This window comes from Bacillus massilinigeriensis (genome assembly GCF_900117315.1).
GTDB classification, from domain to species: Bacteria; Bacillota; Bacilli; order Bacillales; family Cytobacillaceae; genus Bacillus_BE; species Bacillus_BE massilionigeriensis.
The window spans coordinates 3,580,089-3,695,431 of record NZ_LT630337.1 but is presented as its reverse complement, the minus strand read 5'-3'; the positions used below and the strand labels follow the sequence as shown (position 1 = coordinate 3,695,431).

The window sequence follows — 115,343 nt, the reverse complement described above, 5'->3', positions numbered from 1 at the left end:
TTGCTTGATCTGTAATATAGGCCGTTCTTCCGTTGCTGTAAATGGCCATGGCATCGATGTAGCTTTCATTTTGTCCAGCGAAAAATTCTGAGTCGCCAAAATCAACCTTCAAATCAATTAGCTTCGGAACCTCCCCTGGCTCAATCGTGATGGTTGCCTTGTTCGATTTAATAGGCAATTGGCTTGTGCTTGCAAAAGTTGGAGAGGAGAAGGATAGCAGTAGAACAAATGCTGCAATGAAAGAAAAAATGCGTTTCATTAGGAAAACCTCCTTATATTATGTTGCTTCCGTAATTATCATAATTCTCTGCAAGTTCAGTGTCACTATTATTGTGGAATAATATAATTTGGTTGTTATATTAAAAAAATTTCCTTGTTAAATGGTAATGGGGAAATTTAACAATGGTAGTTTTTTATGAAATTCACAATCCCTATTTAAAAGATAATATTTTTCTGCCATAATAATGGAAAACAAAAGTATAACTGAGTCATTGGGGTGGAATACATTTGAGAAGATTTTTAGCATTTATTGTTGTATTTTTCATAGTAGGGAGTATTCTTGCGACATTTCCAGAGGAATCGTCAGCGGCAAGCCGGTTAACAGCTCAACAAAAATTACAAAATGAGGCAAGTCAAAAGCTTGTCGTAAGAGCTTCTAAGAAGACAAAGACCGCGGCTACCCTTACTCGATATGCAAAAGTAAAGGGGAAATGGGTGAAGGTTGGTTCTACTGTTTCTGCTGTTATTGGAAAAAAAGGAGTAGGGAAAACGAAAGAGGGAGATGCCAGAACTCCAAAAGGCACCTTTCGTTTAGGAACTGCATTTGGTTGGGGTGGTAAGCCTTCAGGAATGCGGTATCCATTTCGTAAGGCAACCAAATATGATTACTGGGTCGATGATGTGAAATCAAGGGACTATAATAAGTGGGTTGCCTATAAGGGAAACCCTTATAAAAGATGGAAATCATTTGAGAGGATGACCCATCAGCTTTATAAATATGGTGTGGTTATTCGCTATAATGATAGTCCGATTGTAAAGGGAGCGGGGAGCGCGATTTTCCTTCATATTAAGAAGAGTAATACGAAATATACATTGGGCTGTGTAGCGATTAGTGAAAAGGATCTTCTAACGGTCATCAAATGGCTAGATTCAAAGAAGAAGCCGATTATGGTGATTGAGTAGGAAATTGTTGAATAGTTTAGTTGAAAAAATGTAAACACAGGGCTTTCTGTTTTGAATGATTCTTTTAGTAGTCAGGTTGATATTTTAAATCCGGCTAGGGGGAGATTCTCATAATTGGAGGCTTTGTGTTTTTTTAAAAGTGACACTATGGATATTGATTCTGTTTGTAAAGAACAAAAGGAAAAACCGGTATAACGGAATCTGTGTCCGGCAAGGGAATAGTGATTCTCAACCTTTCTTAGTAACGGACACAGGATTCGCTAAATCAATAAAAACAGTCTTAGAGAGGCAACTAACGGACAGAGCATCCGCTATTGGCGAAAAATAACAAGAACATCACATAAAAATGGGCTATTAGCGGAACGAGAGTCCGTAAAATCCAAAAGTTCAAATGGAAAAACCAAGATAACGGAAGCAGTGTCCGTAAAGGAAATCCAGAAACCCAGGTAAGGGGTATATGACAAACTTTAGGTATTTGTTTTATTAGATTAATGGAAAATTGGAAAATCATCTTTGAATTTATGCAGGGTTATCGATGGATATATGTATGCTGAAACTCATCGGGTGTAGTCCTTCGGATGTCAGTTAACCAAAAGGACCGGGTGGATTTCACCCGGTTTTTCTTATAGGAATTAGCTTTTTGGCTGGCCTGGTGGGTAATAAAAAGGGGGACTCTTAAGCCAGCCGCGTTTTTTCATAATGGATTTAATAATGGCTCCATAACGCAATGCTTCTGTTTGAAATTCAAAAAACATGAGTCCAACATCGTTTCGTATGCATTGTGACATACCTGTTGCACAAGTGGTTACGGATACTGCAAGTTTGACACTTACAAAATTGGCAATTTCCGATTCTGTCATTTTGGCTCCAAGAGGAATGGCCCTAGGCTCCGAAATGGGTTTAGGCTCTGAGGCAGGTGGTAACGGGACTCCTTCCTGTTGTAGGAAAACCTTCAGTCTTCTTGCCTGTGAACTTGCAGCTCCCATTGTTTTATGAAGAAAATTCTTTAGCTCAGTGTCTTCTGTTGTGTTTATCCCAATCTGTTCAAATGCGATCGATTCTTCTAATATCGTCAAATAAGTCCAACAAACCATTACTTCACCAACATGAAGGGCAGGCTTTGGTTCATCATCGTATAAGCTATGGATGATTTTTGCAATGGCCTCGAATGCATGTGCTGGCATCTTATTTCACCTCCATGTTTACTTTTTCCATAATAGGATTTTTTATCAGTTTTTTCATCGATTCGTGCATATATTAGAATGAAGGAGATATTAGGTGGTGGAATAAATGAGCACAATCGTTTGGATTGCTTGTGGAGTCGCCATAGCTGTTTCGCTTGGATTTTTTGATGAGAAGAAGAAGAAAAGGTGACAGGCACCATCCAAAAATTGGATGGTGCCTGTCACCCTTTAGAAATAACTTATCGCCTGGCTTCCGTATTGCTTCCAGCCTTCGACGAAGGATTTTCGTGATTTCTTTTTATTTTTTTTGCCATCAAGTGGGTCGTTGAAGTAGACATATTTTTTGTCATATCCTGTTACGAGGACGGAATGCTCTTTATATGTAATCTTAATTTTTCCCTTTGGTGTATACCAGGTTTGCCAATAGCTACTTGGGACACGGCTGAACCAGCTTGTATTGACGACCCATACCGGTTTTCCAGCGGAAACGTAGTTTAAGACGGTATCAAATGAACCTTTGGTTAGGTTGACTATTCGATTTGGTAGGTATTGTTTAGCGAGCTGCTCGATGGGTTTGTTGAAAACACCAAAACCAGGTTTGCTGAATGTATACATATTGCCAACGAATCCATAATGCGGGTTGCCAAAATGGATTTTGCCTTTGATTATTCTGTAAGGGGTTGGGTCCCTTTTTACCTTAGCGGCAAGAGTCATTTTATTAGCATTAATTCCTGCGTCCCCAAGGAGCATGGCAAGGCTTGTTACCTCACAGCCACGCGGCAGGGCCGGCATTTGTTTAATAATTGGGGCCGATACAATTTTTTTGCTTGCTCTTGCCTTTGAATAGACTTTTATTTTCGTCGAGTTACTTTTGTTTTTTGCAGCATCAATAGCATATACTTCAAAGGTAGTTCCAGCGCTTTGGAGCGGGATTCTCATAGAGAATTTCCCTGTAGAGCTAGCTGTTAGGGTTTTAAAGCTCTTACTATTCCGTTTAATGTATACCTTTGCCTTTGCAGAGGTTGTTCCGGAAATAGAGAAGGACTGGGTTGAAATTTTATTAACCTTTGGTGTAGCAGGAGGAATTTTATCCTTAACGGTTAACTTTAATTCGGCGCTTTTCATCCCAGCGTTATTCACAGCATAAATGGATACTTTTGTGCCGGAATTCAATGGTTTAGAATTTTCCAATTGAATGGTGAAAGAGCTAGAGTCATCTAGTTTAACTGTATATTCTTTTGAATTGTTGACGACGAGCCAAACTGTACTGTTGGGTTCTGCTGTTCCTGATATGGTTTTCATCACATTTGTTATTTCTTTCACTGAAGGGCTATCAGGAGGGGTTGGATTTGTCGTTGGATCATTTACCGTTGTTGGTTGATCCCCCTCTGCAAATGCTGTCGAATCATTTGGTAGACAAATGAGTATAAATGAAACTAGTAATAATAGAAAAAAAGATTTCCTCATAATAACCTCCTCATCCTTTTCTACTATAATAATAGGAAAAAGAGGAAGGAAATTCAAGGTGCCAGGCACCATCCAATTTTTGGATGGTGCCTGGCACCTCATTTGTTATAATAGAAGAAAAAAGGATGTGAAGTTGTGTTTTTCCGTAATAAAGGGTTTACTATTTTCATAGCTATTATTCTATCTTTTTCTATGCTCACGCTACCTATGAAAACTTCAGCTAGAACCTCATCCTCGACAGAAACTTTCAATTCAGGACTTGCACAAGCACTAAAGAAAGTCTTATATGAAGAAAAATGGCGGGGATATTACGCTTCAATATCGGGATTTAACGAATGGCGATGAGTATCAAATCAATGCCAAAGCCTCTCGTTCAGCAGCTAGCACGATTAAGCTACCATTGGTCCTATATGTCATGGAACTCGCCTCTCAGAAAAAAATCAATCTCAATCAAAAGCTTACATACAAGAGCTATCACTATTATGGTGGGAGCGTAGTTATTCAATATGCTAAAGTCGGATCTAAATATACAATTCGAGATTTAGTCAAAAAGGCAATGGTATATAGCGATAATATTGCTTTTATCATGCTAAAGGAAAAAGTAAATACAAGGTGACAGGCACCATCCAAAAAATGGATGGTGCCTGTCACCTCCCAAATTTTACTTGATTTCCAATATAATAGAGAGATAATAAATTTAAGATTCAGAAGTGAAATTATCGGAGGGGAAGTTTGACCGTGAAATATATTGGCTCAGTCTTTTTTTCTCTTTTCTTTCTAACACTCGTTTCTATAAACGTCTCTGCTTCGGAGCAGCACATTCCTAATGATCAAATAGAGAAAAGTACTGCCGCCATGTTTAGTGAGGAAAAAGAATTTAGTAACAAGGAATTAATAATTAAATTTCATTACTCGGTTTCTAGCTTAGAAAAGAAAAAATTCCTTCAATCTAATAATCTAGTAGAGAAGGATTATTTGAAGATTGGAAATCTATCACTTGTCTCCGTTCCCAATGGCACAGATCTCGAAACACTTGCTAAGGAATTACTGGAAAATAAGATAATCGAGCATGTTGAGCCGAACTACCAGGTGGAGAGCACCTTTTCACCTAGTGACGCTGGCTATAAAAAGCAATGGTACTTAAAGAGAATCTCAGCTCCAAAAGCTTGGGATGATACGAAAGGTTCATCAAAGGTAAAGGTTGCTGTCATTGATGGAGGGGTGCAAAAGGACCATCCAGAACTAAAAAACAAAATCGTTGACCCATATAATATGGTGAACAACAGCACCTCCTACACACCTGATGAGCATGGAACGCATGTTGCCGGAATCATTGCAGCTGCCAACAATCGATCTGGAACAGTCGGGGTCGCTCCCAATGTAAGCATTATGCCTATTAATGTATTCTCGGGATCAAGGGCAAATATGATGACCATCGTTAAAGCGATATCCTATGCAGTAGACCATAAAGCAGATGTCATTAATATGAGTCTAGTAAGCTATTCCTATAGTTCTATTTTAGAAGAAGCGGTCAATTATGCTAAAGCTAATGGAATTACCGTGATAGCTGCTGCTGGGAATGATGATACGTACTTAAAGCCGTATCCTGCATCCTTTGATTCCGTGATTGCAGTTAGCGCAACAGACTCATATGATGAAATTACCTATTTTTCCAACTATGGCTCTTACATTGATATTTCGGCACCAGGTGAAAATATATATTCTACTGTTCCTTATAAGCGCTATGCGGCAATGGACGGCACCTCGATGGCTTCACCTGTAGTATCCGGTGTAGCAGCCCTGGTTCTTTCCAAAAATCCATTCCTTTCACCAGCAAAGGTGAAGGATATTTTGAAAAAGTCAACCGCTGACCTTGGAAGAAATGGCTGGGATTCCTTATATGGCTATGGACGAATTGATGCGTATAAAGCGGTAAAAAATACTACCCCGGCGGTAAAGGATATAAAAACGGCATCGACTTTTACCATGAAGGGGACTAACAAGCATGCTATTTCCTTCACACCACAAAGTGGGACAACCGTTACAGTGTATGTTAGGAATTCAAAGGGTGAGGCTGTTCGAAAGCTAACCTCAGCCAAGTCTTCTGGAAAAAGAATGACCTCTTACTGGGATGGAAAGCTTGATACTGGAGCATATGCTTCAAATGGCACCTATTCCATGGTCGTCCGATTAACAACAAGTAAAAAATCGTATTATAAAATAAAAACCGTCAAGGTCGAGAATCAAGTGAATCCTTCCATTTCCCTTTACGAAACAAATGGAGAGTTCTCACCAAATGTAAAAAATCTTAGCATTCCATTCAAATTAAATGAGAATGCAAGAATTTCAGTAAGAGTTTATGATCAAAACGGTAAATATGTAAGAACGCTTTGGAGTGGAAAATCCTTCTATGGCGGTAAGAAATACTATGCCCAATGGGATGGTAAAAATAATGTTGGACGAACTCTAGTAGATGGTAATTATAGAGTACAGTTTACGATCATCGATTCTAGTAAACGAAAAGGAACAGCAAAATATTTTAACGTCCAAATGGATACAGTTCCTCCAAGCGACAATACTTTAACAGGAGTGCAAAGCTTTATCATAGATGGAACAATGAAGAAGGTGGGAGATTTAACGTTCAATGAAAATGTGACAGCAACCGCCTATATCACCACTACATCAGGTACGAAGGTGAAGAAATTGTTGAACAATAAAGCATTGAGTCCGAGCACCTATGAAATCACTTGGGATGGAACGAACGACCAAAAGTCATATGTGGATGTAGGGTCCTATCAGCTATTAGTAGAATTAAGGGATCGAGCGGGCAATTTGACTACTATCCAGAGTGAGGCTTTCAACACAGAGGATTGGACAAAACCAGAGGTTAAGTCGACAGCCCAAATTGTTTATAATTTGCAGGGAACCTTAAGCGTTCCATATTCTATCTCAAAAACAGGCAATGTGAAGGTTGAAATTAAGAAAGGGGAAAGCGTCATCTATTCCTATAATGAGAATACTCAAACAAAAGGCTCCTACTCCTTCACCTGGAATGGGAAGGACAACAGCGGAAACCAAGTGACAAAAGGGACATACTCCTTTAGCATCACCATACAAGACGCCCACGGAACCGGAAACTTTGTCGGAGAAATCCAAATAAATTAAGGTGACAGGCACCATCCATTTTCTGGATGGTGCCTGTCACCTTTTTCCTTAAATGCAGTAATAAATTCCCGCCCAGGGTTTAGCACTATAGTACTAGCTTATGGTGCTTAGTGTTCAATTTACTGAAAATTACTTCTTTTTATCCTTTTTTGAATATAAAATGATTTTGGTGTTAAGAGGAAAATCGGAAAGGATGAAGGATGTATGAATCGTAAAATTCCTTTAATAGGAATAATCCTAATTTTTGTTTTATCATTGGTTCTTCCACAAGGCAAAGCATCCGCAGATTTGAACGTAACAGATTTAGTTTTTAAACAGACCTACAAAGGAATATATGATTATTCCAATAAGCCTACCTACAAGATAACGATGCCAAGTGATGGACAGCTCAACCTAGAATTTACACGAAGCGAAACAGCAGATTGGTATTTAGAATTAGTGGATATCAAAACAGGCTATGTTATTGACGACTTCCATACGGAAAGACTCCCTGGTAAAGATATTAGAAAGATCGGATTAAAAAAGGGGAGCTACTACCTACAATTCACTTCCGGAAGTAATTCAAAGGAACAGTATCAATTTGTGGCTACCTATAAAACGGGCTACTATGAAAAAGAAGTCAACAATACAACAAAAACAGCCACAAGCATTAGCTTAAACAAAACCTATAAAGGCTCAAGACAGCATTATAGTGACAAGGATTATTACAAATTTACCCTCAAGAAAAATGGTAATATTGCATTAAATATAACGAAAATGCCATCTAAGTACTGGTATGTGACCATCATAAATTCTAAAGGGCAAGTATACTTAGATCGGTACACAGATTCTAATATCTATGTGACTGGAACACAGAAATTTTACCTTGGCTTACCAAAGGGAACCTACTATGTTGTCGTCAATAGTGGCTCGACAGATAACGAATATTCACTAAGAGTCAGCTACGTAGCGAGCGAATACTATGAGAAGGAATTCAACAACAGTAGAACAAAGGCAAATTCCATCAGAACGGGTAAGTACTATCAAGGTGTTCTCCAAAGCTACAGTGATGTCGACTTCTTCAAATTCAACGTCAGCAAAAAGAAAAAGGTATACTTCTATGCCGCACGAAACACGAACACCTATTGGAAGGTGAACATTCTAAATAGCAGAGGAACACGAATCTCCTATTTCTACACAAGAAATGGCAGCTCAGGATCAGGCTATGAAAGATATATTAAAACATTAAATAAAGGCACCTATTATATGGTTGTTGAGTACGGAAGTCGAGATATTCCATATAAATTTAAAGTGAATTATTAATAGCAGGATGGCAGAGTCAATTTGGGCTCTGTCTTTTTTACGGATAAAAGATATAAAGTGACTGCAATGTTCTAAAATCAACTCCTAATTCTAGGAATCATAAGGAATCAATATGAGCTTATTAAATAAAATTCGAAAAATAAACGCTATGCTACAAAAGGTCAATGTTCCTGATTATTTTATGGAAATGTCTAAGACTTTGTGTGAAGTAATTAACGCAAATGTTTTTATTGTAAACGAAAAAGGTGGGTTACTAGGTTATGCCATCATCCAACCAATTGAAAGTGAACGGATGAAAAAAATCGTGGGAGCACGTCAATTTCCAGATGAATATATTCAGAGCCTATCCCAAATTCAAGAAACCAATATTAACCTAGATGTGGAAAGTAAATATACTGCGTTTCCTGTTGAAAACAGGGATTTGTTTAAAAATGGTTTAACAACTATTGTGCCAATTATTTCAGGTGGGGAACGCCTTGGTACCTTAATCCTCTCCCGTTTAAATGATGCATTTGATCATGATGATATTCTACTAAATGAATACAGTGCAACAGCAGTAGGCCTTGAAATTATGCGAAAAAGGTCAGAAATAGCTGAAGAAGCAGCACGTAGAAAGGCGATGGTCAGCATGGCCGTTCGTTCCCTTTCCTATAGTGAGCTGGAGGCCATGAAATACATTTTTGATGAACTTGATGGGCAAGTCGGCCTTCTAGTTGCTTCAAAAATATCCGACAGAATTGGAATTACTCGCTCCGTCATTGTGAATGGATTAAGAAAGTTAGAAAGTGCAGGTGTCGTTGAGACAAAATCCTTAGGAATGAAGGGAACCTTTATAAAGGTACTGAATGATAAATTCCTTGAGAAGCTGAACCATGTTGTAATTTCACAATCTGTATTTGGTAAAAGAGCTTAGATTTGGATTGGTAGAATGAAAAGGTAGAGTTGATTTTCGGCTCTGCTTTTTTATTTTGGACTATTTTTGAGCGGGGCTGTTGGGAGGTAAGGGGAGAACGGTTGATTTGTACATGTTTTTTTAAGAAAAATGGTAACTAAAAGGATTTGAATCCTAATTTTGCTGCTGTTTTTAGCCTGCAGCTGAAGTTTAACTTCAAAAGTAAGGGGTTGGAACATGTTTATTCGCGAAATTTCCATTTTTTTCGCGAAAATCCAAGGAATATTCGCGATAATCAAAATTTATTCGCGAAAAGTGTACTTTTATTCGCGAACATAAAATTTATTCGCAAAAAGGCTGAAATATTCGCGATATTTATGGGATATTCTCAAAAATACAACATTATTCGCGAAAAGCTGGGCTTATTAGCAGAACCCAAAAAAACTCACGGAACCCCAGACTAACTCGCAGAACCCAAAAAACTCACGGAAACCCAAACTAACTCGCAGAACCCAAAAAACTCACGGAAACCCAAACTAACTCGCAGAACCCAAAAACTCGTAAAACCCAAAATAACTCTCAGAAACCATTAAATTCGTAAAACCCAATTAATATGTGTGAAACCCCAATCCCACTCAAAAAGACTCCCATTTATAAAAGAACTTATACCCCAACACCTCCATCAGGTAATTTCTGTTATATCAACATTCATTTCCACAATATGATATAATTCGACTAGATAATTATTTATTGGTAGCAGAGGAGAAAACAGATGATTACCAGAGTGAAGGAACTTTTTAACGACAGCTCAAAGGATATTAAAAGACTGTATAAATTAGTAGAAAAAGTAAATAAGCTCGAGGCAAAGTATGAAAAAATGACGGATGAAGAGCTTCGAGATATGACAACAAAATTTAAAGAGATGCTAGAAAAAGGAAAATCTATTGATGATATTAAAATAGATGCTTTTGCTGTAGTTCGTGAGGCTTCAAAGCGTGTTCTTGGGTTGAGACATTATGATGTTCAGCTCATTGGGGGATTTGTTCTTCATGAAAATAGCATCGCTCAAATGAACACAGGAGAAGGAAAAACGCTTGTTGCAACGTTGCCAAGCTATGTGCACGCCCTAGAAGGAAAGGGTGTTCATATTATTACAGCGAATGAATACTTAGCTCGCCGTGATATGGAGCTCATGGGTCAGGTTCATCAATTCTTGGGATTAACCGTTGGCCTAAACATTTCTCAAATGGAACCAAATGAGAAAATGGCTGCCTACAGAGCGGACATTACATATGGAACGGGTACGGAATTTGGATTTGACTATTTACGTGACAATATGGTGTATGACAAGGAGCAGAAGGTTCAACTGCCACTTCATTATGCTATTGTCGATGAAATTGATAGTATCCTTATTGATGAAGCAAGAACACCTTTAATTATTGCAAACAAATCAGATGAAGGTGCCGAGCTTTTCTATATCACATCCTCCATCATTAAAGAATTTAAGGAAGATGTGGATTACGAGCTTTTCCAAGAAACAAAGCAGGTGTATTTAACCGATAAAGGTGCCGCTAAGTTTGAAGAGGCATTCGGTTTAGAAAACCTCTATGACGCAGAGCACCAAGAGCTTGTTCACAATGTCATGCAATCACTTAAAGCACATACCATCATGCATAGAGATGTTGACTACATTGTAAAAGAAGGCAAAGTTCTTATTATTGATAAGTTTACAGGCCGTATCATGGAGGGACGTACCTTTAGTGAAGGCTTACACCAAGCGATTGAGGCAAAAGAGGGCCTAGAAATCTCTGAGGAAAATGAAACACAAGCAACGATTACTATCCAAAACTATTTCAGAATGTATAAATCACTTGCCGGAATGACAGGAAGTGCTACACCTTCTAAGCAAGAGTTCTGGGAAACCTATCGTTTGCGAGTTGTTACCATTCCAACAAATATGCCAATTCAACGTGAGGATTTAGAAGACTTAATTTATGCTGACTATGAATCTAAGGTGAAAAAAATCGTTGAAGAAGTAGCTAGATTGCATGGACAAGGTAGACCAATCCTCATTGGGACAACCTCTATTGAGCAATCTGAAAAACTATCAGGCTACTTGAAAAAGGCAAAGATTAAGCATCAGCTATTAAATGCTAAAACGGAAGAGGATGAAGCGAGAATCATCTCTATGGCCGGACAAAAAGGTCAAGTCATGCTAGCAACTAATATGGCTGGTCGTGGTACAGATATTTTACTAGGTGAAGGGGTCAAGGAATTGGGAGGTCTTCACATCATCGGAACGGAGCGCCATGAAAGCAACCGTATCGATATGCAGCTTCGTGGTCGTTCTGGACGTCAAGGGGACCCAGGCTCAACCCAATTTATCGTCTCCATCCAAGATGACTTATTTACGTACTACGATGAAGAAGAAAAAGAACGCTATGAGAAAAAGGTCAAAACGGACGAAACAGGAAGAATCCTTTCTCCAGATCCACTGAAATATGTTAAAAAGGTTCAAGAAACCGTTGAAAATATGCATTACTCAAGCAGAAGTCATCTACTCAAGCTTGACAACGTAACTGACCAGCAAAGTAAGGTCATTTACTCCATGAGAGATCGCATTCTAGAAATCACACCAGATGAAATGTTCGCTGAGTTAATTGAATACCTTGATAACTATGTAAAAGCCGTTGTGGGTAAAAACTATCCAGAGGGCAGCGAGGTTATCCATCCAAAGGCATTATTAGAAGAATTAAGCCTTGTCTTCTTAAACTTCGATTGGAAGTACGAAGACATTGTTGACCTAGATAGACTAGAAATTGAAGATAAAGTGATGGCTGAATATGAAAATCTAAAATCACAAATCATCAGTCTGCAGGACGACGAGAACCTACGTAGACAGTTAAAGAACTTCATGCTTCACCAAATCGATACAAACTGGATTCAGCATCTCGAATTCATGGGCAGCATGAGAGACGGTATGCACCTCAAGAGCTATGGACAGGAAGACCCATATCGTCTATATGAAAAAGATGCTTTAGAAATGTTCCATGAATTATTGTTCACCATTCAAGCTGGAATCAGCATTCGCTTTATGGAATATGTAAAAAGCCAGTTTGAAATGGACAACCGCCGAGAGGATGAAGAGGAGGAAGAGGAATAAAATGGCCCTTTTTCGTAAAAAAAAGAATTCAACAGAGACTACAGAGGTCGAAAAGGAACTAGTTCCTGGTCAGAATGAAGTAACGGAAGAAAATGAAGAGACAGTCGAGACCACTTTGATTTTTCATCCCGACTTATTCATGACCCCTCAAGAAAAATATGTATATCGCTATCATCATCTAAGACTGCCAAAGCTGAAGGAAAATCAAATTTCCATTTCAGGCTTGAAGCTTCATGAACATGAAGGGAATTTGTTTGTTATTGCCTTTTTACGTAATACCTTACCAAAATCCGTTCATTTTGAGTCAGTCGATCTAATTATTTTAAATAAAGAAAAACAACCAATTGCGAAGCAAACCTTTGACATGGATGACTTAATAGACCTTGCACCCAAATCCTGTATGCCTTGGACCTTCCTTTTCACAGAGGATTCAAGATTAACAGAGGAAGTTCCTGGTGAAGGAGATTGGACGATTGCTTTTGAATTAAAGAGCAAGGATCGTCCGCATCAGCTCGATCTAGAGGCTAGCTGGGAAAATCAATTAGCACCAAATCAAAGAGAACATCTTGAAAAACTAGTTGCGGGCTTACCAAAGCTATCCCAGGGTGAAGTTAACTTCATGGGAATCGAAGCGAAGTTTGTTCAAGATCATGCCTTTGCGGTTACTGTGCTCATCCGTAACGGTAGCACAAAGAACATTCAATTAGAGCAAATTCCATTAATCGTCGAAGATGCTGACGGAGATATCGTCTGCCAAGGCGGCTTCAAGCTAGATCAATTTGAAGTAAAAGCCAATACAAGCAAGCCATGGACATTTATCTTCCCTGCTCAGCTTGTATTAAAACCAGAGCCAAATTTAGCAAGCTGGAAGGTATATCCTCCAGCGCAACAGAAGGCGGAATAAAAAATGAGAAGCGGGTCTGCATGAATTTGCGGGCTCGCTTTTTTGCTCCCTTTCTTTTCAAAAATAGGGAAACCTTCGAGTCCAACTTGATAAAGTCGTAAGTCTCTCCACACAAAAACCTCTGAAAAACAGCGCCACTTTGACGTCTTCTTCAGAGGTTCTAAAAGTCTATTTCAATATAAAAATCAAAATCTAACAAACAACTATTTTAAATTAGAGGATGCTAAATATCCAACCTCTTTAGATCCTTTAACTGACACCTTAAACCAGTTGAATAAGTTTGCGGTTGAGGTATCTTCATATGGCCCGCCAAGAATCGTTACGGTCGTACCGCTTGATAAGGTTCTTATCTTTGTGCCGCTTGTTGATGGTGACTTGCGGAAGTTTGCCGCAGAGCTAATTTTGATTACTGCTCCTTTTGTGTAAAGCTGAGTGGAGCGGGTTTTTGTACTTGTTGTATAAGTCATTTTTTCCTTAAATGAAAGAAGCCCAGTCACTTCATCCTTATTAATCTTCAATTCTTCTTTTTTCAAGACGTAAGGTGATACTAAGGCGCGGTCTGCCATATAAGTGTACACCTTAACCTGGTAAGGATTGCTTGAGACGATTGGGTTATTTCGGTAGGATAGCCCGTTATAGGCCATGATAGCGAAATACCAGTTTTCAAGGATATTTTTTTCATGTCCATTCATCCTTGGAATGATAGGATTAGCCGCAGTGGCATAGTTCCATTTTTTCAAAAGAATCTCGACACCCGTTTCAATATTATAGTTGATGTCGTATTTTACTTTTTCCCAATCATATTGCTGATCGTTTTCGGACTGTGGTGTAACCTGCATGATGCCATAACCGTTATCTGCGCTTTTGAAAACCTCGCCAGTTGACGTAAACTGGAGCAGCCTTCCGTTTTCCGTAATCGCAATGGCTTTAACTACCTCTGGAGGAACGCCATTCGCCACAGCTGCTTTCGTCAATAAGGTTTTAATATCCTTCACGTTTAAAGGAAGCTGGGCCATAATGGCTTTAAAACGCTTATCTAAAAGCGCTTTTTCAGATGAAGTGAAGCTCTTAATATCTGATGTGAGCTGATTATAAATTTCAGGCACCTTTGCATCTGATTTTCCTGGTGAAACTAGACGATCTAGTTCGTTAAAGTTTGTATCCATTGACATTAGTTTGGCTAATGTCCCTGTTTGATATTCGCTTGGAATGGCTGCATTTAGCTTGACGACCTCTAGCTTTAACGATTTCTTCAACGCGCTCTGTTTGACAGAGTCGATGTAAAAAACAATCGTTTTGTAAGTGCTTGCTAGTTTAGCGGACGTAGTTTCCTTTTTTAATAGAGTGTTCGTATCGTTGATGGCTTTTTTAACTCTAAAGGTATCATAATAGTCGGCAATCACTTTATTGGCTGGTGTAAGATAAAGTTTTTTGACTGTGTCTCGTGATTTTGATCCATATACATAATTGAACTTAGAGCTATTCTTTTTCACCTCTGTTGAAAGGCTTGTATAGGCATCAATGGTTTTTTGATCCAGCCTTCCGTACTTAATGAGATTGGTAAAAGTGCTCCTTTTCTTCTCAATGGCTTTTCCAGCTGTTACAGCCGTAATATATTTTTTACCTCTGTCGATTTGCGTTTTCACGTTCGCAAGCTTGGAGACGTAAGGCTTTCTTTGCTTACTGGAGAGTTTATCGACTGCCTTTTTGGCGCTGGTGTATTTTTTCACTGCAGCCGAATATTCTTTTGATGGAATATTTTTTCCTGTTGCCTTTTTTTCTACTAAGCTCACATTTGCTAATGCATTTCCCGCTTTGATGGCGTCATTGACAAGTGTGGATGTTTTGCTAGCGGCAAAGGCCGATTGAGGCGGTAAAAGTAAGAAAAAAAGAGCTATGGAGACTAAGAGACTAATAGATAAGCAGTTTCTTAATTTTAACATTGATAGTACCACCTTTTTGATATCAAAAAAGGCATGACCCAGCAAGAGAGAGACCCATAGTAGCTTATTTGAAATGGGTAGTATCTTTTTGAGTCAGCCTTTATTGATTTTTTATATGATCCCACGTTTACGGGCTGGTCGATTAAAAAAGTGTAAAGTTGGACGTCTACTTGCACTTGCTAGTCAAGTGCCTTCGTTCTCCTACTTGAGATGGAGTTTTTTAAATAAATTCAGGCCAATTTTGCTGAATTTCGTCCCCTTCGATTTTTTCAAGAGTTCGATATTTAAGTGGCAGTAGTTCTTCGTCGGATTTATTTAAGAAATCTTTGGCAATTTCAAAAGGTATCAAAATAAATTGGTCTTCCTCTTCTGAAATTAAATAAGCTCCAATAACTTGTCCCTTATTTTCCATATCTAGCGTTAAAAATGCAGGGTAGTATGTTTCATCGTTTGCTAATAAGATCGATTTTGCCGTTACTGTTCCATCTTCTTCGAATTCGATCGTCTCATTGCTGATATTCTCTAACACCTTAACGGCCCAGCCTTGCTTTTTATATCCACCAATAACCTTTGGAGGATTTTCCTTCAATTGCTCCAAAAGGTCTTTTGTTTGATCTTGTTCGCTCATTGTATTACTATATCCCTCCCGATATATCTAATAGACCACAGCCAATAATAACTTTATCATAAAGTATTGCCGGATAGAAATATTCATTAATAAAGAGTAACACAAATGTAATATGTTCACAAATATGACTACTTTTTTATTATCCCTATTCTAATTTAGTATAGAAGAATAATTGAGGCAATGCAAAAAAGTTACCAGTGGGTTTTGTTGTAAGCTCGACACCAGAACCCGTGAAAACACGGGCTAACCCCACCTGACAGCCTCAAAATTATGATGACAAGGCCACAAACAACATCAACCCAAACAGCCATACAACAAACGCCCAGAAGTTAATCCTCCTGGACGTTGTAAACATACGGTGCTGATTTAAAATATAACCTAAAGATTCGTCTTTTAAAAGTGTTTGTTCAAATTACTAGTTAGCAACAACCTGACCATTTAAACTATTCTCCAAAACCTTCAATTGACCTTCAACAGCTACACGTCTATCCACTAATGCCTGATGAATTTTCGGATAAACCTTAGCTGATGCTTCTTCAAGCAGGATGACCTTCGCAAGATTTTCCCTTGCACCATCTGCATTCTTCTCATTGATTTGTTTTTCGATTTCACTCAATAGGTTGTAGCGATCCATTTCATTTTGGATGCTATTGATTGTTGCTTGGGCTGGTTCAATATATTTTGTTGTGGCATAGGTACGTGCCATTTTTCCATACATTTTTGCAATAGCCTTTTCACTGCTTGTTTTAGCTGCAATTAATTGGTCAAAGGCTTGTGCTGTGCTAGGCTGAATGGATTCCGCTTGGCTTAATGCTTCAGTGAAGCTTTGATTTAAGGTAGCAAGCTGATCCCCAGCCTTGATGCTAGTTGTATAGTATCCTGAGTACATTAAATAATTTTTAATGTTGGATTGATATTTTGTATATTTGCTTTTGTATTTGGACGGAAGCTTTTTAGCAGAAGCCTCTAGCTTTGCAGATTCCTTTTTCACTTTGTTATAAATGTCTGTGAATTTTTGCTCGATTTTTAAATCATTTGTTGATTTTACATTGGTATAATAATAAGTTTTTAGTTTCTTAGTTTCATTTTCTAAGGTTTTATACTGGCCGACTAAGCGATCAACTGATTTTTGATAGCGTTTGTCGAATAGTTTGGTGCTTTCTTGGGCAACATACAGTCCAATCGCTTTATTTTCACGCCATGCCTTTGGAAATTCGGAGATAGGTGGATTGGTTTCTGTATAGTATCTTGAGATTTCTGGTGTAAAGGCTGGACGTTTTTTGGCGTCGACAAACCAATCAGTGAAGCCTCCACCGCCTGTGCCAGGCTTGTTGCTTGGATACATTAACGAATAGCCTGTCATACTACCAATTTTCTTTGCAAAAGCATGATCTCGTTTATATCGTTCACCAGCTTGTTTGAACTTCCAGTAGAGAATTTCCCCTGTGCTGTGATAGGAAACGGCCATCTCTGGATTGATTGTTTCCACAAATTTTAGAAGAGCCTTTGTTTCTGCAGCTGATTCAGGGGCTTTCCCTTTATAATTTTTATAATATGGAGAGGAAGGACCTTTTATGTACTTCCAATTGGCGTCATATTGGCGGTTTAAATCCACGCCTTTCCCGTTTGCTTTCCATCTTTTAAAGTTCTTGCTGCCGTCGTTCATTTTGATTATTGCTTTATGATACTTTTTTGGAAATGCCTTTAATCCTGACTGTTGAAGGGTTACTCCATCTGGATTGACCATGGGTACGAACCAAATCGTCGTTGAGTTCAAAATTTTATAAGCATCATAACCATTGATTTTTTGCTTATGAGTATAGGCGTAGGCGTATTGATCTGCCATATACATGTTTAAGTTGGTTGTTAGCCATTCGCGAGCATGGTGAGAGCCATTAATAAAAACAGTGGATGTTCCTTTTCCGACAGAAAAGGCATAAATGTCTCGTCCAAACTCCGATTTCCCGATGACTTTAACATGAATTAAGTCGGGGTATTTTCTCTGCAATAATTTAATGTCTCGGACCATTTCGTTATAGGTGTAGGTTTGATTTGGATTCACAATCTGGCTCTTCGCTTCAGCAAAGTCCCCAAATGTTAGGCCTGAAAATAGGAAAATGGCCGTAATAATAAAAATCTTAAGCTTTCTCAAAGTTGTCCCCCCAATGAATCTAACAATCTATGTATCTCTCAAAATTTTACTATAAAAGTTTAATCTATGACTATAGTGTTTTGCGAAAAAATGAGAGAAATTGTCTAAAAAAGGTGCCTGTCACCCTTGAACAAGGGTGACAGGCACCTAGTAATATATGGAAATTCTTATTTAATCTCAAGCTGGGTCTTTAATTCTGAAATCACTTCTTGACGCTTTTGTTCTGGGACGACTTGGTAGTAGATACCATTGATTTTGGTGCCTTGTCCCTGGATTTGGATTTGGTCAATATTGTGTCGTGCTTCTTTGTAATTTTTTTGAATGACCTTCATTTCATCAAATGTTAAATCGGTCTCCACATTTTTTCCGATGGCTTCAAGGATATCATCAATTTTATTAACAGATGATAGGTTTGCACCCTTTTCAAGAACTCCTTCAATCACTTGACGCTGACGTTGTTGACGTCCGAAATCTCCATTCGGATCCTTCTTTCTCATACGTGCATAGGCAAGTGCTTCCTTACCATTCAGATCAAGCTTTCCTTCAGCAAAAGAGTATTGATCTTGAGAGAAAGAGAAGCTGTTGTCAACTGAAATTCCGCCCACTGCATCGACTATATCTACAAAGCCTTCCATATTCATTTTAATATAGTAATCTACTGGGATATTTAAAAAGTTTTCAACTGTATTCACAGTCATTTCTTCTCCACCAAATGCATAGGAGTGGTTGATTTTATCCTGTGTGCCACGACCAACAATTAAAGTACGAGTATCACGGGGGATACTTATCATTTTCACTGATTGTGCTTTTGGATTAACGGCCATGACGATTAAGGTATCGGAACGACCCCTATCTCCTGAACGTTCATCCACACCCATCAATAAGACAGAAAACGGCTTGGCGTTATTTAAGCTTACTTGTTCTTCTCGTTTGTCTGACTTATCACGGTGGTAATCACTTTGCATATTTGCAACGGTTTTTTCTACTGTTCTATATAAATAAAAGGCATAGCTTGCTCCAACTAATAATAAAGAAAGAAGGGCAGCACCTGTATATCTTAACCATTTACGTTTTTTGTTTTGTTTTTTCATGCGTATATCCTCCAAATAAAGAATGTTTGTTACGCCAAGATTGAATTATATACGCATGAGACTTTTATCACAATGGATGTTACATGAATAAATACCTATTTATGGGCATTCAGCCAACTTACTTAAATTTACGAACAAACTTAGACCAAAACGTAAAGCTTTGGACAAACAAATCGTTTTTAAAGGTTTCTCCTGTTTCTATATAAAGATCATCCACCTTAAGTGCTTGATGGGAATGACCTTTAATCTTGGAAACGTTCAGACGTACCTCTTTATTAAATATTTCAAAATAAAAGTCATACTCCATATTTTCCTTCAAGAATTTTTTCCAATCTAATGAAAAGGTGTTCGGTGCTGTTTTTTCAAAAAGAATTGGCTCCCGAGTCAATCGATCCTTTAGGAAGAAAGTCATGGATTCATTAGCTTCCATATCCATCCTCAATGAAATTCCAGTTTCGTCGATATTGAATTCCTCAATGACAAAATCTAAACCAGCCTTAATCGAGATGGTGCCATTTTTCGTTTCATGTAAAAATAAAAAGGCAGGCTCCGTCCGGAAAGATGGAATAAAGTCATCGATGAATAGATCCTCGAGCTTGAATGGATGATTATACACCTCAAAGTACCAATCATAGGTTGTATCCTTTAACTCAAATTGATCCCATGCCAGTTCGTATTTTTTCGGGGCAACCTTCTCTAAATCAAAGGTTTGTCCGGTTTTTGTATCTTTAATAAAAAATTTAAAGACCTTTGGCTCGAATTTCCCGGTTGAAACCATCAGCTTCTTTCGTGTAATTTTTGGCGTGTCTACCGGTGTTAAATAGGCTGTACGAAAGGAAAGATTATCGTAAATCGTTTTGTACATCTCAATAAAGGAGTGATCCTTTTTCACCATTTTTGCCTGGAAGCTTTCCGGATTTTCAACACAGACGCGAACCTTATGGTTGAAAATTTTATAGCTCAAGTCAAATACCGTATTCTTCTTCATCAGGTGGCGAATTTTACACTCAAAATGATTAGCAACCTCTTGATCAAAGGTGAAGTTTCTTTTTGTATTCCGATCAGATATGTAAAATTCGAGCATAGAAGTTGCATTGTGGTTGGTCACTACTTGAATTTTATCCGTTGTTAACGAGATATTGATAATTTCCAATTTCGGTGATACCCCAATAGAGATATGTCCATTTTTTGAAACATAGGAAGCAATCAGTCGATTCTTCTCTTCAATGAGGCGATTTCGATAACCTTTAACCTGATCTTTCTTTATTTTATGTTTGTTTCCTGAAATCTCGTAAAAAAGATCATAGAGCATTTCAGGTTCGGTAATGAAATCCCAGCTAATTTCAAATACGCCATCTATCAACTTGGCCACAGGGAAAGGTGCTTTTAATGACTTTTCTCCGACCATAAAACTTACCGATGGATATAGATGATGGTCGACCTCTATTCGAATTCCTTGATCCGTGACCTGAATGCCATCGATTTGAACGATGTTACTCACGACGGATAGGTTATTTTTCCCCGTAAATCGGAGCTGGAAAGTATTCGTTCCATTATTTCCTTCTTGATTAACAAAGACTGTCACCATTTCCTTTGTCACACGGAATTTGTCGATTTTCTTATCGTGATTAAAGACAAGATAAATGTCATATATCGTATCCTCGCTAAGAGTATCAAGAGCGAGCTCTCCCGAAAATTGATTTCCTTCAGCTTTCGTAAGTTCAGAAGAACGCTTGTCAGCAAATGATTTTCTTGATTGCAGCTCAATCGATACAGACTGAATGGAAAACACTTCTGGCAACGTAATGCCTTCAATATGTAAACTTTGCTCTTTATTTTCTAGTTTTCCAATTTTAATAAACTGCGGTTCAAGAACTTTTATTTCAAAAAGATTATCTGGGATATCAAGCTCCGGATGGCGGAATAATTTGATATTCCAATAATATTTTCCATTTTCCTCGATAACATTTCCTATTGGACTTTCCTCCAAAAGCTGTAGTAATTCGGCTATTTGATCATGTTGAATCATATATATATAAAGATTTTCTAAAATGGTTAATTCATTTTGATGAATCCCTTCGACTAGAGCAAATAGGTCTTTTACTTCTTTTAAATACACTTCACGAAATTCAGGACTACCGACCATCCCTTTGATGGGCAGGAGCAGACGGTATAAATTTCGAATGAAAAAGGCATTGGTCAGCCTTGGGTCGCCGTACTCGTTAAAATATTGAAGTTGATATCGATAGGATTGAATTCGGTCCTCGAAATTAGATAGATTTCTTTTTTCCTGAGAGAGAGAAGGGGCATCATTTGGATCACGTTTTCTCCATAAATAAACAACCTCAGGAATAATGGCGATTTTCTTCGCGTGTAAAAAAGCCTTATGTACCATGGGTCTGTCGGAATAAATCATGCCTTCTGGGAGGAAGCATTCATGTTCAAGTAAGAATTCTCTTCTAAATAATTTATTCCAATAAAAGACATCATAAAAAAGATCCAAGTATTCATAAATGCTTGAAATCACTCGTTCCTTCTGCCAAACGCATTTTTCCTTCCGGGCAAGAAATTCTCTTTCGACTCCGCCCATCAATAAATTTCCTTTACCAATGACAATGTCTGCATTTGTCTCTTCTGCTTTTGAAAGCAATTTTTCGTAAGCATCTAATGGCACAACGTCATCTGAATCCACGAGTGCAATATACTTTCCGGTTGCTATTTTTATCCCAGCATTGCACGCGGCGGCCACACCTTGATTTTCTTGATGAATGACTTTTATATGAGGATGATTTTTTGCATATTCCTCGATTATTTCTGGGCTTCGGTCTGTGCTTCCATCATTTACGATAATGATTTCAGAAGGTTGAATTGTTTGTCTTATGATGGATGCAAGGCATTCCTTTAAATACGGCTCTGTATTATATACTGTGACAACAACACTTAATGAATATTCCAACTCAATCACCTAACTCTACTTTTTATACGGAGTAGCTACTTTTATGTAATAATAATTAATTTATTCTTCCATAGAATACCGTTATTTTTAGTTTGACTCAATTTGTTTATCTTCATAATACAACAGATGATTTGCTAGAAGAAATCCCCTTCATCATAATGGGTGAGAAGAATCGACAATATTCCCAAATCTTATGAAAAAATTAGTTGATTCTTGTATATTCCATTGAGAAGATTTAAAATGGATAAGGAAATAGAAATATGTTGGACAAAGAATTTGTCTTAACAACTAAACCATAACGGTTATTAGGAAAAAAGCAAAAGGAAAATTCCTTTTATTTGATAAAGTTTGGCATGAATACAAGCTGAAAAGGGTATAAATGATTCGATGGGAAATATTTGTGAACAATAAAATAATAACAATCCCGTCGTTTACTATTTGCATTTCATTGATTCATGTTTTTAGGATTCATTCTTATTATTGCAGGAGGAGTGCATGAATGATGAAAAAAGTCATCACTTATGGAACATTTGACTTGTTACACTGGGGTCATATCAATTTATTAAAGCGTGCAAAGGCACTAGGTGATTACCTAGTTGTTGCCATTTCAACTGATGAATTTAATGCGATTAAAAATAAAAAGTCCTACCATTCCTTTGAAAATCGAAAAATGATTTTAGAGGCAATTCGTTATGTGGATGAGGTCATCCCTGAAGAGAACTGGGATCAAAAAATCCGCGATGTTCAAGAGCATAATATCGATATTTTTGTCATGGGCGATGATTGGGAAGGCGAATTTGACTTCCTTAAGGATTATTGTGAGGTCGTTTACCTGCCTCGTACTGTGGGGATCTCAACTACGAAGATTAAAAAGGATTTATTAAAGGTTAACAATGGCTAGGGAGTTTGTCATCAACGCTTACCTTTTCCTTTTTAAGCTTATTTTCAACCTATGTAAAATTGTCCCTCTAAAGAATAAGGTAACCTTTGTTGTCTCCTTTGGCGACAATTGCGCTTATGTTTATGAAGAAATGAAAAAAGAACATTACCCAGCTCAAGAATTCATTTTCTTGAAAAAAAAGGGTTGTAAATACAACTTTCATCCAAATGAAAATACAAAGATTATCCCTTTTGAGACGTTGAATGTGGTGGAAATGGCTCGTTCCATTTTTCATCTCGCAACGTCTAAATATGTTGTAATCGATAATTATTATGGCTTTTTGGCAGCGACTCGTTTTAAAGAAGGAACTGAATGCATCCAGCTTTGGCATGCGGCAGGCGCCATCAAAAAATTTGGACTCGAGGACCCATCCAACGCCGCTAGAAGCAAGCAAGCGTTGAAAAGGTTTAAACAAGTGTACCGGAATTTTCATAAGGTGGTTGTCGGTTCGGATCATTTGGCCAAAATATATTTTGACTCTTTTGGGATCAATGAGCAAAATATTTTGCGGACAGGCATTCCTCGAACCGACCTTTTTTTTGATACAGAGAAAAGGTCGCAAATCCTAAAGGGGTTTGAGAGCCTGCTTCCGAATTTAAACGGCCGTAAGATCATTCTTTATGCACCGACCTATCGAGAAAAGGATCTGGATGAATTCAGTCTACACTTGGATTTGGCACAGCTGCACGATGCATTGAGCGAAACCCATGTAGTGATTTTACGTTTACATCAGGCTGCGGTTCATCGTTCAAATGAATTTAGTCAGCTTTACCCTGATTTTGTTTATGATTTAACGTCATACCCAGAGTTAAATGAAATTTTATTCCTTTGCGATTATTTAATAACGGATTACTCTTCGATTCCGTTCGAATTTTCCATCCTAGAAAGGCCAATGATTTTTTATCCATATGATTTGGAGGAATACCAGGTAGAAAGAGGATTCTGGGAGGATTATGAGACCTTTGTGCCGGGACCTGTTGCCTATAGCACAGAAGAAATTATCAAAATTATTTCGTCTCATTCATTTGATTATTATAAAATTAAAACTTTCGGTCGAAACTGGAATAAGTATTCTAATGGAGAATCGAGCCGAAAGCTTGTTGAGTATATGCGGTGGAATATCAGCTGATTTCTTCCACTTTTTCTGAATTAAGGAGTCAAAGATGAGTCTATTGTATAAGATTAAAAAAAGTGACATGTTAAAAACCCTTTATAAGATACTGTTTCAAGTTGTAGGGAGGCTTCCTGCTAGGAAAAACCTCATTATGTTTGAAAGCTATCTTGGTAAACAATATAGTGACAATCCCCGGGCAATTTATGAATACATAAAGGAAAATCATCCAGAGTACAAAATGTTTTGGAGTGTGGATAAAAGATTTGCATCCTACTTTATTGAAAATGGCATTCCATATGCTAACCGGTTTTCTGTTAAATGGTTATTTAAGATGGCCATGGCGAAGTATTGGGTTTCCAATAGTCGACTACCACTCTGGATTCCAAAGCCAGAGCATACAACCTATTTGCAAACATGGCATGGCACGCCTTTGAAGAGGCTGGCGATGGATATGGATCAGGTAAAAATGCCAGGCACTAATACGAAAAAGTACAAACGAAATTTTACAAATGAAGCGAAGAGATGGGATTACTTAATCTCACCAAATGCTTACTCGACAGATATTTTCAGAAGTGCCTTCCAATTTGATAAAGTGATGATTGAATCTGGTTATCCAAGAAATGACTATCTTTATCAGGAAAATAATGAAGCTTCCATTCAAGCCATCAAGGAAAAATTGAAGCTTCCACTCGATAAGAAAATTATTCTTTACGCTCCAACCTGGCGTGATAATGAATTTTACGGACAGGGAAGATACAAATTTAAGCTTCAGCTTGATTTGGATCGCCTTCGCGCTGAGCTCGGTGAAGAGTATATTTTTATTATGCGTATGCATTATTTAGTTGTTGAGAATTTTGATTTGTCGGCATATGAAGGTTTTGCTTATGACTTTTCAAAATATGAGGATATCCGTGATTTGTATTTAATTAGTGATATGCTGATTACGGATTACTCCTCTGTTTTCTTTGATTACGCGAATTTAAGCCGTCCGATGATTTTCTTTGTCTATGACATTGAATCCTATCGTGACAATTTACGTGGCTTCTATTTCGATTTTGAGGAGAAGGCACCAGGCCCGTTAGTTAAAACAACCGAGGAGGTAATTAAGTATATTAAGGAATTTGAGGAGGATGGCAGTCTTTACATGAATACTGAATTGTTCCGTGAATTCCATGAGAGGTTCTGTTCTTGGGAATCCGGCCAGTCGTCAAAACGTGTGGTTGAGCGTGTGTTTTTAGAGGAGACGAATGAGCAGGAAGCTTTGGAAAGGGCAGTTAATGTTTCAGCCCGTAAGTAAGTTAAGAGGAAACTTGTTAGGAGACACGATTGGTGTCTTCTTTTTTTGAGGAAAAGCCAAAAAATGTATCTGAGGGTAGCATCTCAAAGTAGTCATCAAGAGTGACAGGCACCAATAAACTGTAAGGCGTCATAATTTGAGGGTAATGCGTCTAAAAATATAGATGCTCGTTTTGAGTTCTATAGGCATTGCGTAAAAATTAGCGTCTAATTGTGACAAATGGCCAAAAAACCACGTGCACCTACAATTAAAAGTTGATTTTCATGATTCCCTCCTATTAAGAAAGGCAATAATGGGAATAGAAGATGAAAAAAGTTAAACGATTGGGTAGTTGTATCGGATTGGACTATTCCGTATAATATCATTATGGCAAAATAGGCTTTTTTTGATTGCTGTATTATTTTAACTCGATTCAGGAAGGATCCTTTTTATAATGAGCTTTATTTCGACGGTTATTAAAGAACAGATACAAAACTTCTATTTAATTAGAAGATTATCCCTATATGAAGTGAAAACAAGCAATAATAACAATTATTTAGGAATGCTTTGGGAAATATTGAATCCAGGGATTCAGATTGCGATTTATTGGTTTGTTTTCGGATATGTAAGCAATCGTGATAATGTTGACGGAATTGAATATTTTCCTTGGATGTTGGCTGGGATTACTCTTTGGTTCTTTGTCAATCCAGCGATTACGCAAGGTTCGAAATCCATTTATACAAGATTAAAAATGCTGTCAAAAATGAATTTTCCGATGAGCGTGATTCCTAGCTATGTGATTTTTTCAAAGCTATACCCACATATGATGTTAATCGTAGTTATAACCTTGTTGCTTCAGTTTCTTGGGTATCCAATTAGTATTTACTACATACAATTACCTTATTTCTTGTTTGCGACGGTTGTGTTTTTATTTGCCTTATCACTAATTACTTCGACCTTAACGACCATTGTGCGTGACTTTCAAAATGTCGTGACTTCGATTATGAGAGTTTTGTTATATTTAACTCCCATTTTGTGGGCGTCATCTAGACTTCCTGATTGGATGCAAATGGTGATGCTATCTAACCCACTTTATTATTTAATCCAAGGTTACCGTGCATCAATGCTTGGAACAGGTTGGTTTTTCGTTGATCATTGGCTATATACCTTGTACTTTTGGGGAATTTTATTAGTGCTACTATTCATCGGTTCAATGCTTCATGTTAAATTCAGAAGACATTTTATCGACTATTTATAATGGATGTGATGAAGTGGAAAAGTCTGTTATCGTTAAGAATTTAACGAAAAAATATAAGTTGTACACGAAGACTAGTGAAAAGCTTCTTGATATATTTTTGTCGAAAAGCTATGGTGAGGATTTTTATGCATTAAAAAATGTAAGCTTTGAAGTAGATGAGGGAGATGTCATCGGGTTTGTTGGAATCAATGGTTCCGGGAAGTCAACTCTTTCGAATATTATTGCTGGAATTGTTCCGGAAACGAGCGGAAGTGTAGAAACGAAGGGACAGCCATCCTTGATTTCCGTATCTGCTGGGCTTAATAATCAGCTTACGGGAAGAGAAAATATTGAATTGAAATGCTTGATGCTCGGATTTAATAAACAGGAAATACGCGAGCTTGAGCCCGATATCATTGATTTCTCAGAACTTGGAAAATTTATCGATCAACCTGTTAAATCCTACTCTAGTGGGATGAAGTCACGGTTAGGATTTTCCATTTCCGTTCATACCGATCCAGATATTCTCATAATTGATGAAGCCTTATCGGTTGGGGATAAAGCCTTTGCGGATAAATGCTTGGATAAAATGAATGAGTTTAAAGATCGTGGAAAGACCATGTTTTTCGTCAGCCACTCCATTGGGCAAATGAAGAAGTTTTGTGACAAGGCCATTTGGCTTGAATTTGGACAGCTGAACATGTACGACGATATTAATGTGGTTATTCCAGCATATGAGAAATTCTTGAAAGAGTATAAAGCCATGACAGATAAGGAAAAGAAGAGATATCGTGAGGAAGCATCGAAGCGCCGAGCTACCCTAGATGCCGTTTCTGCTGTGTAAGGGTGGAGCTTCCGTAATGGATTTACAATCTAGTTTTAGTAGTGTAAACTTAAAATTAGGTATTTGGACTTAGAATTTTTCAATGTTTATGGTTAATTATTTCCCTTAACGGGGAAACTTAATAGTAATTGCTTTCTTTTTACCCTGTCAACTTCATAAGTGACAGGGTTTTTTTAGGGGTTTTTAGGGTGCTGGTTTTTGAGCTGCCTGTCACCGAAGTTCACTATATTGAGAATGGGGTGTCTGTCACCTAAGGTCACTATAATGATAATAGGGTGACAGGCACCTTGGTTTGATGTTAAATTGAAATGGATATACATTGATCGTAATTTTTTATAAGTTGAGGACATAATCATGAAAACAGTGGATATTTTAGGTATTCCTTTTGTTTCGACTAGCTTTGATCATATGGCTTCATTGCTTTCGGAAAGAGTTGAACGGAAGGAGAAGACGTTTGTTGTCACTGCGAATCCGGAAATTGTAATGTTTGCCAAGGAAGATGATACATATGAATCCTATTTGGAGAGTGCGGATTATATCGTTCCAGATGGAAATGGGATACTGCTCGCAGGAAAAATCTTACATAAACCGGTTGAGGAAAGAATCACTGGGTACGATTTGACCGTCGAATTGTTATCCAGGGGAAATAAGAACGGCTGGAAGGTTTATCTACTTGGAGGTCAAGAGGAGGTAAATCAGAAGGCGGTCGCGAATATTAAACTGACCTACCCCAATGTCCAGGTTGTTGGTAGCCACAATGGCTTTTTTGATTGGGCGGACGACGATATCCAGCAACAGATTTCAAGTACAGAGCCAGACCTTGTTTTCGTGGCATTGGGCGTTCCAAAGCAGGAAAAATGGATTGCCGAAAATTTGAACCGCTTTTCCAAGGGGATTTTTATCGGAGTTGGTGGGAGCATCGATGTGATCGCCGGTGAAGTAAAGAGGGCGCCGATGTTCTGGCAGCGTTTGAAGCTTGAATGGCTCTACCGACTTCTCAAACAGCCATCCCGCTGGAGGAGAATGCTTGCTCTTCCAAGATTCGTCATAAAGGTAGTAAATCATCGTTTTCAATAAAAGAGCGTAACTATTTATCTTATTATTTCGTCTAATTTTATAGGGTTAGACAGGGTTGTACTATTTCCGTATAATGGTATCTAGAGCACGATTGTCGTAAAAATTTATCAGTTCAAATCAAATCATATGTGTTATAATACATTCGATTGGACGAATGAACCAATTTCATGAAATTAATTGCCTGTAACTTAATTGATATTAAAGGGGCATTATATAAGTAAGGGAGGGTCAACATTGTTCTACGTGACCTTAGTATTATGTTTCCTATGCTCTATCGTTATTACCCCATTCGTTAAAAAATTGGCGTTTAAAATTGGAGCAACGGACCGACCTAACCAAAGAAAAGTGCATCATAAGATCATGCCCCGTCTAGGTGGCCTTGCAATATATATTAGCTTTATGCTTGGAATGCTGTTAATTGATACCTCAAAGGAAGTTCACATTCCATTATTGGTAGGAAGCCTTGTCATTGTTCTGACAGGTATTCTTGATGACATATTTGAACTTTCAGCTAAGGTCAAGTTTTCCTTGCAAATCGCAGCAGCCCTTATCGTTGTTTTATGGGGCGGCGTACAGGTTAACTTCATTAACCTACCATTTGGTGGAACTGTAACCTTTGGCTTCCTTGCTATTCCGGTTACCATCCTTTGGATTGTTGGAGTAACCAACGCCATTAATTTAATTGATGGATTAGATGGACTAGCTGCAGGGGTTTCATCGATTGCTTTAATCACAATATCGGGTATGGCGATTATTATGGGGAATACTTATGTTATCGCTATTTCATCGATTGTTTTAGTAAGTACCTTAGGCTTCCTATTTTACAATTTCTACCCAGCGAAAATTTTCATGGGTGATACCGGGGCCTTGTTTTTAGGATATATGATTTCCGTTATGGCGTTACTTGGTTTCAAAAACGTTACACTCATTTCCTTTATCGTTCCTGTATTGATTTTGGGTGTACCGATCTCAGATACCTTTTTCGCCATCCTACGACGATTTTTAAATAAACAGCCGCTATCCGCACCAGATAAATCGCATCTACACCATTGTTTGTTAAAAGCAGGCTTCACCCACAGACAAACGGTATTGATTATCTATGCAATAGCAGCCTTCTTTGGACTTAGCGCATTAATTTTCTCCCAAGCAAAGATTTGGGGCTCGATTTTATTAATAGTGGTCATCCTCCTTCTAATCGAACTATTTGTAGAAGCCATCGGTTTAGTTGGCAAGGATTATCGACCATTACTCAAAATGATTAGGGGAATTAAGATTTCTCCAGCGAAAAATAGATAAAGATTGATCTATCCCTTCTGTGCAGTATGTGCGGAAGGGATTTTTTGTTGTAGGATTTTGCTCTGTAACAAGAAGGGATTGTTTATTAAAGAATGGGGACAATAAGAAATGTGGACTTAAAACTGATTAGTCAGGAAGGGAGGGGTCGTAAAGAAGAATGGTCTCAACTAGAAGCATATAGGATGAAAATAAAAGCATATATGTAAAAAGGTCAGAACCCTCCAACTCAAAGGAACCATCGATTTTCCCACAAAAAAAGGCCAACCCCCACGGGCCAGCCTCACAAATTTAAAAGTCATTTAATAACTCGTAGTATCATCAGAAGAATCAATTCCTTCCGCCGTCCCATCAACGGTTCCATCATCGGTCGTAGTGGAAGAGTCCACATCTGTTCCAGAATCAGAGCCTGCTAATCCCAGCTGTGCCTTCAACGTGCTCTGAATCTCAAGAAGATTAGCTTCATCAAGCTGGTAATAATAAATATTGTTTACGCCATTGCTTAAATATAAATCCTGTCCTTCTAAGGTTAGGGACTGAATATCCAATGCAGAACCGGCAGCTGCATAGTCGAAGAAGGATTTCATTTTATCAAAGGTTAAGTCGGTCTCCATGTTCTTTCCGACTGCTTCCATTAAATCAGCATATTTCGTAAATGATTTAGCGGAAAGGGCTTTGTTGATGACTGCCTTTAAAATTTCCTGCTGGCGTTTTCCGCGTTCAATATCATTATCGTAATGTCTTGTTCTAGCTAGAGCTAAGGCTTCTTCTCCGTTTAATTGCTGAAGGCCTTCCTGTAAGGTGATCGCTCCTTGATTGTCCTTGGAATCCTGTTCAGTTAAAGTATATGGAACATTTACCTCAACGCCACCAAGTGAATCGACAATATCAATAAATGCCTCAAAGTTTACCTTTACATAATAATCAACAGGGATGTCTAAAAATCCTTCAACCGTTTCAATTGTTGAAGCAGGCCCGCCATTTGCATGGGCGTGGGTGATTTTATCCTGCTTTCCTTCACTTGGAATATAAACATATGAATCTCTTGGAATACTTAATAGTTTCACAGATTTAGCCTTTTTATTAAAGGTTGCGAGTAAAAGAGCATCAGAACGAGCCCCATTTTGTCCACGCGTCATGCTGGCATCCACGCCAATAAATAGCACGGAAACATTATCCACCTTTGGAGTTGCCTCGGCATCGCGTTTGGAAGAACTTCTTTCTACAGGCTTATATGAATCATTCATCACAGACTCAGCTTTATTGTATAAAAAAGTTCCATAAGCTGTTGCGCTTAGAGCCAATACTAAAATGGGAGTGAGAATCCAAGCTAGCAACCGCTTTTTCTTTTTCTTCTTTATTTTTTGTTTTTGAAAGGAACGTCTATCTTGCATAGGGTATCTCCTTTATTTTTTAAAATGAACATTTAGACCCCATTGTCGGTTCTTGTCTAAAAAGGGCAAAAATACTAAGTATATTTTATTACGTTTAAAGAATTAAGTAAAATATATTTTTTAAGCTTTATAGACTTTATCGAAAAATTACACATCTTGTTCTAAATAAAGGAGATCTCCCTCATTTATTTCACATTGTCCACTTGTTAACTCAATCATCCAATCACGAAAAATAGACGTCTTTTCTTCCACGACATAGGTTTCAATTTCTACCTTATCTAAATAATGAATTTCCTTAATCGTATACTCAGAGGATCTTAATTCATTTTCAAGTTTTCCTAGCCAGGTGTAATCGACCTTTGTATGCATGACCTTCATTAATTTACGCTCAACGACTCCGATTTCATCGATGCCCTCGGAGGTGGACTTCCCATAAGCACGGATTAGTCCACCAGCTCCAAGCTTGATTCCTCCAAAGTAACGAGTAACCACGACAACGGTGTCCTTCAGCTTCTTCTTTTTCAATACCTCTAAAATAGGAACACCAGCTGTTCCACTAGGTTCTCCGTCATCATTAGCCTTTTGAATTTGGTCGTTCTCACCAATTAAATAGGCTGAACAATTGTGGGTTGCATCCCAATGCTTTTTTTTAATCGATAAAATAAATTGCTGTGCCTCCTCTTCGGTGACAGCTCTACTAATATGTGCAATAAATCGCGATTTTTGGATAACAATTTCATGCGCTCCTACGCCTTTTACTGTATGATAACGGGGCAGCATCTAACCGCTCCTTTCAATTCTTCAGAGTGAAAATTTCTTAGACATATTTCATTATAATTCGACGAGGGTATTACTTCAAATTTTCACAAAAATGAGAGCACCAAAAAGTATGTATTTTATCCATTATGTATCATATGGAAGATATTTAAGCTTCATTCTAATAAAACAATCCTAAGGGGAAATTATTTTTTATTAGGACCATTTTTTGAATATTTGAATAGAAAGTTTGTTATAGTAAGTGGTGACTAGGTAAAAAATAGGCTATTTGGCTTAAATGTTCGATTTTAGACTGTGTCTTTTTACCGAATTTTTTAATTTGGTGTAGAATTATTATAAAAATGATTTACATTCAAGTTAAAATATTTATATGAGAGATTTGGTCTCTCGGGGGAATGGGTATGAAAAAACGGAAAAAAATTGATACAAAGACACTAGACCATATACTAGAGAACATGATAGACACAGTAGGAAGCAGCAAGGATGAAATTTTTCGCATTGGGGAAGAATGCCGTCAAAATTATGAATCATTTGCCGAAGAATTAAAGGATATAAAAATTAAGGTCAGCCAAGTGATTGATGATGGAGATAAGCTTGAAGTGAAAACAAGATTTGCGAGAAAACGTCTTTCTGAGGTAAGCATGCATTTTAAGGATTTCTCCGAGGAAGAGGTACGAAATGCTTATGAGCATGCCCATAGGCTGCAAATGGAACTCATGGTTCTCCGAATGCGTGAAAAGGAATTGCGAGAGCGTCGTGACGAAATTGAGCGACAGCTCGCAGGTTTAAATGAAACGATTGTCAGAGCAGAGCATCTTGTTTCGCAAATCTCTGTTGTGATGAATTATTTAACCAGTGATCTGAAGGAAATGACTCAGGCCTTAGAGGATGCCAAGCAGATTCATGACTTTGGCTTGAAGATTATTGAAGCTCAGGAAGAGGAGCGGAAGAAGCTATCTCGTGAAATTCATGATGGACCTGCCCAAATGATGGCAAATGTCATGATGCGATCGGACTTAATTGAGCGGATATTTAAAGAAAGAGGAACAGCAGAGGCCATTAAGGAAATAAAAAATGTCAAAAGAATGGTCCGAAATGCCTTATATGAGGTGCGGAGAATCATTTATGATTTGCGTCCAATGGCACTTGATGATTTAGGTTTAGTCCCAACCCTCAAAAAATACCTACATACAATCGAAGACTATCATGATAAGACAAAAATATCATTTAAAAACATTGGGGAAGAAAGACGCTTGCCTCCAAAATATGAGGTGGCACTTTTCCGACTTGTACAAGAGTCCGTTCAAAACGCTTTAAAGCATGCGAATGCAAGTGAAATAAAAGTAAAAATAGAAATAAATAAACACGGTGTCACCTCCATTATAAGGGATGACGGCGTAGGCTTTGATAAAAATCAAAAGAATCCTAATTCCTTTGGATTGATAGGGATGAGAGAAAGAGTAGAAATACTTGGAGGCGAATTGTCTATTGATTCCAAAGTAGGGGCTGGAACTGTCGTGCTCATTCAAGTTCCGTTTACAATTAATAAATGATTGAAGGAATACGGAGGAGAAAGAAATGACAACAAAAATTATAATTATTGATGACCACCAATTATTTAGAGAAGGCGTAAAAAGAATATTAGAATTTGAAAAATCATTTGAAATTGTAGCAGAAGGCGATGACGGCAACGAGGCAGTTGAGTTAGTTGAAAAACATAGACCAGACGTCGTTCTGATGGATATCAATATGCCACAAACCAACGGGGTTGAAGCAACACGACTCCTAATTGAAAAATATCCTGAAACGAAGATCATAATCCTATCGATTCATGATGATGAAAGCTATGTAACTCATGCCTTAAAATCTGGTGCCAGCGGCTATTTACTAAAGGAAATGGATGCAGACGCTTTAATCGAAGCGGTTAAGGTCGTAGCAGATGGAGGATCATATCTACACCCTAGAGTCACTCATAATTTAGTGAAGGAATATCGCCGACTTGTAGCCGATCAATCTGGAAATAAAGGTGGATATAATCAAGGAGTCGAAATTCGTCGCCCACTCCATCTATTAACACGCCGCGAATGCGAAGTACTACAGCTTCTAGCAGATGGAAAAAGCAACCGTGGAATCGGGGAAACTTTATTTATTAGTGAAAAAACGGTTAAGAACCACGTAAGTAATATCCTGCAAAAGATGAATGTAAACGACCGTACACAAGCCGTTGTTGTGGCGATTAAAAATGGCTGGGTCGAGGTTCGATAGATTTTAAGTTTATTTTGATATGGTTGGAAGGCTGAGAACACGCTGAAGTTTAGTAGGCGTGTTTTTTGTTATAGACACAAAAGTTGATTTACTTGACCTACAGACATACTTAATAGCTCCTTTTATTAAAAGAATATTGATAAAATAGTGAAAATTTACTAAAATCTATTTCACTTTTAACTAAAAAATGGTATAAAAGTAATATAGTGGGAGTTAGTGCTGAAAATGGATTTTTTTAACTGTGTATGTATTTTTATTCATACATAATAGGGGGAATGTATATTGGCTAGTTTATGTATTCTCACAGATGAGGAGTTATTAAACGCCTATTACAAAGCTACTCAATATAATCTTGAATGCACATTTTTAGAGCTGCTTAGATGTGAAATTATTAGAAGGGGGATTCAAATTCAAATCAGTAGTTGATGTATATTTATTGGTCTGTTCAAATTCTTTCACCATCGATCCATACTCCTTTTACTAAAATGATTTACTAATTTTGCCTTTTCTCAACATCCTTAATGCAATTTCTAAAGTTTTCATATAAAATGGAATGTAAACGTATATTAGAGAAAAAAGGATAAGGAAGGTACTCCATAATGAAAACGGCAGTTGTCACGGATAGTACGGCATACATACCGAAGGAAATACGAGATCAATATAATATACATATGATTCCATTAAGCGTTGTGTTTGGAAACGAAACCTATCAAGAAGAAATCGACATAAGCGCAGCTGAATTCTTTGAGGAGGTCAAGCATAAGGAGCTTCCAACAACGACTCAACCTCCAATCGGTAAATTCGTGGAGTTATTTGACCAGTTGTCAAAAGAATATGACGCGGTCATTAGCGTCCATTTATCAAGCGGCATCAGCGGAACGTTTCAGGGTGCTGTCACAGCGGGGCAAATGGTTGAAAAGATTGCAGTCTACCCATTCGATTCGGAAATAAGCTGCATGGTTCAAGGATTCTATGTTATCGAAGCAGCAAAAATGGCATTGGACGGAGCGGAGCCAAGTAAAATCATCGAGAGATTAAATGAAATGAAAAAGTCTATAAGAGCTTATTTCATGGTTGATGACTTAGCACATCTCCAACGCGGTGGCCGCCTATCAAGCGCCCAAGCGATTATCGGCAGCCTGCTAAAAGTAAAACCACTACTTCATTTTGAAAATAAGGTAATCGTTCCGTTTGAAAAAATCAGAACGAAGAAGAGAGCAATGAACCGAATCGCTGAAATGCTTAAAGAGGCAACCAGTGATGGGGATTCCTATCAAGCCGTCATCATCCACGCCAACCGCGAAGAAGATGCGAAGGAATGGAAAGCCGAGCTCGAGCCACAATTACCGAATGTTGAATTTACCATTGGTTACTTTGGTGCCGTTATCGGAACCCATCTTGGTGAGGGATCACTGGGACTTGGTTGGGTGAAGAAATAATATTTTTGCTGAGTAGAAGACGTCATCCTGAGAGAAGGGGTGGCGTTTTTTAACATTATTAGGTTGGCAATAGGGATGCAGACTTTTTGTAGTGGTTAAATGGGGATTTGCGATTGCTATTTGTGGAGTTTTGCTTCCGGGGAAATGTACAATCGCGGATAAAATGGAATAATCGCGGATATATCAGAAAAATCGCGGATAAAATGGAATAATCGCGTATAAATCAGAAAAATCGCGGATATATGGAAATAATCGCGGATAAATTGTTTTTTGGGGCCAGCGCCTCCCGAGTGACTGCGCCATTCCGGGTCAGGTACGCAATCTAGGGGGTGGTTTCATTATGTGAAAATCTGTAATCGCGGCGAAAATGAAAAAATTTTGGGAATATGAGAAGAAATATCGGTTAAATGAAATATATGCGGAAATATGGAAATAAATCGCGGGTAAATCATTTTTGAGGCCAGGTGCTTCCCGAGTGACTGCGCCATCCCGTAGTGTCTGGTACGCAATCTTGGAGTGTTTTTTTTTGAAAAATATGCAATCGCGGATAAAATGAAAAAATCGCGTATAAATCAGAATAATCGCGGATATACAGAAAAAATCGCGTATAAATCGAAAAAATCGCGGATATATTCCAAAAATCGCGTAAATATCAATTTTAACCCCAGGCACCTCCCTGAAATTCCGACTAGAAACAGATGCCAGGCACCTATTAATAACTAAAAAGGAGATGAACCCATGAAATCAAATAAAATACCCCCATTTACTCCACAAAAAAACAACATTTATCTAAATACGGACCCCACCGCTGAGCTCTCATACAATACAGACCACCCAAATCGGGACTTCTATACAAAAAACCAAAACCAGCATCCCAAAAAACAACTCTCATTCAACAAAGACCTCCAAAAAATCCTCCTAGGAAAACAACTACTCCAAGACGATCTCCCATTTTCCACCTCTGAAATTCAAGCCCATCAAAAAGCCGGCTACCTACTCCATAGACAAGGCATCATCACCAAAAATAATACCTACCACTGCATCCGCTGCAACAACAAGGATCCACAAATGTTCGCGGCCTATCCGTGTGCCCGTTGCCAAAAGGAATGTGTGTACTGCCGAAAATGCATCATGATGGGCAGAGTCAGCAAGTGTACATCTCTCATAAGCTGGAATGGGCCAAACATAAACAACGACCACCAACCTAATCTCGAATGGACAGGCACCCTATCCCCTGGACAGCAAGCCGCCTCGACCCGAGTAATAGAAGCCATCCATCAGAACAAAGAACTCCTAGTATGGGCCGTTTGTGGGGCAGGGAAAACAGAGGTTTTATTCGAAGGAATCCACTCAGCTCTTACAGACAAAAAGAGAGTATGCATCGCCACCCCAAGAACAGACGTCGTACTTGAACTAGCCCCACGATTACAATCTGTCTTCCCAACCATCAAAGTAGCATCCCTATATGGCGGAAGCGAGGATCGTCATCTCTATTCCCAGCTAACGATTTCCACCACCCACCAATTACTAAGATTCTATCAGGCATTCGACACCATTATCATCGATGAAGTCGACGCATTCCCTTATACTGCGGATGAAACCCTTCAATATGCCGTCAAGCAGGCGAAGAAGCCCCAATCGTCCACAATATACCTTACCGCCACACCAAATGAAAAATATCAGCAGGAATGTCGACAAAAAAAGAGAGATTTTGTCACCATCCCAGCACGCTACCACCGCTATCCACTCCCTGTCCCACAATTCACCTGGTGCGGCAACTGGCAAAAGCTCCTCAAAAAGAACAAGCTTCCCACAAACGTCACTAAGTGGATTACAGAAAGGCTTATCAACCAAAAGCCTATGCTCCTATTTGCCCCACAAATCGACCGAATGGAAAAAATCCTTCCCATTCTTCAAAAGCTTCATCCAAAAATTGAATCTGTTCACGCCGAAGACCCGAACCGTAAAGAAAAGGTCCAAGCCATGCGTAATAAAGAAATTCCCCTCTTATTAACCACAACCATTCTNAGCTCCTCAAAAAGAACAAGCTTCCCACAAACGTCACTAAGTGGATTACAGAAAGGCTTATCAACCAAAAGCCTATGCTCCTATTTGCCCCACAAATCGACCGAATGGAAAAAATCCTTCCCATTCTTCAAAAGCTTCATCCAAAAATTGAATCTGTTCACGCCGAAGACCCGAACCGTAAAGAAAAGGTCCAAGCCATGCGTAATAAAGAAATTCCCCTCTTATTAACCACAACCATTCTCGAGAGGGGAGTCACCATTGCTAACCTTGATGTTGCGGTTCTTGGAGCGGAAGACCGAATCTTCACTGAAAGCGCATTGGTCCAAATAGCAGGCCGCGTTGGTCGTAGCTCCCAATACTCAACAGGTAACATCACTTTTTTTCACTACGGAAAAACAGAGGCCATGGTAAAAGCAAAAAGACAAATGATCCAAATGAATAAGGAAGCAAAGGAAAAGGGGTTGATTGATTAATGCCGATATTTGAAAACGACCGATGTCTGCTTTGTCATGAGGAGATTAAGCCAAACATTGGGTGGAACTACTTAATTTCAAAGCAATTGAAAAAATACCTTTGTGAAATTTGTGAGAGCAAACTAGAATTCATTGAAGGGGAGACGTGTAGAATCTGCAATCGACCCTTTAATAATTTAGAACCTGAATACCGAAAGAATGACCTTTGCCTTGATTGTGTTCGATGGGAAAAGGATGAGAACTGGAGCGGCTGTTTCGAAAGGAATACATCGCTACTCATCTATAATGATTTTTTAAAGGAAACCATCGCTCTTTATAAGTTCCGAGGAGATTATGTTATTTCAAAGGCCTTCTCCAGTCTATTAAAAGAAAAACTAGACAAGCTCTCCTATGACATTCTTGTTCCTATTCCCTTAAGTCAGGAAAGACTTTTCGAAAGAGGCTTTAACCAAGCGGAGGCATTCATAACGGAAGCGTGGAGGGCTCCTTGTAACATCCTCAAGCGGATTCACACCGAGAAGCAATCAAAAAAATCCCGCAACGAAAGAATCCATTTCGAGCAGGTTTTTCAAATAAACGAAACCACCTCAGAAATCACCGATAAAAGAATTCTTCTAATAGACGATATTTACACAACTGGATCGACCCTAAGACATGCCGCAAAGGTGTTAAAGAAGGCAGGAGCCCATTCGGTTTCTTCTTTAACACTTGCCAGAGGTTAGCGTCTTTAAAAATTCCTACATTTTTCATTTCTTCGTATCTCTTTTCACGATATAATAAAAAAAAGTGTCGAAATAGGGAGGTACTTTTTTATGGGGGAACTCGAAAACTGTCCGAAATGTGGCAATTTATTTATGAAGACGAACATCCGGGATATTTGCCAGAACTGCTGGAAGGAAGAAGAAAAGGCATACGAGACCGTTTATAATTATATGAGAAAGCGGGAAAATAGAGCAGCAACCATTCCGCAAATTGAAAAGGCTACCGGTGTAGAAGAGGAGTTAATCTTAAAATTTATTAAGTCAGGCAGATTACAAGTAACTCATTTTCCGAATCTTGGTTATCCGTGTGATCGTTGCGGCAAGATTATTCAAAAAGGAAAGCTATGCGAAAGCTGTGCAGGTTCTCTCCGGAAAGATCTAGAAATTCACAATGTAGAAGAGGAACGAAAAAAGAAATTGAGTCAAGCTACGTATTATTCAAATAAAGGCCGAGAGTAGTATCATTTAAGGGGTAAGTCCAGGCTTGGACAGCCCTTTTTCTTTGTTTATCTCATCATTTTGTCTAAATCGTTAAATTATATTAAAGTTTTCCTTCCTTTTATCCGATAATAATACTATAGAGAATCGCACGGAATGAAAGCGAGGGATAAAGCATGAAGATTAACAACTTTGGAACGTCTGGAATCAATCCTTACAAACGCCAAATGAACAAGCTGGATGCAGCGAATAAAGCTTCACAAAAAGTTACGGATAAAATTGAAATTTCCTCTGCAGCTAAAGAAATGCAGCATGTATCACAAATTTCTGTTCAACGACAGGCAAGAGTGGAAGAATTGAAAAACCAAGTTCAAAGCGGGTCCTACAAGGTTCAAACAGATGAAGTAGCAAGCAGTATCATTGATTTTTTTACTAAATAAGAAGGTGAGGGAACGGAATGTCTGCCGAGTCTTTAATAGCATCAACGGAAAAATTGTTTAAGCTTCATAAAAGCCTTTATGAAATAGCTGTCAAAAAAACAGAGGTTATTAAAAAAGGTGACATCGACACCCTCAACCAAATATTAAAGGATGAGCAAACACATATCGCTGCGATTACAAAAGTGGAAAAAGAGCGGCAACAGGCCGCATGTGCCCTCGTTCCTGAACAAGAAAATCCTTCGGTTACAGACTGCTTCGAGCGGATAAGTGAAATCGAACAGTTCCGATTAGCTGAAATCGCAAATAAACTTTCCGAGCTAGTATTTGAGCTAAAGGAACAGAATTTTTTAAATCAGCAGCTGATTCATCAATCACTGCAGTTTGTTAATGTATCCATGAACCTATTGAATCCACAGCCTGATTCCATTAATTATGGACCGCCAGCTGGGAGCAAAAAGCAATCAAAAAACACTCAAGGAATGTTTAATTCAAGAGTTTAACAGGAGGAACCACCATGCGTTCAACCTTTATGGGATTAGAAATCGCGCGCCGTGGGATGTTTACCCAGCAGAGCGCTTTATATACAACCGGACAAAATATCTCAAACGCCAATACTCCAGGATATTCTAGACAACGAGTGAACTTTAACTCAACCAACCCGTATCCTTCCATCGGCATCGACCGCGTACAAATTCCTGGTCAAATGGGGACTGGGGTCGAAGGTGGAACCGTTCAACGGATACGTGAAAGCTTCCTCGACCTTCAATATCGAGTAGAGAACAATAAGGTCGGTTATTACGGCTCATTAAGTGAATCCTTAACGAAGATGGAGGAAATCATGAATGAGCCATCTGATAGTGGCCTTCTAGCAACTTTAGATAAATTCTGGAGCGCCCTCGAAACGGTTGCCAATAATACAGAAAACTCCGGTGCTCGTGATGTTGTCGCTTCAACGGGACAAATGGTCGCTGATACTTTGAATTATTACTATAATTCTATCACCCGTGTACAAAACGACATCGGAAACGAAATCAATGTGAAGGTACAAAATATTAATGCGATTGTTTCACAAATTGATAGCTTGAATAAACAAATCGCCGAGGTTGAGCCACATGGCTACCTGCCAAATGATTTGTACGACCAACGTGATTTGTTAGTCGATAATCTATCAAAATTAGTCAATATTAAAGTAACAAACGTTAAGCCTATCAATTATGGTGATGTAAAAGAAATCGCTGAAGGGCTATACAATATTGAAATTGTTCAAGATAACGGTAGTTCTTTTAATCCTCCAATTAATTTAGTCAGTGTTTCAAGGGCTTCAGGGATTATTGGGACAAACAAGCTGGAATTAAATGATGGCGATACCGATCCTAATTCGATTAATGGACCTATTCAGGAAGTAACTGTTGGCGGTAAAAAATTAAGTGGGTTTAATTTTGGCGGGGAGTTGGCTGGGCTAATAAAAAGTTATGGTTATAAAGATGGCACCGACATAAAAGGCCATTATCCAGAAATGATTAATGATTTGAATGTCATGTCAAAGGCGTTTGCGGATGAATTTAATGCTATTCATAAACAAGGATATATGCTTGGTCAAGAAGCGGTGACGCCTCCAGCTGTAAAAACAGATCCACCAGACTTCTTTGTGTTTGATCCAGCCACTTCAACTAATTACGCACAGGCCATCAAGGTGAATGATGTGATTAAAGATGATCCATCAAAATTTGCAGCAGGGCTTGGCAACGGGAATTCAGGGAATAATGGAAATGCCCAACTCCTTGCAGATTTAAGAACAAAGAGCTTTAGTAAATATACTGACCAGCCTTATATCACTGCAAACAATTTAACTGGAAGTCTAGATTCCTTCTACTCTGGCATTATCGGAAAACTAGGGGTCAACTCACAAAGCGCGGCAAAGGATGCAAGCAACTCACAGATTCTTGCAGATTCCGTTGAGGAGAACCGTCAATCGGTAAGCGCAGTATCCCTTGATGAGGAAATGACTAATCTAATTAAATTCCAGCATGCCTACAATGCGAGCGCGAGAAATATTACGATGATTGATGAAATGCTAGATAAAATTATAAATGGTATGGGAACCGTTGGAAGATAGGAAGTGAATAAAACATGCGCGTAACCCAATCAATGCTTTCAAATAATATGCTACGAAATTTAAGTAAAAACTATGAAAAAATGTCCCGTTTGCAAGACCAGGTATCTTCAAATAGAAAATTTAATAAGCCATCTGATGATCCAGTAGCAGCCATGCGTGCAATGGGATATCGGACTGAATTGAACCGAATAGAGCAGTATAGCCAAAACATTGGTGAGGTGCAGAACTGGTTGGATAGTACCGATGATGCGATTGGGCTTGGTGTTGACGCATTACAACGTATTCGGGAACTAACCGTAAACGCAAGTAATGGAACGATGACTGTTGATGAGAGAAAGGCTGTTGCTGCAGAGGTTGAACAATTGAAACAACAGCTTATCAATATTGGTGATACTCAGGTTGGTGGAAAATATATTTTTAATGGGACAAAGACAAATGCTTCACCATCAACAGATGCAGCAGGTAATCCATTAAATCCCCCAGTTTATGATACTGGGATAATCTCCATAGAGGTATTTTCAGGAATTAAGCTTCCAGTGAATACAAGTGGAAAAGGCCTTTTTGAAGATGGTTCAGGAAATAACCTATTTCAAGATCTTGATACTTTCATCGATGATTTAAAAAATGATAATCAGACTGGAATTAATAGCTTTTTAGGAAAAATTGATTCCCATACAGACCGTTTTTTGGCTGAACAAGCAAATGTAGGGGCCAGACAGAATCGATTAGAGCTCATGGAGGATCGAATCTCCACGCAAGAAGTATTCACAACCGATCAATTGTCAAAAAATGAAGACATTGACTTTGCCGAGGTAATGACTGAATTTACTACAGCTGAGAGTGTGTACCGTGCAGCTCTTGGCATTGGGTCAAAGGTGATTCAGCCAACGTTAATGGACTTTTTAAGATAAGCTATCTTTTTAGTAGATAGCTTTTTTCTTTAAGAGAGGTGATTTCAATGGAGTTAGCTCAAATTCGATTACAATCAACCCCTATGAAAATAGGGTTACATACACAGCAACCGGTACAAACGATTGAACAGCCAAAAGCGATTCAATCCATTCAACAACCGCAAGCCAAGTTGGAGATTGAGACCACACCTGGTAAACTGAATATTGACCAAACAAAGGCTTGGGAGGATATGGATTTAAAGCATATCTCGAAACGGGTAGAAGAGGCTGCACAAAATGGCTATGAGGACTTCATGAAGGGTGTGGCTAGAAGGGCTCAAGAGGGTAATGAGCTAATGGCCATCGAAAATGGCGGTCAACCGATTGCTGATCAGGCAAAAAGAAATGGCGAAAGGCAACCGAAGCCATTTAATATCGGCTGGATACCAAGTTATTTTAGTGTGAAAATAAATTATGAGCCAGCCAAGGTCAATATCAATGTTGAACCACAAAAGCCAATCATTGATGCACAGATTCAAAAGCCGATACATGATTACCAACCAGGAAAAGTGGATGTAAATGTCGAACAATGGAATTCCTTAAAAATCGACTTTACGAATCTTTTCAACGATTCTATATAGAAGGTGATTCTGCAGTATGAACATTCAAACAAAATATTTTGGTGAAATTCGTATAAAAGAAGAAGAAACCGTCCATTTTGAAAGTGGAATACCAGGCTTTTTAGATGAACACGAATTTTGCATTTTACCAATGGAGGATACACCATTTTTTATCATGCAGTCCGTGAAAGACGAGAATATCGCCTTTGTACTTGCTGACCCTTTCCTTCATGATTCCAATTATCATTTTGATTTGGATGATGAGGTAAAAGAAAAGCTTAAGATTGAAAAACCAAAGGATGTAGCGGTTTTTGTCATATTAACAGTCCGGGAACCATTAACTGAAACAACTGCTAACTTCCAAGCACCAATTATTATCAACCAGACGAAAAGACTAGGGAAACAAATGATTCTTCATGATAAGAAGTTAAAGGTAAGAACTAAAATATTTCAAATGAACCTTCATAACGAGATGGAGGAATAAAATATGCTGATTTTATCGAGGAAGAAGAACGAATCCATCATGATTGGCCAGGATATAGAGATTACGGTTGTTGAGGTAGATGGAGATCAGGTAAAAATCGGGATCCAAGCACCGGATAACATTGATATTTTCCGAAAAGAAATTTATTTGTCTATACAAGAGGAAAATAGTAAGGCGGTAAAATTAAATGAGGATGCCATAAAGAAACTGTTTAAAAGGTAGGAATAGATAAAACCTGCATGAATATTAAGTGAAAATAATTTAATTAAAAGACCTTCATCTATTGAGTTGAGGGTCTTTTGTTATTATTAGGTAATAAAAATATTATTTAAAAAACTATTAAACAATACATTTATTTGCCGATATTAATAATGTAGAACACAACAACGGCGGCCGACGTTGTTGTAACTATAAAAAATTCCACATGGATGTGGGTAAATTTCAAGGAGGAAATAATAATGAGAATTAATCACAATATTGCTGCGTTGAATACGTATCGTCAGTTGAACAGTGCTTCAACTGGACAATCAAAATCAATGGAGAAATTGGCTTCGGGTCTTCGTATCAACCGTGCTGGTGACGATGCGGCAGGACTAGCAATTTCTGAAAAAATGCGTTCGCAAGTTCGTGGTTTAGACCAAGCTTCTAAAAATGCCCAAGACGGTATTTCTTTAATTCAAACTGCTGAGGGAGCATTAAACGAAACTCATGACATCCTTCAACGTATGCGTGAGCTTGCTAACCAAGCGGCAAATGATACTAATACTGAATCAGATCGTGGCGAAATTCAAAAAGAAATGAACCAGTTAACATCAGAAATAAATCGTATTGGTAATACAACAGAATTTAATACTAAAAACTTACTTAGTGGAGAGCTAAATGTAAAAGATGCAGTTACTGCAAAAGTAAGTGGTGGAGCTATAACTGGTAATATCGAAATTATTGATACAGCTAAGAATGCAAAGGCTACAGGTTCTGCATTAACAAATGTTAGTATTTCGGAAGTTGGTGGTAAGACCGTAACGGGAGATAAGGCATATGCTAACCCTACGGCGGATAATAGTGGTCCAAATGTTAAATTGACAGCTGCAACTGTAAGTGGTGCTGCTCGTACGGGATCTGCAGAGATTTCTTCTTTCTCTGGTATATCAACTACTGGAACGAAAACCTATACTACTGTCGCTAGTGTAGCTACTGAAATAGTTGGTCCAACTGTAACTGTTGCAGATAATGAAATTCAGTTTACATTTAATGGAAATACTTATACTGCAACACTCGGTGTTAACGACTATGATGGTAGTACAGGTAATGGTGCAGCTAAGTTTGCATCAGATTTACAAAGTGCTATGCGAACAGCTGTAACAACTGCTGCAGATGGCAACTTAGCAAAAGTAAATGATATTACTGTAGCTTTAGGTTCAGATGGTAAAATCAGTATTAATGCGTCTACTACTACTAACACTGGGAATACTTTTGCTGTAAATGGTGGAGGTCTAGTTGAGAAGCACTTACTTGCAGCTTCAACTGATACATTAGACACTGCAACTAAGACAGCGAATAATAAATTAACATTAAATGTTAGTGGTGTAGAAAAAACAATCACATTAGCTGATGCTACATATGATTTTACACAAAGTGGCGCTGCAGGAAATGATCAAGATGAATTTATTACAGATCTTCAAGCTAAACTTAACACTGCATTTGGTACAGGAAATGTAACAGCAAGTTTTGATAGTGATGATAAGTTAGTATTAACAAATACTGCTATAGGTACTTCAAGTACAATTACTGATATTTCTGGTAGTGCTGCTGAAGCTCTTGGACTTGATGGAGCAAATGCATCATATACACAAGGTGCAGAGAATAATCAATTGACTGTTACGTTGAATGGAGACACAAAAACGGTAGCTCTTGATCTTGCAGATTATAGTGCTGGCGGTAATGATGGGGCGGATGATTTCGCAGCTAATATCCAATCGAAAATTCAAGCTCTAGGTGGAGACTTTGCTTCAGTAACAGTTGGATTTGATTCTAATAATAAGATTCAATTTACTACTGCAAATAGTTCTGATACGTTCACTGTTGATGGTGGCGGGGCTGCTGCGTTAGTAGGTACAAGCTTTACAACAGGAACAGAAGGTTCAGGAAACAATGAGTTATCTCTTACCATTGGTGGAGTAACGAAGTCCGTTACTCTAGCAGACGGTAACTATAATTTAACAAATGCTGGTGATCAAACTACTTTCTTAAATGATCTTAATGGAAAGCTAGATGCAGCGTTTGGAGCAGGTAATGCTGTGGCATCTTTTGATAATAATAAACTTGTAATCACTAATAGTTTAACAGGTGATGGAAGCACAATTGGAGCTATTACAGGAAGTGCTTCTTCCGCATTAGGATTAGGTTCCGCAACATTAGAACAAGGTCAAAATGCTAATAACACTGGTACACTTACTATTGATACTCATACAGTTAATATTAGTTTGACTGAAGGTTCGTATACTCCTGGTGGTTTAGCGTCTGACCTTCAAACTCAAATTAGAGCTGCACACGCAGATTTAGCAAATGCTACTGTAAGCTTCGTTGATGGTAAATTTGAAATTGCTTCTGGTTCTGAAGGAACAGACGGATCAGTTTCAATTGCGGCAGATGACTTAGCGAAAACTTTAAAATTAACAACTGATCAAGGCGCACAAAATATTACAGGATCTAATGCTGTTGACCAAGGTTTAAAATTCCAAATTGGAGCTAATGCTGGTCAATTTATGAGCGTAGATATTTCTGATATGCGTTCAAAAGCACTTGAAATTTCTTCAACAACAGGTGCTGAAAAGACTGTAGTAGATGGTCAAGGAAATTCTATTAAAGCGTCATATATCTCAGGTAACGAAGTAACGGACGGTACTAATAGTAAAGGTGTTGAAAAAGCCCTTGATGTAAGTTCCGCTGAGAAAGCAACTGCTGCAGTTGCAGTATTAGATGAAGCAATTGCTAAGGTTTCAGGAGAACGTTCTAAATTGGGTTCATTCCAAAACCGTTTAGAGCACACAATCAATAACCTAGGTACTTCTTCTGAAAACTTAACAGCTGCTGAGTCTCGTATCCGTGACGTAGATTATGCTTTAGCTGCGTAAGCAGTGACAAGCACAGTCGTCCTAGCTGGTAACGGCTAGTGATTATAATCGGGTGAATTGCTGGAAACCCCTTAGAGCTTTCTTCCCCACAACGGAGCTGGAAACGGCAAATGTGAAGGGCGAAAAAGAAGAAAGATTTGGGCAATCAGCAGCCAAGCTCCTGTCTCGAAAGAGTGGAGAAGGTTCAACGACTAGGATAGACCATCTAAGGCGAAAGCTATGATGATGAAATCCATAGGTGAAACAATGGTCATCAGCATTGTGAATCCGAAGTGCCCGACCCCTACTGGATTGCTAGAGGGTGAAGATATAGTCTGGTCATTTGTGAAAGCAAATGTTCGCACGATGGCGAAAGAAATGATGACTCAAACTAAGAACTCTATTCTTAGTCAAGCTGCTCAAGCAATGCTTGCTCAAGCTAACCAACAACCACAAGGAGTTCTACAACTTCTTCGTTAATTTTAGATATGAAAGAGGCTCTAGTTTTACTAGGGTCTCTTTTCATATAAAGAGGTAAATAGGCTGTTCGATAGGAGATGACGAATGGATAAAGATCAGCAAGAGCAGAAAAGGTTCCTGGAAGAACAGCTCGAATGGTGCAGAAAGCAAGATGGTATCTTAGAAGAGATAGAGGAAAAGCTTCACGAAATGAAAGAACTAGCTGAATATGCCCGTGACCATAAACTTACACCATTAGAAATTGACAAGTTGAGCAATCAATTAAATGACCTGAAAAGGGAAGTTCATTCTCTAGAACAGCGATTGTATTCGGTAGCCCATTAGAAATAGAGAGGTGGTGTTTTTCGTGGATATAGCACTCATGTCAATGGCACTAAGTCAAGGAAAAGCTAAGCAAGAAGCTTCCATGTCAGTCATGAAGATGGCAATGGGAAATGCCGAACAGCAAGGCGAAGCCATTCAGAAATTGATAAGTACAGCTGACGTAGCTGCCGTTCAACACGCTGCGCAGCCACATTTAGGTGGAAACATTGATTTGAAAGTGTGAAAGGAATTTTTAGAGTAGCCTAGATTGAAGGTTGCTCTTTTTTTCTTTTTAGACAATACATATGGGTAGTCTAATAGAGTGAGAGAACAAAGACCATGATGGGATCACGGTCTTTAGCTTGCCTCTTTTTCTAAAGGAGCCGGTGGTTTATAGTCTGTTTTGTCTTTCATCATTCTGAATACAATGTTAACCAGTCTCCGCATTACATAAGTTAGAGCCTGTTTCTTCTTTTTTCCGCTTTGTTGCTTATTCTGGTAGTAGCTGTACATAACGGGATTGTATTTTTCCTGTACGTGAATTAAGGCAAGTGTATAGAAGGCAGAATGCAAGGTTCTGTTGCCCAACTTATTTGAGTAATTTCTTTTACTTTGGCCAGAGCTATGTTCATATGGAGCGACACCGGCTAGTTTAGCTAATTGTTTACTAGAAGTAAAACGGTAGATATCGCCAATATTTGCGATGAATGTAGCCGCTAATATGATATCAATTCCAGGCATGGTCTTTAGTGGGTATCCTGTTTGCTCTATAAGTTCTTCTAGTTCAAGTTCCAATTTATCCTTTTCTCTATACAACTCATCCAGTGAAGTAAGGTAAGATTGGATTGCCTTGTTGTTCGCTTCCTGATACTCATTTTGTATCCAACCGCTAGTCTGTACAGAGTCTAAAACTTGCCTTGCTTTATCGTTGCTCACGGATTTGTAAATTTGTTTTAGAGCAGTATGTAAATCTTCTTCTTCTTGAGGAAGTAAGTCAGGAGAGGGGAACTTCTTAAAGAATCCTCTGGCTACTTTACCTTTCAAATCAGGGAAGAACTCAGTGTATGTCGGATAATTATGAACGAGCAAGCTGTGCAACCCATTTTTAATGCTAGCTATGGTTTTAGAGTAATAGTTACGAGCGTTAAGCACTTGTTTAATTGCCAAAAAAATATCTTGAGGATTAGCCAATGGAAGTTGGGTATATTTTCGAATAAGCACGGAACAAATGTTGTAGGCATCCTGTTCGTCCGTTTTATTTCGATTGGTTCCGATGCTGCGCTCACGCTTAGTGTAGGAGGAGTTGACTACTTTCACGATAAATCCCTGTTCAATTAAATATTTAGCAAGTGAACGTCCATAAAAATCCACGTCCTCCAGACCAAAGATAATCTTTTTCTCTTCGGCAATATCCTCAATTTTCTTTAAAAATTCCTCAAAATGATTGGGAGAATTTTTTACCTTAAGCTTTTTAAGTTTTTCTTCATAGGAATTACACACAACGGCAACATGTTCTTTTTTATGTAGATCTACACCAACAAATACAAATGAATGACGTTCCATTTTCAAAGGAAATCTCCTCCTAGTATCTTGAGATTGAAATCAAATAAAGGGCGACAGCGTCAGTTATAGCGTTAACTTTATAGAAAAAAGTTCGCAAAGATACGTAAGTCTAACCCTTCATTTGCAAATGGTGTTCTTCCACCATCAAATCAAGGGGAAGTATCCTCCTCTAGATTTGATGAAGGAAGAGGCTGCCTCTTTTATCATTTCATGCAACAACGTCAGTTAAGCGTTAGCTAAGTCAGCTCGCAACGGGGAGTAAAGTTTAACATGTTCTGAAAGAGAAAGCATTTAGTTTACTTTAATTGATTCAAGTAAACTAAGAATAACACTTGAGTCGATTCAAGTAAAGTCATATGATATAATTTCCTTTAAAGGAGAGTTAGGGATATGAACAATAATATTCAAGCGATTCGAAAAATAAAGGGATATACACAAAAGGAGTTAGCCGAGCACCTTGATGTAAGTATTCAGATGATTAGTGCATGGGAGAAGAATCCAAATGAAAAGATTCCTGAAATGAGGCAAAAGCAAATTGCTGAATTTCTTCAAGTAAGTGTTGAAGAATTATTTTCACCAGAATTTGATGAACAACAGTTTAAAATGAAAACGATGACTGAAGAGATGGAAAAGTTGCACAAGCAAACTTCTTTTATACAGGATAAATTTGAGCAAGAAATGAAAATACGTGATGTAGAACATTTAGTTAAAAATAACGAGATAGATAAGCTGGATGAGAAAATTCAGGAGGAACTCAAACATATAATTACTCTAGAAAAGCAACTTCCGAGTAATCGCTTGCTGTTGCTTTATCGTGTCTGTTTGCTGTTAAATAAGACGCATGCTTTTTCTTCCACTCTTCACGATTTTGATGGGTTGCTAACACTTCTAGAGAGAGAAGACTCCAAATATGAAGAAGTCATAAACATGTTAGTCAAGTATTTGACGAATGATAATAGCATTTTGAGAGCATATACGTTTGGTAGTACTCAAAGTAACACACAGTTATGGGATGATCTAGGAGATCTGTTGAAAAAGCATGGTATTCTTAAGGATTAAAATTTCACAATTAGACTAACCGGTATGAAAAAGTGATTTAAGAAAAAGGTTGGGTAATTTTGCAATATTTCGGGGTTTTATATTTTCTCCTTGACGGGTAGGGAGTACCTTGGTCTGCTTTTAGATTTTGGATTGTACCTAGTAAAAAGACATTGCCTACTTGGGAACAATGTCTTTTTTATATATAACGCTGAATAAGGATGTAATCTACATTTCATATTATTTTGTTTAACTTTTTAGCTGACCTGAGTGGTCTTCTATCCATTGGAAAAATGCTTCTTTAGTCACTCGCTTGCAGCGTCCAATGCGTAACAAAGGAAAGTCATCACTATTCATTAACTCATGAGTAGCCTTTTTAGAGAATCCTAGAATCTCAGCAACATGAGATACGTTCAGGATTAGCGGATAATCATTCATCGTAGTAAGCTTTGTTGTTTGCATGTACTTTTCCTCCTAGTCGTAAACATATTCTTTAAATGTCCAAACCTTTAAGATTGGTCATTTCAACACATTGTTTCAGTGCATACTCTTGATAAGAAGTCATTCCTTGAAATTGAGTTTCATACATACGGGAAGTCACCAGGTGCTGTTTATATAAGTTGTATTGCTGGATGATTGTTTGTGCTTCCTCACCTTCGACAATAAGAGGCAACTTTAAATTACGGCTTCTTAGATAGTTATGATGCCCTTTTAAACGAGGATCCCTGACTCCTTTTGTTAGGTATTGAGTGAGCATTTCGCCTGTATTTATGTCATCGGTAATACTACTAATTGAGACAAATCCATTTCCCCAGAGAGCTTGTAATTGCTCATGTGGCATGTAAGGTATATTCGCAATCATATGATAGTGTACAGTGCCTCTACTATTTTTATCTTGAAATTCAGTAACAGCCATATATTGAATATCAGGAAATTGCCTTCGTAAGCGTTTCATAAATTTATCAAATTCTACTTTGCATGTTTGGACATTAGTTGCTTCTTGCATAATGTTGTCATCAAATAATAGAGTGATAAATTTAGCTGATGCATCAACGAAGTTGCAGTGATAAAGGCGTTTCATTTGTTTTCGTGCTTTGTAATATACTTGGAGTTGATATTGCTTAATGTAGTCTGTATCTAGGGTGGAAATCTGGTTATTCACTTTAGGGCGAGCGGATACAGGAATGATAGGTCTTTCATAATCATATACTTCTACTCTGTTACCGCTAATAATTAGCCGTGTAGTGGATGGATTCATAATCAACATGTGTCTTCACTTCCTCTGATTGTGATAATAAATATAGCGGTCAGAATCATCACTATATTATCAAGTTAATTTATAAGATGTTGCGTTTCAAACTGTAAAAAGAACACATGAGCTGTCCTTCTTCTTGGCTCCAGTCGGTTCTATATAAGGAGTCATGAGTTCTTTTAAGTTAACTTTATTGTACCTAAAGATGCCAAAATCCACATTCTAGCTGGGGGAGCGTTATATGGCCACAAATGCCATGTATATCTCTCAGTATTCGCAATGACTATCCAATCTCATAATTGTGTGTTATTCCTAAATAATCCTTCACTATACTGAGAAATCTAGAAAACAAGCTCTATAGAGGATAAAAAATATAAAAAAATTTCTTGAGCAAGTACCTTCTACATATATCACTTTGTACGACGTTTTGTGCCCCACCCCCTTTTGTACATTCCATGTCAAATAAAAAAGATGTAAATATTATATTTGGTAAATTAATCCTATACCTGTTGTGCATTACATCTAGTAGTATGAGGACAAGGAAATTGATTATTATATTACAAGGAGGAAGGCATATGTTTGACGTGGATTGTTTGTATGGTTTAGACCCTTTCAAGTTATCTGAGCATTTTCAAAAAAAGGAGAAGATGTTTGAATTCGTAGAGATAGCCAAAACAACAAGTAATTATTTAGCAAAAAAGAAGTTTGAGATTCTTACCGATGAGGTTCGTCAGCATCGAAGAGCTATTAGTATAATAAGTAAATTAGAGTTTTTATTAGAGAGTTCTGTGTTTAAGGATAAGTTAAAATTAGATGATGAAGCGATAAAGAAGCTTAAGCAAGCGTTCAGAGGCATTTATGATGAACTTGATGTAATAATTTTTCATTTTATCAGTAGAGGAGGAAAAGCAAAGGAAGCTTTAATTTAACACAATGTAATTTTGTAAGATTCGATGAGCTGGCTTCATCCTATGTGTGGTGCGGGGTGAAGCTATTTTATTTGCTATAAAGTAATCTATCTTTTATCATGTATCTTACATAATGTATATTTACATACAAATAAGCAAGTATTTGAGAGGGAGGGCGTATATGGAGTTAGTTCAACCGATTCGTGATAGAAGGAAGATTGAAGCAATAAAAAAGGTACTTTCACAGAATAAACGTGATGTATTATTGTTTAACATGGGAATCAATTCTGGGCTTCGTATTAGTGATTTATTAAAGATGAAGGTGTCAGATGCAATTGATGAAAAAGGTAGAGTGAAGGAAGGGTACGAGCTTCGAGAACAGAAAACAGGTAAGGTAAAAAGGTTTCCTTTTTCGAAGAATGTGCAGAAGGCCATTAGTGATTACTTGGGGACTTATGAGGAAGATATGGATCGCCCGTTGTTTGTCTCTCGTAAATCTGCTGCTGATGGTTCACCTAAGCCTATTACAAGGCAGCAGGCATACCAAATCATTAATGATGCCGCTCGTGCTGTAGGAATTTCTGATAATATCGGAACCCATACTCTTCGAAAGACCTTCGGCTACCATGCGTATAAAGCGGGAGTGGATATTGCCTTATTACAGCAGATTTTTAATCATTCTGCTCCTTCGGTTACGTTACGCTACATGGGTATTCTCCAAGATGATATGGATCAAGTTATTATCAATTTAAATTTATAATAAGAAGATAGAAAATAAGAGAATAGTTATAACGGATGAACTGATACATGGGAGAATGAAGAACCGTAAAGCTCAAAGGAATTATTAAATAAAGCACTAGCTGCCCGTGTTAATAAAATCTATACGGTTGGGTTTGTAGGATGTGAAGCTGGGCTGGTTACTAGTGTAGTATGTCTACAATGGTCTTAATAAGGATTAAAGAAAGCACGAAATCATTACATAAAGTAGCATAAAAGTGGAGGCTCTTGCTAATAGATAAGAGTCTCTTAAGTTTGCTTGTAAAATTAATTTAAAGCTTTATTCTATAAACTCCCCGTCAGTTGAGTGGGGCAAACAATGCACAATCCAAATCTATGGAAAAATTATCTTCAGGGCTTCGAATCAATCGGGCAGGAGATGATGCAGCAGGCCTAGCAATCTCTGAAAAAATGCGTGGTCAAATTCGTGGTTTAGATATGGCAGCAAAAAATGCTCAAGATGGTGTTTCGTTAATTCAGACTGCTGAAGGTGCATTAAATGAGACTCATAGCATCCTACAACGTATGAAAGAATTAGCTACTCAAGCTGCAAACGATGCAAATACAGTTGACGATCGTAAAGAGATTCAAAAAGAAATGAATCAGTTGACTTCTGAGATTAATAGAATTGGTAATACTACAGAATTTAATACGCAAAAGTTATTAGATGGTACAAAAGGTACAGGATTATCAGCAGTAAGTGGAACAGGTAATTTAGCTGGGGGAATTGATGCTGGTTCCCCAACAAAAGCAGTATATAGTTTTACAATAGGTGCAGCTAATATTACAGCAGGTAAGTCTGTTACCATTGGGTCAGAAACATTTATTGAAGGGACCAATTTTGCCGCTGGAGTGGATATGGATGCAACCGGAGCTGCCTTGGCGACTGCGATCTCAAGTGGAACAACATATGATGCTGTTTATGATTCTTCCTCAGACAAAATAACACTAACTCAGAAAATTGCTGCTGCTGGTGCAGCCCCAACAGTTTCAACTGATGATGGAACTATGACTGTTTCGGCAGTTACAACTGATACTCCTTATGCAGCAGGAGGTGTTGGTGCAAAAGCTACAGATACCATTGCCTTTAACTCTATCCCAGCTGAAGGGGATATCTTAACAATCAATGGAGAGAAAATTGCATTTTTTGATAGGACTGCAGATTATGCAAATGCTACTGATGCGAAAACAGCATATTCCTCCCAACATGCTATTGATATCAATGGGCTAACCAAAGAACAAATTGCTGCCGCTGTTGCTGGGCTTACAGTAACAGGCGTTACATTATCAAACCCTTCAGGTGCAGATATTAAAGTTGATGCTTCAACAACTGGCACAGCTGGCAACAGTATCTCAACATCCTACACTTCAGCAGCAAGACCAGGCTTAACCTTCCAAATTGGTGCAAGTACTGGACAAAGCTTTACAGCAGTCATTGAGGATATGCGTTCAGATGCATTAGATATTAGTAGTACTGATAAAGCTGTTGCAAAATCTGTTGTTGTTGACGGAAAAACATACCAAGTAAAATGGAATTCAGAGAAAGCAGTAACGAATGGAACTGATAGCACAGGAGCAGAATTTGCTTTAGATGTTACAAGTCATGATAATGCAACAGCTGCTATTAAAGTTTTAGATGATGCAATTAATAAAGTATCTGGGGAACGTTCCAAACTAGGTGCTTACCAAAACCGTTTAGAACATACAATCAATAACTTAGGAACATCTTCAGAAAACCTAACTGCTGCGGAATCTCGTATCCGTGACGTTGATTATGCTTTAGCTGCTTAAGATCAGTGACAAGCACAGTCGTCCTAGCTGGTAACGGCTAGAGATTATAATCGGGTGAATTGCTGGAAAACCCTTAGAGCTTTTCTTACCACAGCGTAGTTGGAAACGACAAGCGTGATGGTTTGAAAAAAGAAAAGATTGGGCAATCAGCAGCCAAGCTCCTGTCTCGAAAGAGTGGAGAAGGTCCAACGACTAGGATAGACCATCTAAGGCGAAAGCTATGATGATGAAATCCGTAGGTGAAACAATGTCCATTTGCATTGTGAATCCGAAGTGCCCGACCCCTACTAGAAGACATTAGGGTGAAGATATAGTCTAGTCATTTATGAAAGTAAATGTTCGCACGATGGCGAAAGAAATGATGGAACAAACGAAGAACTCTATTCTTTCTCAAGCAGCACAAGCAATGCTGGCTCAATCCAACCAAATGCCACAAGGAGTATTACAACTCTTGAGATAAGTTGGTTTAAGGGCGTCTTATCTGGTAACGGATAAGAGAATCACTGGGTGAATTGCTGGAACTTCCTAAAGCTTCATCAACTACAACGTAATTGGAAACGGTCAGCGTGAAGGTGTGAAAATGATGAAGATGAAACAATGGATAATCAGCAGCCAAGCTCCTGTGAGGAAACTCTGGAGAAGGTTCAACGACTAGAGAACACGGTCTAAAGTGAAAGCTATGACTATGAATCTCGTAGAGCAGCAAATGCTGTTCGAAGTGCCCAGCCCCTTAGTGAAGCAAGGGTGAAGATATAGTCTATTCTATGATCGAAAGACATAGCGGCAAAGCAAGCCAACCAACAACCACAAGGAGTTTTACAACTCCTTCGTTAATACTTATAGTCAAATTAGGGATTCTAGTTTTACTAGAATCCCTTTTGAGTGATTTTGGGGCTATAATAATATTTTGTTATTTAATAAAATACAAACCAAAACTATTTGACTGATCGTAAGTCCAGTTATTCCTTTTATATCATTTATATATTTCCAATACTTAGATTCAATATAAATTTGGTAAGCTTTAGTATCCTTGTGATTTTTTATATATAAGGATATTTTTTTATAATAGTCCAAAAAACTATCTCGGTTAGAGAAAATGTTTAAGAGATTGGGTAAAGTACATAAATGACTATTCACTTCAAATGTGGGTTTGCTTAAATAGATATCTTTCGGAAGACAAATTGTCGTTCTCTTTGGTGACTTCCTTGGGTTAATAGAATTCATTTTTATCATTTTCCTCTCCATTACTGGAGGAAGGAACGGTTCAACTAAACGATAGAAATAATAAATTTGTAGCTGATTATAAATTACTAGACGGTTTTGACCATCTAATGAGAAATACAGGGAAAATTTTTGTTCTATTAGATCGATTAAACGTTGATTTTCCTTACGTTTAAAGTTGTCTGTTGATAGAATTATTTTTCTTGGTACTTTGTTCTCTATCTTTAAATGACCATCGTCAAGATACCACCATGCCAATGCCTTTGCATCTAAAAATTTATCCAAGTAATTAAATGGGACTATTTTTCTCCTGTTTTGATACCAAATGGATTCAAGATAAGTAATGATATTTGATGTTTTTGATTGGACCATGTAACTTTCTGTATAGCCTTGTGATACTCTTGCATCTTGGATTTTTCTATAAATAGGGGGATTGAGAGGAATGAAAGGCTTGAGCTGTTGATAACAATAATAACACCATTCAAAATCTGATAACTTATGTATAAATTGAAATCTGGGACTTCTACCAACTTGGCAAGTAATACATCCATCTCCTAACAGTTTTCCGCAAATAGAAGAGAAAAAGGATTCTTTTAATTCATTTAAGTTTTCCAATTTAATCCCCTTCCAATATAAATCTCTCTCTTTAATATAGAACGTTTGTTCCTGTAATACAATAAGTAAAATACAATTACTGAGAACTAATTAAAATGATTTAATATTCAATCCTTTTCTGCTATGATTATGACAGAATTATTTGGAATAAAAAGGGGGTTCGTCGATTTGGGTTTTAACATCGGGGGAATACAAATCCAAAGTCCAATGGCACAATTAGTACTAGAAAATAAACAGGCTGCGGAAGAAGTGATAAAAGGTAAAATTAGAGAGGCAATTAATGATCCAGCCAAAACTATTCGTGAGATTCAACAGCCCTCTCCTTTTTCACAATTTCTAGATATAAAAGTATAATGAAATTTATTTACCTCTTATCCTCAGCTATAAGGGGTATTTTTTTTGATATATAAACAATAATTATTTTGGGACAGAAAACCTCAATATTTGTGTAGATTTGTCGATATAAAAAATAGGAATGTCATCCGAGGAGGAATGGATATGATTAATCAAATAGGAGCAAATACGGTATCCCCTCAACCAAGAATGTCAGATAATCATTTCAGAAATGAAGTGCCAAAGGGAATGGAACAGCCAGCTAATCAATCAAAAGAAGAAAGCCAAGATAAGGTTAAGGTAAAACAAAAGGATATTAAAGATGTAGTTCAGGGTTTGAATGATTTTATTCAACCGACCCATACCTCTTTGAAATTTGAATATCACGAAAAACTAGATGAATATTTTGTGAAATTAATAGATGAAAATACACATGAAGTAATAAGAGAGATTCCTTCAAAAAAGGTACTAGATATGTACGCAGCGATGAAAGAATTTCTCGGATTAATGGTAGATAAAAAGATATAAAGAAGGTGATGGATTTTGGGTAACATGCGGATTGGCGGTTTAGCCAGTGGAATGGATATTGATACGATGGTTTCTGAATTGATGAAGGCTCAGAGAACTGGATTAGATAAATTAAAGCAGAAGAAGCAGATAATAGAATGGCAACGTGATGATTATCGTTCTATGAATACATTGCTTCTAGATTTTAGAGCTGAGCTTACACAAATGAAACTAACCTCCAAATATAGATCAAGGCAAACAGCCTCAACTGATGAGTCTAAATTAACTGCTGTAGCTAGTAGTGGAGCAAGTGTTTCTTCTTATACTATTTCAAATGTCACTCAGCTAGCTAGCGCTGAGACAAAGGTGAATGGCGGTAAAATATATAATACAGAACTTGATACTAGCAAAAGTCTCTACAGTCAAAAGGATAATTTTACTTATCCAGGAACAAATGTATGGAGAGACGGAGCTGTGCTTAGTAAGAATATTACAACAACTGCAGATGGTAAGATTGTTAGTTTTGGTGATATGTCCAATATAAAAACAGACGAACTAAGTTCTTGGAGTGTTCAAGTAAATGGTATTGGTTTTGACGCAGTAACGGATTATCCTAGAGATCCTTCTAATAATCCATTGCCTTTAAAAGAAAACCAAGTTCTGATAAAAGCCGATGGGTCTATGGAATTTGGAAAATCACTTGCTAAAGATAGTGTTGTCAATATAAACTACGTAGCAAAAAATCGCACAGAGAATCTAACACTATCAAAGGATACAAAAACCTGGCAGCTATCACAGGGTGCAATAAATACTATTTCAACGTTTACACTTACTGAAAAAGATAAAGATGGAAATGTGGTAGGTACAGCACCAACTTTTATTATTGATGGAAATAATATAAAAAAAGAAAAAGATGATGGTAGTTATGAAGTGGTTGGAACCGTAGATAAGAATACTGGTTTGATTACCTTTAATGAGAAAATGCCTTTACCTGCTGAGGGTGCAGAAACCATTACGAGTGTCTCTATCGCATACGACCACAAATTCACCAATTTCTCCATGGACACTTACACATCTAAAGGAGAAAGACATGCCGATTTCTTAATCTCAGGTAGTGAGTCTCTCAATAATGTAATAAATAGAGTAAATAGTTCCAGCGTCGGAGCTAATATGTTTTACGATTCACATACTGGCCAACTTTCATTGACACGTACCGAAACAGGGGATTTTAATAAAAATGGTCAGGAAATTTTTACTAATGGGAGTTTTATAAACGATGTTCTACGTTTTAAAGGAGCTACTATTAAGGTCGAAGGAAAAAATGCGAAATTATCCATCAACGGTCTTGCAACCGAAAGAACATCGAACACCTTCGAAATGAATGGTGTCACTTTTACAGTAAAACAGGAATTTACCAATCCAGTAAGTATTTCAATAAGCAATAAAGCAGAAGATGTATTTAACAATATCAAAGACTTTGTCACAAAATACAATGAATTAATTGACAAAATTAATAAGAAGACCAGTGAAACACGTTATCGTGACTATACTCCATTAACAGATGATCAGCGTGAAGAGCTTTCCGATAAACAACAAGAGCTATGGGAAGAAAAGGCTAGGAGTGGTTTGCTGAAAAATGATACCATTCTATCTTCCGTATTATATGGAATGCGCACAAATTTCTCTCAATCCGTGACAAATGATAAAACAGCGGCTGCATTTAACCAGCTTTCAAAAATTGGAATCAAAACAACTGCAAACTACTTAGAAGGCGGAAAATTAGAAATTGACGAAGCAGCTCTAAAAAAGGCAATAGAAGCGGATCCAGATTCTGTAGAAAACCTTTTTAGAGGAGATGGAATAACTACAAGCCAAAAAGGGATTGTCCAGCGTTTGTACGAAACGGTATCTGGTACGATGGATAAACTAAAGCTGAAGGCGGGTAACTCCTTTTCAGTAAACGATACATTCACTCTCGGCAAACAGCTAGACAACGTCGACGACCAAATCGATCGCTTCGAGGACAAGCTCGAAATGCTAGAAGATCGCTACTGGCGTCAATTCACAGCGATGGAGCAGGCAATCCAGCGATCTAATTCACAGTCTATGTATTTATCGAACTATTTCAGTAGTTAATCCCTGATTCAAAAAGGAGAGAACAAATCAATGGCAATTAAAAATCCATACGAATCCTACCAACAAAATGCAGTAACGACTGCATCACCTGGTGAGATGACGTTAATGTTATATAACGGTTGCATAAAATTCATCAATCTTGCCCGTGTTGCGATTAAGGAAAACAATATCGAGCAAAAAAACCTTAACCTACAAAAGGCACAAAATATCATCAGTGAACTGATGGTTACATTAAATATGGACATCGAGATTTCCAAAAACATGATGAGCCTATACGATTTTATCAATCGTCAGCTGATTGATGCGAATCTTAAAAACGATGTGGCCATTCTTGATGAAGCGGCTGCCTTAGTTACAGAATTCCGTGACACATGGAAGCGGGTTATCCAAATCAATCGCCAGAAGCAATTTGGTCAAGGCGGACAAATATAATGAACCCGGTTCAGGAATTCTATCAATATACGGTCGAGTTAATCGAGCTACTAGAAAAGCCTGAGCAACAAGAAGAGCGCGATGGTAGAATTGAACGAGTTCAACAGCTGCTTGATTTACGTGAAAAAGTCATGCATGAAATCAAAAAGCCCCTAAATCAGGAAGACCAAGCGACGATGAAAAGGATTTTTGACTTAAATGATCGGCTGAACTTGCTCCTTGAAAAACAAAAGCGACAAATTCAGCTTGATATTAGAGGCCTCAGTCAGAAAAAGGTCTCAAACAATAAATACGTTAACCCATACCAAAACTTATCTTCTTCCGATGGGATGTTTTACGATAAGAGAAAATAGGTGAACCGATTGACAAAACTTAATGAGGACCAATTTCAAATGATTGGCCAATATACAGAATTACTAGATACCATCGAAGAAGCTTTTTCCTATATCATTACTAGCTTTGAAAACATTGAGCTTACAGCTACGAATCAATTAATTGGCGATATAATCACTGCTTTTCAGCAGATCATCGTTACAAATGATCAGCTAGCTGAGCTTTTGAAAAATGAGTCGGCATTAATTCAAAATATTAAAGCCTTCCACGGTGTCATCCAACAGGCAGAAAAACTCGAAGGCGTCTGGAATGACCCCATTCAAAAGCAAACGATTATTCGTGAGCAGCTTTATCCTGCTTTTGCAGAATGGAAGGCAGGACTACAACCACAATTAAAATTAGTCAATTAATCAATAAAAATCCCGCCTACACAAATAGGCGGGTTTATCTATTTCAATGAACAGAACTTAATTCGTCACTTACTTCCTGGGCATCCTTATCATCCGCCACCCCAACAATCCTCAAAGAAACCCTCTCCCTCAAATCAAAATACTCATCCTCCACCCTCACCAAAGGCTGATGCGGCTCATTCTCATGAATAAATACGATCTCACCAACTTTACCGTTGCTCAACATCACCTCTTGATGTAGATGCTGCCTCATAATATACCCAACAAACGGAACGACAATCGCTGGATTTAAATAATTTTTATGGGTTTGGTCAATGAGCTCGTAAACCCCGTTGAAGTGATTTTTCTTTTCTCCATAATTCCGTTTCATACTCATGGCATTGAAGCAGTCAGCGACTGAAATGATCTGAATATAAAATGGGATATCGCCCTGTTTAATTTGGTTCGGGTAACCGGTGCCGTTCAATCTTTCATGATGATATAGAGCCGTTTGGGTAATGATGGGGTCCAGTTCAGGTATCACAGATAAAATCTCACAGCCATATTCTGTGTGCTTTTGAATTTGTTCGAATTCACTTTTCGTTAGTGGCAGTTCATTGTCGTATAATTCTTCATCGACCTTAAGCATGCCAATGTCATGGAATAACCCCATTTCGGCTAGTAAATAGCATTCGTTCCGACTGAAGCCTAGTAGCTTGCCAATCATAGCCGCGATGATTCCGCTGTTAACGCTATGCTGAAATAAATATTCGGATTTATTGATTTCTTTTTGAATGACAGGCAAAATGGCTAAATCCTGCAAGGATAGTGTAACAAGGAGCTTATAAGTCCCTCTAATGTCGGCTAGGTCAACCGTTTGCCCATTCACTAGACGACGGAAGGCCTCCTTAACCTGTGATTGAAAGGACTTATATGGTTTGGCGGTAGGTGATTTCCTTGGATCAACGGATGGTTCTCTGCTGCTTAAATCGACAGAGATTCTCTCCCCAAACCGATAATTCTGCAGCAACAATATATGGGTTTCGTTTAAGACCGTTCCTTTTTTTAAAAGCAAAATTCCTTGATCAGAGAAAATATCCTCAGCAAGCTCACTTCCCACTAAATCCAAAGAAATTTGTTCAAGTTCCATAGTCTTTCTCTCCTCACATATAAAAATAATAAAAACCATTTTATACTCAGAAAAACGAAATGCTACAGCTCAAATGAGTCCATAAACCAAAGAGGAAAACACGGCATTCTAACTCGATTTTTCAAAAAATCCTATATCAAATCATTCGACAAATGGACCTAAATACCCTATGATTTCGAATGAGTGAATATGGAAAAAAAGTGAATTTTTCCAAACCATTACCTGCAGCTATTCATAAAATCCCTTCACTATTTCGACAAATTTATCATACTTTTTCACTGTTTTAGCAGGAGTTTTATAGGTTAAAATAGAATCTATATACATAGTCTTAAATAAAGACTAAGTGGCTTTTGGGGTTAGTGATTGGGATGGAACACCCTAAAAAGTCAGAGTAATTGGAAAAGAGAAGGAGGAGTTCATCTATGAATTATAACGTTCGTGGAGAAAACATTGAGGTAACTCCAGCAATTAGAGAGTATGTTGAAAAGAAGATTTCTAAATTGGAACGGTATTTTATTGAAACACCTGAAGCAAATGTCAACGTGAACCTAAAGGTTTATAATGATAAAAAGTCGAAGGTTGAGGTAACGATTCCTCTACCACAACTAGTATTACGTGCAGAAGAAGCAAATGAGGATATGTATGCGGGAATTGACTTAATTACCGATAAATTAGAACGTCAAATTCGTAAACATAAAACAAAAGTTAACCGAAAATTCCGTGAAAAAGGAAATGCGGATATCCTTTTCAAAACAGTTTCTGAAGAAGCAGATGCTCCACAAGTAGAAGAGGATAATGAACTTGAACTTGTTCGTCAAAAAAGCTTCGATTTAAAACCAATGGATAGCGAAGAAGCCATCCTACAAATGAATATGCTAGGACACAGCTTCTATGTATTCACAAATGCAGAAACAAACCGTACAAACGTTGTTTATAAACGTAAGGACGGCCGCTACGGTTTAATTGAAGCACATTAATCTGAAAATAACATCCTAATGATAAAAAGGGCCCCTACAGTTGACTGTAGGGGTCTTTAGCTTCTAAACAAATGCGTTTGATCGAGCAGCATCTTCAAGATTAGCTCTGTTGGAAGGAAAAATGATGTAACAGTTTATCGGGAAATGGCCAAACTAGTAATAAAGACAAAAATCATAGTAAAATACATATTTCCTTCCCTTCATGAAACTTTTTGCCAAGTCAACCGTAGAACAATCTATTCGAAATATTTTATACTTACATTCGACAGGCTTCTCATAAGTTGTCACTAAATATTGTAAGTGGTAATATATATAGGGAATTACTCGAAATACTATGAGAGGATTCGGCTTGTCATGAGGCGAATTTTTTTCATTAAGAATGAATGGACAACCAAATGGTGCGCCAATTTTACATCATCCTCGATTGCTCGCTCATGAGTTCTCTCGTATCCAATATAAAAGGAGCGTTTGTATGCTTGGAATTTTAAATAAGGTGTTTGATCAGAATAAACGTGATTTGAAGCGTTTAGCCAAAATCGCTGATCAAATTGAAGCTCTTGCCTCTGAAACGGAAAAATTTACTGATGACGAATTACGCGGAAAAACTGAAGAATTTAAAGCTAGATATCAAAACGGGGAGTCACTAGATGACCTTCTTGTTGAAGCATTTGCTATTGTGCGTGAAGCAGCGAAACGTGTTTTAGGCCTATACCCATATCCTGTTCAATTAATGGGCGGTGTTTCCTTACATGAAGGGAATATTTCCGAGATGAAAACGGGGGAAGGGAAAACATTAACCTCCACAATGCCCGTTTATTTAAATGCCCTATCTGGAAAAGGCGTACACGTTGTTACAGTCAACGAATACTTAGCAAGCCGTGACGCAGTTGAAATGGGTCAGCTTTATGAATTTTTAGGATTAACGGTCGGTCTAAATACAAATGGCTTATCAAAGGAAGAGAAGCAAGCAGCCTATGCTTGTGACATTACTTATAGCACAAATAACGAATTAGGCTTCGACTATTTACGTGATAACATGGTGCTTTATAAAGAGCAAAAGGTTCAGCGGCCACTTTTTTACGCGGTCATTGACGAGGTTGACTCGATTTTAATTGATGAAGCCCGTACGCCATTAATTATTTCTGGCCAAGCTCAGAAGTCTACTGCTTTATATCATCAAGCGAATACGTTTGTTCGTATGTTGAAAAAGGAAGAAGACTATACGTATGATGAAAAAACTAAGGGTGTTCAGCTGACAGAAGAAGGGATGACAAAGGCAGAAACTATCTTTGGAATCGAAAACCTTTTTGATGTCTCCCACGTAACCTTGAACCATCATATTTCTCAAGCGTTAAAAGCACATGCTAGTATGCATCGCGATATAGATTATGTTGTTCAAGACGGTGAAATCATTATCGTTGACCAGTTCACTGGCCGCTTAATGAAGGGACGCCGTTATAGTGAAGGTCTGCATCAAGCAATTGAAGCAAAAGAAGGCCTCGAGGTTCAAAATGAAAGCATGACCTTAGCAACCATCACATTCCAGAACTACTTCCGTATGTATGAAAAACTTGCGGGGATGACTGGTACAGCGAAGACAGAAGAAGAGGAATTCCGCAACATTTATAATATGAATGTTATCGTGATTCCAACGAACAGACCAATCATTCGTGATGACCGAGCAGATTTAATTTACTCTTCGATGAATGGGAAGTTTCGTGCGGTAGTTGAGGATATTGCAGAGCGCCATAAAAATGGTCAACCGGTCCTTGTTGGTACGGTTGCAATTGAAACCTCTGAATTAATCTCTAAATATTTAACGAAAAAAGGCATTCCACATAATGTGTTGAACGCGAAAAACCATGGTCGTGAGGCTGAAATTATTTTAGATGCCGGACAAAAAGGTGCAGTTACGATTGCAACGAACATGGCTGGTCGTGGTACGGATATCAAGCTGGGCGAAGGTGTAAAAGAGCTTGGTGGACTTGCTGTTATTGGTACGGAACGTCATGAGAGCCGTCGTATCGATAACCAGCTCCGTGGACGTTCTGGTCGTCAAGGAGATCCAGGGGTAACCCAATTCTATCTTTCAATGGAAGATGAATTAATGCGACGCTTTGGTTCAGATAATATGAAAGCGATGATGGAGAAGCTCGGAATGGATGATTCCCAGCCAATCCAAAGTAAAATGGTTTCAAAAGCGGTTGAATCTGCACAAAAACGTGTAGAAGGTAACAACTTCGATGCTCGTAAACAGCTTTTACAATATGACGATGTGCTTCGTCAGCAACGTGAAATTTTATATAAACAACGTAACGAAGTATTGGAGTCAGAAAGTCTTCGTGAAATTGTTGAAAATATGATTCAAACTTCGATTGAGCGTAATATCGGGGCACATGATCTTGATAATGATGAACAACTACAAGAAAATCTTGAAAATATCGTTGACTATATCGAAGGAAATCTCCTCCGTGAAGGCGATATTACCATCGATGATTTACGCGGAAAAGATACCGATGAGGTTGTCGAATTCGTATTCGCTAAAGTTAAAGAACGTTACGATGAAAAGGAAGAGCAGCTTGGCTACGACCAAATGCGCGAATTCGAAAAGGTTATCGTTCTTCGTTCCGTAGACTCTAAGTGGACCGACCATATTGATGCTATGGATCACCTTCGTGAAGGAATCCATTTACGCGCCTATGGACAAATTGACCCCCTTCGCGAATACAACCATGAAGGTTTTGCGATGTTTGAAGCAATGATATCTTCCATCGAGGATGACGTTGCGAAATATATCATGAAGGCGGAAATTCGCAACAACCTAGAACGTGAAGAAGTAGCAAAAGGTCAAGCGGTGAATCCGAAAGAAGAGGGCCAACCAGTTAAGAAAAAGCCTGTCGTGAAAAAGGAAAACATCGGCCGCAACGCACCATGCCCTTGCGGAAGCGGGAAGAAATATAAGAATTGTCATGGAAAGTTTGAATAAACTTTAGTTTCGTGTTTTTTCGGGAGGGGTTGAATTTAGATTGACTCCCTTTTGATACACGAGTTGGTTTTTTTGATGAAAAGAGGGGCCGGCGAAGCTGTTTTTAACGGCTTTGCCGACTCTTTTTTCCTGCTTGTTTTGAGTTTTGGACTAAATGGTGCTATCCATGGAAAAGGGTTCGGCCCCGGAATTAATAAAATCATGGACGCCTGAAAAAAATTCTTAAGGTTGAAATCGTGACTTTAAAGGATGATAATAAAAAACAACATCCAAATCATACAGCAAATCATGTTTTATAGAATATAATTATTTTTGAGGTGAACCGTATATGGAATTAGGAGATATTCGTAACGAACTAGAAAAAACGGCTAAGAGATTAGCGGACTTTAGGGGGTCTCTTTGACTTAGATAACAAAGAGGCACGCATTGCCCAGCTCGAGGATGAAATGACATACCCGAATTTTTGGGATGACCAACAGAAGGCACAAACGGTTATTGCTGAAGCAAATGGTCTGAAGGATGAGGTCAATGAGTTTCATGATATGAATGAAACCTTCGAAAATCTCGAGCTAACCTATGAGCTTGTTAAGGAAGAAAGCGACGAAGAGCTACAGCAGGAATTGGAAGAAGAGTTAAAGGATTTAACGAACCGACTAAACCAATTCGAATTAAACCTCCTTTTAAGCGGAGAATATGATAAAAATAATGCCATTTTAGAGCTTCACCCAGGTGCAGGTGGAACGGAATCTCAGGACTGGGGATCCATGCTCCTTCGCATGTACACAAGATGGGCAGAGAAAAAAGGCTTCAAAGTAGAAACACTTGACTATTTACCAGGTGATGAGGCAGGAATCAAAAGTGTCACACTTGCCATCAAAGGTCATAATGCATACGGATATTTAAAAGCAGAAAAAGGGGTACACCGATTGGTAAGGATCTCTCCATTTGATGCATCCGGCCGCCGTCATACATCCTTCGTATCCTGTGAAGTGATGCCTGAATTTAACGATGACATCGAAATCGAAATCCGTACAGCCGATTTAAGAATTGATACGTATCGTTCAACCGGAGCCGGTGGTCAGCATATTAACACAACTGATTCAGCCGTTCGTATCACCCATATTCCAACAGGAATCGTCGTGAGCTGCCAAACCGAGCGCTCCCAAATCAAAAACCGCGAAACCGCAATGAAAATGCTAAAAGCAAAGCTCTACCAAAAGAAAATTGAAGAGCAAGAGCAGGAGCTACTTGAAATTCGCGGCGAGCAAAAGGAAATCGGATGGGGCAGCCAAATTCGTTCCTACGTTTTCCACCCCTACTCCATGGTAAAAGATCACCGCACCAACACCGAGATCGGAAATGTTCAAGCGGTCATGGACGGGGATATTGATGTTTTCATTGATGCTTATTTGCGTTCGAAGTTGAGCTTGGCGGAGTAAGTAATTTTAGTTGTGAATGGGGAGTTGTTCTTATGACTCCTCTGGCAGTGACTGGTGTGATGATGCTGCTTAAGGCCTTTGCCGTTATGGTGGGGGTCTTTTTTGTTTTGTTTAGGTTTGGGGGTTGAACTAGTCTATTTTGTGTGGGTTTTGTGTTGTTTGGGGCATGCAACAGACTTGTTAGGTAAATTCCGCATTTATCTTGTGCAAAGTAAAATATTTATTGTCTGTAATGGTGGGCTTGGCTGTGGGGATTGAGTAATTTGTGTGGCTTACATCACGTTGGTTTTTCACGAAATTGAGATATTTGATGTTTGAATCGGTCATTTCTGAAGTTGGGTTTTGAAAAATGGATATTGATTTGTATTTCTGTGGAATGGAAATTTGAAGGATTGGTTAGTGGTGGGTTTTTCCATGTAATTGGGCTTGAAAGATTGAAATTTTTACTCATTTTTCCTTAAAAACTACTATTATTTTGGAAAAAGCAATGTGAAACTCGTTATTTTCTCCCCATTAATGGGTTGAACAGGAGAATCTATACCAAAAATTCAGGTTGAATCCCTGATTATTCGCGAAAAATCAAATTTATTCGCGAAAATTAGAGAAATACTCGCGAAATTTGAAATTTATTCGCGAAAACATGACTTTTATTCGCGAATCCAAAATTTATTCGCGAAACTCTATGAATACTCGCGATAATTGAGGGATTTTCGCGAAATTTCCCATTTATTCGCGAAACCAATGTACGTGAAACCCAGTTGTTGTACGCGAACCCCAGCCTTTATTCGTAAATCCCAACTAATGTTCGCGAACCTCCAAGAATTCATGCGAAACTAAACCAGAAATTCAAGTTTCCTCCCAAGCCTCCCATTTAACTACTCCCTCTAAATCAATTATTTTTATAAATCCCCAAATAGCAAAAGAATAATTATAGACCCCTCCACTGAAACTAAAACTAAATTAAATTCCTATTCCCCAACACATCCACCAAACGAGCGGCGAACAGAGAGCGGGACAGTTAACCCGCCCCTTGGCCCCTCCGTTCCGAACAGACGAGCGGGACAATGAACCTGTCCCCATGTCCCGCGGAACCTGTCCCGTCCCACCCCTCTCCCGCTTTAACACGGCAAACGGCTGGCATTTACTTATTTCTCGACCACATGTTATACTCACTGTCGGCAATCATGTAACTAAAGGAGTAGTGAGCAACAATGAGACGAAAGCAGCGTACATATCATCCAAAATTAGAGAGACTTTTTGAATATATATATATCTTGATTGGGTCGGCGATTGTTGGTTTGTCATTTAATGTGTTTTTGCTGCCGAACCGTGTGGCTTCAGGTGGGGTCAGTGGGATTAGTACGATTACGCATGAGGTATTTGGGTGGGAACCGGCATTTGTTCAGTGGGCATTTAATATTCCGTTGTTTATTGCAGGAGTAATTTTCTTAGGAAAGCATTATGGAATAAAGACTTTATTGGGAACCGTGTTTCTTCCTTTTATTGTCTTTTTAACAAATGATATTGAACCGTGGACACATGATCCGTTATTGGGTGCATTATTTGGAGGAATGGGTGTCGGGATGGGGCTCGGTTTGGTCTTTCGGGGGAACGCTTCAACCGGTGGAACGGATTTAGCGGCACAAATTATTAATAAATATACAGGACTTACTTTAGGCACATGCGTCATGATTATCGATGGGCTGATTGTGCTTACGGCAGCGACGGTTTTTAATATTGAGAGCGGGTTATATGCGTTAATTGGGCTCTTTGTCACAAGTAAAACCATTGACTTAGTGCAGGTGGGGTTCAATCGTTCGAAGATGGCGATGATTATCACCAACAAGCAGGATGAGGTTCGAGAAGGGATATTGAATAAAATAAACCGTGGTGTGACAAAACTATCTGCATACGGAGGTTATACTGAATCTGAGCGGCCTGTTCTAATGGCAGTGGTGGATCAAACAGAATTCACAAAATTGAAACATCTTGTCGAAACCATTGATCCGACTGCGTTTGTTATTGTCATGGATGCGGCTGAGGTGCTTGGCGAGGGTTTCAAAAGGGGCTAGAATTGGTATAATATTCTTGAAATACGCTAATTATCTTGAGGGGGAGTTTATGTGAAGAAGAAGCTACTAGCTTTACTAATGGGAACCTCTCTAGTACTTGCTGCTTGTGGCGGCGGGGATGATGCTGGAGAGAGCAAAGACACAGGATCTAGTGATTCTGGTACAACAACAGAAACAGCTAGCGGTGGAGATGCAGAGAAATTATTTAGTCAGAAATGTTCTAGTTGCCACGCTGCAGATTTAACAGGTGGCGTAGGTCCTGACTTAACAAAAGTGGGCGCGAAGCTTTCAAAAGATGAAATTGAAAAAATCATTGTAGATGGACAAAATGCAATGCCTGCTGGACAATTAACAGGCGCAGATGCAACAACTGTTGCTGATTGGTTAGCTGCAAAAAAATAAGAGAGTAGCATAACCTTTCAAATGTAATGAGCGGAATTATAGTAGAAATAGAATGAATCAAATAATAAATGGAAGGATGAATGAAGACATCTTTTACCTACAGGAGATGTCTTCAACATCCTTCTTTTTTTGTTCCCATCTTTTCTTTACTAAAAAAATCCCCCTAAATAACTAAATTTGTTGTAGAACATTTGGACTAGAAAGGAGGATATTGGCGTTTTTTATCGTATTTTAATTAAAAAAGAGGAAAATGTCGGATATATTGGTTTCTTGAAAAGAAAATGTAATATTTTAACCGACCAATTTGCCGATATATGATGTTATAATGGTTAATGTGCTGAAGTGAACAATATTTTGTTAGGACATTAGGGAATTTGTCGAAGATTCCTATTCTTTTTGTCGTTCTTTGAAAATGGTTATTTAACGTAATGATTCATACTAGACCGCTTATTTTGAACCTAAATAAATCGTCTTTTGCCTCGGATATTGCAACATGTTTTAGACAGGTTACGACTAAACAACATTTCATTTACTCAGATAAAATTCAAACTAAACTTAGGTGATGTTAATGATAGAAATGCAAGACGTATATAAAAAATATCCGAACGGTGTAATTGCAGCAAACGGTATTGATGTTCGGATTAAGCAAGGTGAATTCGTATATGTAGTTGGCCCAAGTGGGGCTGGTAAATCTACCTTTATCAAAATGATGTATAGAGAAGAAAGGCCAACAAAAGGTACCATCATGATTAACGGTGTCAATCTTGGAAAATTAAGAAATAATCGGGTTCCATTATTAAGACGTAATATTGGAGTCGTATTCCAGGATTTTAAACTGTTACCAACATTAACTGTGTTTGAAAATGTCGCTTTTGCCCTTGAGGTTATTGAGGAGCAGCCGAAGACTATCAAAAGACGTGTCATGGAAACTTTGGATCTAGTTGGTTTGAAGCATAAAGCAAGAATGCTTCCAACTGAGCTTTCAGGTGGAGAGCAACAAAGGGTGTCCATTGCCCGTTCCATCGTTAACTCTCCAAAAGTAGTTATTGCAGACGAGCCAACAGGGAACCTGGACCCTGAAACCTCATGGGAAATCATGAATATTTTTGAAGAAATCAACACGAGAGGCACAACCGTAGTTATGGCAACACACAACAGAGAAATTGTGAACACAATTAAGCATCGGGTCATTGCGATTGAAAGTGGAAGAATTGCCCGTGACGAAGTAAGAGGTGATTACGGATATGAAAGCTAGAACTCTTCGTCGTCATTTTAGAGAAAGTGCCAAAAGCTTAAGCAGAAATGGTTGGATGACCTTTGCGTCAGTAAGTGCCGTAACGGTAACTTTAATTTTAGTTGGTGTATTTTTCGTCATTATGATGAATCTAAATAAAGTTGCTACGACAATTGAGGAGGACGTGGAAATCCGCGTTCACATCGATCTCACTGCCAATAAAGAACAGCAGGAATTGCTCAAAAATCAAATCGAGAATATTTCGCAAGTAAAAGGTGTGACGTTCTCTTCTAAAGCAGAAGAGCTACAGCATCTGATTGACAGTATGGGAGAAGAAGGGGATGCCTACAAGCTATTTGAGCAGGATAACCCACTAAACGATGTATTTATCGTAAAGACGAAAAACCCTACAGATACCATGAAAGTAGCTAAGAAAATTGAAAAAATGGACTATGCTGCCAAAGTGAAATACGGTCAAGGGAAAGTGGAGAAGCTTTTCAAAAGCATCAAGGTTAGCCGTAATGTTGGCCTAGTTCTAATCATTGGACTACTTTTCACAGCGATGTTCTTAATCTCGAATACAATCAAAATTACGATCATTGCACGTAGAAATGAAATTGAGATTATGAGGTTAGTAGGTGCAACCAATGCCTTTATCCGCTGGCCATTCTTCTTAGAAGGTCTTTGGCTAGGATTATTAGGAGCAGTGATTCCAATTGCTCTTGTCAGCACAGCCTATTACTATGCCTATGGTTACCTTCAGCCAAGGCTGGAAGGGAACTTCATTCAAATATTAGAATTCAGCCCATTTGTCTATCAAGTTTCTTTCCTCCTCTTATTAATGGGTGGAATAATTGGAATTTGGGGAAGCTTAATGTCCGTTAGAAAGTTTTTGAAGGTTTAAACGGTTTTAGTAAAAGAAAAAATGGACGCCTGTCAACAAATCTATCTATCGATAAAAGTTGGACAGGCTCCTCAAAATATTTTAATAGGTTAGTAGAGAAAACTGACGATTTACCCTACATAGTAGATAGGAAAGGAGAAATCGATGAAGAAATCAATATTAACACTATCAGTAATCGCCTCATTAACCTTAGGTACCCTTGCAGCTGGTGTTCCTAACGTAGAAAAGGCATATGCATCTAAATCGGATGAAATAAATACGATCAAAAATAAACGTTCTGACCTCAATTCTAAAATTGGGAATAAAAACAATGAAATTGAAAAACTACAAGGTCAACAAAATGATGTGAAAGAGGAACTTACTCAAATAAACATCACGATTCAGGATACACAAAATAAAATTGTAGAAAAGAAAGAGCAAATCCAAGATACAAAGACAGAGATTAAAAAGCTAGAAAAAGAGATTGCTGAACTAACCAAGCGTATTAATAAACGAAATGAATTATTAAAAGAGCGCGCTCGTTCCTTCCAGGAAAATGGTGGAACAGTTAGTTATCTAGACGTTCTAATGGGTGCCCAAAGCTTTAGCGATTTTATCGACCGTGTCAGTGCAGTCGCAACTATTGTTGAAGCAGACCAGGACATACTTCGTGAGCAAAAGGCAGATAAAGAGCTTTTAGAGAAAAAGCAAAAACAAGTGGAAGATAAATTAGCTGATTTAGAGAAAAAACATGCAGAATTACAACAAATGAAGAGCAGCTTAGACGCGAAAAAGGCCGAGAAGGATCAATTAATGTCTGCATTGAAGGAAAAAGAGGAAGAAGCACATGCAGAAATGCTTTCTCTAGAAGAGGAAGAGCGGATCCTTGCAGCACAGCAATCAGCTCTTCAAAAGGCGTTAGAGCTAGAGAGACAACGTCAATCTTCAAGCTACAACAATAACGGTAATACTGGCTCTGCACCTCCAGTTTCATCTGGAACCTTCACAAGACCAGTAGCAGGTATGATTACTTCAGGTCTAGGAATGAGATGGGGTAGCTACCATGCAGGTATTGACATTGCCCAAGGTGGTACAAATCCAATCGTTGCAGCAGCAGACGGGGTTGTCATCCAATCCTATCGTTCCAGCAGTTATGGAGAGGTAGTCTTTATTTCACATAATATTGATGGACAGGTTTACACAACTGTTTATGCACATATGAGATCTGGTTCAAGAGCAGTAAGCTCAGGACAAGTAGTGAAAAAAGGTCAACGAATCGGTACTATGGGAAGCACAGGAGATTCAACTGGCCAACATTTACATTTTGAATTACATCGTGGCCCTTGGACACAGTCTAAATCCAATGCAATCGATCCAAGAAGTGTTGTACCGTTTTAAAAACCAGCAACTATCTTATTGATGATAACGAAATTTCCAAGAAAAGTGATGCTAGGTACCCTGCAATTTTTAAGACAATTTCATTTATATAACAAAAGTCGTTCGCTATTTAGTTGGCGGACGATTTTTTTTTGAGAGAAGAATTCGAAAATGGGGCTTTGGTAGGGTGAAAAGTGGTATCGCGGATAAAATCGAATAATCGCGGATATTTTTCAAAAATCGCGGATATATAGAATTTTTCGCGGATATATTAAAAAAATCGCGGATAAATTCCAAATTTTCGCGGATAAAAATTCCTTATGAAGAAAAATCCAATGATAGATTGATAGTTCATACACGATGCTACCCAATGATTATCTTCCATCAAACTTTTAAGACACAAAACCAACAAATCTCCCCCAGATAACAGAGTTTTTTTCATAACTTGTCCGTCGTGTACATATATTTAATTGAATTCGTAAAGCCCAACAGTTCGGGCTCCCATCCTGAGGTGAGGTCGACTGATATAAGTTTGAAATAGGCAGGAATCCATCATGAAATGGAGGAAGGTTATGAAGCATAAATGGATCGTTCTACTCGTTATCGGCTCCTTATTAACAGGGGCTGGGGGCACATATACCATTTTGGAATGGAAGGATAAAAAAGAGGAATCTTCACAAATATCCAAGGTAGAGTCGAAATCCAACCAAGAATACGATGGGGATGATAATCTAGACAAGGTAGAAAGGGCCTATAATTTAATTTTAAATAATTATGTACAAGAGGTTGGAGAGAAAACCTTAATTGAGGGTGCCATCCAGGGAATGCTTAACCAATTGAAGGACCCCTATTCAGTTTATATGGATAAGGAAACAAGTAGACAATTTAGTGATACGTTAGAATCTACATTTGAAGGAATTGGCGCAGAAATCAGCAAGGTGGATGGGAAAATTATGATTGTTTCGCCATTTAAGGATTCACCAGCAGATAAGGCTGGCATTAAACCGAACGATCAAATTTTAAAAATCAATGGGGAAAGTGTGGAGGGACTAGAGCTTTTTGAGGCAACTCAAAAAATTAAAGGAAAAAAAGGGACAAAGGTCAAGCTTGAAATTGCCCGCAAAGGTTTAAATGAGCCGGTCAAGCTCGAAATCATAAGAGACGAGATTCCACAAATCACGGTCCATTCAGATATGAAGGAGCAGGATGGGAAAAAGATTGGTTATATGGAGCTTACAACCTTCTCTGAAAGTACAGCAGAAGAATTTTTTAAAGAGCTACAAGCATTGGAGCAAAAGGGGATGGAGGGCCTATTAATCGACGTCCGAGGAAATCCCGGCGGACTCCTTTCCAGTGTGGAGGAAATATTGAAGGAATTTGTATCGAAGGAGCATCCTTACGTTCAAATTGAAAAGCGGGATGGAAAGAAGAAACGTTATTTTTCCAGTTTGAACTCGGATAAGGATTATCCAGTGGCTGTTCTTGTTGATAAAGAGAGTGCCTCTGCAGCTGAAATTTTGGCAGGGGCATTGCAGGAAGCGGAGGATTATAAGCTAATTGGGGAAACGACCTTTGGCAAAGGAACCGTCCAGCAGGCCGTGCCAATGGGAGATGGAAGTAATATTAAACTGACCATCTATAAATGGCTAACCCCAAATGGAAATTGGATTCATAATAAAGGAATCAAGCCAGATATAGAGGTTGAGCAGCCAGATATTTATCACACCCATCCAATCAATGCGGAAAAACCGTTGGAGAAGGATATGAATAATGAGCAGGTGAAAAATGCCCAACAAATTTTAGATGGATTGGGGCTTGCGCCAGGGAGGATGGATGGCTATTTCAGTGAGCAAACAGAAATTGCAGTGAAAGCCTTTCAACAAAAACACAAGCTTCCTTTAACAGGAAAAATAGATGTAACCACAGCATCAGCCCTTGAACTAGCCGCCATTGAGGCAATGAAAAAGGAAAGCAATGATCTTCAATTGCAGACGGCTCTACGGTATCTTACTAGGGAATAGTAATGGGTGGGCAGTAGATTTTGTAAAAAATAAATGACAAGTCGGGTCCAGATTTGTTTGGTAGGGGATTTGAATGTTCTCACGTACGAGGCGAGAATAAATTAACATGATCAACCGGGTAATCGGGTATAAAGGTAGCTTCTCACGACAATGTTTGTTGTTTGTGGAGGAGGAATGAGGGATTATAGAAGAGGGTAGAGTAGGGTAGGCCAATCTTAGTGATTGGTCTTTTTTTTTGGTGGGTGGGCATGAGTGTGATGGGGTGTGGGTTTATACTTATTTGGCTATTATTTTGTGATGGAAAAAGATCAAATTTGGGCCATCGCGGAAAAAGCTGGCCTTACCGCGGATATATTGAAAAAAACGCGGATAAAACAGAATAATCGCGGATATATTCAAAAAATCGCGTAAAAAACAAAAAAATCGCGGATAACCTAAAATCCGGTCAAAAAAAAGATCCACAATCGCCCAATAGACCATCAAATTTTACCTTCTTGTTCCATAATCAGTACAAAATCTACCCCAAAAAAGTATTTTCAACCAAAAAAGCTGTGCAAAATATCGCACAGCTTCAAAATACGAGAACTAAGAATCTAAATCTCAAGAGTATATGTTTCGTTCAACCCCCAGCTGCACCTGAAATACATCAGTCAACAGCTTAACCTTCCGCATTCCCATTCCCATTCCCATTCCCATTCCCATCTATATCTTAAACCGCTCAGTCTGTCCCTTCAACCGATCCGAAATCGATTTGATATTTTCCATATTTGTTTCGATTTCCTTATAAATGTCTGCCTGATTATGAACGGCCTCACTAATTTGGGAGGAGGTTGCTGCGTTCTCCTGCAATCCCTCTGATAAGGTGAGAACCGCTGTGGTCATATCCCTTGTAATGTTCGACTGTTGTTGTGCAGCGTCGTTCATTGATTTGATTTTATGCGAGATTCCTTGAATATGCGTTAAGATAGATTGGAATTCCTTTGATGTTTGAAATACTTGGTCAGAGCTTGAAATAATATAGTTTTGTTCTTTTGAAATAATTTTGTCGGTGGCTTGCATTTTTGTTTGGATTTCATCAACTATACTCGTAATTTGGTTCGCAGATTTTTTGCTTTCCTCTGAAAGTTTTTTCACCTCGTTTGCGACAACTGCAAAGCCTTTTCCAGCATCTCCTGCTCGAGCAGCCTCTATTGATGCGTTTAATGAAAGCAGGCTAGTTTGTTCGGTAATTTGGGTGATGAGGGAAACGATTTTTCCAATTTCATTGGATGCCCTTTTTAATTCTCCTATGACGTCCATGACTTCAGAGGATGAATCCTTAACAGTATTAATTGCTAGAACAGCATCATTTACTGAATTCTCTCCTACTTTGGCAGCCTTAAGAACCTTTTCTCCATTATCGTTGGCATTTTGGGCTTCTGAAAAGATCATTTGAGCCTGTCCGGAAATTTCTTGGATACTTGCAAGCGCCTCTTCTGATACACTAGCACTATTTTGAATATTGTCATTGACTGTTTCAACCGATGCTGCCACTTCTAACATTTGAGTATTGGATTCCTCAATAGAGGCGAGAACCTCTTGAGTTGCTTGATTTAAAGTGTTGGCATTTTCGATAACTTCACCAATTAATTGTCCAATTTTTTCAAGGAAGTGATTAAAGTACTCGGACATTTCTCCAATTTCATCCGTGCTCTTAACAACCAGTCTTTTCGTTAAATCCCCTTCACCATCAGCGATATCCTTAAGCATGGTAGAGGTTTTCCGGATATTGCCTACCACAGAGCGACTCATCAATAGAAAAATGACGATTGAAAGAAGAGCCCCAATGACGGTTCCACCAATTTGTTCAATCAGATTCGTTCTTTGAATGACCTTTGTCTGAGAGTCGCGGTCTTTAATTTCTGCCTGTTCTATTTGAACAATGCTATCAAGGCTGTCTCTAATTTCGTCAGCATTAGAATTTGTCGATTGATTTTCCTCATCCATAGGTGGCCTTGTGGCTTCACTAATTTTTTGAAGTAGGATTTCGTTTGATCCTGATTGCTTTTCTTCGATTACCTGATCAATCGTATGAAACGTTTCGTTCCCAGCTTCTTCAACTGTTTTAATTAAATCCTGTTGCTTCGAATTGTCTCCTGCATTGTCCTTTAGAGTTTGAATGTCTTCAATGAAATCCTGTTTTAAAGTATTTATCGTATCAATCGCAGATTCTTCCGTGGATTGCTGTATTTTCATTCCGATGCTCATTTGCAAATCTTCTAAACTATTTGCAGTTGAAATAATCTCCCAAGAGGTTTTATCCTCATTATTTGCCATAATCAGCTTTCCTGTATTCCTGAAGGTCAGGAATGATACCGTAACAAAAATAATAATAATAGCAATAAAACCAAATGCTAGTTTCCTTTTGATAGAAAGTTTATTAAACATGAGTTTGCCTCCATCTTATGTAAAAAGTTAATCAATTACTTTGGAAAAAATTACTTTATTAACATAACTTAAATTTATGACTAAAGTATGAATAATCTATTTCATAGATAGGAAGAATAGGGAAATTTCTAGAAGGAAATGCGGTAAGGTAAACATAGAAAGAGTGTGTACTTATCGTAACGAAATTGTTATATATTCCTGATAATAGGAAATTCCGCATGATATAATTGAAATTGAACTGTTTATTTTTTAGAAAACTATTGTTTGGGTCAATAGTTTTTAGGTAACCAATTAATGCATTTTAAGAATTGGATGTGTTAACATTACCGACCTAGATTTAATTGGAGGTTGTATTGATGGAGGTTTTTATTGCGAGACAGCCTATATTCACAAAAAATCAGGAACTTTTTGCATATGAGCTGCTATATAGAAATAATGAAAAGAACATATTTCCTGGAATAGATGGTGATGAAGCTACAGCAGAAGTCATCATAAATAGTTATTTAAATATAGGTATTGATAAACTTTCTAATAGTAGGCCCTGTTTTATTAATTTTACTGAAAAATTACTTCAGTTAAAACTTCCTACCTACTTCAGGCCACGTGAAATTGTCGTAGAAATTTTGGAGACTGTTGATCTTAATCAGGAGACTGTTAATATATGTAAGGAACTCAAGGAACTAGGATACAGGATAGCCCTTGATGATTTTATTTTGAATGAGAGCAATACCCATTCTTATCAATTAATGCGATATGCTGATATTATTAAGGTTGACTTTAGACAAAGCACGGAAAAAATGAGACGAAAAATTGAGGCAATAGCTAAGATATCAAATGTTAAATTACTTGCAGAAAAAATAGAAACGGAGGATGAATTCCTAGCGGCGAAAGATAGAGGCTACGATTTTTTCCAAGGCTATTTCTTCTCAAAGCCTATTATGGTATCTACCCATGATATTCCTAGTTATTTTCATTCCTATTTTGAGGTTCTTAATCAATTATCCCAAGACGAGCCAAATATTGATATTATTACAGGAACGATTGAACAGGATTTATCGTTTTCTTATAAGCTTTTAAAATTAGTGAATTCTCCTGCCTATCGTCCGAAACATAAAATTAATTCGATCCGGCAGGCCATTGTCCTTCTAGGACTTTTAGAGATAAAAAAATGGATTTATGTTCTGGCTTTTAGAGAACAAACAAAAGGGAAAAATGATTTATCGAATGAATTAATAAGCCTAAGCCTAACAAGAGCCAAAATGAGTGAGTATTATGCTTTTCAAATAAATAAAAGGGCAGAAGCCTCCTCCTATTTCATGACAGGAATGTTTTCTTTAATTGATATCATACTGGGCCTTCCGTTAGATAAGGTCTTAAGCGAGTTACCTCTTCAAGACCATATAAGTGATGCTTTGAAAGGCGCTCCTAATCCTATGAAGGATGCTCTAGATTTATGTATGGATATCGAAAATGGAGATTGGGAGAGTGTAACGAATAAGTGCAAGGAATTAGAAATTGATGAAATCAAATTCCTTCAGTACTATCACCAGGCTATTAACTGGTCCAATGAAATTATGAAAATAAAATAAGAAAGTAGATAGATTCTCTCGATTTCAAAAAACTAGCAATAGGCTTTGCCAGTGTGTTTTGGTAAAATAAAGAGTAATAGATTAGAATTTGGAATCATGTGTAGAACATGAGTAGAGGTTGGTGGCAAGATTGGTTCAGGAATGGTTATTAGAACTATTAAAAGGACTTGGGATGTTGTTTCTTCATCCAATTTTCTATTTTCTCTTTTTATTAGCTGCTTTTTTTGGAGTTTCTCGTGTTAAGCGGGAGAGGAAAAATTTTCATATACGGGTGGAAAATGCTTATTTTGAATTGAGGCAGCTTCTACCACTAGGAATCCTTATCGGTCTCATCCTTTCTTTGGTGATTATTGGGGCAGGACTCGTTGTGCCTGTGGCATTTATCATTATAACAGCGGGCTTTACCTTTATATGGGGTCTTACTACAAAGGCACGGTTGATTTCTCCGATTTATACCGTGGGGTTCGCATTTTTTGCTCTTATTTTTCTAGCAGGAAAGGATTTGCCTATTCCTTTCTTTAAAGATGAATTCTCTAGTTTAGATGAGGGGATATTTCCTGCTATAGCGGTTCTATTAACTCTACTTATTATTGGGGAAGGAATTCTTATTTTAATTAATGGAGTGAAAGGGACATCTCCTAAACTTATAAAGAGTAAACGTGGCTTAATCGTTGGGGTACATGAGGTAAAACGCCTATGGATGGTTCCTGTCTTTTTGTTAATTCCAGGTGATGCAATATCACTTCCATTCGGATGGTGGCCGGTATTTTCAATTGGAGGAGAATCCTATTCCTTATTCCTCGTTCCATTTGCGATTGGTTTTTTCCAGCACATACAAGGAATGCTGCCCAAAGAGGCGATTCGCCTTCACGGGAAACGGGTCATTGTATTTGGAAGCTTGCTAGCTCTCGTTTCTATTGCAAGCTATCGGATTCCTCTGATTTCCATAGCTGTTGCGGCATTAGCCATCATTGGTAGAGAGTTGCTCTCTTATCGGCAAAGAATGTATGAGGAAAGCCTTCCATTTTATTTTTCAAAAAGAAATCATGGGCTTATGATCCTCGGCATCATTCCTGGTTCTCCTGCAGAAAATATGGCCTTGCAGGTTGGAGAAATTATCAGCAAGGTGAATGGTACTACCGTGTATGATGAAAAGATCTTTTACGAAGCGCTGCAAAAGAATCGTGCGCATTGTAAATTAGAGATTCTAGACACTAGCGGTGAAATTCGTTTGGTTCAACGAGCATTGTATGAAGGAGATCATCATGAACTAGGGATCTTATTTGTTCAGGAGGAGAATAAGTGGGGGAATGAAGCGGTTTAAGGGCAATTTGAAAAGAGGTTTGGTTAAAAAGGACCTAATTATTATATTATTTCAGTAAAATAAAATACGTGTAGATTAAGTGATTAATTAGGTAGGAGGATACATCTAAGATGAAAAGAAAAATTATTGTCATTTCTTTCTTAGCTGCAGTTATGTTAGCAGGATGTAGTGGGGAAAGTTCAACAACAAAAGAAGTCACACCTAAAAAGAGTGAAACTCAAAACATCAAGGAATTGGTGCAAGATTATAGTACAGGTAAAATAAAAGATGAATCTGCTTCAATCACCTCTCAAAAGCTTATAGTGACAAAAAATGATGATAGTAAGTTAACCTATGATCTACCCGAGGACGAATTTTTCGTTTCCATTGCACCTTATATTAAAAAAACCCATCCATGTTCTGATCATAGCTTGACTGGTTGTCAAGGTGAATTGGTGGATGAAGAGTTTGATGTGTATATTGAAGATACGGAAAGCAACGTGATTATGGATAAAAAGGTGACCACCCAATCGAATGGTTTTATAGATTTATGGCTACCGCGCGATAAAAAATATCATATTACGATTGCACAGGATGGAAAAAAGGCAGAGTCAGAGTTTTCAACTTTTGAAAGCGATGGAACATGCATTACAACCATCCAATTAAAAGAGAACATATAAAAGGAAGGTGCCAGGCACCTTCCTTTTTTTTCCTTATTGAATTTGGCCGCGCTCGAAATGGTTCATGTCTGTTAATTCTAAAATATATTGATAGTTATTGATGGTTCGTTTGATTTCTTCATATTCTTCTTTGGCTAAATCTTTACTTTCTAATTGCTTGCTTAAATTTAGAATGGTCGAGGATAGTTGATCCTTTATTTCTAAGTAATCCATAAAAAACACCCTTTCTAAAAAAATTTTCCCATTTATTATTTATATTTTATCCAATAAAGGTAAGGGATGTTTACGGAATTTTTTGCAAATAAGTGAACATTAAAGTACGGATTCATGACAAACGAGTACATAGTAGTGACAGGCATCCTGTGTAAAGGTTATTGAATAGTTATCCATTTGTGGAGTTAACACTAAATATATTGTGATTTTTTACAATTTTCTGTAATAATAGAGTTAATTATTTTTCTCATAAAGTCTTCAAGATGAGATTAAGATTTTTATAGGTGTCAGACAAATCGGGGGTGTTAGCATTGAGATTATATCTGGATCTTTTTGAAAATGACCAACCATCTATTCATTCGTAAGTCGAGGGATGAATAGTGGGTAACCATCATGCCTCGTCTTAGGAAAGGTTATTAAAAAAATTTCCCATAAAGACGGAGGTCATTTTTTAGATGAAACAGAATTTATTAGGTGCAATTTGTTTATCATTAGCTGCTAGTATGTGGGGCGGTATGTATGTTGTTAGTAAATATGTATTGGATTATATCCCGCCATTCACACTCGTTTGGCTACGTTATATCATTGCCTTTGTATTTTTATTTGCCATTTTAAAGGTGGTAGAGAGGAAAAATAAAGATCGCGAACCGATGCAAAAGAAGGATTGGCTCCTATTAGCGTGGATTGGTTTTATCGGTTATTTTGTATCGATTGCCTTACAATTCATTGGTACAAAATTATCTGATGCACACACAGGATCATTAATCACGTCTGCAACACCTGCATTTATCGTCATTTTTGCGAGGTTTTTATTAAATGAAAAGCTGACGGTGCGCAAGGTTTTTTCAGTGATTCTGGCAACCATTGGGGTTGTTATTGTTATCGGATGGGATAGCAATGTAGGCTCCTATTTCAAAGGTAGCGTGATTCTAGTTGGTGCTGCTGTAACATGGGCACTTCTATCAGTCTATGTAAAAATCGCTTCCAGCCGTTTTTCTTCTTTAACTATTACGACCTATGCCATTCTTTTTGCGATGATATTTACCACACCAGTGATGGTATGGGAGCTCCAATCACAGGATCTTTATTATGATCGTTTGCCAGTCATTTTGGGAGTTTTGTATGTTGGGATTATTTCAACGGCAGCAGCTTTTTTTCTTTGGAATAAGGGTCTTGAGCTGATGGATGCTGGTATTGGCTCGTTATTTTTCTTTTTTCAACCATTAGTGGGCTCGTTTTTGGGCTGGCTTTTACTGAATGAAAAATTGAATGTCAATTTCTTTGTTGGTGGAGCCTTGATTCTTGTGGGGGTTTTGATTGTGACGGTACAAAAGAAAGTGAAGGTTTAACTAAAGAACCGGTCCCTCATACCTGGGGTTAGACCCTCTTTTTTCTAAAAAAAATTAGAAGAGGCTGAACCGATAAGTCTATTTAACAACTTAAACGGATCCAGCCTCTTTCTTATTTACTTCTTCAAAAACCATAATTTAGACACTAAATTTTTTCGTTAATAACTGCAGATTTTCTGCAATTTTTTCTAATTCCTTCATTGATGTGGAAACCTCTTCAATAGATGCTAGCTGCTCTTCGGATGCCGCAGAAACGTCCATAGAGTTTTGACTATTTTGTTTTGCAATGGAAAGAACATTAGAAACAGAAGAAGTCACTTCATGGGCGCTTTCAGAGATTTTCTTGCTACCCTGAAGAATTCCTTGAACCTGAATGTCCAGATTTGTCATCGAGCTGGAGATATTATGGAAAATATCCTTTCCGTTTCTTGTCATATTAATTCCGAGTTGTACTTCTTCAATAACTTGTTTCATCGTTGCCACAGAATTACTCGTTTGATTCTGAATTTCATTAACTAGAACAGCGATTTGTTGAGCGGATTGGCTTGATTCTTCCGCAAGCTTTCGCACTTCCTCCGCAACTACGGCAAATCCTTTTCCATATTCACCTGCACGAGCAGCTTCAATGGCTGCATTTAAAGCCAAAAGGTTCGTTTGATCAGCAATACTTGAAATAACCGTTAGGAATTGTCCAATTTCCTTTGAACGTTCCTGTAGAACTTGTAGAGAAGCATCGGATTGACTAACTGATTGTTGAATGGATCCCATTTGAGATACTGTTTCGTCGATGGATTCGACTCCATTGCAAGCGATAGTTGTATTATTTTGGGAAAGATCGCTTATTGCATTTGTTTTCTTGCTTATGTCGTCGATTTCATTGTTCACAATGTTCATTGCTGTTGAGATTTTTTCCATCCCGCTTGCCTGCTCCTCAGATCCAGAGGCAACTCCTTGAATGGCTGCAGAGATCTGTTCGGAGACCATCGCTGTGTTATCAGAATTAGATGAAAGCTGAGTTACGGCTGAGGCAATATGGTTTGTCGTGTCATTAATATTGCTTACAACAGATCGCAAATTCTCCGTCATCTTTTGAAAGCTATCTGCTAATTCACTTAATTCATCCTTGCGTCCTTTAGGAAGGCCAACCTCTATATTTAAATCGCCTTCTGCAATCTTATTCGTTGCCTCTAAAAGATTTTTTAATGGTTTGATAAGAATATAACGAATGAAGATTGTCGCAATCAATGGGGTAATAATCAGACTTATGAAGGTATTAAGGTAAATACCAAAGCTTTCATTGACATTTGCAAACTCCATGACCAATTCATTTATTTTTGCAGAAAGTGGAGTGCTTATTAGAGATGCAAGAATAATGATACTAATTATTTTATTACTTAGGCTTTTGAATCGCATTTTTTTCAGCATGGAATAAATCCTCTCCCGGAGCATATACTTTTTAATCTATAAAAAATATTATACTAATATATTGGAAAAAAGAAAGCTATTTGGTAGGTAATTTTTCCTATAGCTCTGGTAAACTTGAATGTTGATTTCCGTTCCAGGCGCTTCGCTTTCCGCGGGCGTGACGGGGAGCCTCCTCGTCGCTAACGCTCCTGCGGGGTCTCCCCTGCCCCGTTTTCCCGCAGGAGTCTTCGCGCCTTCCACTCCAATCAACATTTTCTTAATATCAACAATGAGATTTAACACAGTCTTTCCTATAAATAGGACCTAAGGAGTGACTGGTAAAAAAAGGCTACTCTTTGATGCTTTATTGATTGATATCTAGTCTAAATGAATTAAAATAGAATAAAAGGGGCTAATTAACAGAAAATTAGAAGGGTGAATTATGAATAGTGACAGGGAGAAGCCACTCAAAGCAACAAACAATTTGAAAATAAAAATTATATTTGTCTGCTTAATATTTATTCTTTTTCTTCTTTTATTTACCTTTAACCATGAATTATTCAATTTATTAATAAAAGGGGATTTGAAATCTGTTAGGAGGATGCTTGTTGGCGAATCCTACGCTTACGTAATTACGCTATTGGTTATGATTGTGCAAAATTCATTTACGGTCGTTCCGCTCATTTTGATGATTGCTATTAACGTATCCCTATTTGGGTTTATGAATGGGTTTCTATGGAGCTGGTTCACAAGCGTAATTGCGTCTATCATTGTTTTTGTTTGTGTGAGATTTATTTTTCAGGATTGGTTAATTAAAAAATTTAAGCCTGAGCAGATTGCCATTGTTGCACAAAAAGGGTTTAGTTATGTATTTCAAGCTAGGGTATTTCCGTTTATTCCTACGAGTCTTATTAATATTTTGGCCGGGCTCAGCTCGGTTCGTTTCAATCATTTTCTATTCGGAACGATTCTTGGGAATTTTATTTATTTCTTCCTCCTTTCCCTCATTCCCGCTGGGGTTTTATCATCCTCTTTGAATGAATATGAAATAGGTGTTATCATATTAATGATTTTCCTCTTATATTATGGGGTCAGAATGCTATATAAAAGAAAAAGTAAACGTGCCCATATTAAAAAAGAAGAAAATAAACATCTAGAAGGTTAATGGATTTTTCTATTACAAAATGGTGATGAAAAGAGGACACAACAAAGTGATGAACAACATCAGTGTGAATGACTTAAAGGAAATGAAGGTTGAATTAACTAGATTTGTGATGGCGTATCGATTTGCTCTGGATGAAGTGAATACAAAGATTAATATTTTGAAGGATGAATTCAATTATATTCATGAGTATAATCCGATTGAACACGTGAATTCCCGGGTTAAATCACCAAAAAGCATCTTGAAGAAAATGCAACGTAAAAACATTGGCTTTTCTTTGGAAGATATCAAGAACAATATTAGGGATATTGCTGGTGTAAGAATTACCTGTTCCTTTGTTTCGGATATTTATAAAATAAGTGATATGCTGAAAAACCAAAAGGATATTAAGGTGATTGATTACAAGGATTACATTCAAAATCCTAAACCTAATGGGTATCGCAGTCTTCATCTAATTATTGAAATTCCCATTTTCATGTCAGATCGGGAGGAATTGATTCCCGTTGAAATTCAAATCAGGACGATTGCAATGGATTTCTGGGCGAGCCTTGAGCATAAAATATTCTATAAATACAATAAGGACGTCCCCCATTCTTTAGTTTCAGAGCTTAAGAATGCCGCAACGGTTGCCGCTGAGTTAGATTTAAAAATGGAACGGCTAAACAAGGAAATTAGTATTTTCAAAGAAAAGGATCGCGAGGAAAATGAAAACCTTCTCCCTGTTATCAACGGAGAACAGCTAGCGATTCCATTACAACTGCTCGACACCATGTTAAGGTGACAGGCACCATCCAAAATTTGGATGGTGCCTGTCACCTTTTTTGTTGAAATTTTGTCACCTATGCCTTAATTTCCCTCTGTTATACTCGAATTATGATACTAAACATTGTTTAAAACAATGTTTAAAATGCGAGAGGAAATCAGGGATATGTATGAATTTAAGTGAGGAAAAGGAATGCTGTTCAAAGAAAGAACTGATTCTTGAGGCAACACTAGAGCTCATGCGAAAGGAAGGATTTGAAGGGGTTACCATTCGAAAGATTGCATCGATGGCCAATGTGAACGTCGCTCTAGTAAACTACTACTTTGGGTCCAAGGATCGACTGATTAATGCCGCGATTCAAGTACTGGTTACTTCCTTTAAGGAAACCTTTTCTATATTAGATAATGCCTCAATCGAACCTAGGGAGAGGTTAAAGCTTTTCTTAATTCAATACATTCAAACCTATCGTCAATATCCATTCATTGTTCGAAAGCTTGTCAATCATGAGCCATTGAAATTTGAAAGCCAGCTGGACTTTGTGAACTTCCTTAAAGCAATGGGGTTAAAAAAAATGCAACACACCATTGAGGAGCTGTCGGGAGAACATGACCAGGACAAACTTACGATTATGATGTCTCACCTGTTGGGAGCATCATTTTTGCCCATCTTAATCGAGCCGATGTATCAGATGGTCACTGGATATACATTTTCTGATATTGAAACACAAGTAGAAGTCCTATTAGATCGATATTTTGCTAAGTAAGGAAAGACTTATTTCCACTTATAGGGGTTTTATCACGAAAGGGAGAGGTAAGAATGGAACTTCAAGTTGGACTTGACGTTGGTTCAACAACGGCAAAGCTAGTTGTTTTAAATAGTAAAAATGAAATTATTTATAAATCCTATGAACGTCATTTTTCCGATATTAAAAATACAACCTTAAAGCTACTGCGAACGGTCTCAGAGCAGTATCCAAATGCTAACCTTAAAATGAATGCAAGCGGTTCCTCAGGCTTGGGACTTTGTGAAGCATTAGGGATACCGTTTATTCAAGAGGTGGTTGCGTGTACAGAGGCCGTCAAATCAACAGAGCCAAATATAGATGTCATCATTGAGCTAGGCGGAGAGGATGCGAAGCTCATCTATTTAACAAACGGCCTAGAGCAGCGGATGAATGCCGCTTGTGCAGGAGGAACTGGGGCTTTTATTGACCAAATAGCCTCCCTTCTAAACACAGATGCTGAGGGCTTAAACAAGCTTGCTCAATCGGCAGAAAAAATATATCCAATTGCCTCAAGATGCGGGGTGTTTGCAAAAACAGATATTCAGCCACTTTTAAATGAAGGAGCAAGAAGGGAAGACATCGCTGCTTCCGTATTTCAGGCTGTGGTTAATCAGACAATTGGTGGTTTAGCCTGTGGACGTCCCATTCGCGGCAATGTTGCCTTTCTCGGCGGACCTTTAACCTTTTTAACCGAATTAAGGCATCGATTTATTGAAACGCTCAAATTAAAGGATGAGCATGTATTACATAGTCAGGATGGCCATTATTATGTAGCGATTGGCGCGGCCCTTGAAAGTGAAAAGAACGATTCAATAGACATTGGTCGTATTATTCAATTATTAACGGAAATGAGTAAAACAAAAGAGAAATCCACATCGAACCGTATTGATCCACTGTTTGCTTCGGAAGTGGAGTATGAATCCTTCCGAAAACGTCATGAAAAGGCTAAAGTTCAGACAGCATCCTTAAATGATTATGAGGGCAATGCCTTCTTAGGAATTGACGCAGGATCAACCACGACAAAAATGGTTTTAATTAGTGAAGATGAAGAAGTTTTATTCAGCTTTTATGAAAAAAATAAGGGGAATCCCATTGAAGCGGTAAGAGAAGGTTTAACCAAGTTATATGAAATAAAGCCTGATAAAGTGACGATAGTTCGCTCTACTGTAACCGGTTATGGAGAAAAATTAATTCAAGCTGCCTTTCAAATTGATGATGGCGAGATTGAAACGGTTGCTCATTATCAAGCAGCGAAAAAGTTCCAGCCTGATGTCGATTTTATCATCGATATTGGTGGTCAGGATATGAAATGTATCAAGATCAAGGATGGGGTAATTGACCGAATTATCTTGAATGAGGCCTGTTCCGCTGGCTGTGGATCCTTTCTAGAAAGCTTTGCTGAAACCTTAGGTAAGAGTGTCTCTGACTTTTCAAAGCTCGCCTTAAATGCCGAAGCTCCGGTGGATTTAGGTTCACGTTGTACGGTATTTATGAATTCCAAGGTTAAGCAGGTGCAGAAGGAAGGGGCAAGTATTCCTGATATTTCTGCGGGACTCTCCTATTCTATAGTTAATAATGCCTTATATAAGGTTATAAAAATGAAATCAGTTGATGAAATGGGTGACCGTATTGTCGTTCAAGGTGGGACCTTTTTGAATGAAGCGGTTTTACGGTCCTTTGAAAAATTAACAGGGAGAGAAGTGATTCGTCCCGATTTAGCTGGATTAATGGGGGCCTATGGAAGTGCCTTACTAGCAAAACAGAGATGGACGAAGGAAGAGAAATCAAAGATTCTTTCTGGACAAAAGCTCCATGAATTCCAGGTCACAACGACCCACAGACGTTGTGGCATTTGTGAAAACCGTTGTCCGATTACGATTAATCGATTTGCAGATAAGCGGACCTTTATTACTGGAAATCGGTGTGAACGTGGGGCGGGAAAACAAAAGTTCAAAAGCGACCTTCCTAACCTAGTAGAAGAGAAATTAGATAAGCTCTTCAGTCGACCAATCTTGATGGGTGATGAAGCACATCGAGGGAAAATTGGAATCCCTAGGGTGTTGAATATTTACGAAAACTATCCTTTTTGGCATCGCTTTTTTACTGAGCTTGGATTTGAGGTTGTATTGAGTGATCCATCCAGTAAGAGTCTATTTGAAAAAGGGATTGAGACCATTCCTTCTGAGTCGGTTTGCTACCCGGCAAAGCTGTCACATGGGCATATCATGAACTTAGTTGAGAGTGGGGTTAAGACCATCTTTTTCCCTGCGGTTATTTTTGAAAAACAAGAAAACGAAGCCCAGCAAAATCATTTTAACTGTCCAATTGTTGCTTCCTATCCAGAGGTTATTCGGGTAAACATGGCTAGAATTCTTGTGGAAAACAATATTGAATTCATTAGTCCATTTTTATCAATAGACAACCCAACATCGGTATTGAAGCAGCTTTCAGCAAGCTTTCCTGATATAACCAAGCAGGAGCTTAAGCAGGCCTTGAAAAAGGCAAAAGAGGAAGAAAATTTCTATACAGAGTGGCTAAGGAACCGTGGGGAGGAAGTTCTTGAGCAATTAGAAAAGGCTGGTAAAAAGGGCATTGTTGTTGCGGGACATCCATATCATATTGATCCGGCCATCAATCATGGCCTTCCTGGGGAAATCAATCGTCTTGGGATGGCTGTTCTCACGGAGGATTCCATTAGCCATTTGGCAGATGACGATTCAAATGTCCGTGTCGTCAATCAATGGACCTTCCACTCAAGGCTGTATGAGGCAGCAAAGGTAGTAAAAAAACATCCAAACCTTGAGCTCCTCCAGGTAACATCTTTCGGGTGTGGGCTTGATGCCATTACAACCGATGCCGTGGAGGAAATATTAGAAGAGGATCAGCAGCTATACACTTGGATTAAAATGGATGAGGTAAGTAATTTAGGTGCAGCCCGTATCCGTCTACGTTCCTTAAAGGCTGCAATTGAAGAGAGGGATAAGCAAGAAGGAAATCGGAAGACTCGTGTTCTATCTAAAATAGAAGAGCCGATGTTTGCTAAAGAGGATAAGGAAACCTATACAATTCTTGCGCCACAAATGATACCGACTCATTTTGCCTTGTTCGAGAAGGCGTTCCAGCTTCATGGCTATAATCTAAAGGTTATGAAGGATGTCAATGAACAGGAAGTGGAAGTGGGCTTGCGTTATGTCAATAATGACGCCTGCTATCCAGCAATTATTTCCATTGGTCAATTAGTGGGCGCCTTAAAGAGCGGGGATTACGATGTAGACAGAACAGCTGTCATTATTTCGCAAACAGGAGGCGGCTGCCGCGCAACCAATTATTTTGCCTTGTTGAAAAAGGCCTTGAAGAATGCAGGAATGCCACAGGTTCCCGTTTTATCATTGAATTCAGGGGGCCTGGATAGCGCCAATCAGCCAGGTTTTAAAATCACTTTGCCTCTCGCGAAGAAGCTTGTCATATCAGGCTGTCTTGGCGACTTGTTGATGAAGCTCATGCTTGCTGTAAGACCTTATGAAAGAATTAAAGGGAGCACAAAGGTATTATATGAGCTATGGCTCGAACGGATAAAAGAGTTCTTAGAGGATTATTCTATGAAGAAATATAAAGCTCTGATCAGAGCGATGGTTGCTGATTTTCAGCATATAGAGGTATCAGCTGAGCAGAAGCCGCGAGTTGGAATCGTGGGGGAAATTCTTGTAAAGTTCCATCCATTTGCCAATAACCAACTCATTGAGATTATTGAAGAAGAGGGTGGAGAAGCTGTTGTCCCTGACTTTATTGATTTCTTCCTATACTGTCTTCATAATCGCGAATATAATGCGGTGAATTTAGGAAAGTCGAAGGTTAGCGCAGCAGCTGGAAAAATTGCCTCTCAATTCATTGAATATTACCGGAATCCAATCCGTGAGGCTTTAAAAGTAAGCGGTCGGTTTCATGCACCGATGGAATTTTCATTGATTGCCGAGAAGGCCTCTCGATTCTTAAATTTAGGAAACCAAATGGGTGAGGGCTGGCTTCTCCCTGGGGAAATGGCCGAACTCATGGAAAGTGGAGTCAAAAATGTCGTTTGTGTGCAACCATTTGGCTGTCTGCCAAACCATATTGTGGGTAGGGGAATGTTCAATGCCATAAAAAAAGAATATCCGAACGCAAACCTTATTTCCATTGATTATGACTCAAGTATAAGCAAGGTTAATCAAATCAATCGAATTAAGCTCATGATCAATATTGCTAAAACAGAAGTTAAATAAATAGGTGGCTCACACCCAAGTCCGGGTACCCAACTTTGGGTGCCTGACACTCAACTCCGGGTACCTAACACCGGGTGACTAGCAACAAATGCAAGTCAACGTGCCAGGTGCCTAACATCAAAGGTTAGTGTCGCTCTAATCCAGGAGCCTGACGCTCATTTAAAATGGTCTTAGAATTTGGATTTAGTCCGAAATCTAAGACCTTTTTTCTCCCTATTTTTAGTAAAATTAACTGAATTCAGTAATTTCACAAATGGTTTTCAAAGTTATTTCACATTTATTTACTATCCTTATCTTAGGAAAGAGTGTTCAGGGGACAGGTGATGCATATGAAAAAATCGTTGATATCATTTATTATCCTTATCCTCGTTCTCTCACTTTGTTTCCCTTTTACGAGCCTTGCAGCTGGTACTTTACAGGATCGGATTAATCAAGCCTCAAAGGGTGACACAATTACAATAGCAGAGGGAGAATATGACGAGACGATTGTCATATCAAAGCCAATTACATTAGTAGGTAGCGGAAATGTCGTCATTCGCTCCTGCAGTAACAAGCCTGTAATTCAAGTGAAGGGGAAGGATGTAGGAATAAAGCATATTAAAGTAGAACAATGTAGCAATGATGATGAAAAGGCTGCAGGAATTCTAGTTTCTGGAAGAGGTCATCAGCTTAATGATATCGCCATCCAAACAAGTAAGTTTGGGCTTCAGCTTAAAGGTGCTGAAAAGGTCACAATCCAAAAAGTTGTTATTCATGGAAATCAAGATGGTAACGGAATTGACCTTTGGAAATCAAACGAAAATATACTTCAGGAGAATACGGTCAAAAATGCTCATGATGGAGTGTATTTGGAGCAGAGTGATTCCAACATCATCAGAAACAATTACATTCACCATTCTAGATATGGGATTCATCTCATGTTTTCTGACAACGGATTATTAGAGGGAAATACTTCTCAGCATAATACCTCTGGAGTCATGATTATGGAGGCAAAGAATACAACGGTGATTGGAAATGACTTATCTCTTAATAATACAAATGTCCATTCACAAGGAATGCTATTCTACCATGCTTACAATAGTAAAATTGAGAACAATACCATTGATTCTAATCGTGTTGGGATTTTCGTTGAAGAGGCAGATAAAAACCAATTTCAACAGAACGAATTAAAGGGCAATTTTATTGGAGTTCAATTTCTAAAATCCAAGGAAAACCATTTCGGAAAAAATAGCTTTCTTAGTAATGTGAACGATGCGCAAGCGATAGGAAGCCATAACAATTCGATTCAAGGTAATTATTGGGATTCCTCCCAAAAGCTCGATGTAAACGGATCGGGTGAAAGTGCCATTCCATACACGGCAGATCCATTTTTTCTCACATTGACAAATGATGTGCCTGAATATCAAATATTCTTTCAAGCTCCAGGTATGGTTTTTTTACAAAGGCTTTTAAAAAGTCCCGAGGAATCTTTATTAATTGATGATAAACCTTTAATGGAAATGACCACAAACCTACAAGAATCCAATAACTCAAGGGGGGTTATTTGGTTGATTAGCGGCTTGATGATTTGTGGAAGTGGTATTTTATTTATGGTTGGGAGGAAGCAGCAATGAAAAAGAATAAAAGCTTACTTGTATTATTAATTGGTCTATTAACGATTTATTTGGCTGCCTGTGGAGAAAAGGAAGTGAAGCCAAAAGCAGTCGATGAAAGCAAGGATGAGTGTGATATCTGCAATATGGCCGTGGTAAATAATCCATTTGCTACCGAGATTATTTTGGAAAATGGAAAGACCTTAGTATTTGATGATATTGGTTGTATGTATCAATGGATGAATGAAAATAAGGAGCAAAAGGTAAAGGCAAAATTTGTTCGCGATTATGATACAAGTGATTGGATTGAATTGGAGAAGGCAACCTATGTGTACAACCCGGATGTCAATACTCCGATGGCGTACAATATCATTTCCTTTGCTAATCAAAAGGATGCAGACGACTTTGTTGCCGAAAACAAGGGTACGGTTTTAACGGCAGAAGAACTAGATAATCATGAATGGAACATGAACAAAGAAATGATGGAAAAAATGAATGAAGATAGCGATATGGATATGTAGTCTATTAGATAAGAGACAATCGATAGAGATTGACTGAAAATCTTGGTCAATCTCTTTTCCTAGGAATGAACTTCTAGGAATTGACGGCTTATGAGGAAGGGGGAAGGAAAATGTGGAATATTTGGAAGGTAGAGCTACGGATGTCAGTTAGACAGCATTCCTATTATATGTTTCTACTATTTTGGGTGGCTGTACTTTCTCTCTTATTTTTATTACAGCGAAATGCGGCGGTTTTAACGGAATATACGAATATGGCAGGAACCATTATGAATGTGGTTTTATACATTATCCCATTATTTATGACGATTATTGGTTCCTTCTCCATTGCGAATGAAAAGGAAAATGGTCAGTGGAAGCTTTTATGTACCTATCCATTAGATAGTATTTCATATGTACTTGGAAAAATGGGTGGCCAGTTTACCTCACAGCTCATCGTTTTTACCTTTAGCTATGGAATCGGCTTATGTATAGGACTTTTAATGGGTGGCAGTTTTTCCGTTCACTGGATTTTGGCTCTCTACGTCTTTTCTATCGTACTCATGTATTTCTTTTTGTTAATTGGGATGCTGGTGGGGTCAATCATAGCGACGAGGTGGCAAGCTCTAACCGTTTCGGTCATTATCTGGTTTTTCTTCATTATGGTCTGGCCGACAGCGTTGATTGCCATTCTCGGCTTAGTTCCATATACACTGATTGCACCACTATTAAAAATGGCTATATTCATTAATCCTGCAGAATTACTAAGGGTGGTTATGGTTGTCAAGCTTGATGGCGGCTCTGTATTTGGACAATCCTATGATTCGATTGTTCAATTTTTCAGTACTTCATCGTCGATTTTGATTTTAGCTCTCTATCTATTTATTTTTACAGCGCTGTGCATTACCATTTCTACCCTGGTTCTTGAAAGGAAGAAAAGGCTATGAGTGAATTAACAGTGACAAATCTATCAAAAAAATATAAAGATAAAACAGCTCTTTATCCGATTTCCTTTGAGGCAACCTCAGGGACATGCATTGTCCTTTGTGGAGGTAATGGGGCTGGAAAAAGCACGATGCTACAGATGCTAGCGAGCATTTTAGCTCCAACTACCGGAAGTGTCTCATTAAATGGAAATGATCTTAAGGCAGACCGAAAAAAATTCCTAAAAGATATTGGCTATATGCCAGATGACTTTCAGGCGCAGGAATTAATGACGGTCGGGGAATTCCTCTCGTTCTACGCATCCTTGCGTAAGGTAGAAAGTGAACGCATTTTGGAAGTATTAGATATGATTGGGTTGACTGATAAAAAGAAGGTTCTCGTCAAACAGCTTTCTAAAGGTATGAGACAAAGGCTATTATTCGGGCAGGCATGCTTGCATAAGCCGGATTTATTAATTTTGGATGAGCCAACAAACGGACTAGACCCTTATTGGATGAATCAGTTTATCGAACTGCTGAAGAAAATGAAAAAAGAGGGAGCTATTCTCGTATTTTCGACCCACATGATGGATATTGCAGCAGAGATGGGAGACAGGATCTATTTTATGAAGGACGGAAAGGTTATCCAAACCCTTGAAGACCATTTGGAAAAAGAAATAACAACACTGGAATTATTGAAGCTTCATCGACAATAGAGTGAAGGGGTAGACTTTATATGAAAGTCACCTCTTTTTTTGGATTGTAATGTTTGAATCATGGATGAAACAATAATAATGTAAGGAAATTATCCCCAGCCTTTGATATAATAATTTCCATACTTTTAAGAAAAAGGTGAAAATGTGGCTAAGAAAAAATTCCAGTATTGGACATTGCAAATATTAATTATTGTTAGCATTATCTATGTTTCCACGAAGATTTCCTTTCTGTTTGAACCAGTAGGTATTTTTGTATCAACATTATTTTTCCCTATCCTTATATCAGGTTTTCTATACTTTCTATTAAATCCGCTAGTGAATTTGCTGCAAAAAATGAAGCTTCCTCGAACGATTGCTATCCTATTTATATATGTGGCGGTAATAGGTTTGATTGTTTTAGTCATCGGCAATATTGCTCCAGTAATCTCAAAGCAGGTCACTGCCTTGTTCAACGATTTGCCAACCTATGCGAAAAAAACAGAAGGCTTTATCAATAGTCTTTCTGATTCTAAACAGTTTAAGTGGTTTATGGAACAAGAATATGTATCACCAGAGGATATTGAGAAAAGGGTAATGGCATTCGCAAATACATTGCCCGATACTATCACAAGCGGGCTTTCTAATATTGTTAGTGTCATTACGAATATCGCTATATTAATAGTTACCGTACCATTTTTATTATTTTACATGTTTAAGGATGGCTATAAGCTTCCAACGGCTATTTCAAAGTTCATGCCACAATCTTACCGTGCAGAAGGAGTTAAAACATTAAATGAAACCGCAGAAACCTTATCTGCTTATATACAAGGTCAAATCACGGTTGCTTTATTTGTCGGAACACTCGCATTCATTGGATACTTAATCATAGGGTTGAAATATGCACTTGTGATGGCATTGATTGTGGCTGTTACGAATATTATTCCGTATGTTGGTCCCTTCCTTGGAGGAGCACCTGCCGTAATTTTGGCATTGTTTGATTCCCCGACGAAAGCCATTTTAGTTGTTGTAGTAATTGTGATTGCACAGCAGGTTGAAGGAAATTTATTATCCCCTCTTATTTTAGGAAAACGCCTAGATACCCATCCTGCCACGATTATTATTATTTTACTTGTTGCTGGTAATTTAGCAGGAGTGTTAGGCATGATCCTTGCCATTCCAACTTATGCCTGCACAAAAACAATTGTAGTGAATTTCATTCATTTTTTGAGGATACGCAGGGAAGCTACGGCAAAAATTAGCTCATAGATTCTTTTATCAAAATCTCCTTGGAAAATGTAGATATTTGTAAAACTAGCTTGATTAAAGGATGTTTGCTAAGATGGATTTAATCCATAATATTAAATGGATGTAAATACATATTACCACCAATTGAAACTAACAAATGAAGGAGGAAATACCGTGATTCGCTTCGGAATAATAGGAACAAATTGGATTACAGAAAAATTTATTGAGGCAGCAAGTGAGGTCGATGGCTTCCAATTGGCAGCGGTTTATTCCCGTACAGAAGAGAAGGCAGCAGAATTTGCAGGAAAATTTGGTGTAAAAACAACATTTACTAATTTAGAGGAAATGGCAAGCAGCTCAGAAATTGATGCGGTCTATATCGCCAGTCCCAATTCATTTCATTCTCGTCAGGCGATTCAATTTTTACAAAATAAAAAACATGTCATTTGTGAAAAGCCGGTTGCATCGAATCAAAAAGAATTTTCTGAGATGATTGAAGTAGCAAGGGAAAACAATGTGTTATTAATGGAAGCAATGAAATCAACCTTTATGCCAGCCTTTAAGGCTGTACAGGATAATATACATAAAATTGGTAAGGTTAGAAGATATTTTGCTAGCTATTGCCAATACTCTTCCCGTTATGATGCATACAAGGAAGGAAGAGTTATGAATGCATTTGATCCAAAATTTTCAAGCGGCTCGCTAATGGATATCGGAATTTATTGTATTTATCCTCTAGTTGTTTTATTTGGAAAACCTTTGGAAGTCAAAGCAAATAGTTATTTACTTGAAACAGGAGTAGATGGACAAGGAAGCGTCTTATTGAAATATGAAGATATGGACGCCGTCGTTATGTATTCCAAAATTACAGACTCCTTCCTCCCATCTGAAATTCAAGGAGAAAAGGGTAGCATCATAATCGATAAAATCAGCGCGCCAGAACAAGTGGAAATTCGCTATCGAGACGGTAATGTTGAGAAGATTGCTGCCGAGTCGATTAGTAATTCCATGTACTACGAAGCAGAGGAATTTGCTCAATTGATTACAAATGGTGAAATTGAATCAAGTGTCAATAGCTTTAATCACTCCATGATTGTCATGGGAATATTAGATGAAGTGAGAAAACAGGTTGGGGTTGTGTTCCCGGCTGATCAGAAGTGATGGGATAGGCCTTGGCTGTACTGAAGTGGTGAGTCTTTGTGAGAAAAGCGAGGGGAACGTGCTTGGGATTGGATCGCTGGGATAAATGGGAAAATACCCGTGGATTTGCTGTGAAATGGCATATGTTAGCTGGAAAATGAGCGTGGGTTTGATTTGAAAAAGGCATATGTTAGCAGGGGAATGGCAAAATGCCCGTGGACTTGCTGGGAAGAGGCATATGTTAGCGAGGGAATGGCAAAATGCCCGTGGACTTGCTGGGAAAAGGTAATGTTAGCGGGAAAATGAGCTTGGATTTGCTGTGAAAAGGCAAATGTAAGTGGGTAACTAGTAAAAAGAGCGAGGAAAATGGCAAAATACCCGTGGATTTGCTGTGAAAAGGCATTTGATAGCGCGAAAATGGGAAAATGAGCCTGGATTTGCTGGAAAAAAGGCATATGTAACCTGATAAATGGGCCTCGTAAGGGCTATTTGAGGTATTCCTTCCATCAACAGTGTGGAAAATGCCAGGGGAACAGCCGAAATATTTAACTGAAATTAGGGATATCCGCGATTTTTTCAATATATCCGCGATTATTTGGATATATCCGCGATTTTTTCAATATATCCGCGATTATCAGAAAATATCCGCGATTATTGAAATATATCCGCGATACCCGCAAACCCCAGTATTCCTTCAGTGGAAAAGGAAAAAAAGTTCGCGGAACTGCGTTAATATCCATTTGTAATGAGGGAAAGCCGAGGTTATTCCAAAATATCCGCGATACCCACAAACCCCATTGTCCCTTCAGTGAAAAAGGAAAAAAGTTCGCATAAAGCGGGAATGCCCATACGCCGCAATTCCCACAAAACCAAAAATTGAAAATAAAAAAGAGTCGACTCAACCCGAGTCGACTCTTTTAATCCATACATCTTTATCCACCGTGTTCCTATACCCCTACGGCTGTACCCCACACATCAAGCGCAAAGCACCCTAATTAACATACCGCAGCCTCAAAATCAGTCCCATCAAGCGCTAATCAACATATCGCAGCCGAAGTTAGTCCCATCAAGCGCTAATCAACATATCGCGCCGCAGTCAGGCTCATCAAGCACTAATCAACATACCGCAGCCGCAATCAGGCCCATTAAACGCTAACCAACATACCGCGCAGCCGCAGTCAGTCCGATCAAACGCTAACCAACATACCAAAGCCGCAGTCAGTCCGATCAAACGCTAATCAACACACCACGGCCCGCTATTCTACCTACATCTCCATCCCAAACGACATGACCCAAACCGTACCGACCACAGTCACCAAGGCGATAAAAAATGCGTATATCACGTTAATGGTTTGTGATTTATTGTCCTCACCTTCGCTCATGTGCATGAACATATATAATTGAAGGCCCGCCTGGATTACAGCTAAGGAACCGATAATCCAGAGAATCGTTTTCATAGAAAGAGAGGTTTTAAGAGCTATACCTACCGCAGCAAAGGTAAGTACAAGTGATGAAATAAAACCTATGACATGACTAATTGGAAATCCTTTTGTTTTATGAGTCATTTTAAGACACCATCCTTGCTAAATATACGAACGTAAAGATGAAAATCCAAACAACATCAAGAAAATGCCAGTATAATCCGATGATGAACGTCTTTCGTGCAGTAACAGGTGTTAGACCCCTTTTAACAATTTGAATGATAATCATCGTAGCCCAGCCGATACCTAGGCTCACGTGTGCACCGTGAGTTCCTAGTAGAACGAAAAAGCTTGATAGAAAGGCACTTGTTTGCATGGTTGCCCCTTCATGAACGTAATGAATAAACTCAGAAACCTCCATGAAGATGAAGCCAGCACCCAGTAACAGCGTAATGATTAACCAAGTCAGTAATCCTTTTACATTGGAGCGGCGCATCTCAAAGATAGCTATTCCGCAGGTGAAACTACTTGTTAAAAGCAAAACTGTCTCAATTAAGACATCCTTTATTTTAAAAATATCGTGTGGAGTTGGACCTCCAGCATATCGTTCGCTTAAAACGAAAAAGACAGCAAATAATGTTGCGAAAAGAATGATTTCCGCTCCAAGAAAAATCCAAAATCCTAATATATTCATTTTGTTTTGTTCTGTTTGATATTCCAATGGAAGAGACGTATCAATTTTGGCTGTAGACATTATTTTTCACCTCTCCAAGCTCGTTCTGTTTTGATGATTTCATCGACTCCAACATGGAAGCCATCATCATAATCAAAGGAACGAATGATTAACCCAATAATAATTCCGATTCCAGCAACCGCAGCGGCGATATGCCATTCAAAGACAAGGAAGAAGCCTGCGATACCAAAGACTACACACATGTAGAATGGGAGTCCTGTATTGCTTGGTAAGTGAATTTCCTCCACTTCCTCATCTTTAAGCTCTGATCCGATATTGTTCTTTTTCATATACCAATAGGCATCTAGCGTTTTTACCTCAGGTACTTTGGCAAAGTTATAATGTTGAACAGGTGATGATGTATACCATTCTAGTGTTCTAGCATCCCATGGATCATTGGAAATATTACGGTCTGCGTAACGAATGCTCCAGTAAATGTTATAGCAGAATGCTGCAAAGCCTAATGCCATAATAACAGCACCAATCGCTGATAGTAGGAATAATGGAGCAAATCCAGATTCAGCTGAGTAGGTGTAGGAGCGACGAACGGCTCCATCTAGTCCAAGGAAGAACATTGGCATAAAGGTAAGATTAAATCCGATATTAAATAACCAGAAATGAACCTTCCCAAGTTTTTCGTTTAAAAGAAAACCGAACATTTTTGGCCACCAATAATAAAGTCCGGCAAACACTGCATAAACAACACCAGGAATTAATACGTAGTGGAAGTGAGCGACTAAGAATAATGTATTGTGATATTGATAGTCTGCTGCACCCATGGCAAGCATGACTCCGGTAACCCCACCAATAACAAATGTTGGGATAAAGGCTAATACCCAAAGCATAGCAGTGGTAAATCGAATTCGGCCTTTTCTCATCGTGAATAGCCAGTTAAACATCTTTACTCCTGTTGGTATGGCGATCATCATCGTTGTGATGGAGAAAACGGAGTTCACTCCAGGTCCCGCACCCATTGTGAAGAAGTGGTGGACCCAAACAAGCATACTTAAAAAGGCAATTCCGACAATCGATACAATCATAGATTTATAGCCAAATAGCATTTTTCTTGAGAAGGTTGAAATAACCTCTGAAAATATTCCAAATGCAGGGAGGACAACGATATATACTTCAGGATGTCCCCAGAGCCAGAAAAGGTTGGCCCAAAGCATATCCATTCCTCCGCCTGAAAGCGTAAAGAAATGTGTTCCGAATAAACGGTCAAACATCATTAATGCTAATGCCACTGTAAAGATAGGGAAAGAAGCAACAATAATGATTGATGCAACGAATGATGTCCAAGTGAACATTGGCATCTTCATCAATGACATGCCTTTTGTTCTCATTTTTAATACCGTGACAATGAAGTTAATGCCGGATGCCAAGGTTCCGATTCCAGCAATCTGCAGGGCAATCGCATAATAGTTATTTCCAATACCAGGACTAAATTCCTTTCCTGCCAGCGGGAAGTAAGCTGTCCAACCGGCATCAGGTGAACCTCCAATAACAAAGGAAATATTAAAGAGCATGGCCCCACTAAAGAATAGCCAGAAGCTGATGGCATTCAATTTTGGGAAGGCAACATCACGTGCTCCAATTTGTAGTGGAATAATATAGTTCATTAATCCGATTAAAAATGGCATTGCCATAAAGAGAATCATAATAACACCGTGGGTAGTAAACACCTCATTATAATGCTGAGCATCTAAAAACTTCATTTCTGGTCTGGCAGTTTGGGCCTTCATCAATAAGCCGTCTACGCCTCCGCGGAAAAACATCAGTACAGCAGATAGAATATACATAATTCCAATTTTTTTATGGTCAACGGTTGTAATCCATTCCGTCCATAACCATTTCCATTTCTTAAGAACCGTTATTCCGACTACAATCCCAATCATCGTTAGTAGGATGGCAATCTGAGAGCCGATAATGAGCGGATCTCCATTTAACATAAAGAATTCTTTAAGCTTAGTGTTCATGATGCTCACCTCCACCTTTTGTTTCATTCATGTTCATTTCATTCATTTCATGCTCAGAAGCTTCCTCTTGCTTGTGAGTATGTTTTTCTTCTTGATCTGTAAAGATCTTTCCTTGATATCCGTGAGTTTTGTATAGCTCAGGGTTTGTATAGGTTTTTGAATGCATATCGGCATGGTTTACCCATTTAAGATGTGTATTTGTAAAGGTTAATCGTCCTAAATGAGTTGGTTTAAGCAATTCATTGTATTTATTCTCTGTTAATTTAGGAGCAGTTTTCTTAACATCCTTCACCCATTGATCAAAATCCTTTTGTGTTTGTGCTTGGACTTCAAATTCCATACCAGCATATCCCCGACCATTGAAGTTTGTATTTCTCCCTATGTAGGAACCGGGGTTGTCTGCAACTAGGTACATTTGAGTTTCCATTTTGTTCATTGTGTACTTTTGACCGCCCAAGGCAGGTATCCAAAATGATTGCATCGTACTAGCTGAAGTTAGTTTAAAGTGAACCGGGGTATCCTCAGGAATATTAAAATAGTTGACTGTTTCTATTCCCTGCTCAGGATAGCTGAAAATCCATTTCCAATCGGCGGAAGTAACATGGATAGTTATTGGTTCCTTATCCTCATAGCCTTCTGGAACCTTTTCTAAATCGTAAATGGTTTTTACTGTTGGAATCGTTAATGCAATAACAATGATAATAGGGATGGCCGTCCAGATTATTTCTAATGTCTTACTGCCGTGATCTTCCGGTGGTTCATAATCCTTGTTATCTTCCCTTTCTCGGTATTTCCAAACAATAAAACCGAATAAAGCAAATACTACAACGACCACTAAGGCCATAAAAATTAGAGACCAGTTAATTAAATCTAAGATGCTTTTGGCAGCAGGTCCCTGTGGATCAAAGACAACAAGCTTCGAGTCACAGCCGCTTAAAAGTAGCATAGTGCTGAATGCTACTAGTGAAATCAATAGGAACTTTGATTTCATTAAGTTCATCTCCCTTCAAGGCACATTAAATTTGTTAAATTATTCACAAAGTTGTTTTAAAAAAGGTCCAATGTAAATATGCTATACAACCAAAAAATGTGTACTTTTTTCACATTAAGACTAATTCTAAAATTTTTACATATTTACACTATTAATATGATGTTAACATAATTATGCAAAAGAATAGCTTGAAGTTGTGACAAAAGTGTTAAGGATTTAATATCCAGTTGATTTGCCCTATCAATTGATCTTATAGAGAAATAGATTGGATTTGAGCAAGGTATGAATAACAATAATGGGAGGAGTAAGAAGTTATATTGGAATAATAATCTATGAACATTTAAATTGAAAAAAAAGTCTTCTTTCATTTCAATCTAGGAGGAGGGATTTCTTTTGCTTTGTAAAAGGCTTGTCTTTATTTTTGTGAAAAGCTATTCTATTAAGTGAATATAGATATTTTGTGAAATATTCTAATTGTATCTAATAAGCTATGAAAATTCCTTTTGATCTAATTTTCAAAAGAAGACATATGGATCTATTTTTTTCTAAAAAGAAGGTGTTCATTGTGTTGATTAAGTTTTTAGCAGCGTTAACTTTACCAGGTGCTTTAGTTGTATTATTCACGAGAGTTGCCTATAATCATGTACTTGGTCTTGTTTTAACTGTTGCCTTAATCGCTGCATCCGTTTATAAAGGTTATACGGATTCCTGGTTGCTTATTGTTGTGGATGCATTGTCATTAACCGTTGGGTTTGCGATTGCAAGAAAAATGACTGTTCAAGCAAGAAAACGTGCATAATTGCTTTTAATAAGAAGTAATTCATATTGATGAGGCTATCAAAGGGTGCTCAGCACCAATGCTTTAGGATAGCCTCATTTCTATTTTATAGGCTTTGTTAAACTTGAATGTTGATTTCCGTTCCAGGCGCGAACGGTTCGCGGGCGTGACGGGGAGTTTACCTCTAGCTAACGCTCCTGTGGGGTCTCCCCTGCCCCGTTTTCCCGCAGGACATTGAAATCGCTTCATTGATAAACTCCGCACGATAAAAATACTTTAGCATTTTTAGATGACATTGAAATAGCTCCATCGAAAATACACCGCACGATAAAAATGCTTTAGCATTTTTAGAGGAGTCTTCGCGCCTGAAACGTAGATCAACATGTCTTAATATCAACAATGAGCTTTAACACAGCCATTTTATAAAAACGAAACTTAACAGTTAAATGTAGAAGGTGAAGAATTTGATTCGTTTAATAGACGTAACTAATCAAGAAATGGCGAAAAGTCTCCTTGAGGTGCAGTTACCAGCCTATAAGGTGGAGGCAGAGTTAATCGGATTCGATGGAATTCCTGCATTAAAGGACACAGTGGAAACACTAAGTAATTGTGGAGAAACATTTTATGGTTATTTTATAGATGAAGAATTGGCTGGAGCCATTTCCTACAAGGAGGATGAGGAAATGGTTGACATTCATCGACTTATCGTTCATCCGGATCATTTTCGCAAAGGGATCGGAAAGGAATTAGTTTCTTACATATTAGATATAGTTGCGTGCGGAAGGAAGGTGATAGTAAGCACAGGGGCGCAAAATTATCCAGCAATGCAGCTATACCGAAGCCTTGGCTTTGAAGAGAAAAAGGATGTTGAGGTCGGGCCGGGGATATTTGTTACTTTGTTGGAAAGAGTCTACCCGCTAAAATAAATACAAAAATCGAATATTTGTTCGCAAATTATTGGTTAATTATTAGTGCTTTGTGGTAGAATGATTTTAGAAAAAATATCAACTGGAAAATTAAAACAAATTGTGGATTGCAATCGAGTCTTTCATTTATATATATTTTGGTAAACTGACCATGTAGAGGGGGTAAAACCGTGAAGAATCAATTTGAACTAGTCTCAAAATATTCTCCTCAAGGCGATCAACCGCAAGCCATTAAGAAATTAGTGGAGGGAATTAACGAAGGGAAAAAACATCAGACGCTGCTTGGGGCAACAGGAACGGGTAAGACGTTTACCATTTCGAACGTAATTAAAGAAGTGAATAAACCAACTCTTATCATTGCCCATAACAAGACCTTGGCTGGGCAGCTATATAGTGAGTTTAAAGAGTTCTTTCCTAATAACGCGGTGGAGTACTTTGTCAGCTATTATGATTATTATCAACCGGAGGCCTATGTTCCACAAACGGATACTTTTATTGAGAAAGATGCAAGTATTAATGATGAAATTGATAAGCTCCGACATTCTGCGACTTCCTCTTTGTTTGAACGCAATGATGTCATTATTATTGCCAGCGTTTCCTGCATCTATGGTCTCGGTTCACCAGAGGAATATCGTGAACTTGTGCTTTCCTTAAGAACAGGAATGGAAATTGAAAGAAATCAGCTTCTGCGCCGATTAGTTGATATCCAATATGAAAGAAATGATATTGACTTCCAAAGGGGGACCTTTCGTGTTCGCGGGGATGTGGTTGAGATTTTTCCAGCATCAAAAGATGAGCATTGCTTAAGGGTGGAGTTTTTTGGTGATGAAATAGACCGCATAAGAGAAGTGGATGCTCTAACAGGTGAGATTATGGGTGAACGGGATCATGTAGCCATCTTTCCGGCTTCTCACTTCGTTACCCGTGATGAAAAATTGCAGGTTGCCATTAAGAATATAGAGAAGGAATTGGAAGAACGCCTTGCTGAACTTAGAGAAAATAATAAGCTGCTTGAGGCCCAGCGTTTAGAGCAACGGACCCGATACGACCTGGAAATGATGAGGGAAATGGGATTCTGCTCAGGGATTGAAAACTATTCACGTCATTTGACTTTAAGGCCAGCGGGGTCCACACCGTATACGTTACTCGATTACTTTCCTGAGGACTTCTTGATTGTTATCGATGAATCTCATGTTACCCTACCTCAAATTCGAGGGATGTACAATGGGGACCAAGCAAGGAAAAATGTCCTTGTTGATTATGGTTTTCGTCTCCCATCAGCCCTGGATAACAGACCGCTAACATTTACGGAATTTGAAAAGCATATTAATCAAATCGTTTATATATCAGCAACTCCTGGACCATATGAGATGGAGCATACTCCAGAAGTAATTGAACAGATTATTCGTCCGACTGGATTGCTTGATCCATTGATTGATGTACGTCCAATTGAAGGTCAAATTGATGACTTAATTGGTGAAATACAGGATAGAGTTCAAAAGAACGAACGGGTATTAATCACTACTTTAACGAAAAAAATGTCTGAGGATCTAACAGATTATTTAAAAGAAATCGGAATAAAGGTTCAGTATTTGCATTCCGAGGTAAAGACTCTTGAGAGGATTGAAATTATCCGGGAGCTTCGATTAGGCAAATATGACGTATTAGTTGGAATCAACCTATTAAGGGAAGGGCTTGATATCCCCGAGGTTTCCCTAGTGGCAATCCTGGATGCCGATAAAGAAGGTTTCCTTCGTTCAGAGCGTTCCTTAATCCAAACAATTGGTCGTGCAGCAAGAAATTCGAACGGACATGTCATTATGTATGCTGATCGAATGACTAATTCGATGGAAGTAGCCATCTCGGAAACGAAGCGTCGCCGTGCCATTCAAGAGGAATATAATCAAAAGCACGGAATCACTCCACAAACGATACAAAAGGAGATTCGCGAATCCATTCGAGCTACACATGCGGCCGAGGAACAAGAAGAATACAAACCAGCAAAAAGGTTAGAAAAATTAAACAAGGAAGAAAGAGAAATCGTGATTGCGGATATGGAGAAGGAAATGAAAGAAGCAGCAAAGGCTCTCAACTTCGAGCGTGCAGCTGAGCTTCGCGATCTCTTATTAGAGTTAAAAGCGGAAGGATGACAATAAAATGGCATTGGATAAAATAATCATAAAAGGTGCTAGGGTCCATAACTTAAAAAACATTGACGTCACCATTCCGAGAGATAAGCTTGTCGTACTAACAGGACTTTCTGGATCAGGAAAGTCATCTTTAGCCTTTGATACGATATATGCGGAAGGTCAGCGGAGATATGTTGAGTCATTATCAGCATATGCGCGTCAGTTTCTAGGACAAATGGATAAGCCTGATGTTGATATGATTGAAGGATTATCACCGGCTATTTCAATCGATCAAAAGACAACTAGCCGAAATCCACGTTCAACCGTTGGAACAGTAACAGAAATATATGATTATTTAAGACTTTTATTTGCACGAGTCGGGCATCCTACTTGTCCCATTCATAATATAGAAATTTCATCCCAAACAATTGAGCAAATGGTCGATCGAATTCTTGAATATCCTGAGCGAACAAAGCTACAAATTCTAGCTCCCATCGTATCTGGAAGGAAGGGTACCCATGTAAAAACCTTTGAGGATATTAAAAAACAAGGGTATGTCCGATTAAGAGTCGATGGAGAGATGTTTGAGATAGGGGATGAAATAGAACTAGACAAGAACAAAAAGCATTCGATTGAAGTAGTGGTAGACCGGATTGTTGTCAAGGAAGGCATTTCTACAAGGCTGGCAGATTCACTTGAATCTGCTCTGCAATTAGGACATGGGAAGGTAGTTATTGATGTCATTGGACAAGAGGAGCTTTTGTTTAGCGAGCATCACTCCTGCCCTATATGTGGCTTTTCAATAGGGGATTTGGAGCCTAGGATGTTTTCTTTTAATAGTCCTTTCGGTGCTTGTCCAGATTGCGATGGTCTAGGTGCAAAGCTAGAAGTTGATCTAGATCTTGTCATTCCAAATGATGAACTATCGTTAAGGCAGCATGCCCTTGCTCCTTGGGAACCGACAAGCTCCCAGTACTATCCTAAATTATTAGAGGCAGTGTGTACCCATTATGGGATAGATATGGATATACCGGTGAAGGAAATACCGAAGGATCAGCTTGATAAGGTTCTATATGGATCCAACGGTGAAAAGATTCATTTTCGTTATGAAAATGAGTTTGGACAAGTAAGAGATGGGGATATCGAATTTGAAGGGGTTATCCGTAATGTTGAACGTCGATACAGGGATACCAGCTCCGATTATGTCCGCGAGCAAATGGAAAAATATATGGCAGAACAGCCATGTCCGACATGTAAAGGATATCGTCTAAAGAAAGAAACGCTAGCCGTATTAATTGATGGAGAGCATATTGGAAAGGTAACTTCCTATTCCATTGCAGAGGCCTATCAATTTTTTGATAACCTTTCTTTATCAGAGAAAGAAATGCAGATTGCTAAGTTGATTTTTCGAGAAATAAAAGAAAGATTAGGCTTTCTTGTTAATGTCGGCCTAGAATATTTAACATTAAGTCGTGCGGCTGGAACCCTCTCAGGAGGAGAGGCTCAAAGGATTCGACTCGCCACCCAAATTGGTTCCCGATTAACGGGAGTATTATACATTCTTGATGAACCTTCGATTGGGCTCCATCAACGTGATAATGATCGCTTAATTGATACTTTGAAGAGTATGAGAGATATTGGGAATACCTTAATTGTCGTTGAACATGATGAAGATACCATGCTTGCAGCTGATTATTTAATTGATGTTGGTCCGGGTGCAGGTGTCCGTGGTGGAGAAATCATCTCCTCAGGGTCTCCAAAAGAGGTAATGGAGGATGCAAACTCCATCACTGGCCAATATTTATCAGGGAAAAAGTTTATTCCATTGCCGCTTGAACGTCGAAAGAGTGACGGCCGCTTCATTGAAATTAAGGGAGCAAAGGAAAATAACTTAAAGAATATTAATGTGAAGTTCCCTCTTGGAACATTTATTGCCGTAACTGGGGTATCTGGATCAGGAAAAAGCACATTAATTAACTCTATTTTGCATAAGGGGTTAGCACATAAATTACACCGGGCAAAAAGTAAACCGGGAGAGCATAAGAGTATTTTAGGTATTGAACATCTTGAAAAGGTGATTGATATTGACCAATCACCAATTGGACGAACTCCGCGTTCAAATCCAGCAACCTATACAGGAGTATTTGATGATATTCGTGATGTGTTTGCCTCCACCAATGAAGCAAAGGTAAGAGGATATAAGAAAGGCCGCTTCAGCTTTAACATAAAAGGCGGTCGATGTGAGGCATGTCGTGGAGATGGAATCATCAAGATTGAAATGCACTTTTTACCGGATGTATATGTTCCTTGTGAAGTATGTCACGGGAAACGATATAATCGTGAAACACTAGAAGTGAAATACAAAGGGAAAAATATTTCCGAAATTCTTGATATGACGGTTGAGGATGCGGTTGTTTTCTTTGAAAATATCCCGAAAATCAAACGGAAGCTGCAAACTATCGAAGATGTTGGACTTGGCTACATTAAACTTGGACAACCTGCAACGACACTTTCTGGTGGAGAAGCACAGCGTGTGAAGCTGGCATCAGAGCTGCATCGCCGCTCACAGGGTAGATCCTTCTATATATTAGATGAGCCAACGACAGGACTCCACGTGGATGATATTTCAAGACTTCTAGTCGTATTACAAAGGCTTGTGGAAAATGGGGATACTGTACTAGTGATTGAACATAATTTGGATGTAATCAAGACAGCAGATCACATCATTGACCTTGGCCCAGAAGGTGGAGATAGAGGAGGAACGATAATAGCCTCTGGAACACCAGAAGCGATTGTAGAAGTTCCAGAATCTTATACTGGTAAATATTTAAAGCCAATTCTTGAACGTGATCGTTCCAGAATGCAAAAGCAAATCGAGGAAAAGGAAGCAAATGTGACTAATGTTTAATAAAAAAGCTAAAGCAACGGAAAATTTTTCCTTGTTTTAGCTTTTTTCATGCTTAGATAGAATCTTCTAGGCCTGTAGACTGAATTTTACCTTTCTATGAAACTTTATAAAAATCCTATCGTAAATAAGAAAAAAGCAAAATAAGCTATAACTAGGAGGGGACCTAAATTGAAGGATGAAAAAAAGCGTATATTAAATATGGTTGAAGAGGGAAAGTTAACAGTCGATGAGGCTTTAACTCTATTAGAGGAGCTTGAAAAATCAAGTAAATCAGGAGAAGAAAAGAAAAAAGAAATCATTGGTGAACTGTCAACCATTGTGAATGAGGGCGAAGAGAAAAAGTATCAGAAGTCAGAGAACTTTAAATCCTCATCCGTAAAGGATAAGTTCTTTGATTTTATAGATTCTGCCTTTCAAAAGGTAAAGGAATTTGATTTAGATTTTAATTTTGGAACAGCCGTAGAACTATCTCATGTATTTCAACATGGAGAAGCGGAGATCCAATCAATAGACATTGATATTGCCAATGGAAAGGTGAAGGTGATCCCTTGGACACAAAATGATGTCCGTATTGAATGTAAAGCAAAGGTGTACCGTGTAGAAAACCAAGAGGATGCTAGAACTTCATTTTTGCAAAATGTCATTTTTGAGATTGTAGAGAAAAGAATGCGTTTTTACACTGAAGCGAAATGGATTAAGCTTGAGACGACCATTTTTATCCCTCAAGCTCAATATGATCGAGTGAAGATTAGAATGTTTAATGGACCAATTGAAACAGAAAATCTAAAAGCTCGTGACTTCAATGTGAAAACGGCTAATGGAAAGATTCAAATTGAAGGAATAACAAGTGATAAGGTGGAAGTTGAGACGGCAAATGGATCCATCTCTGTTAATAGGGGAATGATAAACAAGTTGGAAGCTGAAACCATAAATGGTGCAGTAAAAGTAGATGGAGATGTAAAGAATGTCGAACTTCAGGCCTTCAATGGCAATGTGGTTTGCTCATTAAATGGGGACGATTGCAAGGAGGTTGATGTCGAGTCGACAACGGGAGCAATTGATTTGTATTTCCCTGATAAGCTGGCTCTCCAAGGGATACTGAAAACCAATCTAGGAAACTTTAAGCTTGATTTAGAAGGAGTTCAGGTTTTAGAAGAGAAGAATGAGATGGTCCAAAAGCTATTTAGGTTTAAGCCTTCAGTAGAAACGGATCAAGTTACCAGCATCACAGCAGATACAAAAACAGGAACGATATCTATTCATAAGGTAAAATAGTGAGTAACGAAATTGAAACTTAAATTTTGAAACGGTTCCTAAGCCATTCAAAAGAACTGCGATGTTGATAGAGCCTGCAAAAAGTGTTAGGTTATATTTGTATTATTTTAAAGAGGATGATAGAAAAATGAAATGGATACTTGGAATCGTAATCAATGCGGTCCTTTTTGTAGCGCTCGCTGGATATTTTGATGCATCATTTTATCTTGAAGGATTTGGGGCCGCATTAGGAGCAAGCTTTGTTTTATCTATCTTAAATATTTTAGTAAGACCAATATTAATCATTTTTACCTTGCCGATAACCCTCGTTACCCTGGGTTTATTCCTATTTGTCATTAATGCCATTACCTTAGTTCTGACCGATTCCATAATGGGAAGCTCCTTTGAAATTGAGGGCTTTGGTTTAACCCTCCTCGTCTCCATTATTATGTCAGCGGTAAATCTAATCATCCAGAAAACCGTTTTTGAAAATGAAAAGGAATCCAAATAAGTAGCCAAAAATGAGACTCAGACTATCCAAACTTTCCTTTAAGCCCTTCTATACAAAGGATCGTTATTGGATAGTTGGGTCTTTTTTATATTAGGCTGTGTTAAACTTGAATGTTGATTTCCGTTCCAGGCGCGAACGGTTCGCGGGCGTGACGGGGAGCTTACCTCTAGCTAACGCTCCTGCGGGGTTTCCCCTGCCCCGTTTTCCCGCAGGACGTTGAAAAGGCTCCATTGAAATCACATCGCACGATAAAAATGCTTTAGCATTTTTAAAGGAGTCTTCGCGCCTGAAACGTAGATCAACATGTCTTAATATCAACAATGAACTTTAACACAGCCTTATATTAAAAAAACTGCTGCCTTTGGTTCTGAAATAAAAAATGCTAAAATGGAAAGTGACATTTTCTTAAAGGAAAAGGACACTTTAAGAAAATGAGTTTTAATGATAAAAAATATGCCGATGAATACATAAATGTAGAATCAGAAAACGGAGGGCATCAATATGGTAAAAGTTCGGACTAAGGATATCATTGAAAAATTCAATTTAGAGTTAATTGCAGGAGAAGAAGGGATTAATCGCCCAATCACAACCAGTGATATTTCTCGTCCAGGAATTGAAATCGCTGGATACTTTGATTATTATCCAGCAGAAAGAATTCAATTGCTTGGGAAAACAGAGCTCTCCTTTTCAGAACGATTAACTGGAAAAGAGCAACAGAATCGAATGGAACGCTTATGTACAGATATCACTCCAGGAATTGTTGTGACAAGGAGCTTAGAGGTTCCTGAGGTATTAATTGAAGCAGCAGAGAGACAATCTGTTCCTCTTATGCGATCAAAGCAAAAAACAACTGCTTTTTCAGGCCGTTTGACCAATTTCCTAGAAAGTAAATTAGCTCCAACGACGGCAGTTCATGGAGTACTCGTTGATATATATGGCGTTGGTGTATTGATTACTGGAAAAAGCGGAGTTGGAAAAAGCGAAACTGCATTGGAGCTTGTCAAACGCGGACATCGATTGGTAGCTGATGATTGCGTGGAAATTAGACAGGAAGAGGACGAGTTTCTTGTAGGAAATTCCCCGGATTTAATTGAACACCTTCTTGAAATACGTGGGCTAGGCATTATTAATGTCATGACATTGTTTGGAGCGGGAGCGGTCCGAAGTAATAAAAAGATCTCTCTTGTCATTAGCCTTGAGATTTGGGATCAAAGCAAACATTACGACCGTCTTGGATTAGAAGAGGAAAAGATGAAGATTATTGACACCGAGATTACAAAGCTAACTGTCCCAGTAAGACCCGGTCGAAACTTAGCAGTCATAATCGAGGTTGCCGCAATGAATTTCCGTCTAAAAAGAATGGGAGTAAATGCTGCACAGGAATTTACTGATAAACTAGCAGACGTAATAGAAGATACAGATGATTAATTTTACAAAAAGTAAAGTGAAGGAGAAATGAGGATGGAAGAAAAGATTGAACCGTTAAACCCAATTGCCTTCTCACTAGGGCCAATGGAGGTCCGCTGGTATGGACTCATTATTGTGAGTGGACTGCTGCTAGCGCTCCTTTTGGCAATTAAGGAAGCTGAAAAAAGGGATCTTGAGAAGGATATCTTCTCCGATTTAATGATATGGGCCATTCCGATTGCCATTATTTCTGCACGGATATATTATGTAATATTTAAATGGGATTATTATATGCAAAATCCTTCAGAAATCCCGTTAATTTGGCATGGAGGAATTGCCATTCACGGAGCATTGATTGGATCGGTAATCACTGCATATGTATTCGCCAAGAAGAAGAACCTCTCATTTTGGAAACTAGCGGATATAGCTGCTCCAAGTATTATTCTTGGTCAGGCAATCGGACGCTGGGGAAACTTTATGAATCAAGAGGCACATGGTGGAGAGGTAACAAGGTCATTTTTAGAAAATCTGCACTTACCAGATTTTATCATTAATCAAATGTATATCAATGGTACTTACTATCATCCAACCTTTTTATATGAATCAGTTTGGAATCTGTTAGGATTTGTGGTTCTAATGCTTTTAAGGAGAGTCAACTTACGGCGAGGAGAGATGTTTCTTACCTATGTCATTTGGTATTCAATAGGAAGATTTTTCGTTGAGGGCTTTCGAACAGATAGTTTAATGCTAACGGATAATTTAAGGATGGCCCAAATGATATCCATCTTCTTAATAGTTGGTGCCATTGTAGTCTTAATTTATAGAAGAGTCCAGGGCTATGCAGGCAAAAGATATTTTGATAGATATTAAATATTTTTCTTGAACAAAGGGAGATAAGCATGCTACTAAGATCGATAAAACATGGGTTCTATGTTGGCCTAAAAACAACTTGGGTATTAGGAAAGATTATCTTCCCGATTACTTTGATTGTCTCACTACTACAATTTACACCGGTATTGGATTGGATTATCCAATGGATTACTCCATTTATGAATGTTCTGGGGTTATCAGGGGATGCCGCTATTCCACTTGTTTTGGGGAATTTTCTTAACCTATATGCAGCCATTGGAGCTATATTGACTCTCCCCTTAACCGTTAAGGAAGTATTTATCATCGCGGTCATGCTTTCCTTTTCTCACAATTTACTGATTGAATCAGGTGTAGCAGTTAAGGTTGGAGTGAAGTTGTGGGTGATTGTTGCCGTAAGATTAGGGCTGGCTTTTACCTCAGCATTCATTATCAATCTAGTTTGGCATGGGGGAGACCAAGCGGCCAAGTACGGAATGGTTCCAAGTGGTAAAGAGGTACATGGAATCGCTGAAATGATATTAGAGGCTTTGCAAAAAGCAGGTTTAGGAATTCTTCAGTTGGCTTTAATTGTCATTCCACTTATGATCTTCATTCAAATATTAAAGGATAAAAGGTGGATTGAGACCTTTTCTAGATGGATGGCTCCTGTCACACGTGGGTTAGGAATGAAGGAGAACACATCTACCACGCTTGCAGCAGGACTAATTTTTGGATTAGCTTATGGAGCAGGTGTTATGATTCAGGCTGTAAAAGAGGATGGTGTTAGTAAAAAGGATGTTACCATTGCCTTTATTTTTCTAGTTGCCTGTCATGCAGTCATTGAGGATACCTTAATCTTTGTTCCACTTGGAATTCCTGTCATCCCACTATTATTTACACGCTTATGCGTTGCCATTATCCTTACGATGATCGTTTCATATGCTTGGAACAGAAGTATCGCTATGAAAGGAAAGAAAGAATTTTATGAACAATAAAATTAATACCATTCTTTTTGATTTAGACGGAACATTAATTAATACAAATGAACTCATTATTTCTTCCTTTTTGCATACGCTTGAATGCTATTATCCTGGTCGGTATAAAAGGGAGGATGTCATCCCATTTATGGGTCCCTCTTTATATGAAACCTTTAGTTCTATCAATTTGGAAAAAACAGAAGAGATGGTTCACACGTATCGTGAGTATAATATTGCAAACCATGATTCCCTTGTAAAGGAATTCGAGGGTGTTTTTGAAACTGTTCAAACATTAAAGGAAAAGGGCTTTAAGTTGGGGATTGTATCAACCAAGATGTATGATGTCATTCTTAAGGGTTTGAATTTAACGAACCTTCATTCCTTTTTCGATTGCATTATCGGACTAGATCATGTTGAAAAGCCGAAGCCTGACCCGGAGGCTATTTATAAGGCTCTAGACCTTTTAAATTCCAGTCATGATGAAGCCATAATGGTAGGAGATAATTATCACGATATATTAGGCGGGAAAAATGCTGGTACAAAAACAGCAGGGGTCTCATGGTCTATCAAAGGAAAAGAATATTTACAAAGTTTTAATCCGGATTTTATGCTGAATCATATGAGTGACTTACTGCCTATTCTTGGAGTAGAGAAACAATGAGAAGAACGGAACGATATCCAGTTGAGGGCGCTAATTCCTTGTGGCATGTCTATCAAACCGTACCATTTTGGAAGGTTGTAAAAAACTTTATCGTCATCCAAATGGCCAGATATACTCCTTTTTTGGGTAT

96 protein-coding genes and 7 pseudogenes (2 of these 103 cut by a window edge) are annotated in these 115,343 nt (G+C 38.3%); 80 read left to right on the top strand and 23 right to left on the bottom strand.

The features are described from left to right. A protein-coding gene (locus BQ6100_RS18390) for a hypothetical protein (protein ID WP_075982990.1) crosses the window boundary here: on the bottom strand, window positions 1-259 show its 5' portion. It extends 1,202 nt beyond the left edge of the window; 259 of the gene's 1,461 nt are visible here — the first part of the coding sequence; it begins with the start codon at window positions 257-259; its stop codon lies off the left edge, out of view. 248 nt (window positions 260-507) lie between these two features. Between BQ6100_RS18390 and BQ6100_RS18385 the strand changes: the two genes are divergently transcribed. After that, window positions 508-1,182 (top strand): L,D-transpeptidase family protein, encoded by a 675-nt coding sequence (locus tag BQ6100_RS18385; protein WP_235816547.1) that lies wholly within the window; start codon window positions 508-510, stop codon window positions 1,180-1,182. Between the two features lie 632 nt (window positions 1,183-1,814). Here BQ6100_RS18385 and BQ6100_RS18380 read toward each other — a convergent pair. Beyond that, entirely contained in the window at window positions 1,815-2,366 is a 552-nt protein-coding gene (locus BQ6100_RS18380) for a DUF3231 family protein (RefSeq protein WP_075982989.1), read from the bottom strand. A 228-nt stretch (window positions 2,367-2,594) separates the two neighbouring features. After that, window positions 2,595-3,833 (bottom strand): C39 family peptidase, encoded by a 1,239-nt coding sequence (locus BQ6100_RS21325; protein WP_159433172.1) that lies wholly within the window; start codon window positions 3,831-3,833, stop codon window positions 2,595-2,597. A 286-nt stretch (window positions 3,834-4,119) separates the two neighbouring features. Between BQ6100_RS21325 and BQ6100_RS18370 the strand changes: the two genes are divergently transcribed. The 6 genes from BQ6100_RS18370 (at window position 4,120) to BQ6100_RS18340 (ending at window position 13,259) form a co-directional block, all read left to right on the top strand. Then, on the top strand, window positions 4,120-4,449 hold the full coding sequence (locus BQ6100_RS18370; protein ID WP_075982988.1) for a serine hydrolase: 330 nt from the start codon (window positions 4,120-4,122) through the stop codon (window positions 4,447-4,449). 122 nt (window positions 4,450-4,571) lie between these two features. Then, window positions 4,572-6,998: a S8 family serine peptidase gene (locus BQ6100_RS18365; protein WP_075982987.1), complete on the top strand. Its 2,427-nt coding sequence runs from the start codon at window positions 4,572-4,574 to the stop codon at window positions 6,996-6,998. 204 nt (window positions 6,999-7,202) lie between these two features. Further along, window positions 7,203-8,300, top strand: a complete 1,098-nt coding sequence (locus tag BQ6100_RS18360; RefSeq protein WP_075982986.1) for a hypothetical protein — start codon at window positions 7,203-7,205, stop codon at window positions 8,298-8,300. 112 nt (window positions 8,301-8,412) lie between these two features. After that, complete coding sequence (gene codY, locus BQ6100_RS18355) at window positions 8,413-9,213, top strand: GTP-sensing pleiotropic transcriptional regulator CodY (RefSeq protein ID WP_075982985.1); 801 nt, start codon at window positions 8,413-8,415, stop codon at window positions 9,211-9,213. A 751-nt stretch (window positions 9,214-9,964) separates the two neighbouring features. Continuing rightward, complete coding sequence (gene secA2 / locus BQ6100_RS18345; protein WP_075982983.1) at window positions 9,965-12,355, top strand: accessory Sec system translocase SecA2; 2,391 nt, start codon at window positions 9,965-9,967, stop codon at window positions 12,353-12,355. Between the two features lies 1 nt (window position 12,356). Then, on the top strand, window positions 12,357-13,259 hold the full coding sequence (locus tag BQ6100_RS18340; RefSeq protein WP_075982982.1) for an accessory Sec system S-layer assembly protein: 903 nt from the start codon (window positions 12,357-12,359) through the stop codon (window positions 13,257-13,259). 203 nt (window positions 13,260-13,462) lie between these two features. Here BQ6100_RS18340 and BQ6100_RS18335 read toward each other — a convergent pair whose 3' ends face one another. From BQ6100_RS18335 to BQ6100_RS18315, 5 genes are all read right to left on the bottom strand, one after another. After that, entirely contained in the window at window positions 13,463-15,202 is a 1,740-nt protein-coding gene (locus BQ6100_RS18335; protein WP_075982981.1) for an SH3 domain-containing protein, read from the bottom strand. 220 nt (window positions 15,203-15,422) lie between these two features. Then, window positions 15,423-15,830 (bottom strand): hypothetical protein, encoded by a 408-nt coding sequence (locus tag BQ6100_RS18330; protein WP_075982980.1) that lies wholly within the window; start codon window positions 15,828-15,830, stop codon window positions 15,423-15,425. Window positions 15,831-16,245: 415 nt separating this feature from the next. Beyond that, on the bottom strand, window positions 16,246-17,982 hold the full coding sequence (locus BQ6100_RS18325; protein ID WP_075982979.1) for a M14 family zinc carboxypeptidase: 1,737 nt from the start codon (window positions 17,980-17,982) through the stop codon (window positions 16,246-16,248). 167 nt (window positions 17,983-18,149) lie between these two features. Further along, complete coding sequence (tagU, locus tag BQ6100_RS18320) at window positions 18,150-19,073, bottom strand: polyisoprenyl-teichoic acid--peptidoglycan teichoic acid transferase TagU (RefSeq protein WP_075982978.1); 924 nt, start codon at window positions 19,071-19,073, stop codon at window positions 18,150-18,152. Between the two features lie 118 nt (window positions 19,074-19,191). Beyond that, entirely contained in the window at window positions 19,192-22,038 is a 2,847-nt protein-coding gene (locus BQ6100_RS18315; RefSeq protein WP_084780478.1) for a glycosyltransferase family 2 protein, read from the bottom strand. 493 nt (window positions 22,039-22,531) lie between these two features. On the opposite strand from BQ6100_RS18315, the gene tagD reads away from it, so the two are divergent. The 7 genes and pseudogenes from tagD to BQ6100_RS18280 all read left to right on the top strand — a co-directional run bounded on the left by tagD (window position 22,532) and on the right by BQ6100_RS18280 (window position 29,813). Continuing rightward, window positions 22,532-22,930, top strand: coding sequence for a glycerol-3-phosphate cytidylyltransferase (tagD, locus tag BQ6100_RS18310; protein WP_075983628.1), 399 nt, complete (start codon window positions 22,532-22,534; stop codon window positions 22,928-22,930). After that, the gene (locus tag BQ6100_RS18305) at window positions 22,923-24,098 is read left to right on the top strand and encodes a CDP-glycerol glycerophosphotransferase family protein (RefSeq protein ID WP_075982976.1); all 1,176 of its coding nucleotides are present in this window, start codon (window positions 22,923-22,925) and stop codon (window positions 24,096-24,098) included. The genes tagD and BQ6100_RS18305 overlap by 8 nt, the downstream gene beginning before the upstream one ends. Window positions 24,099-24,117: 19 nt before the next feature. Then, window positions 24,118-25,380 (top strand): annotated as a pseudogene (locus tag BQ6100_RS18300) (CDP-glycerol glycerophosphotransferase family protein); the annotation flags it as partial. 433 nt (window positions 25,381-25,813) lie between these two features. After that, the gene (locus BQ6100_RS18295) at window positions 25,814-26,617 is read left to right on the top strand and encodes an ABC transporter permease (RefSeq protein WP_075982974.1); all 804 of its coding nucleotides are present in this window, start codon (window positions 25,814-25,816) and stop codon (window positions 26,615-26,617) included. A 13-nt stretch (window positions 26,618-26,630) separates the two neighbouring features. Further along, window positions 26,631-27,440 (top strand): teichoic acids export ABC transporter ATP-binding subunit TagH, encoded by an 810-nt coding sequence (tagH, locus tag BQ6100_RS18290; protein ID WP_075983627.1) that lies wholly within the window; start codon window positions 26,631-26,633, stop codon window positions 27,438-27,440. A gap of 354 nt (window positions 27,441-27,794) precedes the next feature. Then, entirely contained in the window at window positions 27,795-28,517 is a 723-nt protein-coding gene (locus BQ6100_RS18285) for a WecB/TagA/CpsF family glycosyltransferase (protein ID WP_075982973.1), read from the top strand. 234 nt (window positions 28,518-28,751) lie between these two features. After that, the gene (locus tag BQ6100_RS18280) at window positions 28,752-29,813 is read left to right on the top strand and encodes a glycosyltransferase family 4 protein (protein WP_075982972.1); all 1,062 of its coding nucleotides are present in this window, start codon (window positions 28,752-28,754) and stop codon (window positions 29,811-29,813) included. A 299-nt stretch (window positions 29,814-30,112) separates the two neighbouring features. Here the strand turns inward: BQ6100_RS18280 and BQ6100_RS18275 are convergent, their stop codons facing one another. Beyond that, a complete protein-coding gene (locus BQ6100_RS18275) occupies window positions 30,113-31,204 on the bottom strand; it encodes an LCP family protein (protein ID WP_075982971.1) in 1,092 nt (363 codons plus the stop codon). 147 nt (window positions 31,205-31,351) lie between these two features. Next, window positions 31,352-31,984: a YigZ family protein gene (locus BQ6100_RS18270; RefSeq protein WP_075982970.1), complete on the bottom strand. Its 633-nt coding sequence runs from the start codon at window positions 31,982-31,984 to the stop codon at window positions 31,352-31,354. A 398-nt stretch (window positions 31,985-32,382) separates the two neighbouring features. Here BQ6100_RS18270 and BQ6100_RS18265 point away from each other — a divergent pair, with 398 nt between their 5' ends. The 20 genes and pseudogenes from BQ6100_RS18265 (at window position 32,383) to BQ6100_RS18175 (ending at window position 48,075) form a co-directional block, all read left to right on the top strand. Beyond that, window positions 32,383-33,534: a sensor histidine kinase gene (locus BQ6100_RS18265; protein WP_075982969.1), complete on the top strand. Its 1,152-nt coding sequence runs from the start codon at window positions 32,383-32,385 to the stop codon at window positions 33,532-33,534. 25 nt (window positions 33,535-33,559) lie between these two features. Beyond that, window positions 33,560-34,246: a response regulator gene (locus tag BQ6100_RS18260; protein ID WP_075982968.1), complete on the top strand. Its 687-nt coding sequence runs from the start codon at window positions 33,560-33,562 to the stop codon at window positions 34,244-34,246. 282 nt (window positions 34,247-34,528) lie between these two features. Then, window positions 34,529-34,672, top strand: a complete 144-nt coding sequence (gene sda, locus BQ6100_RS18255; RefSeq protein WP_159433171.1) for a sporulation histidine kinase inhibitor Sda — start codon at window positions 34,529-34,531, stop codon at window positions 34,670-34,672. Between the two features lie 173 nt (window positions 34,673-34,845). Beyond that, entirely contained in the window at window positions 34,846-35,685 is an 840-nt protein-coding gene (locus tag BQ6100_RS18250; RefSeq protein ID WP_075982967.1) for a DegV family protein, read from the top strand. 738 nt (window positions 35,686-36,423) lie between these two features. Continuing rightward, window positions 36,424-37,941, top strand: coding sequence for a DEAD/DEAH box helicase (locus tag BQ6100_RS22140; protein ID WP_075982966.1), 1,518 nt, complete (start codon window positions 36,424-36,426; stop codon window positions 37,939-37,941). Next, the gene (locus BQ6100_RS18240) at window positions 37,827-38,186 is read left to right on the top strand and encodes a helicase-related protein (RefSeq protein ID WP_315970039.1); all 360 of its coding nucleotides are present in this window, start codon (window positions 37,827-37,829) and stop codon (window positions 38,184-38,186) included. The genes BQ6100_RS22140 and BQ6100_RS18240 overlap by 115 nt, the downstream gene beginning before the upstream one ends. Further along, a complete protein-coding gene (locus tag BQ6100_RS18235) occupies window positions 38,186-38,908 on the top strand; it encodes a ComF family protein (protein WP_075982964.1) in 723 nt (240 codons plus the stop codon). The genes BQ6100_RS18240 and BQ6100_RS18235 overlap by 1 nt, the downstream gene beginning before the upstream one ends. Window positions 38,909-38,998: 90 nt before the next feature. After that, window positions 38,999-39,406 (top strand): TIGR03826 family flagellar region protein, encoded by a 408-nt coding sequence (locus BQ6100_RS18230; protein WP_075982963.1) that lies wholly within the window; start codon window positions 38,999-39,001, stop codon window positions 39,404-39,406. A gap of 155 nt (window positions 39,407-39,561) precedes the next feature. Next, window positions 39,562-39,825, top strand: coding sequence for a flagellar biosynthesis anti-sigma factor FlgM (gene flgM / locus BQ6100_RS18225; protein ID WP_075982962.1), 264 nt, complete (start codon window positions 39,562-39,564; stop codon window positions 39,823-39,825). Window positions 39,826-39,842: 17 nt separating this feature from the next. After that, window positions 39,843-40,325, top strand: a complete 483-nt coding sequence (locus BQ6100_RS18220) for a flagellar protein FlgN (protein ID WP_075982961.1) — start codon at window positions 39,843-39,845, stop codon at window positions 40,323-40,325. A gap of 14 nt (window positions 40,326-40,339) precedes the next feature. Further along, window positions 40,340-41,941, top strand: coding sequence for a flagellar hook-associated protein FlgK (gene flgK, locus BQ6100_RS18215; RefSeq protein WP_075982960.1), 1,602 nt, complete (start codon window positions 40,340-40,342; stop codon window positions 41,939-41,941). Window positions 41,942-41,955: 14 nt separating this feature from the next. Next, window positions 41,956-42,852 (top strand): flagellar hook-associated protein FlgL, encoded by an 897-nt coding sequence (gene flgL, locus BQ6100_RS18210; RefSeq protein WP_075982959.1) that lies wholly within the window; start codon window positions 41,956-41,958, stop codon window positions 42,850-42,852. A gap of 47 nt (window positions 42,853-42,899) precedes the next feature. Further along, entirely contained in the window at window positions 42,900-43,472 is a 573-nt protein-coding gene (locus tag BQ6100_RS18205) for a DUF6470 family protein (RefSeq protein ID WP_075982958.1), read from the top strand. Between the two features lie 16 nt (window positions 43,473-43,488). Continuing rightward, complete coding sequence (fliW, locus tag BQ6100_RS18200; protein ID WP_075982957.1) at window positions 43,489-43,935, top strand: flagellar assembly protein FliW; 447 nt, start codon at window positions 43,489-43,491, stop codon at window positions 43,933-43,935. A gap of 3 nt (window positions 43,936-43,938) precedes the next feature. Continuing rightward, the gene (csrA, locus tag BQ6100_RS18195) at window positions 43,939-44,157 is read left to right on the top strand and encodes a carbon storage regulator CsrA (RefSeq protein WP_075982956.1); all 219 of its coding nucleotides are present in this window, start codon (window positions 43,939-43,941) and stop codon (window positions 44,155-44,157) included. A 236-nt stretch (window positions 44,158-44,393) separates the two neighbouring features. Further along, window positions 44,394-44,808 (top strand): annotated as a pseudogene (locus tag BQ6100_RS22060) (flagellin N-terminal helical domain-containing protein); the annotation flags it as partial. 2,090 nt (window positions 44,809-46,898) lie between these two features. After that, window positions 46,899-47,069, top strand: a pseudogene (locus BQ6100_RS22135) (flagellin); the annotation flags it as partial. A gap of 342 nt (window positions 47,070-47,411) precedes the next feature. Next, a pseudogene (locus BQ6100_RS21760) lies at window positions 47,412-47,528 on the top strand (flagellin); the annotation flags it as partial. Between the two features lie 84 nt (window positions 47,529-47,612). Then, window positions 47,613-47,852: a hypothetical protein gene (locus BQ6100_RS18180; protein WP_075982954.1), complete on the top strand. Its 240-nt coding sequence runs from the start codon at window positions 47,613-47,615 to the stop codon at window positions 47,850-47,852. Between the two features lie 22 nt (window positions 47,853-47,874). Continuing rightward, a complete protein-coding gene (locus BQ6100_RS18175; RefSeq protein WP_075982953.1) occupies window positions 47,875-48,075 on the top strand; it encodes a YjfB family protein in 201 nt (66 codons plus the stop codon). Window positions 48,076-48,188: 113 nt separating this feature from the next. Here the strand turns inward: BQ6100_RS18175 and BQ6100_RS18170 are convergent, their stop codons facing one another. Continuing rightward, window positions 48,189-49,394: an IS110 family RNA-guided transposase gene (locus BQ6100_RS18170; RefSeq protein ID WP_075983625.1), complete on the bottom strand. Its 1,206-nt coding sequence runs from the start codon at window positions 49,392-49,394 to the stop codon at window positions 48,189-48,191. 390 nt (window positions 49,395-49,784) lie between these two features. Between BQ6100_RS18170 and BQ6100_RS18165 the strand changes: the two genes are divergently transcribed. Then, a complete protein-coding gene (locus BQ6100_RS18165) occupies window positions 49,785-50,453 on the top strand; it encodes a helix-turn-helix transcriptional regulator (RefSeq protein WP_075982952.1) in 669 nt (222 codons plus the stop codon). A 228-nt stretch (window positions 50,454-50,681) separates the two neighbouring features. On the opposite strand, the gene BQ6100_RS18160 is transcribed toward BQ6100_RS18165, so the two are convergent. Next, window positions 50,682-50,894 (bottom strand): helix-turn-helix domain-containing protein, encoded by a 213-nt coding sequence (locus BQ6100_RS18160; protein WP_075982951.1) that lies wholly within the window; start codon window positions 50,892-50,894, stop codon window positions 50,682-50,684. Window positions 50,895-50,925: 31 nt separating this feature from the next. Continuing rightward, complete coding sequence (locus tag BQ6100_RS18155; RefSeq protein WP_075982950.1) at window positions 50,926-51,699, bottom strand: rolling circle replication-associated protein; 774 nt, start codon at window positions 51,697-51,699, stop codon at window positions 50,926-50,928. A 560-nt stretch (window positions 51,700-52,259) separates the two neighbouring features. Here BQ6100_RS18155 and BQ6100_RS18150 point away from each other — a divergent pair. The 5 genes and pseudogenes from BQ6100_RS18150 (at window position 52,260) to BQ6100_RS18135 (ending at window position 55,620) form a co-directional block, all read left to right on the top strand. Then, window positions 52,260-52,613 carry a hypothetical protein gene (locus tag BQ6100_RS18150; RefSeq protein WP_075982949.1) on the top strand — a complete coding sequence of 118 codons (354 nt, stop codon included), beginning with the start codon at window positions 52,260-52,262 and terminating at the stop codon, window positions 52,611-52,613. Between the two features lie 160 nt (window positions 52,614-52,773). Beyond that, window positions 52,774-53,352, top strand: coding sequence for a site-specific integrase (locus BQ6100_RS18145; protein WP_075982948.1), 579 nt, complete (start codon window positions 52,774-52,776; stop codon window positions 53,350-53,352). A gap of 353 nt (window positions 53,353-53,705) precedes the next feature. Next, a pseudogene (locus BQ6100_RS22055) lies at window positions 53,706-53,987 on the top strand (flagellin N-terminal helical domain-containing protein); the annotation flags it as partial. 999 nt (window positions 53,988-54,986) lie between these two features. Further along, window positions 54,987-55,148, top strand: a pseudogene (locus BQ6100_RS22050) (flagellin); the annotation flags it as partial. 358 nt (window positions 55,149-55,506) lie between these two features. Next, on the top strand, window positions 55,507-55,620 hold the full coding sequence (locus tag BQ6100_RS18135) for a flagellin (protein ID WP_269466703.1): 114 nt from the start codon (window positions 55,507-55,509) through the stop codon (window positions 55,618-55,620). Window positions 55,621-56,054: 434 nt separating this feature from the next. Here the strand turns inward: BQ6100_RS18135 and BQ6100_RS18130 are convergent, their stop codons facing one another. Further along, a complete protein-coding gene (locus tag BQ6100_RS18130) occupies window positions 56,055-56,996 on the bottom strand; it encodes a hypothetical protein (protein WP_075982945.1) in 942 nt (313 codons plus the stop codon). A gap of 168 nt (window positions 56,997-57,164) precedes the next feature. Here BQ6100_RS18130 and BQ6100_RS18125 point away from each other — a divergent pair, with 168 nt between their 5' ends. The 6 genes from BQ6100_RS18125 (at window position 57,165) to BQ6100_RS18100 (ending at window position 61,147) form a co-directional block, all read left to right on the top strand. Beyond that, window positions 57,165-57,350, top strand: coding sequence for a hypothetical protein (locus BQ6100_RS18125; RefSeq protein WP_097677930.1), 186 nt, complete (start codon window positions 57,165-57,167; stop codon window positions 57,348-57,350). 144 nt (window positions 57,351-57,494) lie between these two features. Continuing rightward, a complete protein-coding gene (flaG, locus tag BQ6100_RS18120) occupies window positions 57,495-57,857 on the top strand; it encodes a flagellar protein FlaG (RefSeq protein WP_075982944.1) in 363 nt (120 codons plus the stop codon). 24 nt (window positions 57,858-57,881) lie between these two features. Continuing rightward, a complete protein-coding gene (gene fliD, locus BQ6100_RS18115) occupies window positions 57,882-59,972 on the top strand; it encodes a flagellar filament capping protein FliD (protein WP_075983623.1) in 2,091 nt (696 codons plus the stop codon). Between the two features lie 30 nt (window positions 59,973-60,002). Next, window positions 60,003-60,404 (top strand): flagellar export chaperone FliS, encoded by a 402-nt coding sequence (gene fliS, locus BQ6100_RS18110; RefSeq protein ID WP_075982943.1) that lies wholly within the window; start codon window positions 60,003-60,005, stop codon window positions 60,402-60,404. Continuing rightward, the gene (locus BQ6100_RS18105) at window positions 60,404-60,757 is read left to right on the top strand and encodes a hypothetical protein (protein WP_075982942.1); all 354 of its coding nucleotides are present in this window, start codon (window positions 60,404-60,406) and stop codon (window positions 60,755-60,757) included. The genes fliS and BQ6100_RS18105 overlap by 1 nt, the downstream gene beginning before the upstream one ends. A gap of 9 nt (window positions 60,758-60,766) precedes the next feature. Continuing rightward, on the top strand, window positions 60,767-61,147 hold the full coding sequence (locus tag BQ6100_RS18100) for a hypothetical protein (protein WP_075982941.1): 381 nt from the start codon (window positions 60,767-60,769) through the stop codon (window positions 61,145-61,147). Window positions 61,148-61,190: 43 nt separating this feature from the next. On the opposite strand, the gene BQ6100_RS18095 is transcribed toward BQ6100_RS18100, so the two are convergent. Further along, window positions 61,191-62,276, bottom strand: a complete 1,086-nt coding sequence (locus tag BQ6100_RS18095; protein WP_075982940.1) for an HD-GYP domain-containing protein — start codon at window positions 62,274-62,276, stop codon at window positions 61,191-61,193. Window positions 62,277-62,698: 422 nt separating this feature from the next. Between BQ6100_RS18095 and hpf the strand changes: the two genes are divergently transcribed. The 9 genes from hpf (at window position 62,699) to BQ6100_RS18050 (ending at window position 75,667) form a co-directional block, all read left to right on the top strand. Next, the gene (hpf, locus tag BQ6100_RS18090) at window positions 62,699-63,253 is read left to right on the top strand and encodes a ribosome hibernation-promoting factor, HPF/YfiA family (RefSeq protein WP_075982939.1); all 555 of its coding nucleotides are present in this window, start codon (window positions 62,699-62,701) and stop codon (window positions 63,251-63,253) included. A 472-nt stretch (window positions 63,254-63,725) separates the two neighbouring features. After that, the gene (gene secA / locus BQ6100_RS18085; RefSeq protein WP_075982938.1) at window positions 63,726-66,239 is read left to right on the top strand and encodes a preprotein translocase subunit SecA; all 2,514 of its coding nucleotides are present in this window, start codon (window positions 63,726-63,728) and stop codon (window positions 66,237-66,239) included. 328 nt (window positions 66,240-66,567) lie between these two features. Next, window positions 66,568-67,678 (top strand): peptide chain release factor 2 gene (gene prfB / locus BQ6100_RS18080; RefSeq protein ID WP_097677929.1). Its coding sequence is split into 2 segments (ribosomal slippage): window positions 66,568-66,639 and window positions 66,641-67,678, totalling 1,110 coding nucleotides; the frame shifts between segments, so codons are not numbered across the junction. A 1,211-nt stretch (window positions 67,679-68,889) separates the two neighbouring features. Further along, window positions 68,890-69,750 (top strand): YitT family protein, encoded by an 861-nt coding sequence (locus BQ6100_RS18075; protein WP_075982936.1) that lies wholly within the window; start codon window positions 68,890-68,892, stop codon window positions 69,748-69,750. A gap of 51 nt (window positions 69,751-69,801) precedes the next feature. After that, a complete protein-coding gene (gene cccB / locus BQ6100_RS18070; RefSeq protein ID WP_075982935.1) occupies window positions 69,802-70,152 on the top strand; it encodes a cytochrome c551 in 351 nt (116 codons plus the stop codon). A 568-nt stretch (window positions 70,153-70,720) separates the two neighbouring features. Then, entirely contained in the window at window positions 70,721-71,407 is a 687-nt protein-coding gene (gene ftsE / locus BQ6100_RS18065) for a cell division ATP-binding protein FtsE (RefSeq protein WP_075982934.1), read from the top strand. After that, on the top strand, window positions 71,397-72,290 hold the full coding sequence (gene ftsX / locus BQ6100_RS18060; RefSeq protein WP_075982933.1) for a permease-like cell division protein FtsX: 894 nt from the start codon (window positions 71,397-71,399) through the stop codon (window positions 72,288-72,290). Before ftsE ends, ftsX begins: the two co-directional genes overlap by 11 nt. 144 nt (window positions 72,291-72,434) lie before the next feature. Beyond that, window positions 72,435-73,667, top strand: a complete 1,233-nt coding sequence (locus BQ6100_RS18055; protein ID WP_075982932.1) for a murein hydrolase activator EnvC family protein — start codon at window positions 72,435-72,437, stop codon at window positions 73,665-73,667. A 551-nt stretch (window positions 73,668-74,218) separates the two neighbouring features. Next, window positions 74,219-75,667 (top strand): S41 family peptidase, encoded by a 1,449-nt coding sequence (locus tag BQ6100_RS18050; RefSeq protein WP_075982931.1) that lies wholly within the window; start codon window positions 74,219-74,221, stop codon window positions 75,665-75,667. Between the two features lie 702 nt (window positions 75,668-76,369). Here the strand turns inward: BQ6100_RS18050 and BQ6100_RS22130 are convergent. After that, on the bottom strand, window positions 76,370-77,458 hold the full coding sequence (locus BQ6100_RS22130) for a methyl-accepting chemotaxis protein (RefSeq protein ID WP_452082092.1): 1,089 nt from the start codon (window positions 77,456-77,458) through the stop codon (window positions 76,370-76,372). Between the two features lie 992 nt (window positions 77,459-78,450). Here BQ6100_RS22130 and BQ6100_RS18040 point away from each other — a divergent pair. From BQ6100_RS18040 to BQ6100_RS18030, 3 genes are all read left to right on the top strand, one after another. After that, window positions 78,451-79,683, top strand: coding sequence for an EAL and HDOD domain-containing protein (locus tag BQ6100_RS18040; RefSeq protein WP_075982929.1), 1,233 nt, complete (start codon window positions 78,451-78,453; stop codon window positions 79,681-79,683). 130 nt (window positions 79,684-79,813) lie between these two features. After that, window positions 79,814-81,007 carry a PDZ domain-containing protein gene (locus BQ6100_RS18035; RefSeq protein ID WP_075982928.1) on the top strand — a complete coding sequence of 398 codons (1,194 nt, stop codon included), beginning with the start codon at window positions 79,814-79,816 and terminating at the stop codon, window positions 81,005-81,007. Window positions 81,008-81,117: 110 nt separating this feature from the next. Continuing rightward, on the top strand, window positions 81,118-81,666 hold the full coding sequence (locus BQ6100_RS18030; RefSeq protein ID WP_075982927.1) for a CueP family metal-binding protein: 549 nt from the start codon (window positions 81,118-81,120) through the stop codon (window positions 81,664-81,666). A gap of 33 nt (window positions 81,667-81,699) precedes the next feature. Here the strand turns inward: BQ6100_RS18030 and BQ6100_RS18025 are convergent, their stop codons facing one another. Beyond that, window positions 81,700-81,879, bottom strand: coding sequence for a DUF3896 family protein (locus tag BQ6100_RS18025; RefSeq protein ID WP_075982926.1), 180 nt, complete (start codon window positions 81,877-81,879; stop codon window positions 81,700-81,702). Between the two features lie 455 nt (window positions 81,880-82,334). Between BQ6100_RS18025 and BQ6100_RS18020 the strand changes: the two genes are divergently transcribed. Then, window positions 82,335-83,228: a DMT family transporter gene (locus BQ6100_RS18020; RefSeq protein WP_075982925.1), complete on the top strand. Its 894-nt coding sequence runs from the start codon at window positions 82,335-82,337 to the stop codon at window positions 83,226-83,228. A gap of 138 nt (window positions 83,229-83,366) precedes the next feature. Here the strand turns inward: BQ6100_RS18020 and BQ6100_RS18015 are convergent, their stop codons facing one another. Together BQ6100_RS18015 and BQ6100_RS22045 are read right to left on the bottom strand one after the other, a co-directional pair. After that, window positions 83,367-84,212, bottom strand: a complete 846-nt coding sequence (locus BQ6100_RS18015) for a methyl-accepting chemotaxis protein (RefSeq protein WP_407922580.1) — start codon at window positions 84,210-84,212, stop codon at window positions 83,367-83,369. Between the two features lie 96 nt (window positions 84,213-84,308). Continuing rightward, window positions 84,309-84,545, bottom strand: a pseudogene (locus BQ6100_RS22045) (HAMP domain-containing protein); the annotation flags it as partial. Window positions 84,546-85,074: 529 nt separating this feature from the next. On the opposite strand from BQ6100_RS22045, the gene BQ6100_RS18010 reads away from it, so the two are divergent. From BQ6100_RS18010 to BQ6100_RS17965, 10 genes are all read left to right on the top strand, one after another. Beyond that, window positions 85,075-85,797, top strand: a complete 723-nt coding sequence (locus BQ6100_RS18010; RefSeq protein ID WP_075982923.1) for a TVP38/TMEM64 family protein — start codon at window positions 85,075-85,077, stop codon at window positions 85,795-85,797. A gap of 49 nt (window positions 85,798-85,846) precedes the next feature. Continuing rightward, window positions 85,847-86,575: a GTP pyrophosphokinase gene (locus BQ6100_RS18005; protein ID WP_075983622.1), complete on the top strand. Its 729-nt coding sequence runs from the start codon at window positions 85,847-85,849 to the stop codon at window positions 86,573-86,575. Window positions 86,576-86,726: 151 nt separating this feature from the next. Then, the gene (locus BQ6100_RS18000; RefSeq protein ID WP_075982922.1) at window positions 86,727-87,320 is read left to right on the top strand and encodes a TetR/AcrR family transcriptional regulator; all 594 of its coding nucleotides are present in this window, start codon (window positions 86,727-86,729) and stop codon (window positions 87,318-87,320) included. 53 nt (window positions 87,321-87,373) lie between these two features. Continuing rightward, entirely contained in the window at window positions 87,374-91,600 is a 4,227-nt protein-coding gene (locus BQ6100_RS17995) for an acyl-CoA dehydratase activase-related protein (protein ID WP_075982921.1), read from the top strand. A 323-nt stretch (window positions 91,601-91,923) separates the two neighbouring features. Next, the gene (locus BQ6100_RS17990; RefSeq protein WP_084780462.1) at window positions 91,924-93,213 is read left to right on the top strand and encodes a right-handed parallel beta-helix repeat-containing protein; all 1,290 of its coding nucleotides are present in this window, start codon (window positions 91,924-91,926) and stop codon (window positions 93,211-93,213) included. Next, complete coding sequence (locus BQ6100_RS17985) at window positions 93,210-93,713, top strand: nitrous oxide reductase accessory protein NosL (RefSeq protein WP_075982920.1); 504 nt, start codon at window positions 93,210-93,212, stop codon at window positions 93,711-93,713. The genes BQ6100_RS17990 and BQ6100_RS17985 overlap by 4 nt, the downstream gene beginning before the upstream one ends. Before the next feature lie 110 nt (window positions 93,714-93,823). Then, window positions 93,824-94,636 (top strand): ABC transporter permease, encoded by an 813-nt coding sequence (locus tag BQ6100_RS17980; RefSeq protein WP_075982919.1) that lies wholly within the window; start codon window positions 93,824-93,826, stop codon window positions 94,634-94,636. Next, window positions 94,633-95,328, top strand: a complete 696-nt coding sequence (locus BQ6100_RS17975) for an ABC transporter ATP-binding protein (protein ID WP_075982918.1) — start codon at window positions 94,633-94,635, stop codon at window positions 95,326-95,328. The genes BQ6100_RS17980 and BQ6100_RS17975 overlap by 4 nt, the downstream gene beginning before the upstream one ends. Before the next feature lie 144 nt (window positions 95,329-95,472). Beyond that, window positions 95,473-96,573 carry an AI-2E family transporter gene (locus tag BQ6100_RS17970; RefSeq protein WP_075982917.1) on the top strand — a complete coding sequence of 367 codons (1,101 nt, stop codon included), beginning with the start codon at window positions 95,473-95,475 and terminating at the stop codon, window positions 96,571-96,573. Between the two features lie 153 nt (window positions 96,574-96,726). Then, window positions 96,727-97,713, top strand: a complete 987-nt coding sequence (locus BQ6100_RS17965) for a Gfo/Idh/MocA family protein (protein WP_075982916.1) — start codon at window positions 96,727-96,729, stop codon at window positions 97,711-97,713. Window positions 97,714-98,957: 1,244 nt separating this feature from the next. On the opposite strand, the gene qoxD is transcribed toward BQ6100_RS17965, so the two are convergent. Genes qoxD through qoxA form a run of 4 tightly spaced genes read right to left on the bottom strand, consistent with a single transcriptional unit; the run spans window position 98,958 to window position 102,813 of the window. After that, window positions 98,958-99,257 (bottom strand): cytochrome aa3 quinol oxidase subunit IV, encoded by a 300-nt coding sequence (qoxD, locus tag BQ6100_RS17960; RefSeq protein ID WP_075982915.1) that lies wholly within the window; start codon window positions 99,255-99,257, stop codon window positions 98,958-98,960. Between the two features lies 1 nt (window position 99,258). After that, window positions 99,259-99,867 (bottom strand): cytochrome aa3 quinol oxidase subunit III, encoded by a 609-nt coding sequence (gene qoxC, locus BQ6100_RS17955; RefSeq protein WP_075982914.1) that lies wholly within the window; start codon window positions 99,865-99,867, stop codon window positions 99,259-99,261. Then, entirely contained in the window at window positions 99,867-101,822 is a 1,956-nt protein-coding gene (gene qoxB, locus BQ6100_RS17950) for a cytochrome aa3 quinol oxidase subunit I (RefSeq protein WP_075982913.1), read from the bottom strand. The genes qoxC and qoxB overlap by 1 nt, the downstream gene beginning before the upstream one ends. Continuing rightward, window positions 101,812-102,813, bottom strand: a complete 1,002-nt coding sequence (gene qoxA / locus BQ6100_RS17945) for a cytochrome aa3 quinol oxidase subunit II (RefSeq protein WP_075982912.1) — start codon at window positions 102,811-102,813, stop codon at window positions 101,812-101,814. Before qoxA ends, qoxB begins: the two co-directional genes overlap by 11 nt. 565 nt (window positions 102,814-103,378) lie before the next feature. Between qoxA and BQ6100_RS17940 the strand changes: the two genes are divergently transcribed. From BQ6100_RS17940 to BQ6100_RS17890, 11 genes are all read left to right on the top strand, one after another. Next, window positions 103,379-103,612, top strand: a complete 234-nt coding sequence (locus tag BQ6100_RS17940; protein WP_075982911.1) for a CsbA family protein — start codon at window positions 103,379-103,381, stop codon at window positions 103,610-103,612. A 434-nt stretch (window positions 103,613-104,046) separates the two neighbouring features. Further along, window positions 104,047-104,517: a GNAT family N-acetyltransferase gene (locus BQ6100_RS17935; protein WP_315970028.1), complete on the top strand. Its 471-nt coding sequence runs from the start codon at window positions 104,047-104,049 to the stop codon at window positions 104,515-104,517. Between the two features lie 170 nt (window positions 104,518-104,687). Next, window positions 104,688-106,667, top strand: a complete 1,980-nt coding sequence (gene uvrB / locus BQ6100_RS17930; protein WP_075982909.1) for an excinuclease ABC subunit UvrB — start codon at window positions 104,688-104,690, stop codon at window positions 106,665-106,667. 7 nt (window positions 106,668-106,674) lie between these two features. Then, the gene (gene uvrA / locus BQ6100_RS17925; RefSeq protein ID WP_075982908.1) at window positions 106,675-109,554 is read left to right on the top strand and encodes an excinuclease ABC subunit UvrA; all 2,880 of its coding nucleotides are present in this window, start codon (window positions 106,675-106,677) and stop codon (window positions 109,552-109,554) included. Window positions 109,555-109,722: 168 nt separating this feature from the next. Next, window positions 109,723-110,829 (top strand): DUF4097 family beta strand repeat-containing protein, encoded by a 1,107-nt coding sequence (locus tag BQ6100_RS17920; RefSeq protein ID WP_075982907.1) that lies wholly within the window; start codon window positions 109,723-109,725, stop codon window positions 110,827-110,829. Window positions 110,830-110,956: 127 nt separating this feature from the next. Next, window positions 110,957-111,319 carry a phage holin family protein gene (locus tag BQ6100_RS17915; RefSeq protein ID WP_075982906.1) on the top strand — a complete coding sequence of 121 codons (363 nt, stop codon included), beginning with the start codon at window positions 110,957-110,959 and terminating at the stop codon, window positions 111,317-111,319. 501 nt (window positions 111,320-111,820) lie between these two features. Then, complete coding sequence (gene hprK, locus BQ6100_RS17910; protein ID WP_075982905.1) at window positions 111,821-112,747, top strand: HPr(Ser) kinase/phosphatase; 927 nt, start codon at window positions 111,821-111,823, stop codon at window positions 112,745-112,747. 33 nt (window positions 112,748-112,780) lie between these two features. Continuing rightward, window positions 112,781-113,596 (top strand): prolipoprotein diacylglyceryl transferase, encoded by an 816-nt coding sequence (gene lgt, locus BQ6100_RS17905; RefSeq protein ID WP_075982904.1) that lies wholly within the window; start codon window positions 112,781-112,783, stop codon window positions 113,594-113,596. 29 nt (window positions 113,597-113,625) lie between these two features. After that, entirely contained in the window at window positions 113,626-114,570 is a 945-nt protein-coding gene (locus BQ6100_RS17900) for a nucleoside recognition domain-containing protein (RefSeq protein ID WP_075982903.1), read from the top strand. Then, entirely contained in the window at window positions 114,560-115,213 is a 654-nt protein-coding gene (ppaX, locus tag BQ6100_RS17895; RefSeq protein WP_075982902.1) for a pyrophosphatase PpaX, read from the top strand. Before BQ6100_RS17900 ends, ppaX begins: the two co-directional genes overlap by 11 nt. Further along, window positions 115,210-115,343, top strand: the start of a protein-coding gene (locus tag BQ6100_RS17890; RefSeq protein WP_075982901.1) for an acyltransferase. The gene runs 418 nt beyond the window's last position; only the first 134 of its 552 coding nucleotides appear in the window; its start codon is at window positions 115,210-115,212; its stop codon lies beyond the right edge, outside the window. Before ppaX ends, BQ6100_RS17890 begins: the two co-directional genes overlap by 4 nt.

What these genes read in the sequence shown, in the direction of transcription:
- BQ6100_RS18275 (WP_075982971.1), bottom strand. Translation starts at nt 31,204, where the DNA reads ATGCAAGATAGACGTTCCTTTCAAAAACAAAAAATAAAGAAGAAAAAG.
- BQ6100_RS18370 (WP_075982988.1), top strand. Translation starts at nt 4,120, where the DNA reads ATGAAGAAAAATGGCGGGGATATTACGCTTCAATATCGGGATTTAACG.
- BQ6100_RS18025 (WP_075982926.1), bottom strand. Translation starts at nt 81,879, where the DNA reads ATGGATTACTTAGAAATAAAGGATCAACTATCCTCGACCATTCTAAAT.
- secA (WP_075982938.1), top strand. Translation starts at nt 63,726, where the DNA reads ATGCTTGGAATTTTAAATAAGGTGTTTGATCAGAATAAACGTGATTTG.
- lgt (WP_075982904.1), top strand. Translation starts at nt 112,781, where the DNA reads ATGGAAGAAAAGATTGAACCGTTAAACCCAATTGCCTTCTCACTAGGG.
- BQ6100_RS18155 (WP_075982950.1), bottom strand. Translation starts at nt 51,699, where the DNA reads ATGTTGATTATGAATCCATCCACTACACGGCTAATTATTAGCGGTAAC.
- BQ6100_RS17985 (WP_075982920.1), top strand. Translation starts at nt 93,210, where the DNA reads ATGAAAAAGAATAAAAGCTTACTTGTATTATTAATTGGTCTATTAACG.
- flgL (WP_075982959.1), top strand. Translation starts at nt 41,956, where the DNA reads ATGCGCGTAACCCAATCAATGCTTTCAAATAATATGCTACGAAATTTA.
- qoxB (WP_075982913.1), bottom strand. Translation starts at nt 101,822, where the DNA reads ATGAACACTAAGCTTAAAGAATTCTTTATGTTAAATGGAGATCCGCTC.
- BQ6100_RS18150 (WP_075982949.1), top strand. Translation starts at nt 52,260, where the DNA reads ATGTTTGACGTGGATTGTTTGTATGGTTTAGACCCTTTCAAGTTATCT.
- qoxC (WP_075982914.1), bottom strand. Translation starts at nt 99,867, where the DNA reads ATGTCTACAGCCAAAATTGATACGTCTCTTCCATTGGAATATCAAACA.
- BQ6100_RS17900 (WP_075982903.1), top strand. Translation starts at nt 113,626, where the DNA reads ATGCTACTAAGATCGATAAAACATGGGTTCTATGTTGGCCTAAAAACA.
- BQ6100_RS18220 (WP_075982961.1), top strand. Translation starts at nt 39,843, where the DNA reads ATGTCTGCCGAGTCTTTAATAGCATCAACGGAAAAATTGTTTAAGCTT.
- BQ6100_RS18330 (WP_075982980.1), bottom strand. Translation starts at nt 15,830, where the DNA reads ATGAGCGAACAAGATCAAACAAAAGACCTTTTGGAGCAATTGAAGGAA.
- BQ6100_RS18230 (WP_075982963.1), top strand. Translation starts at nt 38,999, where the DNA reads ATGGGGGAACTCGAAAACTGTCCGAAATGTGGCAATTTATTTATGAAG.
- fliD (WP_075983623.1), top strand. Translation starts at nt 57,882, where the DNA reads ATGCGGATTGGCGGTTTAGCCAGTGGAATGGATATTGATACGATGGTT.
- hpf (WP_075982939.1), top strand. Translation starts at nt 62,699, where the DNA reads ATGAATTATAACGTTCGTGGAGAAAACATTGAGGTAACTCCAGCAATT.
- BQ6100_RS18360 (WP_075982986.1), top strand. Translation starts at nt 7,203, where the DNA reads ATGAATCGTAAAATTCCTTTAATAGGAATAATCCTAATTTTTGTTTTA.
- BQ6100_RS21325 (WP_159433172.1), bottom strand. Translation starts at nt 3,833, where the DNA reads ATGAGGAAATCTTTTTTTCTATTATTACTAGTTTCATTTATACTCATT.
- uvrA (WP_075982908.1), top strand. Translation starts at nt 106,675, where the DNA reads ATGGCATTGGATAAAATAATCATAAAAGGTGCTAGGGTCCATAACTTA.
- BQ6100_RS18015 (WP_407922580.1), bottom strand. Translation starts at nt 84,212, where the DNA reads ATGGTCTCCGAACAGATCTCTGCAGCCATTCAAGGAGTTGCCTCTGGA.
- BQ6100_RS17915 (WP_075982906.1), top strand. Translation starts at nt 110,957, where the DNA reads ATGAAATGGATACTTGGAATCGTAATCAATGCGGTCCTTTTTGTAGCG.
- BQ6100_RS18135 (WP_269466703.1), top strand. Translation starts at nt 55,507, where the DNA reads ATGGCGAAAGAAATGATGGAACAAACGAAGAACTCTATTCTTTCTCAA.
- BQ6100_RS18105 (WP_075982942.1), top strand. Translation starts at nt 60,404, where the DNA reads ATGAACCCGGTTCAGGAATTCTATCAATATACGGTCGAGTTAATCGAG.
- tagU (WP_075982978.1), bottom strand. Translation starts at nt 19,073, where the DNA reads ATGAAAAAACAAAACAAAAAACGTAAATGGTTAAGATATACAGGTGCT.
- BQ6100_RS18005 (WP_075983622.1), top strand. Translation starts at nt 85,847, where the DNA reads ATGAACAACATCAGTGTGAATGACTTAAAGGAAATGAAGGTTGAATTA.
- flaG (WP_075982944.1), top strand. Translation starts at nt 57,495, where the DNA reads ATGATTAATCAAATAGGAGCAAATACGGTATCCCCTCAACCAAGAATG.
- BQ6100_RS18265 (WP_075982969.1), top strand. Translation starts at nt 32,383, where the DNA reads ATGAAAAAACGGAAAAAAATTGATACAAAGACACTAGACCATATACTA.
- BQ6100_RS18040 (WP_075982929.1), top strand. Translation starts at nt 78,451, where the DNA reads ATGGAGGTTTTTATTGCGAGACAGCCTATATTCACAAAAAATCAGGAA.
- codY (WP_075982985.1), top strand. Translation starts at nt 8,413, where the DNA reads ATGAGCTTATTAAATAAAATTCGAAAAATAAACGCTATGCTACAAAAG.
- BQ6100_RS18305 (WP_075982976.1), top strand. Translation starts at nt 22,923, where the DNA reads ATGGCTAGGGAGTTTGTCATCAACGCTTACCTTTTCCTTTTTAAGCTT.
- flgM (WP_075982962.1), top strand. Translation starts at nt 39,562, where the DNA reads ATGAAGATTAACAACTTTGGAACGTCTGGAATCAATCCTTACAAACGC.
- BQ6100_RS18170 (WP_075983625.1), bottom strand. Translation starts at nt 49,394, where the DNA reads ATGGAACGTCATTCATTTGTATTTGTTGGTGTAGATCTACATAAAAAA.
- BQ6100_RS18270 (WP_075982970.1), bottom strand. Translation starts at nt 31,984, where the DNA reads ATGCTGCCCCGTTATCATACAGTAAAAGGCGTAGGAGCGCATGAAATT.
- qoxA (WP_075982912.1), bottom strand. Translation starts at nt 102,813, where the DNA reads ATGAAATCAAAGTTCCTATTGATTTCACTAGTAGCATTCAGCACTATG.
- BQ6100_RS18160 (WP_075982951.1), bottom strand. Translation starts at nt 50,894, where the DNA reads ATGCAAACAACAAAGCTTACTACGATGAATGATTATCCGCTAATCCTG.
- BQ6100_RS18000 (WP_075982922.1), top strand. Translation starts at nt 86,727, where the DNA reads ATGAATTTAAGTGAGGAAAAGGAATGCTGTTCAAAGAAAGAACTGATT.
- BQ6100_RS17975 (WP_075982918.1), top strand. Translation starts at nt 94,633, where the DNA reads ATGAGTGAATTAACAGTGACAAATCTATCAAAAAAATATAAAGATAAA.
- BQ6100_RS18020 (WP_075982925.1), top strand. Translation starts at nt 82,335, where the DNA reads ATGAAACAGAATTTATTAGGTGCAATTTGTTTATCATTAGCTGCTAGT.
- fliS (WP_075982943.1), top strand. Translation starts at nt 60,003, where the DNA reads ATGGCAATTAAAAATCCATACGAATCCTACCAACAAAATGCAGTAACG.
- BQ6100_RS18055 (WP_075982932.1), top strand. Translation starts at nt 72,435, where the DNA reads ATGAAGAAATCAATATTAACACTATCAGTAATCGCCTCATTAACCTTA.
- BQ6100_RS18260 (WP_075982968.1), top strand. Translation starts at nt 33,560, where the DNA reads ATGACAACAAAAATTATAATTATTGATGACCACCAATTATTTAGAGAA.
- BQ6100_RS18235 (WP_075982964.1), top strand. Translation starts at nt 38,186, where the DNA reads ATGCCGATATTTGAAAACGACCGATGTCTGCTTTGTCATGAGGAGATT.
- BQ6100_RS18050 (WP_075982931.1), top strand. Translation starts at nt 74,219, where the DNA reads ATGAAGCATAAATGGATCGTTCTACTCGTTATCGGCTCCTTATTAACA.
- BQ6100_RS18250 (WP_075982967.1), top strand. Translation starts at nt 34,846, where the DNA reads ATGAAAACGGCAGTTGTCACGGATAGTACGGCATACATACCGAAGGAA.
- BQ6100_RS18095 (WP_075982940.1), bottom strand. Translation starts at nt 62,276, where the DNA reads ATGGAACTTGAACAAATTTCTTTGGATTTAGTGGGAAGTGAGCTTGCT.
- BQ6100_RS18205 (WP_075982958.1), top strand. Translation starts at nt 42,900, where the DNA reads ATGGAGTTAGCTCAAATTCGATTACAATCAACCCCTATGAAAATAGGG.
- BQ6100_RS17995 (WP_075982921.1), top strand. Translation starts at nt 87,374, where the DNA reads ATGGAACTTCAAGTTGGACTTGACGTTGGTTCAACAACGGCAAAGCTA.
- BQ6100_RS17990 (WP_084780462.1), top strand. Translation starts at nt 91,924, where the DNA reads ATGCATATGAAAAAATCGTTGATATCATTTATTATCCTTATCCTCGTT.
- hprK (WP_075982905.1), top strand. Translation starts at nt 111,821, where the DNA reads ATGGTAAAAGTTCGGACTAAGGATATCATTGAAAAATTCAATTTAGAG.
- BQ6100_RS18335 (WP_075982981.1), bottom strand. Translation starts at nt 15,202, where the DNA reads ATGTTAAAATTAAGAAACTGCTTATCTATTAGTCTCTTAGTCTCCATA.
- BQ6100_RS18380 (WP_075982989.1), bottom strand. Translation starts at nt 2,366, where the DNA reads ATGCCAGCACATGCATTCGAGGCCATTGCAAAAATCATCCATAGCTTA.
- ppaX (WP_075982902.1), top strand. Translation starts at nt 114,560, where the DNA reads ATGAACAATAAAATTAATACCATTCTTTTTGATTTAGACGGAACATTA.
- BQ6100_RS18285 (WP_075982973.1), top strand. Translation starts at nt 27,795, where the DNA reads ATGAAAACAGTGGATATTTTAGGTATTCCTTTTGTTTCGACTAGCTTT.
- BQ6100_RS18075 (WP_075982936.1), top strand. Translation starts at nt 68,890, where the DNA reads ATGAGACGAAAGCAGCGTACATATCATCCAAAATTAGAGAGACTTTTT.
- ftsX (WP_075982933.1), top strand. Translation starts at nt 71,397, where the DNA reads ATGAAAGCTAGAACTCTTCGTCGTCATTTTAGAGAAAGTGCCAAAAGC.
- BQ6100_RS18340 (WP_075982982.1), top strand. Translation starts at nt 12,357, where the DNA reads ATGGCCCTTTTTCGTAAAAAAAAGAATTCAACAGAGACTACAGAGGTC.
- tagD (WP_075983628.1), top strand. Translation starts at nt 22,532, where the DNA reads ATGAAAAAAGTCATCACTTATGGAACATTTGACTTGTTACACTGGGGT.
- BQ6100_RS18165 (WP_075982952.1), top strand. Translation starts at nt 49,785, where the DNA reads ATGAACAATAATATTCAAGCGATTCGAAAAATAAAGGGATATACACAA.
- qoxD (WP_075982915.1), bottom strand. Translation starts at nt 99,257, where the DNA reads ATGACTCATAAAACAAAAGGATTTCCAATTAGTCATGTCATAGGTTTT.
- flgK (WP_075982960.1), top strand. Translation starts at nt 40,340, where the DNA reads ATGCGTTCAACCTTTATGGGATTAGAAATCGCGCGCCGTGGGATGTTT.
- secA2 (WP_075982983.1), top strand. Translation starts at nt 9,965, where the DNA reads ATGATTACCAGAGTGAAGGAACTTTTTAACGACAGCTCAAAGGATATT.
- fliW (WP_075982957.1), top strand. Translation starts at nt 43,489, where the DNA reads ATGAACATTCAAACAAAATATTTTGGTGAAATTCGTATAAAAGAAGAA.
- ftsE (WP_075982934.1), top strand. Translation starts at nt 70,721, where the DNA reads ATGATAGAAATGCAAGACGTATATAAAAAATATCCGAACGGTGTAATT.
- csrA (WP_075982956.1), top strand. Translation starts at nt 43,939, where the DNA reads ATGCTGATTTTATCGAGGAAGAAGAACGAATCCATCATGATTGGCCAG.
- BQ6100_RS18010 (WP_075982923.1), top strand. Translation starts at nt 85,075, where the DNA reads ATGAATAGTGACAGGGAGAAGCCACTCAAAGCAACAAACAATTTGAAA.
- BQ6100_RS18030 (WP_075982927.1), top strand. Translation starts at nt 81,118, where the DNA reads ATGAAAAGAAAAATTATTGTCATTTCTTTCTTAGCTGCAGTTATGTTA.
- BQ6100_RS18145 (WP_075982948.1), top strand. Translation starts at nt 52,774, where the DNA reads ATGGAGTTAGTTCAACCGATTCGTGATAGAAGGAAGATTGAAGCAATA.
- BQ6100_RS22130 (WP_452082092.1), bottom strand. Translation starts at nt 77,458, where the DNA reads ATGAGTCGCTCTGTGGTAGGCAATATCCGGAAAACCTCTACCATGCTT.
- BQ6100_RS17980 (WP_075982919.1), top strand. Translation starts at nt 93,824, where the DNA reads ATGTGGAATATTTGGAAGGTAGAGCTACGGATGTCAGTTAGACAGCAT.
- BQ6100_RS18180 (WP_075982954.1), top strand. Translation starts at nt 47,613, where the DNA reads ATGGATAAAGATCAGCAAGAGCAGAAAAGGTTCCTGGAAGAACAGCTC.
- BQ6100_RS18295 (WP_075982974.1), top strand. Translation starts at nt 25,814, where the DNA reads ATGAGCTTTATTTCGACGGTTATTAAAGAACAGATACAAAACTTCTAT.